The following is a 113,829-nucleotide window of genomic DNA, read 5'->3' as shown; positions in this document are numbered from 1 at the left end:
AGCTTGTTCTCGGTTTCAGTCGAAACGCTCGAGGCTTGCGGCTTCGCTGCGTCGGAACGGCGCCGCCGGGTGGTGGGGGATGCGTGGGGATCTGCGGAATCTGCTGCCATAGCGATGCAAGAAAAGAGTAGTCGCGCAGCGCTCGTCGCCGGACATCGGGCGCCGGTCGCTGCTGCGCGATGCGGTCTGTGCTTTTTTGAAGACCGCATTGTCGCACGCCCGGGCGCGCTCGCATCACGATGGCAAGTTCTCCTCCTTGAATTCTTTCACGCCGGGCAGTTGTCGCAGTTGCTGGCAGATCGCCGCATATTCGGGTGCCGACACCCGGTGCAGCGTGATCATCACCACATCGAACTCGGGTGCGTCGTCGCTTTGCTGCATGACGAACTGCTTTACGCGCGGGCTCGCCGTACCGAGTGCGTCGTGCAGCGAATGAAACGTGAGCGCGCCGCGTTCAACCAGCATGGTGAACTGGCGTCGCTGCTTGACCGTGATGAAACGCCGCTCGATCGGCTTGATACCCGCGAGAATGATCAGGATGATCACCGTCGCTGCAATCGATGCGGTGTACAACCCGCCGCCCACCGCAAGACCGATGGCTGCGACCGACCAGAGGCTGGCCGCCGTCGTTAGCCCGCGGACAATCTCGCCGCGCAGCAGGATCGAGCCCGCGCCGAGAAAGCCGATGCCGGACACGACCTGGGCAGCCATCCGCGACGGATCGAGCACGATGTGGTCGCCGCCCAGTACGTCTGCGAAACCGAATGCCGAGACGATCATGATGAGCGCAGACCCCACGCACACGAGCATGTGTGTACGTAGCCCCGCAGCCCACGAAAGCCGTTCCCGCTCGAAGCCGATGACGCTGCCGAGTGCGGCAGCCACGATCAGTCGTGAGATGAGTTCTACATTCCCCAGCATTGCTTTACCTCCTTATCGATATCGATGAATCAGTGCTCGCGCAGCCGTGACACCGTGCCGGATGCAAGCCCGGGCGCTGCGCCCCGGTCCAGCCGGTGTACAGTGCTGCATCCGTCGCCCTCTACCCGACTTCACGATACACACGCATGAACCCGTCCGCACCGCTGTCCACTTCCGCCATTTCCGCCGCTGCGCAACTACGCGAGCATTTCGCACAGATCGTTTTGCCGGCCTGGCGCGGTCCCGGTTTCAACACGACACTGCATCTGCCGTATGAGGCGGTGCACAGCGACGGGCGTACTGCGCTGCCTGCAGTACGCTACCGCGCCATGGCATGCGCACGCCAGCTGTTTGTGTTTTCGCAGGCAGGCGATGCCGCACATGCCGATACGCTGTTCGACTCGCTGCGCCGCTACTTTCTTGACAGCACGCGCGGCGGATGGTTTTACAGCGTCGACGAAAAAGGTGCGCCGCTCGATACGACGAAAGACCTGTATACCCACGCATTCGTCGTGTTCGCTTGCGCCGAATATGGTGCGCGCTCGGGCAACCGCGAGGCGCTCGATATCGTGCAGCACACATCCGCGCTCATCACCGAACGCTTCGCCGCGTCTGATGGTTTGCTCAACGCGGCTCTCGATGCGGGCTTCTCGAGCGTCACTAGCGCACCGCTGCAAAACCCGTTGATGCATTTAACCGAAGCGTGGCTCGCCGCCCGCGAAGCAACGCATGACGCCGCCTACGACGACGCGTTGCGGCAACTCGGCGGCGCTGTTGCACGCACGTTCGTCCACACGCCGACTGGTTGCATCGCCGAGCTGCCGATCGGTGCCGACGATAATCGTCTTGAGCCCGGTCATCAGTTCGAATGGTTCTGGCTCGTACGGCGTGCCGGCGCGTTGCTCGACGGATCGGGGCTCACCGATGCGCTGCCGCGCGCGTTTGCATTCGCGCAGCAGCATGGTATCGACACGGCGACGGGCAGCGTGCACGCGGCGCTCGACGAAACCGGGCGCGTCAAGGATGCAACCCAGCGCATCTGGGCACAAAGCGAATATCTGCGCGCGCTCGCCGCCCACGATGATGTTGCCGTGCAAGCGGAATTGACACCGCAGATCGCGCGTTTTCGCGAGCGGTTTTTGCAGCCGCATGGCTGGTTCGAATGCAAGACGCCCGATGGCAACGTCGCGCGCGCCGACATGCCGTCGACCACGCCCTACCATCTCGCCACGGCCTACGCTGCGTTGCCTGGCTGAGCGTGTGGTGCCCGGTGTGACGCCTGCGATATTTTATAAATATCGCAGGCTGCTTGAATATATATTTTACGTCCCACACGACGATCGATAAGCTACGTTTCCAACGCCGGTTTCCGCATGGACTTCATTGCATGCGACGACGCGCGTTCGCTTTCGCAACAACCGCAAGGAAACGGTGTGAACAGGAATCGTCGATTGATCATGAGCGCTGGGCTGTCCGCCGTCGCTACGATGGCGTTTGCCCGTGGCGAGAAGCATCGCGGGCTTCGTGATGTCCGTGACGTCAGCGACGTCCGTGATGCCCGCACCGCGAGCCGCGCTTCGGAATCGCTGGCGCTATGGCCGAGCGGCAAGATGCCGGGCGGTAGCGGCCCCACCGGCCCCGAACACGTCAGCGCAAAAGGTTCGGTGACCAACGTCTCGCACCCGCGCATGAACGTCTATCGGCCACGCAAGGCAAACGGCGCAGCGGTTCTGGTGATCAGCGGCGGCGGTTACCGGCATATCGAACTCGGCAGCGAGAGCGGTCCGGCGTGTCGATGGCTGCAATCGCTCGGCGTGACTGCGTTCGAACTGATCTACCGCCTGCCCGACGAGGGATGGATACGAACCGCGCCGCTGCAGGACGGCCAGCGCGCCATGCGCGTTATCCGTGCGGCCGCGCCATCGTTCGGTATCGACGCGCAGCGCATCGGCGTACTGGGTTTTTCCGCGGGCGGACATCTGGCCGGTATGACGGCGGTCACGCCGCAAATCGACCGGTACGCATCTATCGATGCAACCGACAAGCTCTCGTCAAAGCCCGGTATCGCCGGGCTGATCTACCCGGTGTTGAGTCTGGTGCCACCGTTCGACAACACCGAAACGCGCCGTCAGTTGATCGGCGAGCATCCGAGCCTCGCAGAGGCAATCGAATTCTCGGTGGACCGGCAGGTCACCGGCACCTCGCCGCCCACTTTTCTCGCACAGGCAAAGGACGATCCGGTCTCGCCAGTCGACAACAGCCTGATGATGTTCAACGCGCTGCGCAAAAACGACGTGCTCGCCGAGATGCACATCTTCCAGGCGGGCGGTCACGGCTGGGGGATGGGTCAGCCCGGCTCGCTCGTTCACGCGTGGCCCGCGTTGTTCGAAACCTGGGCGGTGTACAACAAGCTGATCCCCGGCGTGCCCGTCTGAACAGCGCGCGGCTATCGCAGCGACTCCACCACGAAGTCGACAAAGCTTCTTAATTTCAACGTGAGCCGCCGGTCCGCGAGATACAACAGATGCACCGGCCGCGACGGCAGTTCGTAGTCGGGCAGAAGGCGAATTAGCCGGCCCGTTGCAACGTCGTCTTCGACCAGCACCTCAGGCTGCATGATGACGCCGAGCCCCGCAATAGCAGCCGTGCGCAGCGCCTGTCCGTTGTTCACCGTGAGACGGCCCTTCACCGGCACGCTTTCCGTCAGCTCGCCGCGACTCAGCCGCCAGATGTTCTTCTTCTGCCAGTAGCTGAAGCCGAGACAGTTGTGCGCACTCAGATCGGCTGCCGTTTGCGGTATGCCCGCTTCCGCGAGGTACGCGGGCGCCGCGCACAGCCACATCCGGTAACGCTTGAGCTCTCTCGCGACGAACCCCGAATCGGCCAGCTCGCCGATCTGTATCGCCGCGTCATAGCCCTTCTCGACCCAGTCGATCGGACGATCGGCCAGCGTCAGATCCACATCGACACCGGGATAGCGCCGCAGATAGCGAGCAAGCGCAGGCACGAGACGCTGACTGCCGAACGATACGGGCGCATGCACCTTCAATACGCCGCGCGGCGCAGCGCGCATTTCATCGGCACACGCATCCGCTGCGTCCGCATCGGCCAGCACTTGCCGGCACCGCTCGTAGTAGAGCCGTCCGACTTCCGTCAGCGACTGCTGGCGCGTCGTGCGATTCAGCAGCTTCGCGCCGACCCGCTCCTCGAGAAAGCGCACGTGCTTGCCGACCATCGTCGGCGAGATGCCGAATACCTCGGCGGCGGCGGCAAAACTGCGCCGGTCCGCGGCGCAGACGAACACTGACATGCTGAGCAGACGATCGAGCATTCCGAACCTATGGTTCTGAGTGAAGGCACCCGAGCCTACTTCAAAACATAGCGGTCAACAACGATATTAGAGGCACGGCACAGACGGCGCCGATGTCCGACGGGCCGCTTCCTTCAACCTCTTCAGGAGTGACACGATGCCTACCGATTCCCCTCTTCGTCGCCGCGGTCTCGAACTGTTCGAACAGCTTCACGGCGGTCATGCCGGCGCGGCAATGGTCGCCGAGGTCGCGGAGATCTGCCCGGCGTTTGCGGACATGACGATCGAATGGTCGATCGGTTCGATCATGGATCGACCCGGTCTCGACCTCGCAACGCGCGAGCTGATCCTCGTTGCGTCATGCGTAACGCTCGGCAATGCGATGCCGCAATTGCGCGCGCATGCCGAGGCAGCACTGAGGGTTGGTGCGACGAAAGAGCAGATCGTCGAGACCGTTCTACAACTGACTTTCTATGCGGGTGGTCCCGCCGTCAGAAATTCGCTCGTGTTTTTGAAGGAGGTGTTTGCGCAGATGGAGCACGAGACAACTGCTACGGCGTGAATCGCGGGCGTTTGCTGTTGGTCGTCGCTTGCTGTTCGTGTCAATATGCAGCCGATCTCGCGATCTTATGCAGCAGCAGCGTCTTCACGTCCGCCCACTCGGAATCGATGATGCTGAAACGCACCGAGTTGCGTTTGCGCCCGTCCGGCATGATGCGCTCGTGCCGGACGATGCCTTCCTGTTTCGCACCGATGCGCAGAATCGCCGCGCGTGATTTCTCGTTGAGTTCATCGGTGGTGAACTGCACACGCACTGCGCTCATGACTTCGAACGCGTGGGTCAGCAGCAGCAGCTTCGCTTCGGTGTTGACGCCCGAGCGTTGAACCGACTCGCTCAACCACGTGTGGCCGATTTCCATCTTCCGGTTCGCGCGGTCGATCTTCCAGAAGCGTGTACTGCCGACCAGCGCACCGGTATCGCGCCGAACGATCACAAACGGCATCACCGTACCGGCGCGCTTTCCTTCAAGTGCGCTTGCGATGTACGCGTGCATCGTTGTAGGTCCGGGAACGACGGTCACGCTCATGTTCCACAACTCGCCGTCAGCTGCAGCCGCAAGCAGGCCGGATGCATGTTCCGATCGCAGCGGATGAAGCTCGACGAGCGTACCTACCAGCGTGGGCTGAACCAGTTCGGAGACGTTGTGACTCATCGATGAGCGCGCGATCAATCCCAGAGGTTGCGAAACGCAACGGCTGCGATCACCGGTACGCAGACCACTAGCGGAATCGCGAAGTACGGCACTTCGAGATCGACGAACCAGGTGTAGATGAGCCAACCGATACCGGCGCCCAGCGTGATCACGCCAACCAGTGCGGTCAGGATATTCAACGTCAGGGTGGAAGGACGCTTGCGCGTTTTTTCATTATTGGCAGGAGGCGTTTTCATCGCAGCACCGAAGCATGTCGTGACGGATATCCAGGTCATCGATTCTACTCCGGCGCGTGTTACTTTCATTGCGCTGCAAACTGCTGGCTTTCGTCGCGTGCTGCGCTACGATTCCCTTCGGCCTCACTCCGTTCTCATCCCCGAACAGGATTCCCCATGACCGAGCCGACCCTCCCCCCACCGACACGCCCAAAGCTCATTCACACGGCATACATCTGCGTTTTCATCTTCCTTACGCACATCTGTCGTCGCCATTCGGCGACGACTGGTTCGCGCTAAAAGCCGAAGCATTCGCGCGCTTCTTCGGCACGCCGACGTTTCTGATCGCGCAAACGCTGATCGTGCTGCTATGGGTTATAGCGAACGTGACCGGCATGACGAAGTTCGACGTCTACCCGTTCATTCTGCTGAATCTTGCATTCAGTCTGCAGTCGGCCTACGCCGCACCGCTGATCCTGCTCGCGCAAACGCGTCAGGCCGATCGCGACAAGGCGCATGCGGACGCCGACGCACGACATCGCGAAGAACTGGCGCTCGCGGCCGAACAGCGTGCCGTGCAGATTGGCGAGCAAACCGCGCAGCTCACCGCGCTTGTCGAGCAGAACACGAAACTGACCGAACTCACGCGGCAACTCAGCGAGCGCATCGAAGCACTGACGAGTGAAATGCATCGGAAGGTTTTGTCGGGCAACTTGTGACGTGTAGCCGGCGGGATGGGTGACCAAGGCGCAGATTTCGCTCGATGCGCCTTCAATGCTCCACTATTTCTTCTTGACGGGGACAGTGACCGGCGCGGTTTTCGGCGCAGTCGCCCAGGATACTCCGGCCGCGGGCGACGCCGGTTTTTTCGGTTGTTTAGGTTTTTTCACCTCGCGATTACTGCGCAGCTGACCCTTTGCCATCATGCTTCTCCCGTTTCGTCAGCCGCGAAAGCGGCCGCGCTTCAGGCATGATCGCTGCATTTGGCGAGGTTGTCGCGATGTATTTCGTCCGATATTTGGTGCGACAGTCGGGTTACATCGATTTCTTATAGTCCTTGACCTTTCCGGTCGCATCAGCGTATTGTGCGCGACGACGTTCAAGAAAGTCGATTGCTGCTCATCAATTGATCGCTGTGTTAGCGGTATTCGTGGTCCTCTCACTCCTTGATCGCTTCGAACGCTCCATTCCGGAGCACATTTTATTTTTCACCAAGGATTTGATTATGGATACCGGTACCGTCAAGTGGTTTAACGACAGCAAGGGCTTTGGCTTCATTACTCCGGATGCAGGCGGCGAAGACCTTTTCGCGCATTTCTCCGAAGTGACCGGCGAAGGCTTCAAGACGCTCGCTGAAAACCAGAAGGTTTCGTACGAAACGAAGCGCGGCCCGAAGGGTCTGCAAGCGGCTAACATCAAGCCGCTGTAATACAGGCAGCAGCAAGTCTGAAGTGCGGCACCTGGTCTTGTACCAGGTGCCGCACTACACAATACGCTTGCGTGCCCGCTGAAACGTCCAGCACCACGTGAAGTTGAAGTGTGCTCGGGTTGCCGCGACGGCTTCAGCGCCGAACCAGCTTTGGCGGGCGCTACACCGCGACACCAGTAGCAGCTCAAAGACACCCACATCTCGGTCTACAGTCAGGACAAACTTGAAGCCATCGCGCTGACAGTCTGCCTCGTACGACTCTCGCCTCTCATTCATCACGCGAATTCTTCGCCGCGAACCTCGTTCCAGCCAGTCAATCCTTGGGCTTTGAACGTGAATCCCTCTATCGCGCTTCATCCTTGAAACTGCTTCGCGTAAAAGCGTCCGGTGCATCGGTTAGACGTTGGTGGGCCAGCCTGGTCGTCCAGTCGGAACCGGATCCCCGAGATGGATTCACATACGCGGCCGCCGACTGCGCGGTGCCTGCGCTCACGGTTGCGGCCTGACGGAGTGGGTCGTCGAAGATCTTGACCGCTTCTTCCAGTGTCGCAGACATAAAGAAAGGCGAAGTCGCATCCTCGGGATCCAGAGACGGCGCAACCCGAGCGACGACGAGCGGTGCCGGCGCTACGGCCGACTTGCGGATTGCCGGCCCGGATGTCGCGCGTGCCACGACGAGGGGTTCGCTCCGGAATTTCTCACGTGAGCCAGCGCTATTGGCACCTGCCTCGGTACGTGTCGCGTCGTGTTGCGACAACGGTGTAGTAGACGATGAAGTCACCCCAGCGACTCGTTCCGGTGATGCCGGCGGCACGGTTTGCGGCACATTCGCCGTGGGCGTGGTCGCAGCGAGCCGGTTGTGCGATTGCTCGATATCGCCGGGCGTTGGGATGGACGGTCGCACGGAGTCTCCAGCGGTAGTTCCGGACACCACTTGGACCGATGTCGTGACGTGAGACGTCGGCGTGTGCGCAACGATGAGCCAACCAATGATTCCGAATCCACCGATGCTCAGACCAGTCGCAAGTATTGCGCGTCGCCGGCGCATGGCAGCCGCAGTTGGAACGGTTGCCGCAGCTGGCAAGACAGCTGGCAAGACTCGCGCAACCGGCATGACTGGCGGCACAACCGGTAGTGACGGCGGCGTGACCGCAGCCTTGCCGGAAGGCGTCCAGTTGCACCTGCTATGCGGTGCCTCGACGTCAATGCAGGTCGTCTTCGTCCACGCGAGTAGCGCGTTATGCATGCCCCGGTACGTCCACTCGCGGCCGAACGGAACGCCGTCGAAGAGCGTGGACCGAGGGCTGGCAAAAATGCCTTCGATGGTGATGGAGTCCGGTTCATTCATGGATATAAAGCGTCGTGCGGAGCAACGGTACGCCGGAGCCGGCACGAAGTCGGTAAATGAAATGGTGCGCCATATTGTCTGACGAGCAGTACGCCACCAATCAGATTGATCTGATTTTCATTTCTTTCGAAAAATGCGATTCAATGGCGTATTGAGCGGCGAATCCGTCCTCATAAAAAACCAACAAACGATGCTTTTATCGTGAACTCCTGACATTCGGGATGCCACCTATCCAGCGTGATTTTCACGGGTTTTCTGCAGTCGCAAATACAAGGCAGCGCACTTACAAACAAACCCTTGACCGCGCGAGTCTACGGGGGCACTGTTCATTGCGAAGCTTGGAAAGTTTCGAGTATCCATCCGTCACATGTATCTCGTTTGTCTCGCGCCTGTAGCACCGTTTGCCGGTCGCAACGCCGTGCAAAACCCCTCGCGACGTGATACCGATACTCAACGCCTCAAGAACCGGGATGAGAACATGGCGCTCAATTTCCCCAATCCCAGCCGCAGCTACGATGCCTCACGACACTGCGTGTGCTTCTGGGGCTACGACAATGCTCGCGAGATCGCTTTTGCCATCAATGACTCGGTGATATCGAGCCTCGGGTCCGAAACAGGCCAGGACGAATCGGCCGTGCTTGCCGCATTCGATCGCCACCGCGAACGCATTTTGTCGCTGGCCAGGAATGTCTATATGGGCGGACCGCAGAACCGCTATACGATTTCCTGAAGGCGTTTCTAACGCAGCGATAAAGCGGTGTATTTGTCGGCGGTTTTCTTTGTCTGCATGCGCGTGTGCAAAAACAGCACATGGTTATGCAACGGTGTAGCCTTCCGGTTCAGCCTGCAGACACGTCACTCCCCGAACACCATGAACGACGACACGACCAGCGGCACGCCGCGCTTTGCGATCCGCGACCAGATCGCCGAAATCACGCTCGATCGACCGCATCACCACAACCGGATCGACCCGGACGATCTCGCCCCGCTGATGGCACATCTGCGAACCGTGCGCACATCGCAAGAATGCCGCGCGCTCGTCATCACAGGAACGGGCACGCAAACCTTCAGTTCCGGCTACACGTTATCGGCCATCGTCGAACAACTGGACGGCCGCTTCGAAGCGTTTCTCGATGCACTCGAACAATGTCCGGTACCGACAATCTGCGCATTGAACGGCAGCGTCTACGGCGGTGCAACCGATCTCGCGCTGTGCTGCGATTTCCGTATCGGCGTAAGCAGCGCGCAGATGTTCATGCCCGCCGCGCGCATCGGGTTGCACTACTATCCCGGTGGCATGCGCCGCTATGTCACGGCACTCGGCATCGCGAACGCAAAGCGGCTTTTCCTGACCGGCATCACGATCGACGCCACTGAAATGCTGCGTATCGGTTTTCTGACCGACCTCGTCGACAGCCACACCGATGCATTGAACGAGCGCGTCGCGCACTACGTCGATGCGATTCGCGTGTGCGAACCAGGTGTCGTGCGATCGATGAAGACACAGCTAAACCAGATCGCAGCCGGCGAACGCGACGCGCTAATCTCACGCACAGATTACGAAAACTCGCTGGTATCGGAGGAGCTGCGTGCGCGGCTGGCGGCACTCAAACGTTGAACTGCGTCGTCGCACCCAAACGCGGTTCCGCCTTACACCCACCCGCATCATCTGAAGCCTTTTCGTCAGCGATGTAACAGCGTAATCCGCGGAAAAAAGCCTGTAGCCAAACGTCAGAAGCGGCTCACTAGTATGACGCCATTGTCTGTGCTCGCCACGGAGGTGTCGAATGTTGAGCCATCACGAACTCGCAACCTTGCTGCTGTTTCGCGACGCAACTTTGCGCTTCGAGGAATTCGATCCCGACGTTCTCGCCTTGTGTCGCTACGAACTCGTGGAAGTGCGAGGACGCGATCCTCGCGGCTCGACGCTGGAGCTGACCACACGCGGCCGCGACCTGTTGCGACGCCTGCACCTCGATGGCAGCGACGCCCTGCAATAAGCCCTGCTGTAACCCCAGCGTCCCCTGCTCCATATAAACCCTGATTGACCCCATTGTGCGCGCTGGATAACTTACCAAATGTTAAATGGAAGCGCTTCCATTTGACGCGATTTCCCACCTGGCGCAACAACAATCTCTCCTCACGTCGAGGGTAATTACTTCAGCTCGCATCATGAAAGTGTCCGCACGTCGCGCAGCACGACGAACGGGCACGTATCCATGGTGCATAGCATTTCTTTACGTTTCTCCAACGTCACATTACGGCGCGCACGAGGCGACCAGAGCCGGCATCAATAGTCACGGTACGTATCTGCCTGTTTCAAGGGCGCATGCAGTGAACTAGACACGAACAATGGAGGGATGACATGAGATCACGTTATTCATTATGGATAGGCATCCTCACTACGGCGGGCGTAGTGAGTGTGGTGAGCGGTTGCGGCGGAGATAGCGGCAGCAGCCCAGGCAGCGCTGCTGCGCAACTATCCGCCAAGACCGCCGTAGCGGCGGCCGCTTCGAGCCCCGCGGCGAACCTGTCCGCTTCGCTCGGACTGGCCAACTTACGCGCAAAGGCGTTGCTGGCCCTGCTCACGCAGGACGAAAAGCTTCAACTGATTCACTCCGAGTACCAGATGAGCCAGGTTCCGCTTGGCGGCGGCGGCTATATCCAGGGCGTTCCCAGGCTGGGCATTCCCGACCTGAACATGGTCGATTCGTCGACGGGTGGCGGCAGCACCATGGAACCGAGCACGACGTTCCCTGCCACGATCGCGGTCGCGGCAAGCTGGAACCGGCGACTGTCGTATGACTACGGCGCCCAGATCGCGAAGCAACTGCGCGAGCAGGGTTTCGCCATGGGACTCGGCGGCGGCACGAATCTCACGCGCGAACCGCGCGGCGGCCGAACCTTCGAATATCTCGGCGAGGATCCACTGCTCGCGGGCGAGATGCTTGCGCAGCGTACTAGCGGCACGCAAAGCCAGAAAGTCATCGCAACGATCAAGCACTTCGCCGGCAACGAACAGGAAACCGGCCGCGGCGGCGGCAACAGCCAGATCGACGAGCGCACCTTACGCGAACTCTATCTGCGACCGTTCGAGATCGCCGTCAAGGAAGCCAACCCCGGCAGCGTGATGTGCGGCTACAACATGCTCAACGGTTTCTATACCTGCGAGAACCAGCACCTTCTCAACGACATTCTGAAAAACGACTGGCAATTCCAGGGGCAGATTCAATCGGACTGGGGTGCAACTCACAGCACCGCGAATGCAATCAATGCCGGACTTGATGAAGAAGAAGATGTCGGACCGACCGTCTTCCTGACGCCGACTCTCGTGACCCAGGCCCTGCAGAGCCATGCGATCACCCAGTCGCGCCTCGACGACATGGTGCGACGCAAGCTCTACACGATGATCCGCCTCGGCGTGATGGACGACCCGGCGAAGCCTGGCGGCACCGTGGACTTCGATCAGGCCAACGCGTTTGCGCAGAGAACCGCGGAACACAGCATGGTCTTGCTGAAGAACAACCAGGGACAACTGCCGCTTGCCGCAGCGAGCCTCAAGAACATCGCGGTGATCGGTGGGCATGCCGATGCGGGCATTCTCGCGGGCGGTGGTTCGGGCAATACGCGGGACCCGGTGACCGGCGCGTTCGCAGGGTGTGGCGGCTTGACGTTCCCGTCCGGCACAGGCTGCCACTGGTGGCCGGTTCCCTGGTTGAAGGTGAATCCGACAATCGTCCAGTCGATTCAGCAAATGGCGCCCAACGCCACGGTCACCTATTCCGGCAATACCGACCAGAACAATCCGTTCGTCGCCTACACCCAGCAGCAGATCGACGCGGCAGTGGCGCTGGCCAGCAAGTCCGACGTGGCCATCGTCGTCGTCGTGCAGCCAGCAGGCGAGGATTTCGCCGATCTCGGTAGTCTGAGTCTGTCGAACCCGTCGAATCAGAACGAACTCGTCCAGGCGGTAGCAAACGTCAATCCGCACACGATCGTCGTACTTGAAAACGGCAACCCTGTGCTGATGCCGTGGATCGACAACGTCTCTGCCGTGGTCGAAGCCTGGTTCCCAGGTCAGGCCGGCGGACCCGCGATTGCCAACCTGCTGTTCGGCAAGACCTATCCGGAAGGCCGGCTGCCCGTGACCTTCCCGGTCCGCGATCAGGACACGCCGACGTGGGGGCAAAACGGCACGTTCTCGCCGAATCCGGTTTACACCGAAAAGCTGAAAATGGGTTATCGCTGGTATGACAGCCAGAACATCAAGCCGCTGTTCGAGTTCGGGTATGGCCTGTCGTACACGCACTTCAAGTACTCGCGTCTGTCCGTGCATACCACGCCGTGGCACGACCTGATCGTATCGTTCCGCGTCAAGAACGATGGGCAGGTTGCAGGCGTCGATGTGCCGCAGCTGTATCTCGGTATCAACGATCCGAACGAACCGCCGAAGCGACTCGCCGGATGGGACCGCCTGAACCTGCAACCGGGTGAAGAGCAGACCGTCAGGCTGGTGGTGTCGTCGCAAGATCAGAGCATCTGGGATGTCGCGAACAATGCGTGGAAGTTCGTTCCTGGCAGCAAGGTCTATGTCGGCGCATCGTCGCGCGATATCCGTCTGACGGGAGGCTGAAGTTAGTCCGCGTGTGAAGTAGAGGTCGTCGTTGCATCTGCGTCGGGCGCCGGCTGCGAAACTGCAGTCGCACCGGCCGGCGCGGCCATCGCAACGGCGGCCTCTTTGTGATCGTCCCACTGCCAGCCGCCGCCCAGATTCTTGACCAGTGCAACACTACCCTGTGTCAGCAGCGCCTGCGTGTCCTTCAGGTTCTGTTGCGCCAGCAACAGCGTCAACTGCTGCGTGAGCAGACCCTCTTCGCTCGCCGTTCCGGCCTGCAACTGCGCGTTCTCGCTTGCAAAGAGCTGCTGGTTGCGCTGATACACGTTGTCGTACGCATGTGCCTGTTGCCGCAGATGATTGCAGGTCGACAGACTGTCCTCGACATTCTGGAACGCGGTGAGCACCGTCTCGCGATAGTTCGCTACGTCCGCGTCGTAGGTCGCTTCGGCTTCGTGCACAGCCGCCGTGCGCGCACCGCCGTCGAAGATCGTCGCCGCGAGGTCGGGGCCAAGCGTCCAGATGCGGTTCGGCATCGAAAACAGATTTGCGAACGTGTTGTGTTGAAAGCCACCTTCGGCGCTCAGCGTGAGCGTCGGGAAAAACGCCGCTTTCGCTACGCCGATTTTCGCGTTGGCCGATGCTGCCGTGCGCTCTGCGCTAACCACATCGGTACGCCGCTCGAGCAGTTGCGACGGCAATGCCAGCGGCACCGCCGGGTCGGGAAACGCGTAGTCCGTTTGAGCGGCTAGTGAAAACGTCGCGGGCGGCACGCCGATGAGCACTGCAATTGCATGCTCGTCCTGTTCGCGCGAAGTCTGCGACGTCTGCAGATCGGCGATCACGACTTCGAGCGTGTCCTGCGCGGCAAGCACGTTATCGTTCGATGCCGTGCCCTGCTGGAAACTCACGCGCGTCATGTCGAGAATGCGCGCGTCGATGCGTTGCTGTTCGCGTAACAGACCGATGTCGACGTCGAGCTCGCGCAGCGCGAAGTAATCGGTTGCGAGCGTCGCGGCGATCGACAGGCGTTCCCCTGCGAGCTGCGCATCGGACGCCTGCGCCGCGCCCTTGCTCGATTCGATTTCGCGGCGCACCTGGCCCCACAGGTCCGGCTCCCAGCTCGCTGCTGCCGTTACGCCGACGGTATTGCGCACGCCCGCCGTCGTGCCGTTATTGCTCGTGCTGCCTGTCGTCAGTCCGTTCGAATCTGCGCCCGATGTCGAACTGTTGCGGCTGCGGCTCCCGGACCCGTCGACGGAAATCACCGGGAACAGGCTCGCCGTGCTGGCCGCGACGGTCGCTTGTGCAAGCCGGTACGCGGCTTCCGCAGCGACGATCGACTGGTTCGCTTTCTGCGACTGCCCGATCAGATGCGTCAACGTGTCGTCGTGATACGCGAGCCACCAGGTGCTCGACAGCGAAGCCTGCGGGTCGGCCTGCGCACGTTGCCAGTCGACGCCTTCCTTGAATGTCGCGGGCACGTCGACCGGTGGCTTGTGATAGTCGGGGCCGACCGCGCACGCGGCAACGCTCAGCGTGACGGCAATCGCGCATGCACGACGTAGGAGCGGAAAGGCGAATCCGCCGGATAACTGCACTGCACGCGTAGTACGGCGAGCCGCCGCGCGGTGCGCCGTGCGAAGAGATCGTAGTTTCATCATCAAGCTTCCTTGCGTCGACGGCGCAGGCGGCGATACGCCCGGTCGAGCCACAGATAGATCACCGGCGTCGTGTACAGCGTCAGCACCTGGCTGAACAGCAACCCACCGATGATCGAAATACCAAGCGGCTTGCGAAATTCCGACCCGTAACCGGAGCCAAACACCAGCGGCATCGCACCGAGAATTGCCGCCATCGTCGTCATCATGATCGGCCGGAAGCGGATCATGCAGGCACGCGTAATCGCTTCCTCGGGTTCGAGGTCGCGCTCGCGCTCTTCAGTGATCGCGAAGTCGATCATCATGATCGCGTTCTTCTTCACGATGCCGATCAGCAGGATCACGCCGACGAGCGCGATGATCGACAGTTGTGTGTTGGTCACGAGCAATGCGACCAGCGCGCCGACACCCGCCGACGGTAACGTCGAGAGAATGGTGAGCGGATGCATCAGGTTTTCGTACAGGATGCCGAGCACGATATACACCGACAGCAGCGCGGCGACGATCAGGAGCGGCTCGCTGGCGACCGACTGCTGGAACACCTGCGCGGTGCCCGCAAACTGTCCGATGATGCTGCCCGGCATACGCAGTTGCGCAACCGATTCGTCGACCTGCTGCGTAGCCTCGCCGATCGACGCGTCCGGGCGCAGATTGAACGACGCGGTCACGGCGGGGAACGTGCCTTGATGGTTGATCGAGATCGCGGTGCGCTGGATCGAGAAGTTCGCCATCGACGACAATGGTACGAGCGCATTGCCGTTCGTCAGCGCAGCGGTGGACGGTGTCGCGGTCGTCGTGGCGGGCGCGCCCGTCAGCGAAGGCGGGGCAACGCTCGCGGCCGAAGCCGCACTCGCTACCGTCGCGGCCGTTGGACTAGCGCTGCCGTTCGCCCCACTCGCCGTCGAACTCGGCGCGCCCGAAGGGATATAGATCCCCTTCAGCGCAGACGGATCGGTCCAGTACTCCGGCGCCAGTTCCATCACGACGTGATACTGGTTCGCCGCCCTATAGATCGTCGACACCTGGCGCTGGCCAAACGCGTCGTACAACCCCTGATCGATCGAATCGAAGTTGACGCCCATGCGCGCCGCCGTATCGCGATTCACGTTGACGGCCGCCTGCATGCTGTTGTCCTGCTGGTCGGTATTGATGTCCTGGAGAATCGGCAGCTTGTGCATCTGCGCGACGACTTGCGGCACCCACTTGTCGAGATCGGTCTGATCGTCCGCGGTCATCGTGAACTGGTATTGCGCGCCGCTCTGCCGGCCGCCCACGGTGATGTCCTGCGCCGATTGCAGATAGAGCCGCGCGCCGGGAATATCGCCGAGCGTACGGCGGATCTGCGCGATCACCTGGTCCGCATTCGCCTTGCGCACGCCGAGTGGCTTCAGCGTGATAAACATCTGCGCGCTGTTCACCGCATTGCTACCGCCGATAAAACCGCCCACCGACGCCACGTTCGGATTCTTCAGTACGATCTGGTTAATCTTCAGGAATTTCTGCTGCATCGCGTGGTACGAAATGCTCTGCGACGCCTGGATCTGCCCGACCAGTCGCCCGGTATCTTCCTGCGGGAAAAAGCCCTTCGGCACGACGATGTAGAGCACGACGTTGAGCACCAGCACGAGCAGCGTGACGCAGCCCATCAGCAGCGGACGACGGATCACCCAGCCAAGCGTGCGTGCATAGAAGCGATGAAAGCGCGAGTCCGGATATTCCTCTTCGTGATGTCCCGCGTTGCTGCTGCGCAGCGCGATGCTGGACAACATCGGCGTGACCGTCAGCGAAATCAGCATCGACATCAGGATCGCCGCCGACAGCGACACCGAAAACTCGCGGAATAAGCGCCCGACGATGCCACCCATCAACAACAGTGGAATGAACACCGCAACGAGCGACACGCTGATCGTCAACACGGTGAAGCCGACTTCGCGTGCACCGGACAGCGCCGCCTGCACAGGCCCCTCGCCGCGCTCCATATGCCGCATGATGTTCTCGACGACAACGATCGCATCGTCGACGACAAAGCCCGTCGAAATCGTCAACGCCATCAGCGACAGGTTGTTCAGGCTGAAGCCGAGAAAGTACATGATGCCGAACGTGCCGAGCAGCGACAGCGGCACGACGATCGCGGGCACAAGCGTCGTGCGCCAGTTGCGGAAGAACGCGAACGTCACCAGCGTGACGAGCAGCACCGAGATCGCCAGCGTGATTTCCACGTCGAGCAGCGAGGCACGGATCGTCGTCGTGCGATCCATCAGGATGTTCAGCTTGATGGTCGGCAGGATCGATGCTTCGAGAAACGGCAGCGCGGCCTTGACGTTGTCGACCGTATCGATGACGTTCGCGCCGGGTTCCTTGAACACGACCAGCAGCACCGCGGGCTTGCCGTTCGAGAGCCCGTAGTTCTCGAGGTTCTCGACATCCTGACGCACGTAACCGAGATCGGAGATATGCACGACGTCGTTGCCGTTGCGTCGCACGATCAGCGGACGATAGTCGGCGGGCGCGTACAGCATGTCGTTCGCGCCGATTTCGTAGCCGTTGCCGCTCGCCGTCACCGAGCCTTTCGGCAGATCGACGTTCGAGTTCGAGATCGCCGTGCGGATCTGTTCGAGGCTGATGCCGTAGTGGCTCACGCGATCCGGATTCAGTTCGATGCGCACGGCCGGCAGCGCGCCGCCGCCCACCGTGACGTCACCAACGCCTGGTGTTTGCAGCAGCTTCTGTTGCAGCACCGTCGAAGCCGCGTCGTAGAGTTGACCGCGCGTCGCCGAATCGGACGTAAGGCTGATGATCAGGATCGGCGCATCGGCCGGATTTACCTTGCGATAGGTCGGATTGCCGTCGAGGTTCGCAGGCAGGTTGGTACGCGCCGCATTGATGGCTGCCTGCACATCGCGCGCGGCACCATCGATATTGCGGTTCAGATCGAACTGCATCGTGATGCGCGTCGCGCCGAGCGAACTGACCGACGTCATCTGCGTGATGCCGGAGATCTGGCCGAACTGACGTTCGAGCGGCGTCGCCACCGAAGTCGCGACCGTCGTCGGATCGGCGCCAGGCAACGTGGCCTGCACGTTGATAGTCGGGAAATCGACCTCGGGCAGCGGCGCAACCGGCAACAGCTTGAACGCAAGCACGCCGAACAGCGCAATGCCAATGGCGATCAGCGTGGTCGCGATCGGCCGCCGGATGAACGGTTCAGACAGGTTCATCGCGCGTCACTCCACCGCGGGCTGTGCGCGTCGGCTGAAGTAGCTTTCGACACGATGCATCGCCAGGTAGATCACCGGCGTCGAGAACAGCGTAAGCAGCTGGCTCACGAGCAACCCGCCGATAATCGCGATGCCAAGTGGATGGCGCAGCTCCGAACCCATCCCGGTACCGAACGCGAGCGGCAGCGCACCGAAGAGCGAGGCCATCGTCGTCATCAGGATCGGGCGGAAGCGCAGGCCGGCGGCGCGGCGGATCGCCTCGACGGGCGGTAGCCCTTCGTTGCGCTCTAACTCGAGCGCGAAGTCGATCATCATGATCGCGTTCTTCATCACGATGCCGATCAACAGCACGATGCCGATCAAGCCGATGATGTCGAACTGCGTGCCGGTAATTACGAGCGCCAGCAGTGCGCCGAGCGCGGCGGAGGGCAGCGTCGACAGGATCGTGACCGGATGGATAAAGCTCTCGTACAAAATGCCGAGCATCAGGTAGACGACGATGATCGCGGCCAGCACCAGGTACGCCTCGTTTGACAGCGACTGCTCGAACGTTGCTGCCGAGCCTTCGAGCGTAGCCTGTACGGTCGTGGGCAAGCTGATCTTCGACTCCACGTCTTGCAGGTGCGTCAACGCGGTACCGAGCGTGTAGCCGGGCGCGAGATTGAACGACACGTCGGCGTAGGGGAACTGCCCCTGGCGGTTGATCGTCACCGGCGACGGAATGATTTTCATCGTCGCCATCGATGCCAGCGGTGCGACATCGCCCGACGACGTATCGACATACAGCCCAGACAGCAGATGGCCCAGATCGTCGGCGCTGCGATCGGCGGTCAGCACGACGTGGTACTGGTTGAGCTGCGTGTAGATGGTCGACACCTGACGCTGGCCGAACGCGTCGTACAGCACATCGTCGATTGCCTGCGGCGTAACGCCGAGGCGCGATGCGGTATCGCGGTCGAAGGTCAGCTGGATCTGATTGCCCTCCTGCAACGCCTGGCTCTGCACATCGGCGAATGCGGGGTCCTGCTTCAGCGCGGCGATCAGCTTCTGGGTCCACTGGGTCAGCACCGTCGGGTCGGTGGCCTGCAGGCCAACCCGGTAGCTGGTCGTCGAAATCGTGTCGTCGAGCGTCAAGTCCTGCACCGGATGCAGGAACAGCTTCATGCCAGCGTTGTTCGCGGTCACATCTGCAAGACGGCGGATCACCGCGGCGCTGCTATCGCGATCGCCTTTGTCCTTCAGGTTGATCAGCACGCTGCCCTGGTTCAGCGTCGGGCTCGTCTGGTTGATACCGACGAACGACGACAGACTCTCGACGGCCGGATCCTTCATGATCTGCGCGACCAGTTGCTGCTGCTTCTCGACCATGTGACTGAACGAGATCGACGGTGCCGCCTGCGAAATCCCTTCGATCAGCCCGGTGTCCTGTTCGGGGAAGAAGCCCTTCGGCATCAGCATCAGGATCAGGAACGTCAGCGCCGCCGTCACGCCGACCGAGATCAGCGTCATCCCGCGATGCTCGAGTACCCAGCCAAGCCCCTGTTCATAGCGCCGGTTCACACGGTCGAAGAAGTCGACGCGGCGCTCGCCTTCGTGCTCCTTCAGCATCCGCGAACACATCATCGGCGTAAGCGTCAGCGATACGATCGCTGAGAGCACGATCGCAATAGCGAGCGTCAGCGCGAACTCGCGGAACAAACGCCCCACCACATCGCCCATGAACAGCAACGGAATCATCACCGCGATCAGCGACACCGACAGCGAGATGATCGTGAAGCCGATCTGCTTCGCGCCTTTCAACGCAGCCGCAAGCGGCGCTTCGCCTTCTTCGATATAGCGCGTGATGTTCTCGATCATCACGATCGCATCGTCGACGACGAAACCGGTGGCGATGGTGAGCGACATCAACGTCAGGTTGTTCAGCGAGAAGCCGAGCCCCCACGCGACCGCGAGCGTACCGATCAGCGAGAGCGGTACGGTAACGGCCGGAATCACGGTGGCAGGCACGTTACGCAGGAACAGGAAGATCACCATCACGACCAGCGCGACGGCCACGCCGAGTTCGTACTCGACGTCGGTGACCGACGCGCGGATCGTCTGCGTGCGGTCGGTCAGCACATCGACCTTCAGCGTAGCGGGCAAGCTCGCGCGAAGCTGCGGCAACAGCTTCTGCACGCGGTCGACCACGTCGATCACGTTCGCGCCGGGCTGGCGCTGGATGTTCAGGATGATCGCCGGCGTCTTGCCGGTCCATGCAGCCTGGCGCGTGTCCTCTGCCCCGTCGATCGATTTCGCAATCTGCGTGAGGCGGATTGGCGCACCGTTCTTGTACGCGATCACGAGGTCCGAATAGTCGGCAGCCGATTGAAGCTGGTCGTTCGCGCCGATCGAATACGCCTGATACTTGCCGTCCAGATTGCCCTTCGCCTGGTTGACGTTGGCATTGCCGAGCGCGGTACGCACGTCGTCGAGCGACATGCCGAGCGAGTTCAACGCGCCCGAATTCGTTTCGATGCGCACCGCGGGCCGTTGCCCGCCGCTGATCGTGACGAGGCCGACACCGGAGATCTGCGAGATCTTCTGTGCGAGCCGCGTATCGGCCAGGTCCTCGATCTTCGTGAGCGGCAGCACGCCGGACGTCAGCGACAAAGTGAGCACCGGCGCATCGGCCGGGTTGACCTTGCTGTAGACCGGCGGATACGGCAAGTTAGCCGGCAGAAAACTCGCCGACGCGTTGATCGCCGCTTGTACTTCCTGTTCGGCAACGTCGAGCGACAGCGCGAGATCGAACTGCAGCGTGATCACCGACACGCCGTTCGAACTCGTCGAGTTCATTGTCTTGAGGCCCGGCATCTGGCCGAACTGACGTTCGAGCGGCGAGGTGATCGACGAGCTGCTCACGTCGGGGCTCGCGCCCGGATACTGGGTGTAGACCTGGATCGTCGGATAGTCGACTTCCGGCAACGCGGATACCGGCAGCAGGTGATAGCCGAGCAGACCCGCGAGCAGCAGCGCGATCATCAGCAGCGACGTCGCAATCGGTCGCTCGATAAAGGGACGCGAAATATTCATTGGACGCGCCCGCTAGTGCGAGACGACGCGCACACGCGAGCCGTTGTCGAGCTTGTCTGCGCCGTCGGTGACGACCTGTTCGCCGGCTTTCACGCCGCCGTCGAGAATCGCCGTGTTATCGCCGCTCACGGGGCCGACCTTCACGTTGCGTAGCGCAACCTTGTTGCCCGCGCCAACGATAAACACGAAATCGCCGCTGCTGCCGTGCTGGATCGCCGAGGTCGGCACGACCGGAACCTGCTGCAGCGTATCGGCCTGCATCCGTGCGTTGACGAACTGATTCGGAAACAGCGTATCGCCCGATTGCGGGAATTCGGCCTTGACCTTCACCGTGCCGGTGGACGTATCAACCTGATTGTCGAGCGCGAGCAACGTGCCCTGCGCGAGCAAGGTCTTCTTGTCGCGATCGTAGGCAAGCACCGGCACCGCACCGCGCGTCATCGCCTTGTGGATCTGGCCGAGGTAATCCTCCGGCACCGCATAGACGACCGTGGCCGGTTGCAGCTGCGTGATCACCGCGATGCCCGTCGTGCTCGCCGTAGTCACATAGTTGCCCGGATCGACGAGCCGCAGGCCCACCACCCCATCCACCGGCGACGTGATCGTGCAATAGCTGACCTGCACCTGCAGGTTCTGCACGTTGCCCGTGTCGGCTTTGACCGTGCCTTCGTCTTCATTGACGGTGGCGACCTGGGTATCGAGCGTCTGCTGCGTGATCGAACCGGCCTTGATCAACTGACGGTAGCGCTGCAAATCCAGACGCGCATTCGCCAGCGATGCCTGGTCGTGCACCAGCGTGCCCTGCGCCTGCACGAGCTGCGCTTCGAGGCTGCGCGAGTCGATATGCGCGATGGTCTGGCCTTTGCGGACAACCTGGCCTTCCTTGAAGTCGACGCTATCGAGAATCCCGTTGACCTGGGTGATGACCGTGACCGAGCGCGTCGGCGTGACAGTGCCGAGCGAATCGATATAGACAGGGACATCGGCAAGTTTCGTCGCCACCGCGGAGACCGGCGTGCCCGGTGCCGGCGCGGCTTGCTTGCTGGCCGGATGGCGGAAATGAAAGAACCACACCGCAAGGACCACCACTACCAGGACGACGATCGCCCAGCCGATATGCCTTCTCTTCATGAACCCCTCGAGCGGAAACCTGGACATGAGCGGCATCGCCTGCAGCGCGGCGCCGTTCTGTCATCGATGGGGCGGAGGATGTCACGAAGAACTGCGCGAACGCGTTACGTGGGCTGTTTCGGCGGTCTCGAAATATTACTGACAGATTGACAGGTTTCCTTCGATTAGCTGAACGATCGGGCGCCGATTTTTGGCACATACGTGTGGCTCATCGTGGCTCGAACGGTGTGCCGGTTCGGCGTCGCGTCGATAACAAAAGCCTTTCATTCCGACGATGCACGATGCATTCCGGCAGCGTGCGGCGCACGTTACAAGCGATCACCGTTCCTTTCGTCAAGAATCTATTACGCGAGGTGACAGAATAGACTCGCGTTGCGCGCCGCGACCCTCCTATACAGTCATGCGTGCGTCACCCCATCACTTCGATCCCGACCATGGACATTCAACTGCTGGCCATCTGCGCACTGACGTTCGTCATCCACGTCATCGCCACGCTTGCGTACGCGGTGCGCATTGCCGGTGTGCGGACACGCCGCATCGCGGTTTCGTTTGCGCTGTTCGGCATCATCGCGCTCGTGTCGCGCACGGCGAACTCGTTTCAGGGACCGCTGCTCGCGAAGCGTGTCGAAGAAGGACTTGCGCATCACATTGAGCAGAACATGCTCGGAGACTTCCGCCTGTTCCTGCTCGCGGCAACGCTCGCGACAGTGATCGGTGCGTTTCTGGTCCCGACGTTTCAGCGTTACTTCAGCCGGGCGGTCGTGCACTTTCATGCGCATCGCTCGATGCCGCGGCTCGTGCTGCATGCGTTCAGTCGCGGTGGACTGTCGTGGCTGCGCGACGGTGTGAGTCTGCCGGCAGCGGCCAACGTGACGCAGTTGCCCGCCAGTGCCGGCGTGTCGTGGAAAGTCGTCGTGCTGAATGTGCTGGCGATGGCGCTCTGGACAGTCGGCGTATTCGCGTCGCTGTATGCGGGCTTCCTGAAGCCGGAGTTGCGTGTGACATGTGCGAATCTTTCTGCGGTCGTCAACGGCTTCGCGACGATCGTGCTTACCGTTGTCATCGATCCGCAGATCTCGGTCATGACCGATGACGTGATCGAAGGACGCGTCACCGAGAATCGGTTCCGGCGGGCGATTACTACGTTGATTGGGGCGCGGTTCGTCGGGACACTGCTCGCGCAAGCGATGCTGGTGCCGGCGGCGCTGGTGATTGTGCGGGTGGCTGAAGCAATTTAAGCGCACCCCGCCGCGCGGAATACCGGCTAGCTATTGATACACCCGCTCTCGTCGACGATATCGTCGGGGTGCGCGACACGCACGACCTCCGCAGCGGTCAGTGTCAGCACTTCGACCGCTTCCGCCAGAGCGGCGCGCTCTTCGGGGCTCAGGGCATCGTGCCGGGTGGGCCAGACTCTTGTCAGACGGTCCAGCGCAGCCCGCACACGTCGTTGCAGCTGCTGCGCCGAGTCCACTTTGTCGGCCAGCTTGTGGAGATTGCGTCGCGCATTCTCTCTGCCCGTTTCCGTGCCATGCTCGATGGCCGAAATCAGTATCGGCATCAGGACCGTCCATCGTGGCGTCAGATCCACGACGTCGAACCTTGTCACGTGTCTGCGTCTATGCGCTTCGACTGCCATGGCGTCACTCCGTCTTCGACTGGCCGCAGGTGAGTTCGTGGACCAATTCCTCATCACCACCCCGAATTCTGAGGATCCGCAGTTCGCGCCGGCCCGGTATGCGTCAAACCGTCGGGCACGTTCGCGAGCGTGGTTACAGACGGCACGTACGTATGGCGCTCAGCTCCCCATCCGTGTACGACGTAAGCGAGCAGACACAGGCACGCAAGAACAGAGACAGCAAGGATTGACCACGCAACCCGGTTTGCCCACTGCATAGGCTCTGTCTCCCATTTCAGTTCAGCTGGTGGTCTCCCCGCGCCGCGTTGCCGCGATCGAACGACCGTCGGCACGCGAAATGGTGGCCAGCGCGATTGGCTGAAATGTTTGAATCCCGCGCTCAATCGATCGAAGGTTGCCGGTCAACTCGTTCATGCCGAAGTCGAACCACACTGCATACCCGGGCCGATGTCGACGCGATCATACCGGGCACCAACGGCTTTTTCGCCCTCTTGCAAAGGCCATAAAATCGGTGTAGCCGCCGTTCGGATTTGCATTGTTTCGCGCAACAGTTCAGCAGCGATTTCTTCGATTTACCTTGACTCCGCGCCGCTGCTTCCTAGAGTGGGTAGAACCAGTGCGGGCTCAGCCCGAAGGAACCGGCGATGACAGATCTTCTCGATCGCGCGCGCGGCGCGTTGCACGCACAGCCGTTCAGCGTGCTGCTCGGTGCCGAACTGGTACACGTCGGCACGCAAGAACTGACGCTATGTCTGATGATCCGCGACGAACTGAAGCAGCAACACGGCTTCGTGCATGGCGGCGTTATCAGCTATCTGGCGGACAACGCGTTGACGTTCGCCGGCGCGCTGGCGCTCGGGCCGCGGGTCGTCATGGGCGAATACAAGATCAACTATCTGCGCCCTGCCGTGCGCGGCACGCTGGTGGCACGCGCGCAGGTCGTTTACGCGGGACGACATCACGCGACCTGTCAGTGCAACCTGTTCGTGATAGACGACCACGACGAACGGCTGATCGCCGTCGCGCAGGGCACCGTCGACCGGGTCGGCGACGGAACGGAAACCAGTGCGCCGGGGTGGGCGCCTTCGGTGGATAGCACGGGGCAAGCGACTTGAGGCCACGCTAGTCAACGTGGTGTTCGAGGGATCGAGCGGACAACAAAAAGGCCGCCTCGCGGCGGCCAGTTCGTTGTGCCCGAAGAAGTACGCGAACACCCTGCAGCGTTACTCCGCCGCGTATGTGCGCTGCTGCTGCTCGCCAAGCCCTTCAATGCCAAGTCGAATCGTCTGACCCGGCTTCAGATACACAGCTTCCGGCTTCACACCCATGCCGACGCCCGGCGGCGTGCCGGTCGAGATGACATCGCCAGGTTGCAGGCTCATACACTGCGACAGATACGACACGAGCTTCGCGACGCCGAACACCATCGTCTTCGTGCTGCCGTTCTGGTAGCGATGGCCGTCCACTTCGAGCCACAGCGAGAGATTCTGCGGATCGGCAACTTCATCGCGCGTGACGACCCACGGGCCGATCGGGCCGAACGTGTCGAAGCCTTTGCCCTTGTCCCACTGGCCGGCGCGCTCGATCTGCCATTCGCGCTCCGACACGTCGTTGATCACGCAGTAGCCCGCAACGTAGTCGAGTGCGTTCGCTTCGTCGACATATTTAGCCGGCTTGCCGATCACGACGCCGAGTTCGACTTCCCAGTCGGTCTTCTTCGAGCCGCGCGGAATTTCGACGCCGTCGTTCGGCCCCGTGATCGCGCTCGTCCATTTGTTGAACACGACCGGTTCGGGCGGCACGGGCAGGTTCGATTCGGCGGCGTGGTCGGCGTAGTTCAGGCCGATGCAGACGAACTTGCCGATCTTGCCGACACACGGCCCGATGCGCGGATTGCCTTCTACCACCAGCAGCGAATCCAGGTCCAGCGCGCGCAGTTTGGCGAGACCGGCATCGGTCAGCGCGTCGCCGTCGATATCGTCCACCACCTTCGACAGATCGCGAATCCTGCCTTGCGCATCGAGCAGGCCGGGCTTTTCCTGACCTTTCGGTCCATAACGAAGCAGCTTCATCGTGGCACTTCCTCTTTATCCAATGTGTGTCCAGTAACAACAACCCGTGCGCGGTCTGTCCGCCAGTGCTGCCAGCTCTCTTAGTTCGACCAGCCGCCGTCGATCACATGCGCCTGGCCGGTCGTGAACGCGGATTCGTCCGAAGCGAGGTACAGCGCGAGCGCCGCGATCTCTTCGGGCTTGCCGACCCGGCCCATCGGCTGGCGTGCGACGAATGCAGCCTGAACCGCGTCGACCGAGGCGTTCTGCGCGGCCGCCTGCGCCGCGATCCGCTGTTCGAGCGACGGCGAATGAACAGTGCCCGGGCAGATCGCGTTACAGCGTACACCACGTGTGACGAAGTCTGCAGCGACGGCCTTCGTCAGTCCGATCACCGCAGCCTTCGACGCGCCGTACACGAAGCGGTTCGGCACGCCCTTCACGCTCGATGCCGCCGACGACATATTGATGATCGAACCGCCGCCCTTCTCCAACATGGCCGGTAGAAACGCGCGGATGGTCCGGTACATCGCCTTCGCGTTCAGATCGAACGCGAAGTCCCAATCTTCTTCGCTCGCTTCGAGAATCGACCCGGCGTGCACAAAGCCCGCGCAGTTGAACAGCACGTCGATTGCGCCGAGTTCGGCGGCCAGCGCCGTAATGGCCGCGCCGTCGCGCACGTCGAGCTTGCGCGCCTCGACCGGCTTGCCGGCGAGACCATCGATACGCAGATCGGTAGCAATCACGCGGGCGCCTTCGCGCGCGAACAGTTCAGCCGTCGCGAGTCCGATGCCTTGCCCGGCGGCGGTAATCAAGGCCGTCTTGCCGGCCAGTCTTTGTATCATCTACGGCTCCAGTTGAAATAGCGTTTGCGTCATACCCGGTATTGCAGCGTGCGCTCACCTGCGTGCTGCGGGCATTTTATGGTCACAGGCGATAAAACGCCGCCGCGTTCGCGCCGAATATCGCGTCGCGTTGCGCATCCGGCAGCGCGCCAAGCAGCTCGCTCGCCACAGCGTGCCACTGCAGATAATCGCCGTTCAGATTCAGCACCGGCCAATCGCTGCCCCACATCAGGCGCCCGGCGCCAAAGCTCGCGAGCAGATGGGCGACATACGGCTGCAAGGTAGCTTCGGTCCAGTCGTGCGACGCTTCGGTGGCGAGACCCGACACCTTGCAGTGTACGTTCGGCAGACGCGCGAGCCGTTCGATCCCATCGGCCCACGGTTGCCAGCCTGCCGCGCCGTCGCGGACCGACGGCTTCGCGCCGTGATCGACGACGATGCGCAGCTTCGGAAAACGCGTTGCGAAGATTTCGAGCGGCGCGACGTGGCGCGCGAAGATCAATGCGTCGAATGTGAGATCGTGCGCGATCAGCGCATCGACAGCGGGCGCGAGTTCGGGGTTCGCGATCCAGTTGTCGTCGGGGAGGTCCTGCAGCATCGGGCGCACGCCCTTGAATTTCGGCTGCGCAGCCAGCTCGCCGATCAGCGCCGGTGTGTCGGGCAGCAGCATCGGCACCCAGCCGACCACGCCAGCAATCGAAGCTTCATCGCGCGCAAGGGCGAGCAGGTAGCGGGTTTCATCGACGGTTGCCGCAGCCTGCACAACGACAGTACGCGAAACGCCCGCGCGTTCGCGCAGCGGCGCGAGATCGGCGGGACCGAAACGGCGATAGAGCGCCGCAAGATCGGGCGTGAGCCAGCCGTAGTCGTCGCGCGCGGGGTCCCAGTAGTGCTGGTGCGCATCGATCTGCGTCGTCACGTCAGACTCCCGGCACCGGCGCACGCGCATCGATCAGCCCTTCTTCGCGGAGCTTTTGCCACAACTCCACAGGAATCGGGCGTTCGAACGATGCGACGTTTTCATGCAATTCGGCGGGGCTGCGCGCACCGGTGAGCACCGAGGCGATGGCCGGATGCGCATACGGAAACTGCAGCGCCGCGGCGGCGAGCGGCACGTCGCAGCTCTTGCAGACCGCTTCGAGCCGCGCGACACGCGCGATGATCTCCGGCGGCGCCTCGCCATAGTTGAACTTCAGATCGCCCTGCACGCCACGCGCGAGAATGCCCGAGTTGAACGCGCCGCCCAGCAGGATGCTCACGTTACGTGCGGTGCAGGCAGGCAATAGATCGTCGAGCGTCGCCTGTTCGAGCAGCGTGTAGCGGCCCGCAAGCAACGCGCAATCGATGTCGAACTCCGCCATCGTTTCGAGAATCGCCGCGCCTTCGTTGACGCCGAGGCCGACTGCTTTCACCGCACCAGCCGTACGCAGATCGTCGAGCGCGCGAAAGCCGCCGCCCGCGGTGAGCTGGTTCCAGTAGTGTGCGTTGCGCTCGCCATGCGTGACACGACCGATGTCATGGATGAGCAGGATGTCGATATCGACCATGCCGAGACGCTGCTGGCTGTCTTCGAACGAACGCAGGATGCCTTCGCGCGTGTAGTCGTAGTGCGCTTCGAACGGCAGCGGGTTCTGCCAGCCTTCGCTGCCGTCGTACGGTGTGACGCGCGGCACGAAGTGGCGTCCCACCTTGGTTGATAGCACGTATTCGCTGCGCGGATAGCGACGCAGCGCTGTGCCGAGGCGATGCTCGGCTTTGGTATGGCCGTAGTGCGGCGCCGTGTCGAAGAGGCGCACGCCTGCGTTCCAGGCGGCATCGACGGTGGCCTGTGCTTCTTCTTCCGATAAATCGCGGTACAAACCGCCGAGCGGCGCGGTACCGAGCCCGAGTCCGCTGACCTGCAGCGCGCGCCGGCCGATGTTGCGGCGCTGCGCGACTGCGGGCGTCGTTGTTGATCCAGCCTCTGTCATTGCATCCGTCTCCGAGATTGAAGAGTGCGGTGCCGCACTCCCGCCCTTCAATGCGCCGCGATCTCAACCACACGCCGCGGCACCGCACCCGAAGGCAGACAGGCAGGCCCGACCGGCTCGAACGTCTTGTACACCAGAATAAATTCCTGGTGCCCCAGCGACTCCGACTTCGAGGCCGCGCCTTGCGCGATCGCGACGGTCTGGTCGAACACCTCGCGGCCCACTTCATCGAGCGTGCCGCGCCCTTCGAGAATCCGTCCAGCGTCGACATCCATGTCGCCCGACAGATTGCGATAGGTCGCCGGATTCGCGCACACCTTGATGACCGGCGAAATCGCTGAACCCACCACCGAGCCACGTCCCGTCGTAAACAGGATGATGTGCGCGCCACACGCGATCAACTCGCCGATTTCGGTGTTGTCGCTGATATTCGGAAAACCGAAGCGCGGTTCGCCGTCCGGCACGACATCGAGCAGATACAGGCCGCCGGTAGGCGGAACATCACCGGGCTTGATGATACCGACGATCGGTGACGCACCGCTCTTAGCATACGCACCCAGCGATTTCTCTTCCTGCGTCGTCAAACCGCCATCCGCATTGCCGACTGCGAAACTGCCATGACCGAGAATCGAGTAATAGCGCGCGGCCTTCGCGACACATTCGACGATCGCATCGCCGAGCTCGGGCCGCGCCGCGCGGCTCTTCATGTGGAATTCGCAACCGACGAGTTCGCCGGTCTCTTCGAAAATACAGCTCGCGCCCGCCTCGATCAGATGATCGAACGCGCGGCCGACCGCCGGATTCGCAGTAATCCCGCTCGTACCATCGGAGCCGCCGCAAATCGTACCGATGATCAGTTCACTGAGCGCCATCGGCACCTTGGTCTGCGCCGCGAGCTGACGGCGCGCATCGCGCACCCAGTCGACACCGTATTGAATCGTGCTGCGCGTGCCGCCCTTTTCCTGAATGGTCAGCACCTCGACCGGCCGCCCGCTCGCGCGCACGACATCGACGAGGTAATGCTTGTTCATGCTCTCGCAACCAAGCGACACGAACAGCACCGCGCCGACATTCGGGTGCGTAGTGAGCTGCTCCAGCATCCTTTCCGCGTAACTGTTCGGATAGCAGCCCGGAAAACCGATCAGATGCACGGGCGGTTCGCGTTCGGCAAGCGGATCGTCGAAGGCGTCGAGCGGTTCACGAAACTGCGTGACGATTTCACGCGCGACGTGATGCGCGCATTCGACCAGATAGGCCACCGCGACGACATTGCGGATACCCTTGCGGCCGTCGCTGCGCAACCAGCCTTGCAGCACCGGTTCGGCGGTGGTATTTGCTACGGAAGAGTCAGTCATGATCGTTCCAGCACGGCACGAAGCCGCTTCAGTGATGCACGAATTCGTGGCCCGCGTCGTGCGTATAAGTGGGCAGGTAGTCGCTTTCGAGGTTGTGCGTATGCAGATGCTCGCCGCGCGCAACCGGCCCGTTGACATGGCCGATCACCGCGCCGTAGCGCAGCACCTTCTCGTCCTTGACGAGCGCGCGGCGCGCAACCTTGTGGCCGAGTTCGATGGTCTTCGCAAGCGTCACGCGCTCGCCTTCGATGTCGACCTGCGTACCCGCTTCGAGCCGCGCCCCAGCGATCAGACAGTTGTCCTGCGGGCTCAGCAGGATCAGACGCGTGTCGGTGTTCGATGGACTACTCAAGAGAATTCTCCCCGTATTGCGTGCGCCGCCTGAGGCGGCGCTATGCGTTCTCAGTTCTGCCCTTCACCACTCGCGAGTCGCGCCACCATCAGCGAGCCGAGAATGATCGCGCCGTAGATCGCCTGAATCCAGAACGACGGCACCTGCGCAAGCGTCAACAGGTTCTGCACGATACCGAGCAGCAGCACGCCGGTCAGCGCGCCGAGCATCGTGCCCTTGCCGCCGTCGAGCGAAATACCGCCGATCACCGCCGCCGCGAACACCGTGAAGATCATCCCGTTGCCCTGGTTCGCGTTGATCGCGCCAACGTAGCCGGTTACCACGAGGCCACCGAGCGCCGCGAGCACACTGCCCAGCACGAACACGCCCCATGTGATGCGTTCGACGCGAATACCCGCAGCGCGCGCCGCTTCCGGATTGCCGCCGATCGCATACAGCGCGCGGCCGAGCCGGTGATAGCGCAGCATGAACGCGGCAATCGCGAACGCCACGGCGGCGAGCCACACCGACAACGGCAGGCCGAACACGATCGTGGTGGCGAGTTCGAAGAACGACGGCGGCATGTCGAACAGCGTGCCGCCCTTGGTTGCACCGACCAGCATGCCGCGCAGCACGATCAGCATCGCGAGCGTGACGATGAACGCATTCAGCCGCAGCCGCACGACGAGAAAACCGTTGATAAAGCCGATCAGCGCGCCCACTGCGACGATGGCAAGCAGACCGATCGCCGCGGGCCATTGCGTGCCGAAACCGGCGGACGCAGCGGGCATAACGAGCATTGCGCCGACAGCCGGCGCGATACCGACCGTCGATTCGAGCGACAAATCGAACTTGCCGGTCAGCACGATCAGCGATTCGGCGAGTACGACCAGCGCAAGCGCCGCCGATGCACCGAGCACGCTAATCAAATTCGCTTTGGTCAGGAAATTCGGATTCACGAACGCGCCGATCACGAGCAGCAGGATCAGCGCCGGCACCAGGGCGAGGTCGCGCAGCCGGGCGAACTCGATGCGCGGACGTGCGGGGCGCGCCGCGCCTTGCGCCGGGTTCGCGGATTGCCCGTGGCCCGCCGGAAAGGCGGGGCTTGGCACACTATTCTTCATGGAGACTGACTCCTTCAACGGATGCGATCAGGTCGTGGTCTTGCCAGCCTGCGGGAAATTCGGCCGCGATACGGCCACGGAACATCACGAGCACACGGTCGCAGGTGCGCAGGTCGTCGAGTTCGCCGGATACGACGAGCACGGCCTTGCCTTCCTCGCGTACGCGGTGCACGACCGCCAGTAACGCTTCTTTCGATTTCACATCGACGCCAGCGGTCGGATCGATCAGCACGAGCACGTCGGGGTTGGTGGCCAGCGCGCGGGCCATGACGACCTTCTGCTGATTGCCGCCGGACAGTCCCGATACGACGTGATCGGGTCCGGGTGCGACGATCCCGAGCGCTTCGATCATCTTCTGGCCGAACGCGTTCTTCTTCGCGGGCGTTGCAATGCCGAACCGGCCGAGCAATCGTGCAATCGTCATCGATGCGTTTTCCGCCACCGACTGCGTGAGAACGAGCCCTTCGTGATGGCGATCCTTCGGCACACAACCGATGCCACGCGCGAGCGCCGCGGGCACATCGCCCGGCGGCAACGCGGTACCGTCCACGCGGATTTCGCCGCGCTGGGGCCGGCGCAGACCGGCAATCGCTTCGGCAACGCTGGTACGGCCGCTGCTCGTCGCTCCTGTGAGGCCGATTACTTCGCCGCGCTTCAACGTGAACGACACGTCTTCGTAATCGCCACCGCACAACCCTGCGAGTTCAAGCGCCACCGGCGTGCCAGCCGGCAATGCCGCACGACCCGCCGCATCGGCGACTGCGAGGCCGCCACGTTCGCCGGTCATCGCTTCGATCAGTTGTTCGCGCGGCAGCGCCGATACCGGCGCACTGACGATATGCCGCGCATCGCGCAACACTGTCACCGCCTGGCAGATCTCGTACACCTCCTGCAAATGATGCGAGATGAACAGGAACGTGACACCCTCACGCTGCAGTTCATCGATACGCCGAAACAACCGCTTGATCTCGTCGCCGTCGAGCTGCGCAGTAGGTTCATCGAGAATGATGAAACGAGCGCCGTACGACAGCGCACGCGCGATCTCGACCAGTTGCCGCGCTTCGACAGTCAGATCGCCGGCGCGCGCATCTTCGCGCACGTCGATCTTCCAGTGATCGAGCAACGCGCGCGCGTCGCGGCGCATCACGTTCCAGTCGATCACGCCGCGCCGCTGCGGTTGCCGGTTAATGAACAGATTCTCCGCCACCGTGAGGTCGCGGATGATCGTCGAATGCTGATAGACGCAAGCCACGCGTTCGCGCCATGCGTCGCGATCGGCGATCGCCGGCGCCGCCGTACCGGCAAACTGCACCTCGCCGATATCGGGTTTCCGCAGGCCGGTCAGTATCGACACCAGCGTCGACTTACCGGCCCCGTTACGCCCGACGAGTGCATGCGACTCGCCAGGCATCACGCGGATGCTCACGTCGTTCAGTGCAGCCGTCGAACCGAAGCGCTTCGTGACACCAAGCGCTTCGACCACGGCCACTGCTTCACTCACAGGCACGTTCATTTGAGCGTATTGCCCCACAGGTTCTTGTCGTTGACATTCGCCTTGGTGACGAGCGGCGCCGGCAACTGGTCTTCAAGCATGCCCGGCGACAGCTGGATGATCGTGCTGTCGTGATCGGTCGGACCTGCCTTGAAGGTCTTTCCTTCGAGCGCGGCCTTGATGTAATAGAGGCCGTACTTCGCGTACAGATCGGCAGGCTGCGAAATGGTTGCATCGATTTCGCCGCGACGGATCGCATCGTATTCCTGCGGAATGCCGTCATTGCTGACGATCACGATGTGCTTCGCATCGCCGGCGGGGAACAGCATCTGTTTGCGGCGCAGCGTTTGCAGCGTCGGCGACAGGTACACGCCGCCCGCCTGCATATAGATCGCCTTCACATCCGGATTCGCGGTAAGCAGACTGTCGAGCGCGGTCGCGGCGACATCGCCCTTCCATGCAGCCGGAATTTCGAGCAGCGACAGATCCGGATAATTCTTCAGGCAGGCGCGGAATGCTTCGGAGCGGTCGCGGCCGTTCACCGATGCGAGATCGCCCATGATCTGCACGACCTTGCCCGACTTCACGTGCTCACCGATGTACTTGCAGGCATTCGCACCATACGCGTGGTTATCGGCGCGCACGACCATCGCAACCGTGCCCTGGGTCGGCGCGACATCGACGGCGACGACCTTGACGCCCTTCGCGGCCGCGTTGTCGAGCGCGCGGCTGATCGCCGCGGAATCGATCGGGCCGACCACGATGCCCTTCGCACCGAGGTTCACCATATTGTTCATGTCGGTGATCTGCTGCGCGGGGTCGTTATTCGAATTGACCGGCGCGAGGATGTCGATGCCCATCTCTTTCGCGTACTTCGGCAGATACTTGTTGTACGACTCCCAGAACGGCGAAGTCAGCAGCGGCAGGCCGAGGCCAACCTTGCCGATCTCCGCGGCTTGCGCCGCGCCGCTGGCGGCAAAACTCGCCACGCATGCAGCGGCCAGCCCGGCCGATAAAACGGTGCGTAAAGCCGAACGGCGAGCCGTGCGCGGCCCTTTTGCGAATGTCATGTCTGTCTCCTGATCTGCGCGTTGTGGGAACTGCGGGGTACTGCGTGAACCGGCCGGCAGATTGACCAGTGCATCGTCCTGCGTGTTGTTGTTAAATTGGCGAGCATCAATTCACCAATGAACGTATTATTCATATGCGGACTTTTTGAAGTCAAGTGAAGTGAGCATTGCAAACGTCCGTGTTTTCCCTGGCCTGCTTGCTGATACTGTATGCACCTTGGCCGGCGCGCGACGCTCTACACTCACGCGCCACTTACGAAAACCGCAATCGAACACCGACTCACGATGGATCAAGAAGAAAAAGACGACGCCGACCGTTATCGTGCTCCCGCGCTCGACAAAGGTCTCGACATTCTCGAATTGCTCGCCGAGCAGCGCGACGGGCTCACGCGCGCGGAAATCACCAAGTTGCTCAATCGCAATGCCAGCGAGATCTACCGGATGCTCGAGCGGCTGGTCGCGCGACAGTATGTGGTGCGCTCGGCATCGGGTGACCGCTACTCGCTGAGCCTGAAGCTCTACGCGCTCGCTCATCGCCATCCGCCGATGAGCCGGCTCATCGCCGAAGCGTTACCGCGCATGCAGCGCTTCGCCGACATCGCCGAACAGTCGTGCCACCTGGTCGTCTACGACCGCGGCAATCTGCTTGTCATCGCGCAGGTGGATGGGCCCGGTTCGTGGGGGATGTCGGTGCGGCTCGGCTCGCGTGTGGGGCTGATCGATACCGGTTCGGGGCGGGTGATGCTCGCGTTCCAGAGCGACGAACAGCGCGAACAGATGCTCGCCGAACATACGAAGGTGAAGGGCGAAGTGACGATCGATCGCGCCGCGCTCGATGCCACATGCGCCAAGATCCATCAGGCGGGTTTCTGGCAGAAGGACAGCCAGCAGACCTTCGGAGTCACCGACGTGACGTTCCCGATACTCGGGCCGTCGGGACAGGCGATTGCGGTGCTGACCTGTCCTTATCTGCGGCGTATCGACGAGTACGCTGCGCCGACCATCGAAGCCGCAGCGGTGTTGCTGCGTGAGATGATCGAGGGGCTGTCGATGTTCCGCGAAGCGGAGGCTTGAAGGTTGCCATCTGCTTAGGTCCGGAAGCGTCGACACGCTGCCCTTAACTCACCGGATCCTGTAGATCATGACCGCCCCTCTCGTTGCCGTTGCCGATACCTATGATGCCGAATTCGACGCACTGCTCGGCGAAGGGCTCGACCGTTTCAATATCGACACCACGGGTATCGACGACAAGCGGCCGTTGACCGTGCGGGTCACCGACCCAACTACCGGCGAAGTGGGTGGCATCACGGGCCGCACGTCGCTCGGCGTGCTGTTCATCGATCTGTTCTATCTGCCGCCGGCGTTGCGCGGCTCGGGCATCGGCAGCACGCTGCTCGCTCGGGCCGAAGAAGAAGGCCGCCGGCGCGGCTGCCATACAGGCTTCCTCTACACGATCAGCTTCCAGGCACCCGACTTCTACGCACGGTACGGCTGGCGTGCGTTCGGTGATATCGCCAGCAATCCGCCGGGCACACGTCGCATGTTCATGACCAAGAGTCTGAACGACGCCTAGCAAGCGGCCTCACTGCGGCGGCAGTTCCCGCACATCCGCAGTCGGCACACTGCCGAAGCCGTCACTCAACGCATAGTCGAGCAGTTGCCGGGCGGCATCGTCCGGTGTCGTGAGTTTGCCGCTGCGCTTCAGTTCGTCGAAGCGCTCGCGTTGCGGGAAACGTTCGATATCCACATTGCGGATCGCCGCCTGCATGTCGGTATCGACGACGCCTGGCGCCACGCTGCAGATACGCAGCGCACGGTTCTTGTCGAGTGCAACCGCGCGCGCGTGATGATCGAGCGCGGCCTTCGTCGCGCAATAGATGCTCCAGCCCGCAAGCGCATTGCGCGCCGCGCCGCTCGAAATATGCACGATGCGCCGGTCCGTTGCCGTGGCGCTCGCGGCAGCCAGCGCACTCGCGAACATCAACGGTGCAGCGACGTTCACGCTCACGGCACGCACGATCGCCGCGATATCCTGGCCTTCGACCGGTCCGACCGGCTCGACGACACCCGCATTGTTGAACAGCACCACGCGCTCCGCACCGCCGACAAAGCGTTGCAACGCATCGCTCGCGAGCCATTGCGCGGTTGCATCGGAGTCGGCGAGATCGAGCGCGACTTCCTCATACAGACTGCCGAAGCGCTCCGCGAGCGCGGCATTGCCGCCACGGGACACGCCGAGCACCGCGATACCACGCGTGAGCAATTGCGCGGCCAGCGCAGCGCCGAGTCCGCGCGTGTGGCCCGTGACAATCGCGTGCGTGGTGGAAGAGGACGAGGAAGACGAGGAGGTCATGGCGATTTCCACAAGGAGATTGATGATGCGCGGCAAGAACTTTCGAAGCAGGACGTCATTGTCGTCGATACGGAAAAGACTTGCAGCACATAGCCTGCCGCACAATTTGCTCGAACGACTGGAACCGCATCGCGCATGACGCTAGAATAGCGGCCCTTCCGGACCCACCGCACGCGATGCGCGCTCCTTCTCCTCCTTCACGACACGTCATGGCGAAACTTCTGACCGATTCCGAATTCCAGCGCTTTTCCGAGCTTCAGCAGAAGCAGGCCAACTTCACGATCAGCGCCGCCGAGGCCGACGAACTGCGCGATATCGTCGCGCGCGCGCAGCAAAAACGCGACGACCGCGCCGCCGCGATGCAGGCCATCGAAACCTACATCGAGCAATTCGCCATCACGCCCGACGAACTCTTCTCGCCCGATCAGATCGGCGACGCTGCGCGGACCTACGGCCTGATTCCCGCGACGAAAAAAGAACGCGTGCTGCCACCGTCGATCACGTTCAACGGCAAGCCGTACCAGTGGACCCGTAGTCTGCCCGACGAAGTGCGCGATCCGCTGTTCGATGCGTTCAAGGCGGGGCAGTCGGTCAAGAGCTTCATCTCGACGCCTAAAGACGCTGCCCGCTGTGCGGCGACGATCGCGCGGCTCGAGCGTGAAACGGGTGCGGTTTACGCGGACTCGTGGCTCGACGAGCTGGCGGTGTCGCGTGGTCAGGTCGAGGACGCGGCGGCGAAGCTTGCGGCTTAAGCGGTTTTAAATCGGCTTAAGCAGTTTCCAGTCGTTTAAGCGCCCCGAGTGTCAAGGCTGAGCAGGCGCATCGAGCGCCATGCGAAAGCCGACGACGCCCGGGTCTTCGGTCGTGGTCATCGTGAAGCCGCAGTGCGTCGCGAGCGCGATCATCGCGGCGTTCTCGCGCAGCACCTCGCCGACCAGCCAGTGCGTGCCGCGTGCCCGCACGTACGCGATGATCTTCTCCATCAGCAGCCGTCCGAGCCGCTTGCCTTTCAGGTCGGAGCGGATGGCGAGCGCGAACTCGGCGGTCTCGTTGTCCGGATCGGCGACGGCGCGCACCACGCCGAGCGTGCTTGCGGTGCCGTCGTCGTTGGTAATGGTGGCGATCAGCGCCATCTCGCGGTCGTAGTCGATCTGCGTCATGCGCGCGAGCTGCGTGTGATCGAAGCTACCCACCGATCCGAAGAAGCGCAACCGCAGATCATCTCGTGTCATCGAGCCAACGAACGCACGATGCGCGGCTTCGTCTTCCGGGCGAATCGGCCGCACCGTCACGCGCAGGCCGTGCCAGTCGAGCGTCGTTTCGAAGCGCCGCGGGTACGGCATGATCGCGAGCCGGCTGCGCGTCGTTGCAACGCGCACGACCGGTGCCACGAGCGTCGTGCGGTCTTTCAATACGCGCAGCGTAAGCGTAAGCCCGACAACCTCCTTTATCTCGCAGACGGTCTGCGACAACGCCGTCAGCGCGGCAAGCGTCGGCTCGGGTGCAACGCGCCGCGCGTATGGCGAATTGGCGGTAATGTCGCGGGCCAGCGTCGGATTGAACGGCGGCAACCCGTACACGCGCATCGGCGCCGCAACGCCGTCCGGTGACGGAGTCGTAAAGCGGAACACCGGGCCGAAGTTGTCGTCGTCGTGCAGTTCGACGGCGACATCGACGATGGCTGTGTCATCGGTCCGCTGTTCGTCGACCGTTAAACCGAAGTGACCGAAAAAACGCGCGGCCACGGCTCCGCTCAGTTGCGTGGCGCCTTGGGCGAGCGCGGCGCGTGCTTCGGCCTGCGCTGCGTCGATCTCGGCGGGTAATTGCGCGGGCGAACCCTCCGGCGTCTGCATCAGCAGTTCCCGGCCCAACCGGTAATCGACGAGCCGCGCGAACGCGCGCGCGAGTCGCTGCGGCGTGGTGTGCACCGGGATGCCCTGCGCGTGCAGCGCATCGCGCGTCGCCGCATCAAGGCCGCCGAAGAAACACGCGAGCAAGCCGCGATACGCGTAACGCTGATGAGCAATCAGCACGCGCGCGACATCGGCGGCCGGTGCGCTGTGCGTCGATGCGTGCACGACGAAGGCGGTGCCGCTCGCTCGATGTTCGGCGAGCGCCTGCAACGCGGCGCCGAAGTGTTCGGGACGCGCGTCGTCGCCGAGCACGAGCGGGTTGCCCGCGGCGACGTGCGGCAGGGCTCGCGCAAGCGCATCGGTGGTCGGCTGGGGCCAGTGCGCGAGCGTGTCGCCGGCCGCACCGAACGCATCGCATGCGAGCGTCGCGACGCCGCGGTCGCTGGTAATCAGCGTGGCCGTGTCGCTCGCCGCGACGCGGCCCACACCGAGCGTTTCGATTTCATCGAGCAGATCGTCGAGTGCGTCGACGCGCACCATCCCGGCACGGCGGAACGCGGCGGTGTACAGCGCGTCAGCGGGATCGGCGCGGCCGCTGCGTAGCGCGAGCACCGGCTTGTTGCGCGCGGCCGCGCGAGCCGCCGACATGAACTTGCGCGCCGCGCGCACGGTGTCGAGTTCCAGCAGGATCGCCCGGGTGCCCGGGTCGCTCGCCAGATAGTCGAGTACGTCGCCGGCATCGACGTCGGCCTCGCCGCCGAGCGCCACCGCATGCGAGAAGCCGAGTCCACGCGCGTGCGCCCAGCCGAGCACCGCATTCGTCAGCGCATTCGATTGCGACACCCATGCAACGCCACCGGCGGGCACCGTGCACGACGGCGCGCCGAGATGCGCGCGCAGCGCGGGAGTGATAACGCCGAGGCTGCCCGGCCCGACGATACGCAGCAGATGCGGCCGGGCAGCCGCGAGCGTGTCCTGCACGGCGCGGCGATCGGCTTCGCTACGCGCTTCGCCGACGATGATCGCCGCCCGCGTGCCGAGACCGCCCAGCCGGTGCACGATGCCGGGCCACGTCGCGGGCGGCGTGCACAGCAACGCGACGGTTGGCGCGTCGGGCAGATCGCCGGCGTCGGCGGCAACCGGATAGCCATCGAGCGTATCGAGCTTCGGATTGACCGGCCACAGCGGCCCCTTGAAGCCGCCTTGCAGCAAGCGTGTCCAGACCATCGCGCCGACGCTGCCGGGCCGCTGCGACGCGCCGATCACGGCAACCGATTGCGGGCGAAACAGCGCGTCGAGATTGCGAACGGTCACAGGGGGCTCCGCAGTTGGGTGGGTGCGCGATGGGCGGCAGGCAGCCGCGCACGTCATCAGGATAGGCGAAGTCGCGTGGAAACGCGCCGCCCGATGCGACGAATTCAACGCGCCGACAATACTGCAAGGCACACGAAGCCGCCTCTAACCGCAGTAAGATGCGGGCGGAGCATGGGCGGGTTTCCGGATGGCGTCCGGTGAAGAGCGCCACATCCATACGGCAGACGCGAACCGGCGCCGTGCGACCAACGACATGAATAACCGCAGAAACTGCGAACGGCGAGGCGGCCCCTCGCCCGACAACCATCGAGACAGAAGGACCCCGTATGCGACGCTTGCCATCGCTGATTGCGTTGCGTTTCTTCGAAGAGACCGCTCGCCATATGAGCTTTAACCGCGCCGCAGCGGCGCTGTGCGTGACCCAGGGGGCAGTGAGCCGCCAGATCAGGATTCTCGAGGAATCGCTGGGCGCCAAGCTGTTCGAGCGCGACCACAAGGGCATTCGCCTGACGGCTGCCGGCATGCAGTTGCTGCCGTGCGTGACCGATGCATTCGATACGATCGAGCGCGGCGCGCGCCAGGTCGCCTCCGCCACGGGCCGTCGACGGCTCGTGCTGTCCGTGCCGCCAACCTTCGCGACCCAATGGTTTTCGCCGCGCTTAGGCTCGCTGGCCGTCGAGTTGCCGGACGTCGAACTGTCGGTGCGTACGGGGCCGAGCGACGACTGCCACTGCAACATCCGCTTCGGCAACGCGGCACTGCCCGGCGCGCAATCCGAACTGCTGATGATCGAACGACACACGCTGGTCGGTGCGCCGCGTTTCGCGAGCGAATCGCTCGACGCGCTGCTGGCGCGTCTTCCCGCCCTGCATGTGCTGCACAACGATGCGCGCCTCGAGTTGTGGCCGAGCTGGCTCGCCGCGGCTGGACTGCCTGCGCATCATGCCGAGAACGGCATCGAGTTTTCGACGCTCGAGCAGGCAATTCACGCGGCGCGCAAGGGCGCGGGACTGGCGGTCGTCGACCGCAACATGATCGTCGAAGAACTCGCGGAGGGCAGTCTTGCGCGGATGTCGGACGTTGAAGTGACGGGGCCCTATGGGTACTGGCTCGATATCGCGCCGCGGCATGCGACGCTCGAACATGTACAGGCGCTGGCGGGGTGGATGCGGGAAGAGGTGCTGAAGATGGGGTGAGTCGGATTCGTTTTATGGGCGGTTGCTTCGCCTGGTTTTATCGGTTGCTCGCGGAAAAACCTACGATGGGTCATGTCGTTCAATTTCCTGTGAAGATGGAATCATGACCAATATCTCCCGAAGCTCAAGCCCGGTCAGCGGGGACTCCGCTTATACGTCAGCGCGAGAAGTCCAGGTGCCAAGCGAATACGACACCGCGCCGGAGACTCAATCCCCACGCGCCGGTCATCCGCTGGAGAACATGAGTCCGCCTCCACGCCCCGATCAGTCGACCACCACTGGCAGCACAACGAATCCGCAATCCACGACGCTCAGGCACAGGGACTTTTCGTCGCGGCCACTGCCCACGCGGGTGCTACAGACCGGTTCAAGATCGTCGTCTTCCGACAGCCGCGCATCGATCAACAACCTCGTGAACCTGCCGGTCGGCGTTCCCGACGAGGAAGGCCTGAGCCAGCTCGGCGACGACGAGCGCGGGGACGAACCCGGTTCGTCCGACAACGCATCAGGCCGCTCGTCGCCGGTCGATCACACCGCATTGCCCGCCGCCGACCTGCTGCTCACGCAATTGCGGCCGCAGCGCATGATCGGCCCGCTTGGCGGCCCAGGAACAGGTCGGTCGCGCGCCGATTCGCCGCCACAACCGGCATCGAAAGCCGGTTCGACTTCCGCCGCCAGTGGCGCATCGCGCGCCGGTTCAGTAGCCGGAAGCCAGAAGATCGGGAAAACAGCCGCGCTCGACGAGACCGGCAGCGTGGCGCCCGTCGAAAACCCCGTTACGCCGGAGCAGTTGGAAGCGACAGTCAACGAAATCCAGCAGGCCGTGGACGATGTGGCTGCGGGAATTGTCGATGAGGTCGCAAGAGACGCCGACGCCGCGGAAGTGGCCGGGGGCAGCGCTACGAGCTCGTCTTCCGAAGCGCCTGCGCCGGGCACGCGCAACGACGCATCGCGCCCTTCGTCGCCGCTCCAGCGCTCCGCATCTCCCGGACCGACGCACGCAGAAACGATACAGATGCACCGTAACGTCAACGATATCTCTTATCTGAAGAACGCGTTACCGGAAGATCTGCGTGGAGGCGTGCGCCACATGCTTCTGCCACTGCGAGAGCAATTCCCATCCCGCGGCGCATTCGAAACGTTCGTCAACGACCAGAGTACCGTCCTCGAGGAATGCGGCATTCGCGGAAAGCGGGACCTCATCAACCTCATGCGCACGGTGAATCGCTCCGACAATCTGATGCGCGTCGCCCAGGGGACCGTAGGCGGTTTGCATTTCAACGGGCCAGGTCTCGCGTTTTCGTACGGCCCACTGTCAACCGAGATGACAGTCGGCACGGCGGTAGACACCAATGTGCTGCAAGGCGCGGCGAGTGGCTTCCTCGCGGGAGCGTCGGATGCGATCGCAACACCCGCCAAGGAAGCAACGTTCAAGGACGCCTACTACAAGCGTCCCGCAGCAGACCATCTGCCGGAGTTTCTGCGCAACTTCAATCCGCCGAGCCTCGGCGAGTCCATTAACGAAACCAACAAGGCCTGGGTCGGCGGCTTTGCCGCAGGCTATGTGGTGCGCGGCAGCGTGATGGCGGCGGTCACCTATACGAAGGGCGCAGAGGCGGCGGCCGCGATCGAGACGGCCATGGCTCCCGTGACGAACATCGCGTCAGGCGTCACCGCAACCTTCATCGGTCACTCGCTGGACGAACAGCTCGGCCGTACCGGGTTGCCGTATTTCCTCGCGCGGGACAACCTCGGGGAATGCGTCCGCGCGGCGCAGCAGTCCAACCTCGCCTACGCAGGCAAGGCTGTGGTCGGCGCAGGTACGCACGTGGTGAATGCAGTGACGAAGTTTCCGGAAGGCCTCAAACGTGCTGTCACCGACCCGGCGCTTATCGCGTCGACAGCGTCCCTCACTGGTGTTCTGACGGTGCCAGGCACGGTCGCCGGCGTCACCGCGAATGCTATTTCCGATCCGAACACGGCCCATGTTGCGTCGTCGCTTGTGCATTACCCCGCGCTCCTTACCGCATGGGCCGGATGGGGCACGTCCTTCGCGGCTGCGGCACACGTGCACGCGGAGCGGACCGCGAGAAACCGCCCGGGCGATGAAGAACAAGGCTCGGAGTTGACTGCGCAGCCGGCTACTTCCGGACGAACCAGCGGTAATTGAACTGCCGCTAGTGCACTGAGTGCGGGTGTGTGGGCTTATTGCAAGGCCACACACCGCGTATTCACAGCGCCTTCCTGAACGGCGCCCCCGAATGCTCGCGCAGCTCGTTGAACACGATCTTCGGCCACGCCTTCTGCGCAACTTCGATCTCGGAGATATGCGACGCGAGATAGGTCGGCGCATTCGATGCATCGAGCGCAATCCGCGCCGAGTATGAATCGGTGAAACGCCGCAGTTCTGCGGCATCGTCGCAGGTCACCCAGCGCGACATGCGGTAGCGCGCGGGCATGATCCGCACGTCGACCTTGTATTCCGTCGACAACCGGTGCGACACCACTTCGAACTGGAGCTGCCCAACCGCGCCAAGAATCATCGCGCCGCCCATCACCGGACGAAACACCTGGATCGCCCCTTCCTCGCCCAGCTGCTTCAGCGCTTCGCCAAGCTGCTTCGCGCGCATCGGGTCGACCACTTCGATCGTCTGGAAAATTTCCGGCGCAAAGAACGGTAGCCCGACGAACTGCAGGTCTTCGCCTTCAGTCAACGTATCGCCGAGACTGAGCGTGCCGTGATTGGGAATACCGATGATGTCGCCCGGATACGCTTCGGCCACCGTCTCGCGACGCTGCGACAGAAAGCTCACCACATTATTCGCGCGGAACGTTTTGCCCGAACGCGTCACCTTCAGCGCCATACCGCGCTCGAAGTGCCCCGAGCACACACGAATAAACGCCACGCGGTCGCGGTGCGCGAGATCCATATTCGCCTGCACCTTGAACACGACACCGGTGAACTTCGGCTCGTCGGGTTCGACTGCGCGCTGCACGGCCATCCGTGCGGACGGCGGCGGTGCGAGGTCGACGAGCGCATCGAGAATTTCTTTCACGCCAAAGTTGTTGATCGCCGAGCCGAACAGCACCGGCGACTGCTGGCCAGCGAGAAACGCCGCGCGATCGAAGGTCGGCGTCGCGCCGGTAATCAGATCGATCTCTTCCTTCGCCTTGATCCACGAATGGCCGAAACGCGCTTCGCCGTCCGCGTTGCTCAACGCGTGCAGCGTTTCGACAGCGCCGCCCGCCTTGTCCTGCCCCGCGCGGAACAAACGCACCTGGTCGCGCTGGATGTCGTAGACACCCTGGAATTCCTTGCCCATGCCAATTGGCCACGTGAACGGCACCGCCGCCACGCCGAGATGCTGTTCGATTTCGTCGAGCAGATCGAGCGGCTCGCGCACTTCGCGGTCGAGCTTGTTGATGAACGTCACGATCGGCGTCTTGCGGCTGCGGCACACCTCGAGCAGCTTCAGCGTCTGCGCTTCGACACCGTTCGCACCGTCGATCACCATCACGGCCGCATCGACTGCCGTCAGCACGCGGTACGTGTCTTCGGAAAAGTCCTCGTGGCCCGGCGTATCGAGCAGGTTGATCACCGCGTCGCCGTATTCGAACTGCATCACCGAGCTCGCCACCGAAATGCCGCGCTGCTTCTCGATCTCCATCCAGTCGGAGGTCGCATAGCGGCTACTCTTGCGGCCCTTCACGGTGCCCGCGATCTGGATCGCGCCCGAGAACAGCAGCAGTTTTTCGGTCAGCGTGGTCTTGCCCGCGTCCGGGTGGGAAATGACCGCAAAGGTGCGGCGACGGTTGAGTTCTGAAACTGGCATCGGAGCTGGCTTAACGAGAGGTCGGGCGGCGGATCGAATAGCGCTGCGCGTCTAAAAGAGACGAAAAGCGTTCAAAAACGCAAACAGGAATCTGGCCGGACCCACGTGCGGCGGTGAATTGGGCAAACGTGGCGAGCGCGGCGGCGATGACTGCGGAAGGGTCCGGATCGGCCCGCGTCATGCGCGACACCGTCCGACAGGTCGTGATGCGTCGTAACGGAAATAGCACGAGCGGTAAGAAATGCTGGAAACGCCAGCACAGAACAGCGCCGGGACGAATGATACACGTCGCGGACGGGAGAGGCTCGAAATGCACCCGGTGGATACAGACCCTACAACCCGTGCCCACCGAGACGGGAATCGCGCTCACTTACGTTTATATACAGCCTTGCCTGCGATTTGCCCGCGCGAAAACACGCTGTCTTACACAACCGTATGCGAACTGCCGCGCTCGCTGCAGCAGGTTCGGGTCGGAGCGCACAATGATTTCGCGCACGGGAACATTCCCGGCGCACGGTGTTCGTACCGGTTATGCGCGACGGCCAGCGCGCTGCATTTCTGCTTCCCTGTCAGCCAGCGAGAATCCAATGGAATCACGCCAACGGCGTTCAATCGAGGTCGATTTCTTTCGCGGTATCGTGCTGATCGTCATCGTGCTGGATCACATACCGGGCAGCGTGTTGTCGCACGTAATGTTGCATGCGTACGCGCTGTGCGACTCGGCGGAAGTGTTCGTGTTTCTGGGCGGCTACGCGTCGGCGGCTGCTTATATGGCCGTGCTTGAACGCAGTGGCGCAGCCGCTGCGCGAACGCGCTTCTTCCGGCGCTGCTGGGAAATCTATCGTGCGTACCTGCTCACCGCGATTCTTACGCTGCTGTCAGGCGCGATTCTCGCGCTGTTACGCCTGAATCACCCGATGCTCGATCTGAGCGGCTGGCAGCCGTTCGCGGCGCATCCGATACGCACGGCATTCGATATCCTCACGCTGCGCCGGCAGCCGTATCTGTCGAGCGTGCTGCCGATGTATGTCATATTTGCGCTGTTCGTGCCGCTGGCGGTACCGCTCGCGCGCCGTTCGGCGGTCGCGGCGCTCGCGTGCAGCATCGGCATCTGGTGGTTCGCGCCGCTGCTCGCGTCGGCGTTCAGCATGGACGACGTCGGCGACTGGGCTTTCAATCCGTTTGCCTGGCAGTTGATGTTCGTGCTCGGCATGGTGTGCCGTCTGCATCCGGTTTCAGCGGTGCGGATGACATCGCCTGCGGGCCAGTGGCTCACACGTATTGCATTCGCCGCCGTCGTTGCCTTCGCAGTAGTCAAGCTGTTCGTTCTCGTTCAACCGTTGCCGGGTGCCATGAAGCAGCATCTATCGTTGGTGAGGGTCCTCAATTTCGGCGCCATCGCGTGGCTCGCCGCGTACTGCGTCGCGCGCGGCGCGGTCGCACGGCTCGCGCAGCGACTGCCGGCCGTGATCACGGTGGGCCGGACGGGGCTCGTGTGTTTTGTCGGCGGCACGCTGATTTCGCTTGTCGTCGATACCGCCACACCGCACGGCTGGCACGGTCTGGCGGGCTTCCTCGCGGCGCTCGCCGGCGATTTCGCCGCCATCGCCGCGATGCTCGCGCTCGCGAAAACCTGGCGCGACTGGCGCGGTCCGCATACGCGCGCGGCCGTGCAAGGCGCACGCATCGGATGACGGCGCGGGTCCGCAACGCCTGCGCCGTCGGCGCGCTCGTGTGGACGTCGCTCGCGATGGGCCGCGGCACGCCTGGTTCGGGTGGGGAGAAAGCACCGGTCCCGCCGTTGCGCCTGCCGCCCACGGTGCCGATGCGTTGCACCGAGCTCGCCGGGCTTGCGCTACCCGCCTCCGAAATCGGCCTGCCGACACGCGGCGCGCAGATCGACAGCGCGGCGATGATTGCAATCGCGGCGCCGGGCAATGTCGATGGCGAATACTGCCGCGTAGTAGGCAGCATCAAGCCGCTGAAGGCAAGCGCACCCGACATCCGTTTCGAACTGAACCTGCCGCGCCGCTGGAACGGCCGCGCGCTACAGTTTGGCGGCGGCGGCTACAGCGGCGTCGTAGTAAGCGGCACCGGCACTGTGCCGTTCTCGCCCGATCAACCGCCGCTTGCGCGCGGCTACGCGACCTTCGGCGACGACTCGGGCCATGTGGGCAATCCGGGCCTCGCCGCATTCGGCCTCGTCGACGAAGCGGTCATCAATTTCGGCTACGCGCATCTGAAGAAGACCCACGATGTCGCACTCGCGCTGATCGCACGCAGTTACGGGCGGCTGCCCGAGAAGATGTACTTCGCCGGTGGATCGACGGGCGGCCGCGAAGGCTACACCGTGATCCAGCGCTTTCCCGACGACTACGACGGCGTGATCGCCAACTCGCCGGCACTGAATTTCTCCGGTGTGCGCCTGCTCGGCGTGCAAGTCGGCCAGGCCGAATATCGCAATCCAGGTGGATTCATCCCGCCGGCGCTGCTCGATCTCATGTATCGGCGCACGCTGGCCGCATGCGACGCGCTCGACGGCGCCGCTGACGGCATCGTCAGCAACGTGGCCGCCTGTCGCGCACTCGAACCGCAACTGATCCAGTCGCTACGCTGCGCACCACAAGCCCAGGCCGAGGACGACAACTGTCTCACCGACGCGCAGCTCAAGACGCTTCTGGTACTGCGCGACGGGCTGCAGTTGCCCTACCCGCTCGCATGGGGCATCTCCCGCTATCGCGGCTACAACGTGTTCCAGGGGACGCACTTCACCGGCATGCTCGGGCTCGCGCATTCAGCCGAACGCCTGCCCGAGCCGGGGTTCTTTTCGAACGGCTATCTCTACGCGCAGGGCGACGCGTACATCCGCTACTTCGTCACGCGCGACGACACCGCCAGTTCCATGCAGTTCGATGTCCAGCACCCGGGGCGCTATCTGCCGCGGCTCGTCGATCTGTCGGGCACGATCGGCGCGATGAACCCGGACATGTCGCGCTTTATCGCGCATGGCGGCAAGTTGATCACGCTACAGGGTCTCGCCGACGAAGTCATCAGCCCGAACCAGACCATCGCGTACTATCGCGCATTGATCGCGCGTTACGGCGACGCGCAGGTCGACTCGTTCATGCGTCTCTATATGGTGCCCGGCTTCCAGCACGGCAACGGGGTATTCATCCCATCGGTCGATATGCTCGGTGCGCTCGACGACTGGGTCACGCACGGCCTCGCGCCGCAAACGCTCGTCGCCGTCGATCTCGCCCGCGCCACCAACGGCCGCTCGCGGCCGCTGTGCCGGTACCCCGCATTTCCGCGCTATACCGGACACGGCAATCTCGATCGCGCGGAAAATTTCCGCTGCGTGGAGCCTTAGAGCCTCACTCGCCGCTCGCCTGGTTCAGCGTCAGGTGGCGCGTCTCCGGTGCCAGGACGATCGACACCAGCATACCCACGAGCAGTACCGCGGCGAGCGCGAACATGGTCGCGTGAAAACCGATCTGGGCAATGCCGAGCGGCAACAGGAATGTGCCGACGGCGGAACCGAGCCGGCTGCAGGCAATAGCCAGGCCCACGCCGCACGCCCGCACCTCGGTCGGAAAGCACTCGGGCGGAAACACACCGACCAGGTTCGAGAACGCCGACATCGTCAGCGTGAACACGGCGAACGCAAAGATCATCGCGAGCGCCGCCGAGTCGGGCAGCAACGACAGTGCCACCAGCGACAGGCAGGTCACCGCGAACGATCCGATCAGAAACACGCGGCGCGGCAGCTTGATCGTGAGCCAGATGCCGAGCACCGCGCCGAGTACGAGAAAACCGTTCAGCAGGAAATCGGCGCCGAAACCTTCGTTCAGGTGGATCGCCTTGAGGATGGTCGGCAGGAACGTGTAGATCGCGAAGTATGGGATCACGAGGCACACGAAGAACGTGCAGTTGAAGAACGTGCGACGGATCAGTTCCGGCGTGAAGAGCCGTGCGAAGCCGCCGCGTGCCGTGCGTGTTGTGTGATCGTGCGCGCCGCCTTCGAGCGTCACGTGCGGTCCAAAGTACTTGAGCACGATCGCCTTTGCTTCGGCTGCGCGCCCCTGGCCGAGCAACCAGCGCGGCGACTCGGGCGTGCCGATTCGCAGCACCAGGACGAGCAGTGCAGGCACGCCCGCCGACGCAAGCAGCCAGCGCCACGCATCCGGTGAGGCATCGCCGTACAACATGCCCAGCACGTTCGCCGCGACATAACCGACCGTCCAGATCACGCTGAACGAACCGAGCAACGCGCCGCGATGCCTGCGCGGCGAGAACTCCGCAAGGATCGCGTGGCCGACGGCAAAATCGCCGCCCATGCCGAAGCCGATGACGACACGCAACGCGCACAACATCAGCGGCGAGCTGACATAGAACTGTCCGAACGCCGCGAGCGTGATGATCAGGAAGCTCAGCAGAAAAATCTTCTGCCGCCCCATGCGATCCGATAACCAGCCGAACACGAGACTGCCGAGAAAAATCCCCATCAGCGCCGAGCTGCCGATCATGCCCATCCAGAACGCGTCGAGCGGCATCTGCCGGTTCAGCGAGGCGAGCGCATAGCCGATCGTGCCAAGCGCGTAGCCCTCGGTGAAGTGCGCGCCGAACGTCAGGCCCGCGATCTTCACGTGAAACCGGTTGAGCGGCACGTCGTCGAGCGGGACGCTAGCGCGTGCAGCGCTCGGCGCCGCTGGTGCCATTCCTGACGCTGTGCGCGCTGCACCGGGCGTGCGCCCGAGCGGCGCGGCCTGCATGTCGTGATGGATGCTCACGCTGTCTCCTGTCTTCTAGTAGTGGTGCTGCCCTTACTGCCCCTGCTGCCTGGTACTGCGCGATTCAACCGCCAAGGCCCGCCATCATCATGTACTTCAGTTCGACGTATTCATCGAGGCCGTACTTCGATCCTTCGCGGCCGAGACCCGACTGCTTGACACCGCCGAACGGCGCCACCTCGGTCGAGATGATCCCTTCGTTGATGCCGACCATGCCGCTTTCGAGCGCGTCCGCGACGCGCCAGGCGCGGCCGAGATCGCGTGTGTAGAAATAGGCGGACAGACCGAATGGCGTGTCGTTGGCTGCGGCGATCGCTTCGGTTTCGGTCTTGAAGCGGAAGCACGCGGCGACCGGCCCGAAGGTTTCTTCTTCGGCGATCTGCATCGCGCGCGTCGCGCCGCTCAACACCGTAGGCTCATAGAACGTACCGCCGAGCGCATGACGCTTGCCGCCGGTCAACGCGGTCGCGCCTTTCTGCAAGGCATCGGCGACGTGGCTCTCGACTTTACGCAGCGCTGCCTCGTTGATGAGCGGCCCCTGCTCGACGTCGCCTTCGAGCGCATTACCGACGCGCATCGTCCGCACAGCCCGCGTCAACGCTTCGGTGAACGCGTCGTAGATACCGTCCTGCACATAGAAGCGGTTCACGCACACACAGGTCTGCCCGGTGTTGCGAAACTTCGAGGCAATCGCACCTTGCACGGCCGCATCGAGATCGGCGTCGTCGAACACGATAAACGGCGCATTGCCGCCGAGTTCGAGCGACAGCTTCTTCAGCGTGTCCGCCGATTGCTTCGCGAGCAGCTTGCCGACCCGCGTCGAACCGGTGAACGACAGCTTGCGCACGACCGGCGAAGCCGTCAGCACGTTGCCGATCGCAACCGCATCGCCGGAGACGATGTTGAACACGCCAGCCGGAATGCCGGCCTGTTCCGCCAGCACAGCCAGCGCGAGCGCGGAGAGCGGCGTTTCTTCGGACGGCTTGAGCACCATCGTGCAACCTGCGGCAAGCGCGGGACCGGCCTTGCGCGTGATCATCGCGAGCGGGAAGTTCCACGGCGTGATCGCTGCCACGACACCGACCGGCTCGCGCGTCACGATGATCTTCGAGCCAGGCTTCGGGCTCGGAATCACGTCGCCGTAGCTGCGCTTCGCTTCTTCCGCAAACCATTCGAAGAAGCTCGCCGCGTACGCAACTTCGCCGCGCGCTTCGGCGAGCGGTTTGCCTTGTTCGCGTGTCAGCAGTTCGGCAAGCGCTTCGCGATGCTCGAGCATCAGTTCGCCCCAGCGTTTCACGCGTGCACTGCGCTCTTTCGCGGTCAGCGCGCGCCAGGCGGGAAATGCCCGCTCGGCTGCGGTAATCGCCTGCGCGGTTTCGTCGGCACCTGCCTTCGCGACCTGCGCGATCACATCGCCGGTTGCCGGGTTGAGCACCGCATACGTGCTTTCGCTTTGATACCACTCGCCGCCGATGTAATGCCCTGTCCGGAGAAATTCGCTCATGTGTGCCTCACGCTGCCTTGCCGAATGTTTCGGCGAACACGCCCTCGGCGGCCCGCGGTTCGCGTGCGATGCGCCGGCCGGCCGTGTAATCGTTGATCAGATCGCACGGGGTGTAGTTGCGTTCGAGTTCGAACAGTTCGTCGGCGTCGAGCTTCGTCTCGAGCGCGGCCAGCGCGCTATCGAACTGCGCAGCCGAATCCGCGCCAACCAGCATGCTCGATACGCCGCCGTGGTTGAGTACCCACGCCTGCGCAATCTGCGCGGGCGTCACGCCACGGCGCGCCGCGACGCGTGCCACCGATGCGGCAATCTCGCGCGTCGTTGCGTCGCCGTACATCTGCGCAGTGAAGAAGTCGGTCTGGTTGCGTGTCGAAGTCGGATCGCTGGTCAGAAAACCGCGTGCGAGCGGACTGAACACCGAGACGCCCACCCCCTGGTCTTTGCAGTACGGAATCATTTCGCGCTCTTCCTCGCGGTAGGCGAGGTTCAGCTGCAATTGCATATTGATCGGCTTATGCCAGCCGTTGCGTTCGCAGACCTGCATGATCTTTGCGAACTGCCACGTGTACATCGTCGACACGCCGAGGTAGCGCGCCTTGCCTGCACGCACGATGTCGTTTAGCGCGCCCATCGTTTCTTCGACTGGCGTATTCACGTCGAAGAAATGCAGCATGAAGATATCGACGTAGTCCATGTCGAGGCGTTTCAACGACCCGTCGATGCCGTCCATGATGTGCTTGCGCGAATGGCCGCCCGCGTTCTGGTAGCTGCCCATGTCGTAGCCGACCTTGGTCGCCACGACGATCTCTTCGCGACGCGTAGCGCGCTTCAGAATCCGACCGACGACTTCCTCGCCGACACCGGTCGAATAGAAATCGGCGAGATCGATGAAGTTCACGCCGGCATCCAGCGCGTGACGCACGATGGGTTCGCTTTGCGCTTCATCGAAGATCCACGGCTTCCATTGCGGCGTGCCCATGTTCATCGTGCCGAGGCACAGACGCGAAACTTTCAGGCCGGACTGGCCGAGGCGGGTGTATTCCATGAAACTGTCTCCAGATTTTTTTAGCGGCGCCGAGTGGAGCGCTACGCTCAGCGTTGCTTCGGCGTATAGAACGGATTCGATACCTCGCGCGCGGCGGCAAACACTTCGTCGCGATGCGGCAAGCCCTTCATCGCCGCCACGATTGCGTTCTTGCAGGCGCGGTAGTTGTTTTCGAACACGGCATCGAGATCGTCGGTCTTCGGGTTGACCCAGTTCGCCGACACCACCACCCAGTCGTTCTCCGCCTCGGGCGGCAGCGTGCCGTTCTCCAGCGACTCGGCCACGGCCTTCGCGATCCCGGCCTGCGATGCACCCCACGTCGCATTGCCGTGGAACTCGCCATCGATCTGCGCCTTGTTCACATACAGCGTCAGCGGCTTGGTCGGGATGCCGGGGCGCGCGATCACGACGAACGGCGCGTGGCCCGTGCTCGGTGTCGCGAGCGCGGTCGCGAACGCCTGGCCTGCCGGGCCGTTGCGCGGGCCGACCAGCACGTTGATGTGGGCGAGATTGACGCCCGGTCCTTCGAATCCTTCGCCGATATAAAGTTGTTTGTCCGTCGTGGCGCTCATGGTCGTTCCGTCAGCGGTTGAGTGAATGGCGCGATTGTGCGGGCCGCGACGAACGGCGGTGAATCGATGTTTTTTGATGCGGGGTATGAGGCGCGCTCATTTCCGGGTTTGTCCCAGGCGCGTGCTGCAGGTCTCGATCGGCCCAAAGGTGAGCGTTTTCAGGAGGGGCGAATTCTGGTGCTGTTCACACGTTAGACGTGAGCGGAGATCGTCTTTGGTTTGCACCGTACGCAGCGTGCGTGGCACGTGCTTTGATAGCCGCGTCCGCATGCGTATGCAGCGCGTCCGGTATGTTTGCGAATCGTTTATGCGAGCTTCCTTGAGCGCCGCAAAGCCTTGTCAGATAAGGCTGTCCAGCCGATCTACCTAGACGACGCAAGTGACTTCACTACGAGGTTCGAGCACTCATCCGCATCGAATGGATGTCCGAATCGACATCGCCTCGACTCGGCGCCCTCGCGCGCGGGCACCCTCCGCCGAACCACTCCATCACCCACGCGAGATCGGTCAAAGGTGAGCGTTTTCGGGAATTGCTCAACGGTGCGAAAAACGACACGTGACGCGTCACCGCGACATCGTCATCACGCAGCGCGCTATCGCTGCGCAAAGCAGACGGCCGATGCATCGCGTGGATGCATCGGCCGTCGGACGCTTCTGTCGTGCGGCGAAAACGCCGCCCGCTTCAGTCTTCGATCAGGAAGCGATCGCGGTTCTTGCCCACGAGCCAGCCTGGGGTGCGGCCGCGACCGCTCCATGTTTCATCAGTCTTGGGGTTGCGATAGCGCGGCGGCAGTGGCGCCTTGCGTGCACCGGGAGCGCGTTTGCTCGAGAAGCCGAGTTCTTCCGCCGTGATCCCGTATTCGGCGATCTGCTGTCTGATGTCGGCGATCGCCTGTGCCACTTCTTTATCGCGCGCGACGGCCACCTCCTTATGAAGCTTTTCGAGTTGAGCAGTCAGTTGCTTATAGGTGGCCATGACAGCAGTCTCCAATTGGTGTTAGGGCAACGGGGAGTGTGACCCTAACAGATCGAAAAAGTGCCGGATAGGTCCGGTTTCGCCCCAAGTGCTAAAGGTCAGTCAGTCGTGCGTTACGTGCCAGTGTCCCCGTAACGCCACACCACACCACATCACTGCACATTCAATCGTCGATTGCGTCGTACAGGCGGCGCTCGTATTCGTTCGCCATCGGAAATGGTCCGTCGGTACGAAGCTGGATCAGCATGATGCCGATCATCTGCTCCACGGGATCGGCAAACCAGCTCGTGCCGAATGCGCCAGGCCAGCCAAACGAACCCGTCGACCGGTAGCCGAGCGGCAACTGTTGCGCCGGATCGTCGACCACCGACAAGCCGAGCCCGAAGCCCTGCCCCGCCCACGTAATCGGACCGATGGCCGGCATGCGCCGCTGTTCGCGGGTCAGGAAGTTGCTGCGCATCAGGTCGACCGAGCGGTGCGACAACAGCCGCGTATCGTCGACGCGCCCGCGTCCGAGCAGCAGCCGGGCAAACTGTAGATAGTCGTGGGCCGTCGAGACGAGCCCACCACCGCCGCTCTGGAAACGCGCTGCATTGGCCCAGCGACTACCCGCCGCGCGCTCTTCGACGACGCGGCGCCGGCTCGGCGAATCGAAGCGCCATGCTGTGCTGAGCCGCTCGAGCTGCGTGCCCGCAATCGAGAACGCGGTATCGCGCATGCCTAACGGCTCGAAGATGCGCGTGCGGAAGAAGTCACCGAGCGACAGACCGCTCACGCGCTCGACGAGGACGCCGAGTACGTCGGTAGCGACGCTGTAGTGCCAGCGCGTACCGGGCTGAAACATCAGCGGCAACGACGCGACGCGCGCGAGCCATCCGTTGGAGCCGGCCCCCGAGTCGACTCCGTTGAACGCTTTGGCATAGGCCTCGGCAAGCGGTCCCGTCGAAGTGAAGTGATACGCGAAACCCGCACGATGCGTCAGCAGATCGAGCACCGTGATGGGCTCACGCAACGGGTCGGTGGTATCGAGGGAGCCTGCTGGATCGCGCAGCACGCGCAGTGTCGCGAGTTCCGGTAGCCACCGGCTCACGGGCGCGTCGAGCGCCAGCTGGTCCGCTTCGATCAGCATCATCGCTGCGGCGCTCGTGACCGGTTTCGTCATCGAGGCGATCCGGAACAGCGTGTCGCGCTCCATCGGCAGCCGGTCCGCTTCGTCTCGCAGACCAAGCGCATCGAATTGCGCAATCTCGTCGCGACGCCACGCCAGCGTCACGACACCCGCCACGTCGCCGCGCTCGACATAGGCCTGCATGGCCTCAGTCAAGCGTGCGAGCCGGTCGGGAGAAAAACCTGCTCTCTGCATCGCGGTCCCTGCAAGCTCGGTCGTTCTTCTACTGTAAACAGAAAGATGTGCAATCGGCCAGTACTGCCGGCATCATTTTTGGAGCCCCTCAAGGACGAGAAGCGCTTCGTTGAGCCGCTTCACGCGGCTCGCCTGCGATGGAACGAGAATCGCAGCCAGAACCGAATTGACCCGGTTGCGCCAGTAGGACAACGGGATGCGGTCGCCGGCTGAAATGCGCGGCATCACGTGTTCGAGATGTTCAATATCTTTTTCGAGTTGCTGGTGGTTCATTGCCTTTCCCCGGAATGCCAGTCTAAATCCACTACAAGCATTAACTGTGCCGTATACCGTCGAGTAAAAACGGGAGTAACTACCGATTCGTCTGCCTTTTTCAGACGCCTCTGGAAAAATTTACGGCGAATATTCGATTACCGGTCCTGAATCGACTCTAGAACTGCGGCGAGTGCTCTTCCGTTAGGCGCCGCACCGAACCCGGCGTCTCGTCAGAAGATAATCCAGCGTAAGAAACGGAAGATTAACGTCAGCTATTCGGACTGTATATTCCCCGTTTGTGGAAGACATAAGTCCAACCTGGTAGATCGAGTACGTGCAGTGTTTATGGAAAAAATCGAGGTCGCGTGGAATCAGATGAACAACAATATGACCGGCTTGTGCACCGCATTTATGACACCGTCGGCGAAGCCGCGGGATGGCAGGCGTTATATGCGGACCTCGCCGCACTGACCGGGGCCAGCACGATTCATGTGCTCGCCTTCGACAAGCATCACGACACGCTGTCCTTCAGTGACGGTTTCAATCTCCCGGTGGCCGCCGAACTCGGCTATATCCAGCACTACCATCGCGTCGATCCGCGTCTCGCGCTGTTATGGACGCAGCCGGTGCTGCACTGGATGCATTGCCACGAGCATTTCGACGACGCGTTCGTCAGCGAGAACCGTTTTTACCAGGAGTTCCTGCTGCCGATGGGGCATCGTTATGTATCGGGCTGCAAGCTGATCGACGAGGCACGCCTCACGGTCGTGTTCGCCTGCACGCGCAACGATAGCCAGGGGCCGATGACCGCGGACGCGATTGCGTTTTTACAGCGCCTGACACCGCATCTGGCGCGCGCGATGACGCAGCAGATGCAGCGCTACGTGTACTCGACGGATGCGCTGGTCGGCCATGCGTTCGTGAGCCGCTGGGGGCAGCCCGTGATACTCGCGACGACCGGCGGCGAAGTGCTGCACGTGAACGGAGCCGCCGAACGTCTGCTGCAATCGACCGCGCTGGTGCGTATAACCGGTCGCACGCTGATGCTGCCGCCGCCCTTCATGAGCCGCTTTCTCGATGACTGCGCGCAGACCGAAGGGCAGTTGCGCGTGCCCGATCACGCCACCCAGGCGAGCGCCGCACAGTACCGGGTACTGCGCATCGCCGGCGACGACAGCGAGAAGACCGCGCTCTATGTGTTCTACAACCTGATCGTGCCCGGCGAGGTGTCGGCGAGATTCGGCCTGCGTGCGATTGCCATGCTGATATTTTTCGATCCGCAATCGTCGCCGGTGGTCGACACCGATCTGCTCGCGGCGGCATTCAATCTGACGCCAGCCGAATGCCGGGTCGCATACTGCCTCGCGGAAGGACTCTCGCTAAAGGACATTGCGCTGCGTCTCGGCGTGCAGCACGACACCGTACGCAAGCAGTTGCAATCGATCTACCAGAAGACATCGACGAACCGCCAGCCGGATCTGATCCGGCTGCTGTTGCATCTGCCAGGCGCGATTGTCTGAGGCGATGTTCGTTCGTGCTATTCGTATTGCTTCGCGTTACTTCGCCTTGCAGGCGTACAGCAAGGTACGCTGGCCGTCGTCGGTCGACTGGCGCACGGTATCGAACGCGCCGCCGCACGCGGCACGCGCCTGCTGTTCGCACGAGGTCTGGCTGTCCGGGCATTGCACCTGGGTGGTCGGACGGCCATCGGACAGAAACAGCGGCGCGCTGCTGCCGCAGCCCGCGAGTCCGGCTAACGCTGCGAGCGCGGCCAACCCGGCTAGCGAGCGCACGACAGCTACCTGAAATGATTGACGGCTGTGTTCCATGGAGAACCCCGATCGGCGTCTTGTTTTTCGACGATAGCGATTGTGCCATGCGTAGCTTGCAAAGCGTTATTCGTGTCGTCGTCGTTGTTCAGCGATGACACGCAATAAACCTGGCCGACGATTGCCCGCAAACAATAGAAACATTTATCCTGTATGAATCAATAACCAGCCGGCATTATCGATGCCTGCATTAAACGCACTCAATACGGAGACCCAATGTCATTTGTGATCGTCCTCGCCGCGCTAGTGTTTCTGATGTTTGCGGCCTATCGCGGCTACAGCGTGATTCTCGTTGCGCCAATCGCGGCACTCGGCGCCGTATTGTTGACCGAACCATCCGCGGTCGCGCCGGTGTTCTCCGGCATCTTCATGGACAAGATGGTCGGCTTCGTGAAGCTTTACTTTCCGGTATTTCTGCTTGGCGCGGTATTCGGCAAGGTAATCGAACTGTCGGGATTCTCCGAATCGATCGTGGCCGCCGCCATTCGCTATATCGGCCGCTCGCGCGCCAATGCGGTAATCGTCGCGGTCTGCGCGCTGCTGACTTACGGCGGCGTATCGTTGTTCGTGGTCGTCTTCGCGGTCTATCCATTCGCCGCCGAACTCTATCGGCAGAGCAATATTCCGAAACGTCTGATGCCGGGCGCCATTGCGCTCGGTGCGTTCTCGTTCACGATGGATTCGCTGCCGGGCACACCGCAAATCCAGAACATCATCCCGACCACCTTCTTCAAAACGACGTCGTGGGCCGCGCCGGTGCTTGGCGTAGCGGGGTCGCTCTTCATCGTCGTCGTGGGCCTGACGTATCTGGAATGGCGCCGCCGCGCCGCGATGGCTAAAGGCGAAGGCTACGGCACGTCGCTCGTCAACGAGCCGGAGCGCGTCGAGTCCTCGCATCTGCCGCATCCGCTGCTCGCCGTCGCACCGCTCATTCTTGTCGGCGTCGCCAACTTCGCGCTGACGCGGCTGATTCCCGACTGGTACGGCGCCTCGTATACCGTCGCGCCGGACGTGTTGCCCGGCATACATGCGCCCATCACGACGCCGATCAAGACCGTGGTCGCGATCTGGTCGGTGGAAGGCGCGCTGCTGCTCGGCATCGTGCTGGTCGTGCTGACCGCGTTTGGCCGCGTACGCGAACGGTTCGCGACCGGTACCAAGGCAGCCGTCGCCGGTGCGCTGCTTGCGTCGGTGAATACCGCGTCGGAGTACGGCTTCGGTGGCGTGATCGCGGCGTTGCCCGGCTTTCTCGTCGTTAGCGATGCGCTGAAGAGCATTCCGAATCCGCTCGTCAACGCTGCGGTGTCGGTCAGCTCGCTGGCGGGTATCACCGGGTCGGCTTCAGGCGGCATGAGCATCGCGCTCGCTGCCATGTCCGATACTTTTATCAAGGCCGCGGACGCCGCCCATATTCCAATGGAAGTGCTGCACCGGGTCGTCGCCATGGCGAGCGGCGGCATGGACACGCTGCCGCACAACGGCGCCGTCATTACACTGCTTGCCGTGACGGGGCTCACGCACCGCGAGTCGTATCGCGACATTTTCGCGGTGACGATCATCAAGACGCTGGCCGTGTTTTTCGTGATCACGGTGTATTACACGACTGGACTGGTTTGACGCAGTCGCCACGGACAACTGCCAAGGCGGGCAGTTAGCGAACCCGCTTAGGCGGGTTCGCTGCTTTTCGCGTATAGGTCGACGGGGCGTTCGTCTTCGGGCTGATGCTCCCGAACCATGCGCTGGAACACCCGCAAAACTCGCGTGCATGTCAGTGTCTCGCGCCAGAATTTTTCTTTAAGCCTCGCGGTGGGAATCCATTGCCAGGGCAACACAACTGTCACCGTCCCCCATGCCGGACGCCAACGCTCCGAGACACCTCGTCGGCGGAACAGACTGGTCGTCGGAATGCCGAGATTCGACGCAAGATGGCCGACGCCGGAGTCGTTGCCGATAAACCAGCCGGACTCGTAAAGCCAGCACGCGAGTTCGTGCAAATTGTCGAAAACCGGTGCGGGAATTCCGCCTCTCTCGCGTTCGCTCCAGTGCTCGCGTTCGTGCGGCGCGATCACGAACTGTACGTCGTAGCCACGTTTGCGCAGGCACTGCGCCAGCTTCACGAAGCTTCGACGCGGCCAGCGCTTGTCGTCGGTACTGGCCTCGGGATGAATCGCAATGCGGCGCACATACTGGCGATGCCGTAACGAGGATGGCGGCGTGATGCCGTTGGTCAGGCCGACATCGGTGAGCCCAAGCTCCTGCCGGCAGAAATCGGCGAAGCGCTCGGCCATGCAGCCTGGTGGATCGCTGTATGAGACTTCATGCAGATCATAGACGCGAGGATGGAGGTCCGCGAGATTCGCCACCGGTTTATGTCGATGCATTTGCACGACGATCTCGTACGGTGCGAGCCATGCGTTGCTATCCGTTGCCTCCGGTAACGGCCTGATCGCGACGTCGGGAAACCAGTGCCGAAGCGCATAAGCCGGACGCCCAAAGACATCGACGTCGATCCCGTTTCGCAAAAGATTGCGGACGATGACCATCAGGATCAGGGTGTCGCCAATTGCGTTCGACATGACGATGGCGAAGCGCCTCGGTCCATCTGCGTCTGTGGGATGCGGCAACAGTGGGTTCATGCGGGCGAGCAAGTTGGACGCATTGCCTGAAGCGCCTGACGGTAGGAAAAGGATGCTCAGATGAGAGACGGGGACCTGTCCGCTAAAGCGACGTAGTGTAGATCTCCAGCGGATTATTTAAGTTACCGGGTTCATTACCTTCGCTTACGCCACAAATACACAGACGGCAGCGTGGTTTAGCCACACTGCCATCCACGCGCTTGCCTAGAACTTGTGACGAATACCCAGACTGATGATTTCCTGCGTAGAGGTCCCCGCGACCCCATACGATCCTATCGACGCCTCGGCACTGCTCACCGTGCCGTCCGCGTTCAACTGGTTGCCGCTCGCGTGCTGCCATGCGCCCACCAGATAGACGTCGGTACGCTTCGACAGGTTGTAGTCGGTGCCCAGTGAAATCTGGTTGTAGGTCGCCGCCGTATCGCCGCTTGCCTTCGTGTAGCTGTAACCGAGCCCTAAGAGCAGCGCTGGCGTTGCCTGGTAATTCAGGAACGCTTGCCCGGTGTTGAACTTCTCCGTCGCAGCGAAGGCCGACTGGGCATCCGCCTTGTATTGCGAATTGCTGTAGCTCGCGCCGATCGTGTAGGGGCCGGCAACATATTGCGCGGCGACGCGCGCGATATTGATCGACTTCGCCGTGGCATAGCCCGTATTGACCGGCCCGTCGAACGTACCATCCGAGGTCGACGACCAGCCTGTGCGTAGCGCCGCCGTGGTGCTGGCGTTGTCGGCGACGTAGTAGCCGGCCGACACCGCGATCGGACCGTTGGCATAGGCCGCCGCCAGCGACCATGTCTGCCCGGAGCCAGTCTGGCCGGCAACACCGCCCAACGCGTACATGCCTTCGACCTGCAATCCGCCGAACAGCGGCGACACGTACTTGACTGCATTGTTGGTACGCGAGCTGTTGTCGTAGTTGTCGACGTCGCCGGCAGTCGCAAACGTGCTGCCGAAGTAGTTGTCCGCCGTGATGCCCTGGACCAGGTCGACGAGCGGATCGTACTGGCGACCTAGCGTGAACGTACCGTATCGATCGCTCTGCAATCCGACGTACGCCTGACGGCCGAACTCCGACGTGGTGCCGTTATAGCTGCCCATCTTGCCGTTGTTGACGTTGAAACCGTCTTCCAGCTGGAAGATCGCTTTCAGGCCGCCGCCTAAGTCCTCCGAGCCCTTGAGACCCCAGCGGCTCCCCGACAGATTGCCCGAGTAGAGCCCGACCTGGTTCGTGCCGGTTGGCGTGGCGTTATGGGTGTACTGAATCGACTCGTCGATTACGCCGTACAGAGTGACGCTGTTCTGCGCGTGAGCCACTCCGATTGTGGCTCCCAGCAGCGCCAGGGTAATGGCGGACTTTTTCATTCCGGACTCTCCAAAGATACTGTTGAATAACGCGCGGCGCGCTTGCCGACGAATCGGCTACGAAGCGGATTCGTCGGCGCATGCGCGCATCGCTTTGCTTTGATATCCGGTCGGTCGACTGGCCAACATCGGCCGGATGTCGCCATTAGGTCACAGCGTGTACGGTCATCTGTTGGCAACAGACCACAGGCGCACTTACCACGCGTTGCATTCGCCTCGGTGCGTAATACGAGCGGTTTTGCGTGGGATTTAGCGCGGCAATGGAGACGGGAACACGCACGCCTTAACGGGCTTGTGTTTGCGGCAAGCCGGGCGGGAGGAACCGATTCGTTCGGCGCGCAAGCCATCGGATTGACTTTGCGTCCAGTTGTGACGCGCCGTCATACGATGAAAGACCTTGCAATGGGTTCGACACGTTGGGCGAATGCGCGCTCGATCCGGATTAACGTCTGTTCAGACACGTCTTGATCCGGACGAGATGCAATGCGATGACTGCACGGAATGTTTGCAACCGATGGAGGGATTTGCAGCGGGGTTTGATGCAGGATGATCGAGTAGCGTGTGAGCGACACGTTACTGGCAACACTCAGATGAGAGGGCGCTCCGTGCGCGGTAGCGCATCGGTGCAGCCCTCTCGCGTATTTACGCGTTACGCCGCAGCCGATGACGCTACCGGTGCCTTCTTCGCTGCCGCTTTTCTGCCAGCCGTCTTTCTGGTTGCCTTCTTCGCCGCCTTTTTGACCGGCGCAGTTTTGGCGCTTACTGCCTTTTTAGCCGCGGCCTTCCTGCCTGCTTTCTTCGCTCCGCGGGCACCTTTTACGGCCGCCTTAACCGTGCTCGCCGCGCTATCCACCGCGCCTGCGATCAGAAACTTCGAACGATCCTTAACGTCCTTGATCCATGCCGGCGGGCGGGCGTGGCCGCTCCATGTTTCGCCGGTCTTCGGATTCAAATATTTCGGCGGGAGTTTTCCCTTTTTGGCGGCAACCTTGACGCGTTTTCCCGTTACGCCTTTTGCGGCATTTGCCGCTTTGCGGGTATCTTCGCGTCGCGCCTTTGCGCGAGCTTCGATATCTTCGGTGGTCAAACCATGCTTGATCATCAACGTGCGGATCTGATCGACTGCAGCTTGCGCGCGCTTCGCAAGGATCTTTTCTGCTTGCGCCTGTAGCTTTTTCATACGCGCCTGAATCTGTTCGAGCGTAGCCATATGGACCTCCCAGTGAGTTATGTAGGGGCACTATGCCATGAATGGCAAAACCAAAGCTAGACTTTGAGCAATTAACCAGCCTGCTTTGCAACAGTAGATCTTCACTAGGATAGGCGCACCATTGAATCCAGTGCATACCTTAGCCACGATGATCTGGAGATCCATTCGTCCTGCAAAACGCATATAACGTAGCGCGCGACATTCGATCCTGTTTTTAGCTTTAGCGACGACTAAAACCCGGCATGCATCAGAAATCGACCCGCGCGCTCAGGATGAACTCACGCGATGGGCCAATCGTGACGAACGGCGTGCCAGTACAGCAGCTCGACGTGTAGTAGGTCGAATTGAAGACGTTCTTTGCGTTGAACTGCCAGGCAATGTTCTGACCGACGATTCGCGAATCCCACGCGATAAACGCATCGGCGACGCGCCCCCAAGGCATGTGATAGACCTTGCCGGTGCCGTCGCCGACCGGCAGCGTGCTGAATACCCGGCCGCCCGCACCGGCGCGCAGCCTGCCGCTCACCGGCGCCGCGCCGATCACGCCGAAATCGTGCGTCAGATACAACGCTGCTTCGTGCTTCGGCGCATTGGGCAAAGGGTTACCCGCGAGTTTCGGATCGTCCTGATAGCGACCTTCCGTATAGGCATAGCTACCGATCGCGCTCCACGTATCGCTTAGCTTTCCGTTCACTTCGAGTTCGACGCCACGCGAATGGGCGCGACCCGCGTTGCGCGTGTAGTTGATTCCACCGATGGTTTCGGTAGTCTGGATGTTGCGCTTACGAATATCGAACAGCGCAAGCGTCGCGGTCAGATTGTGCGCCACGTACTTCGAACCGATCTCCCAGGCTTTGGCCTGCTCGGGCGGCAATTCGCCGATCGGTTGCGCGATCGATGTATTCGGGCGGAACGATTCGCTATAGCTGGCATACAGCGACCACTGCGGATCGATCTTGAAGACGACGCCCGCGCGCGGAACCACCTTGCTCGCATTAACGTAGGTGCCCACGACGAACGGCCGCCCCTTGCCGGTCATTTCGCTAAACGACTCGTAGCGCAGGCCGCCCAGCACGATCCAGCGGTCACTCAGGTGTATCGCATCCTGAATGAACGCGCCGCGCGAAATGAGCTTGTCGGTCTGGTCGCTATCGGCCGGCGAGAGCGTGCTGATCTGCGGCAGCAAACCGTATACCGGCGCGTACAGGTTGAAACCCGAATTGTTCCTGCCGCGGTACAGATCGCCCAGCACGCGATAGTTGCGCATATAGTCGACGCCCGCGAGCACATCGTTCTGCAGGCCCGCAATCTGCACCTTGCCCTCGAGGTTCAAGGTCAGATTGTGCGTGGTCTGCGTACCGTTCTGCGTCGCGTCCACACGCCGGGTCAACACCCCGGTGTTGAAGTTCGCGCTCATTACACGCGCCTGCCAGTCGTTGTAGTACGTTCGATTGAAACCGTACCCGGCATGCACTGTCCAGTTGCCGTCCAGTTTGTGATCGATACGCAGATTGAGCGCATCCGAACGACCGGCCGACACGTTGTAGCGCTCGTCGAGACGTTCCTCGTTCGGTATCGCAACCGGGTTGCCGGTACGTGTGTCGATGATCGTGCCGCGATCGAACGGCACCGCGTAGCTCATGTGTTCATACGCGAGCAGCACGGTGGTGTCGCGACCGTACCAGGCGACTGACGGTGCAATCACGTCCTGGCGCGTCTCGCCGAAGTCGCGCCAATAGTCGGTGCGGCGATGGTCGGCAATGAAGCGATACGCGAGACCCGACGAACCGATCGGGCCGGTCAGATCGATCTGCGCGCCGCCGCCACCGTAGCTGCTGCCGGATCCTGTGACAGAACGCGCAGCCTCGAGCTGCGGTTTTTTCGTCACGACGTTGATGATGCCGCCGGGATCCTGGATGCCGTACAGCATCGATGCCGGACCCTTGAGTACTTCGATGCGCTCGGTGGTCGGTGTGAAATTGCGCGGCTGAACGGATTGCATGCCGTCGCGCAGAATCGAATTGTCGCGGTTGTCGCCGAAGCCGCGCTTGACGATCGCATCGAGTGAGCCGGCCAGCGTATTGCCCATGCGGACACCGGGTACCGCCGATAACGCGTCGGCGAGACTGTCGGGCGCGCGATCGCTGATCGATTGCTGGGTCACGACGTTGACGGCCTGCGGCACGTCGATCAACGGCGTATCGGTGCGCGTCGCAACCGATGCACGGCGCGGCTGGTAGCCCACTTCATCGATTGGCTTCGTGGCGTTGACGGTGACCGCCGGCAGCGTGCCCCGGTCGCTGGCGACGGTATCTATCGCGCTGTCCTGCTCGACCGCTTCGCACACGCCCGCCACGAGCAACCCGTGCGACAGGATCAACGACCCCAAAACAATCCCTCGACGCCCGCTGCGCCGCTGACAGCCTTTCATCTTCACACCCCGTAGCCATACGATTAGCTTTCGACGGGGCGGATGATATCGATAATGAGAACCATTCGCAACTGCAAATTATTCTTTCCGCATGTGTGCGAACGATTCGGACAAGCTCTTTCAATGCCGCAACACGACCGCTGCGTACTATATAGAGCAGCAAAGCAAACCCATCAGACACCCCACGCAGCGCGCACACGGCTACGAATATCGCCAAGCCGCGACACCGGTTCGTTGGCAAACACGAAGCGCAGATAGCGGCCGGCGTCGGGTCCCCAGTGCGTCATCGGCGTGGCCGCCACTTCACCGAACTCGAACAGCCGCCGCGATGCTTCGGGCGAGGTGAAGCCCAGTTGCTCCGTGTCGATCAACAGCGACCAGCCGCCGTCGGGTCGCACGAGCGGCAGGTCGTGCAGTTCACGCAACAGGAAGTCGCGCCTCGCCTGCCACTCGGCCACCGCCTGCGCAACGCCGTCATCCGCCGCCGTCAATGCAGCCGTCGCACCTGGCATACCGATGCCGACCTGGCACACGACGTTGCAAAGACTCGTCAGGCGAACATCGGCCATGATCGCTTCCGGCCCGACGATCCAGCCGACCCGCCAGCCGATCATCCGGTATTCCTTCGATACCGAGCCGACCGTGATGGTCCGCTCGCGCATCTCCGGCAACGACGCCGGATGAATGATTGCGCGCCCATCGAAGACGATGCGCTCCATCGCGGCGTCGTAGATGAGCCATGCATTCGTGCGCCGGCAGTGCTGGGCGATCGCGTCCCACTCGGCACGATTGGCGACGAAGCCGGTCGGCATCGACGGCGACATCACGAGCAGCGCGCGGGTGCGCGGACCGACCGCTGCGGCGAGGCTCTCGAGGTCGAGCCGCCAGCCGTCGGCGCCCGGAATGAGTCGTGCGAAACGCGGCTCGCCGCCGGCAAGCCGTACACGATTGATCAGCCCGGCATAAGTCGGATCGGTCAGCACGACCTCGTCGCCGGGCTCGAGAATGGACAGCAGCACGTTGAGAACGCCAGACATACCGCCAGCGGAAATCACGCATTCGCGTCCGGCGTCATACTCGACGCCGGCACTGCGTGCGATCCGCGCGACGACCGCCTCGCGCAGCGCCCGCTGACCGATGAACGGCAGATAACTGTTTGCGTCGTCGTCCTCGACGGCCTCGTGCGTGCGCCGGATCGCGTCGGCGGGCGGCCGCAGGTCGGTGTCGAGATTCTCGAGCCTTAGAATGTTGTGATTGTTCGTCGCATCGGCTGCATCGCCCATCTTGTCGACACCGATACCGGGAATATTTCTCAATCTAGATACCGTCATAACAACCTCCTCACTTGTTTTAATATATTAAGATGAAGAAGTCAGCCGACGCAAAAGTTTTCTCCGAGTCGCTGTCCGACCGTTTGCGCGAGCGCATCCTGCGCGGCGAACTGGCGCCCGGCACACAGTTGCGTCAGGACCGGATCGCCGAGGAATTCGGCACGAGCCACATCCCGGTACGCGAAGCGTTCATCCAGCTCGAAGCCCGCGGCTTCGTCACGATCGTGCCGAATCGCGGCGCGTTCGTTTCGTCGATGACCCGCGACGAAGCGGAGGAGTTGCAGGCCATGCGCGTCGCGCTCGAACTGCTCGCGCTCGACGCCGCGCTCGACGCGTTCACTGCCGCCGATGTCGCGACGGCCCGCGCGGCGCTCGATCAGGACGCGCACGCCACCGAGGTGGACCAATGGTCAAAGGACAACTGGGCGTTTCATCGCGCGATCTATGCCCCGAGTGACAAACGGCATTTGATGGAAGCGCTGGAATCGTTGTGGCAGAAGGCCGATCGCTATCTGCGGCTGGTCTGGCAACTGGCCGCGTATCAGGACACGTCGTTTGCGGAGCACACGCGGATTCTCGCAGCGGTCGAAGCGAAGGATCGACGTCTCGCCAAACGTCTGACGAAAGAACACATCACCGATGCGGGTGTCGTGATGATCGAAGCGCTGCATGCGCATCGTTCGAAGTAGAAGCTTGTGTTGCGGCGTTGGAAAGCTGTCGATTACACGCCACCCAGATCGAGCAATTCCATCTGCCGCGGCAGCGTCGAACGTGGCCGTTCTAACGCAAGCAACGCTTCCTTCCGATGCAGACCGCCCGCATAGCCCGTGAGATCGCCCGCACTCGACACCACGCGATGACACGGCACGACAATCGAAATCGGGTTACGTCCATTTGCGGCACCGACTGCGCGCGCACTGCCCGCCGCGAGGCCGAGACGCTGCGCAATACGCCCATAACTGTCGATTTCACCAAACGGAATCTTCACGAGCTGATCCCACACGCTGCGTTGAAACGCGGTCCCGACAGGACGTAGACGCAGCGTGAAACGTTCGCGCTCGCCTGCGAAATATTCGTCGAGTTGTTGCTGGGCTTCGCGCAGAACACGCGGCGCATCGGCAATCGGATAGCAATGCGCGGATGCATCGGCGGAAGGGAAATATTTCTGGCCGACGAAGAAGACACCGGTCAGCGCGTCGTCTTCGGCGCGCAGCAGAATCTCGCCGAGCGGGCCCGGTATCAGTGTGCAGTACTTCATGCGGCGCTCGCCTCCTGTCCCGCTGCATACGCAAAATGTTGAGCCGCATAGGCGCGCCACGGCGCCCAGCATGCGCCGTCGTCGGGTGCCATCTGTGCGATCAACGGATCGCCGAGCGGATAGGCGTTAGGCCAACCGAGCGCGCGCATCGCCACATATTGAACCGACCATTCGTCGAGACCGATCACGTCGCGCAAATGCGCGAGCGTTTCGTCGAGTGGCGTAAAAGGTTCGAGAAACACGCGTTGCTGTACGACCTCGTCGGCTAGCTTCAAGAGACACGTCACACCGCGCAACGGCAAACCCGTCGCACGCAGCGTCTGCGCCGACACACTGGCCAACGCATGCGCCGACGGAAACGCCGTGCGCAATCCATCGGGCGCCTGCGCAACCGGTGTGCCGAACGCATCCGCGATACGTTGCAGCCAGGCATGTGCGTCGGCGCGCGGCCAGTGGCGCAGCGCAATCGCGCGCACAGCGGTTTCGAAACCGTCGAAGGCACCCGGCACGCGCATGCCGGGCAGCGCCGCGGCCAATGCACCGAGGCGCGCATCGATCAGATCCGGCCGGCAATCGAGATCGAAGAATCGCCGCACCTGCGCAAGCAGCGACGGCACGACCGGCGTCAGCGACGACGACAGCGTAATGCGCAGCGCGAGCCGCTGCGGCAGATGGTCCGCGCGCAGCCAGCCGGTTACGCGCGTCCCGTCGTGCGGCACCGCGATCGCACGCGTATAGCTGTCGTGCGTCACGCGCTCGACACCGCTAATCGCCTGACTGGTGAGGGAATACAGGAGCGCGTCCCACGCAAACGGCGGCCGGTACGGCAAGTCGAGCGTGAGCGTATCGGCAGTGGCGGCGCGCGCGGCGTCGGTGGCATGTTTGCGCACGCGAGCCGGGGTGAAACCGTAGCGACGGCTAAACAGATCGTTAAAGCGCCGCACGCTGCCAAACCCCGCCGTCAAGGCGACCTGCGCAGCAGGCAAGGTCGTGTCCGCCAGCAGACGCTTGGCCATCAACAGACGCTGCGTTTGTGCGTAGTCGATCGGCGACACACCGAATTCCGCTTCGAAGATGCGCCGCAAATGCCGCGTGCTGACGCCGACACGTGCCGCTAGCGCGGAAAGATTCGCATCGTTGAGAAAACCCGCGCCGATCAGCGCGGCCGCGGCCTGGGCCAGCCGACGCGAAACATCGAGCAGCCCGTGGCCGGGCGCGAGTTCCGGGCGACAGCGCAAGCAGGGCCGGAAACCGGCCTGTTCCGCCGCAGCGGCGTTCGCATAGAAACGGCAATTCGCGAGCTTCGGCGAACGCACCGGACAAACCGGCCGGCAGTAAATACCCGTCGATGTCACCGCCACGAAGAACCAGCCGTCGAAGCGCCGGTCGCGCGCCAGCACGGCTTCATAACAGGAATCGCGATCGAAAGTCATGGCACTACTCTAGCGCAGGCCGCCGCCAAACTCTGGCCGGAATCGGACATGAGCATGCAGCGGTGCTCGAAGCCGGAGGGTTTGCGCGCTGGACACGCCGCGTTCGCAGCGTTTCCTCTGACAGTTGCGCCGTCGCGCGCAGACGGTCTTCGTAGTCGGCGCGCCGCGACATCGCGATCGTGCCCGTTCCCTACGAATTCTTTCTGTCCGCTAACACTTTGGCACACGAGCACTGCGCACTTTCCCGCTCAGCCTTAATACACGGGTACGACACAGGCATGACACCGGCGGCCCGCGCAATGCACCGCGCCAGGGCACGTAAAAAGGCAGTCGTCGAAATGGCGAGTCGCGTTAAACTGGCTCCCACTACTCTGCGGCAGGTCAGGCGCGCAGTGGCGCAAATCGCCGGATACGTACGCCGGTATGAGCGCCACGCGACAAACAGCGCGTGCACCAGCCCGTAAAATGGTTCGATCCAACAATGAAACGAGGACACTCGATGCGCACTACCGGGTCTTCCGGGTCCATGGCCCTGCTCACCGAATTCGACGATGCGACGGCGCGCGAACTTCGTTCGCTGCGTCTCGAATCGACAGAGGACGGTAAAGGCATTCTTCTGGTCGAAGTCGACGAGCGCAAGCCCGGCATTCATCGCGAAGTGCGCTACGAAATTACACCCGCGGAACTGATCGCCGCGATCCGCGCCCACGGCGCCGAATTGCCTGGCGAACAGCACAACCACCGTCAGTGACACGATAAGCGGCAGCGTGCGGCCGGTGCCGTATCGCCGCCGTATCCGATTCCCTCGCTGCTGTCTTTCCCGCGATTCGTAGTGCGCCCAGCCGGACGCTTGACCGGCTATCCGGGCCGCGCGACACCAGGCGGCGCGCGCAGCCGCCCGCATATCTCAGTCGTCTTCGCAGTTGCCATCACAGCGCGCATTCCAGAAGGCTTGCACGTCTCTAAAATGCGTCCATAATCGTTGGGTTACCGTCAGATCGCAGCCTGCAAGGCCGCCAAGTAAGCCGATGCTACATGACCTCGTTGAGCAATACGGACCTGCACTGGTGTTCGCCAATGTGCTCGCCGCTTCGCTCGGATTACCCGTGCCCGCCCTCCCCACCATCGTCCTGTTCGGGGCGATGGCGGCGCTTCATCCCGGTTCCATCGGTACGCAGTTAGGACCGGTGCTCGTGCTGTCGGTGTTCGCGACATTGATCGGCGACAGCGTCTGGTTTTTCGCCGGGCGCGTGTACGGCGGCAATACGCTGAAAACCATCTGCAAACTGTCGCTGTCGCGCGATACCTGCGTGAAGAAAACCGAGCGCTTTTTCGGCCGCTGGGGCGTGCGCGTGCTCGCCGTGGCGAAGTTCGTGCCGGGCCTGTCGATCGTATCGATTCCGATGGCCGGCGCGATGGGCACGTCCTACCGTGCGTTTCTCGGTTATGACGGCATCGGTGCTGCGCTATGGGCCGGCGTCGGTCTCGTGATCGGCGTGCTGTTCGCGCCGCAGATCGACATGCTGTTCGCAGGCGCGAGCCGCCTCGGCCGGATGACCGCGGCGGTGGTCGTCGTTCTGCTGCTGCTCTATGCGAGTTATCGCTGGTATCGCCGCCGGCAACTGATCAAGAAACTCGCCACTGCGCGCATCGGCGTCGACGAGCTGTATCAGTTGATGCTCGCGAAGGCGCCACCCATCGTGGTGTTCGATATCCGTTCGCACGAAAAGCGCAAGCTCGATCCGTTCGTGATTCCGGGCTCGCTTTACGCGGACGAACGGCAACTCGACGAGATCGTCGCGAAGTATCCGCACGACCAGAAGCTCGTCATCTATTGCTCGTGTCCGAACGAAATTTCTGCGGCGTGGATGGCCAAGCAGCTTACCGAAGCAGGTTTCAGCGACGTGGTCCCGCTGGCGGGCGGTCTCGACGCCTGGCGCGACGCGGGCTGCGAACTCGAAGCGATCGTTGAGGAAGCGCAGCATCACGTCGAGGCGCATATCGCGCCGAACGCGGTCTAGTACTACTGCCGCGGCCGTCCCTCACGGCGCGCGGAAGGTGAAGGAGTCATTCGATGGGGTCGATTCAGGCAGTAGAAGTGCAACCGGACGTCGTCGCCGACGCGCCGTTCTCGACGCTGTCCACGCGGCGTCACCAGATGTTCCCGAAGCTCACCGCCGAAGAGATCGAGCGCATGCGCCGCTTCGGCGAACTGCATCACTGGCAGTCGGGCGACCTGCTGTTCGAAACCGGTTTGCCCGGTCCCGGCATGTTCGTGATGCTGTCAGGCGCGGTCAAGGTTTATCAGCGCGATGGGCTCGGGCGCGAGCACATCATCACCGAGCACACTCGCGGCGACTTCATGGCCGAAGTCGGCCAGTTGTCCGGGCGGCCGGCGCTCGTCAACGGCGTTGCGCTCGAACCGGTCGATTGCCTGTTGATCGCACCGGAGCGGCTGCGCGCACTGATCATCGCCGAGGCCGACCTGGGCGAGCGCATCATGCGCGCGCTGATCCTGCGCCGCGTGTCGCTGATCGAAAAAGGCGCGGGCGGCCCGATTCTGGTCGGCAAGCGCAACGACTCGCGGCTCGTCGCGCTGCAAGGCTTCCTGTCGCGCAACGGTCATCCGCATTCGGTCATCGACGAAAGCGACGAAGACGCGCTGGGTCTGATCGAACAGTACGCAGCGCGCCTTGAAGACCTGCCGCTCGTCATCTGCCCGGATGGCTCGGTGCTGCGTCGACCGAGCGATCCCGAACTCGCGACATGCCTCGGCCTGCTGCCCGATCTCGACAACTCGCATGTGTACGATGTCGCGATTGTCGGCGCTGGACCTGCCGGGCTCGCGACAGCCGTTTATGCAGCCTCGGAAGGACTGTCGGTGATCGTGCTCGATAGCCGCGCACCTGGCGGCCAGGCCGGCGCCAGTTCGCGGATCGAAAACTACCTCGGCTTTCCGACTGGCATCACAGGTCAGGCGCTCGCGGGCCGTGCGTTCGTGCAGGCGCAGAAGTTCGGCGCGCACGTCGCGATTCCGGTCAGAGTGAAGACGCTGCATTGCGAGGAAATGCCGCATCGTCTCGAGCTGAAGTGCGGCGGCAGCATCACCGCGCATGCGATCGTGATTGCGAGCGGCGCGGTTTACCGGCGGCCCGAGATCGAAGGGCTCGAGCGTTTTGATGGACGCGGGGTGTACTACTGGGCATCGCCGGTTGAAGCGAAGCTGTGCAAGCACGAGGAGATCGTGCTGGTGGGCGGCGGCAACTCGGCGGGGCAGGCAATCGTCTATCTCGCGACGCACGCGGCACGCGTGCACGTGCTGATTCGCCGCAGCGGGTTCGAAGCGACGATGTCGCGCTATCTGATCGATCGCATCAAGTCGCTGCCGAACGTGATCGTTCATCCGCATTCGGAAATCGCGCGGATCGACGGCGACGACAGCGGTATGACGACGGTGGGGCTCAAGAAGCCGCTCGCGGACGGCACCGACCATTTCGACACGCGGCATCTGTTCCTCTTCACCGGCGCCGATCCGAATACCGACTGGCTACGCACCTGCGGCGTGCAGCTCGATCAGAAAGGTTTTGTGCTGACCGGCATCGACGGTGTCAATCCGGTGTGCGGGCTCGGTACTAGCGTCGAGGGCGTGTTCGCGATTGGCGATGCGCGTGCTGGATCGACCAAACGCGTGGCAGCGGCTGTCGGCGAAGGTGCTGCGGTCGTGTCGCAGATTCACCAGATGCTCGCCGCCACTTCCGGCGAGGCGGTTGCCCTCGGCGCATAACAGCGCTTTGGTAGCCTGGCACACCAGCCGGCCTCGCACGACGATGCGAGGGCCGGTCGGTGTGCAGCAACAACTTTACTTCAGCCGTTCCGCGAAATCGGCAATGCGGTCCATTCCCTTGCCGATTGTCTCGTGTCCAAGCGCGATGGACATGCGGATGAAGGGCCCCGCTCCGAATACCTCACCCGGCACCGTAGCGACATCGGCCTCTTCGAGCAGTGCCTCGACGACCGCCACGTCGCTCGTCAACACACGGCCGCCACGCGTTACCCTCCCGATCCATCCTGCGCAATCGACCAGCACATAGAACGTACCGGCAGGCTTGATCGCCTTCAGACCGGGGATCTGCGCGAGGCGTTGCAACGCGAAGTCGCGGCGCTCCTGGAACGTCTTGCGGTTGCGCTCGATGTGCGACTGATCGCCTTCGAGCGCTTCGATGGCCGCCGCCTGGGCCACGCTGTTGGGCGAGCCGGTTATCGTGCTCAAAAGATCGCCAATCGACTTCATCACCTGCTGCGGCCCGGCCGCGAATCCCAGGCGCCAGCCTGTCATCGCATAGCCTTTCGAGAAACCATTGATCGTGATGATCTGCCCCGCGAGTTTCGGCATGGCTTCGACAAAAGTGACTGTGCGCTGCTCGTCGTAGTAGAGATGCTCGTACAGTTCGTCCGTGATGATCCAGACGTCCGGATAGTCCTTCAGCACCGCACCGAGCGCCTGAATTTCCTCGCGTGTGTAGATCGCGCCGCTCGGATTCGTCGGCGAGTTGAAGATGAGCGCGCGGGTACGTCTGGTCAGCGCGGCCGCGAGTTTTTCGGGCGTGAGCTTGAAGCCCGATGCCGCGTCGGACGCTACAAAGACAGGCGTACCACCGGCGATCTGCACATGGTCCGGATAGGTGACCCAGTACGGCGCGGGGATGATGACTTCGTCGCCGGGGTTGACGGTGCACATGATGGCGGCCAGCAAGATGACCTTGGCACCGGAACCGATGACGATCTGACCCGGCTCGTACTGCGCGTGGTTCTCGCGCAGCAGCTTGTTCGCCACCGCTTTCTTCAGCGGACCGAAGCCATCCGCTGCCGTGTACTTCGTGAAGTTGCCGTTGATGGCCGCGATACCGGCAGCCTTGATGTTTTCAGCGGTGTGGAAGTCGGGCTCGCCGAGGCTAAAAGGCACGATGTCTCGTCCGGCGCGCGTGAGTTCGGCGGCTCGCACGTTCATTGCGATCGTCGGTGACGGACGGATTTCGTTGACCCTGTTAGCGATGCTCGGCATGTCTGACTCCGCTTGTTACGAGTGTTTGATGTTTATCGGTTTATCGAAAATCTGGATGCAGCGCTTGCTTCGACGGCGATGAGGTCGTGCCGCAACCGTCGAATATCGGTGCTTATACTCCGGCGCGCCTGAATGCGGCCTCTACAAACCCGGACGACTTCGCCTGCTCGAGGAAATGGCTGGCTGCGTCCAGCGCGACAGGCTTCCCTTTCGGCACAGCGATGGCTACCTTGATCGCATGGAAAGCACCATCGAGCACCCTGGAACCTGGAAAGCGTGTCTGGTAGCGCTCGAGCACATCGCGTGAGAGAGCAACGGCGTCGGCGTCGCCCGCCTTCAACAACTCGAGGGCCGCGCTGACCGAACTCACTGCCTTGAACTGCGCCGCGGGCAACGCCTTTTGCGCGGCCCGGATGGTGGTGGTTTCAGCGAGGCCGACAACCGTCATCCGGGCATCGTCGAGCGCCGCGAAGTCGGGCACGACGGCTGCATCGCGCACGAGGCAGGTGCTCTCGACGACGTAGTATTCCGGTCCAAAATTCACGTGCTTCCTGCGCTCATCGTCGACCGGCATAAATGCGACGTCGAGTTGCCCTTGCTCGAGGGCATCGACGAGCTGGCCGGAACCGGAGAAACCGAGCACTTCGCCCGGTACGTTCAGCCTCCTCGCGAACTCGTTTGCCAGGTCGACCGTCACGCCATGCAGAGCGCCGTCCACGGTTCGAAGCGCGAAGAATGCCGACGGCTCGGGCGCATACACCACGCCGACACGCAGCACACCCGTTGGCGTGAGCTCGCTACGTCCAGACTCGCTAGTGAAGCTGCCCTGCAAGTTGCCCATCTGCGTCGTTCCTCGTGTCTTCGTATCTTCGCGCGCGCCTCCGCGAGACCTCAGTATCCAACAGCTTGAAGAGTTAGCAAAACGGGATAAACTTAACAAATTATTAAGATTTTCTTTTTAACATGAAGAAACTCGATCTCGACGTGCTGGAGATGGTGGTGACAGTCGCCGACGTGGGCTCGTTTGCCCGCGCTGCCGAGCTCATCCATCGTTCGTCCTCGGCTGTCAGCCAGCAGGTCAAAACGCTCGAAGACGCATTGGGTAAGCCGATCTTCACGCGAACCACGCGCAACGTCACGCTCACGCACGACGGCAGCGTGCTGGTCGAATACGGCCGCAAGATGCTTGCGATGCGTGCGGAAGCATGGGCGACGGTGGTGCGGCCGGAGGTGCGCGGCAGCGTGACGATCGGCGTACCCGACGACTACGCTTCGTCATTGCTGCCGCCGGTGCTGCGTCGCTTCGCGGTGGCGCATCCGCGCGTGGAGATTCGCGTGATCGGGATGCAAACCACCGCGCTCGTGCCCTTGCTGAAGGACAACACACTTGACCTCGCATGCTTCACACGACCGAAAGGCATCGTGTGCGAGAAGATCCGCAATGAACCGATGGTGTGGGCCGCGGCCCGCGGTTTTCGCTCGGTGTGGACGGACCGCCCGCTTCCGCTGGCCGTGTTCGAGCACGGCAGCACGGCACGCGCGCATGCCATTCGCGCGCTCGAGAAAGCGCGCATCGAGTACTGGATGTCGTCGGAGAGTCCGAGTCTGCTCGGACTGCTCTCGGTGGTCGAAGCCGGGCTCGCCATTGCTCCGCTCCCCAAATGCAGCGTGCCGCCGCACCTGCTTCATCTGGGCGAAGCCGAAGGTTTGCCGCCTCTGGAGGATGTCGAAATCGTCCTTGCGCGGAGCGCGCGGTCGGCACGCCCGCCCTGCGATTTCCTCGCCGAGCAATTGATGCGGGACCTTCGTTCGTGAGCACGACGTCTGCGCGAACGCGTGGCGATCCAGTCGCACGTGGCCCATCGCATACGCGCCGTTCACGCTAAAGTAACGCTTGTCCCGCACGGCAACCGGCCCACCGCCGGCGCCGCCGCATCCGTCAACCACCGATCGCCCGCGTGAACACTCTTCCTCTCTCCGCCGCCCGCACGCTACATCTCGCCGCCCAGGGCCTGCTAACGCCGCCGCGCCGCAAGGCGACCAAGCCCGACGTACTCGCCGCGATCCGGCAGATGGCGCAACTGCAGATCGACACGATTCACGTCGTCGCGCGCAGCCCCTACCTCGTGCTGTTCAGCCGGCTCGGGCCGTATCTGCCGCAGTGGCTCGACGAACATCTCGCTGAAGGCAGCCTGTTCGAATACTGGTCGCATGAAGCGTGTTTCGTGCCGATCGAGGACTACGGTCTGCTACGTCACCGGATGCTCGATCCGTCCGGGATGGGCTGGAAATACGCCGCTGACTGGCACAAGAAGTATCGGCGCGATATCGCCAAGCTGCTTGAGCACATCCGCGCAACTGGCCCGGTACGTTCCGCCGATTTCGCGCGCGAGGGCGGCACAGGCAGCGGCTGGTGGGACTGGAAGCCCGAGAAGCGGCATCTCGAAGTGCTGTTCGCGATCGGCCACCTGATGGTCGCGGAGCGGCGCAATTTCCAGCGCGTCTACGACCTCACCGAGCGTGTGCTGCCTGGCTGGGACGACGCACTCCATCTTCAGCCCGTCGACGTCGTCGAGCAAACACTGCTGAACCGCAGTTGTCGCTCGCTGGGCGTGGTTCGCGCCGACTGGGTCGCCGATTACTACCGCTTGCCGCGTCGTCCGTACACCGATGCGCTGCACGCGCTCGCGGATGCGGGCGAGTTGCTGCCGGTGCGCGTCGACGGATGGAAGCAGGATACGTTCGTACATCGCGAGCTGGCGCCGCTCATCGACGACGCAACTAGTGGGCGCCTCGCGTCGACGGTGACGACCGTGCTGTCGCCATTCGATCCGGTTGTGTGGGACCGCAAGCGGGCGGCCGCGTTGTTCGATTTCGACTATGTGATCGAGTGCTATACGCCTGCTGAGAAGCGCAAGTACGGTTATTTCGTGCTGCCGCTGCTAAGCCGCGGCAAGCTGGTCGGGCGGGTCGATGCGAAGGCGCATCGCGCGAGCGGCGTGTTCGAACTGAAGTCGGTGCATCTCGAGGAAGGCGTGCGTGAAAGCGGTCGCTTGATAGCAGATCTCAAACGCGCATTGCAGCGCTGCGCGCAATGGCACGGCACGCCGCAATTGCAGATCACGTCTGCGCCGGCGGCGCTAAAGGCAGCGCTGCTCGCCGACGACGAGAGCGAGTAAGCTGCTGCGTCGTCGCTGATAGCAGGCGGTCTACGCACCGCCTGCATGAAGCTCCGGCGTTAAAGCTTCGTGCGCAGTTCGCGTGCGGATTCGAGCAGATCTTCGTAACCGGAGCGTGCATGCTCGGGCAGGTCGGGGTCGCCGACCAGCGTGCCCAGGCTTTCGATCAGGCCATACAGAAGACCCTTCGCGGCGCTCGTCGCGATGCTGCCGGACGAAACCAGTTTGTCGATATGAGTGACTGCCGCATCGAGATGTTCGAGATCGGGACGTTCGCCCGCTTCCTGCTTGTCTGGGACATCGCGCGTCATGATGGTACGGCTCTCCTTCCAGGCTGCGTTGAATGGATACGTGATGGTGTTATATACCGATCGCGGGTAGTCGTCCATTCGGCGCATTAGTCGGACGGTTCGTCGAGTGCGATCTTCGTTTCGAATTTCGAGCAGTTCATCGCAAAGTTGCTTTTGAAATTGCGCACGTTGTTGTTCGACGAGAAAACGCGTCGCGTAAACGCGTGATAAGCATCCATCGATGTCGAATTGACGATCAGCATGAAATCGAATTCTCCGGATACTTCGTAGCAGGCCATCACGTCGGCTTCCGCGGCCATTCTCTTTTCGAATGCGCGCAGCAGTGCGTTGTTCTGCCGATCGAGTTCGACGGAGACAAACGCGGTTAGCGCACGGCCCACGCGCATGCGGTCGACGATCGCGACCTGCCGGATCAGTACGCCGTCTGCCTTCAACTGGTTGATACGCCGCTGGCATGTCGCCACCGAGCTATGCACACGCTCCGCCAGCGCGCGCAGCGGCATCGATGCGTCCTCCTGCAGCAGGTTCAGTATCTGCACATCGAGACGATCGAGCGTCATCGCAGCCTCTAGTCCGTGTAATCCGATGAGCGGATTTTCCATCGTCGCATGCAACTGTGCAAAGTTTTCTCATTGAGCTGGTATTTGCTGGGAAAACGTCTCATGGACCGCTTTTATACTCGTTGCACCATTCCTTTTCCGGAGTCGTCGTCATGAGCACTGCAACCTCGTTCGAGCAGCAACTGACGCAATGGCGTCACGGCCTGCACCGTCATCCGGAAACCGGCTTCGAGGAAGCGCACACGTCGGACTTCGTCACGCAGGTGTTAAGCGAACTCGGCATGGAAGTGCATCGCGGCATCGGTAAAACAGGGCTGGTCGCGAGTCTGACACTCGGTAGCGGCCGCGGCGTAATCGGTTTGCGTGCCGAGATGGACGCGCTGAACATCGCCGAGGATGCAACCGCCCGCCCCTACGCATCGCAGATCGCCGGTAAGTCGCACGCGTGCGGACACGACGGTCACATGACGATGATTCTCGGCGCCGCACAACTGCTGTGCGAGCGGCGCGACTTCGACGGCACCGTGCGCTTCATCTTCCAGCCGGCGGAAGAACATGGCCGCGGCGCGAAAGCAATGATCGACGATGGCCTGTTCGAGCGTTTTCCCGTCGACGAGATCTACGGCGTGCACAACATGCCTGGCATGCCGGCAGGACACATCGCCACGCGCGTGGGCGGCATCATGGCCAGCGAAGACAACTTCACGATCCACGTGAAGGGGCGCGGCACGCACGCGGCGCGGCCGCACATGGGTGTCGATCCGATCGTGATTGCCGCGCAGATCGTGCTCGCGTTGCAAACCATCGTGTCGCGCACGCTCGACCCAGGCGTGCCCGCCGTGATCTCGTGCACCGAGATTCTCACCGACGGCATCCGCAATGCGATTCCGGGCAACGTGATCATCAAGGGCGATACGCGCAGCTATACGCCGGAGGTGCAGGCGCTGCTCGAAAAACGCATGCGTGAAATCAGCGAGGGATTGTGCGCGTTAAACGGCGCGCAATGCACGTTCGAGTACACGCACGAGTTCGCGCCGACGGTGAACTGGGAAAGCTGTGTGCCGACCGTCGTCGAAGCGGCGACACGCATCGTCGGAGCGGAGCGTGTCGAGGCGAACATCCAGCCGATGATGATCTCCGAAGACTTCGGCGCCTTCCTGCGTGTCGTGCCGGGTGCCTTTGCGTTTATCGGCAACGGCGATGGTAGTGGCGATGGCCGCGGTAGCACGCCGCTGCACAACGCGCACTACGACTTCAACGACGATGTGCTGGTAACCGGCGCGCGCTACTTCGCGGAAATTGCGCGCCTGCGATTGCCGCGCCTCGCACAGTAAATCGAAACCACCTGTACAAGACGATATGACGACGTTCATCACCAACCCGCAAGCCGTGCGCGACACCTATGACGCAGCGCTGCGGCAGATCATGAGTATCGAGCGCGCCGAAGAAAGCCGTCGCTGGCTCGCGCACTGGCCGATGCTTGCGTCCGGACCGACTCCGCTGTGGTCGCTACCCGATCTCGCCGCGCGCCTCGGCATCGCGCAGCTTGCGCTCAAGGATGAATCGAAGCGCGCGTCGGCTGGCAGCTTCAAGGTGCTCGGCGCACCGATCGCACTGGTGCGGTTGATCATCAGGCAGTTTGCCGCACAGGGATGGAAAGCGGCGGATCTGTTCGCCGGGCGCCACGCGGAGGCGCTCAGCAGCTTCACTGTCGTCAGCGCCACCGACGGCAATCATGGCCGCGCGCTGGCTGCCGCTGCGCAAAGCATCGGCTGCCGGTGCGTGATCGTGATTCATCGGCACGTGAGCGACGAGCGGGCTGCATCGATTGCGGCGTTCGGTGCACGCGTGATTCGCATCGACGGCAATTACGATGCGTCGGTGGTCGAGGCTGCGCGTCTTGCCGAGGAACATGGCTGGCATGTCGTGTCGGACACGTCGTGGGACGGCTACGAAGAGATTCCACGCGATGTGATGCAGGGCTACGGCACGATCGCCGCCGAAGCGATCGAACAGGCCGGCGGCGCGTCGCACGCAACCGTCTGTCCGTTTACGCACGTACTGTTGCAAGGTGGCGTGGGTGGGCTCGCCGCCGGCATCGTCAGTTATTTTGCGGAGATGTGGGGCGCGCAGCGACCGACGTTTATCGTCGTCGAGCCGCAGCAAGCCGACTGCCTGCTGCAAAGCGCGCTCGCGCAGCGCGCGGCGCTCGCGACCGGTTCGGTCGATTCGGTGATGGCCGGGCTTGCGTGCGGTGCGACTTCGCCGTTGGCGTGGCGTTTTCTGGCGCCGTCGGTGGACGGATTCATGACAGTCGATGACGACGAAGCCATCGATGCGATGCGGCTCATCGCTGCAGGCGGGCCGCGGGATGTACCGATTGTCGGCGGTGAATCGGGCGTGGCGGGACTCGCGGGCCTGATCGCGCTTGCGAATCACGTCGAGTGGCGCGAACGTGCGGCACTCGATGCAGCTTCACGTGTGTTGCTGATCAACACCGAAGGAGCAACCGCGCCGACTCTTTATCGCGAACTCGTCGGCCGTAGCGCGGACGATGTGCTTGCTGCGCAAGCGCGTCACCCTGGCAGCCGTTAAAGCGAAACGCTCAATACACCGTCCCGCAATGGCCCGTTAGCGATATGCGCGGAGATCGACCGGGTCCGCTCAAGATCGCCTCGCGTTGACGCAGAACGCACACCGTCCGCACTCAATGCGCGAGCGAAGCAAACTCGTCGGTCACGGCCGCGATCAACGCCTGCATCCGCGCGGTCTTATACAGGTCGGCATGCGCGACGAGCCACGCATCGAAGCGATCGGTGCGCTGCGGCATCACGCGCACCAGCTGCGGCTCGTGGTCGGCACGAAAGCACGGCAACTCGGTCACACCGAGCCCGGCGCAGGCGGCCTCGAACAGCATCATCGTCGACGAGGTCTGAAACACCACGCGCCCCCGCGTCGTCGGCTCGCCGCATAGCGCGTCCCACATCGACGGCACGACTGGCTGCTCGTACATCACGAGGTCGTGTCCTTCGAACGCTTCGCCTTCACGCGGCTCGCCACGCGCCGCCACATACGAATGCGACGCGTAGAGACCCGCTTCGAGCTGGGCCAGCCGCCGCGCGATCAGGTCCGGCGCGTCGGGCCGCAGCGTGCGGATCGCGAGATCGGCCTCGCGTCGCGTCAGGTTGGCGATGGCCGGCGAAGTCAGACAGACGATGTCGATGCCTGGATGCTCCTTGCGTACCCGCGCGATGGCGGGAATGACGAAGCGCTTCGCCAGCGAATCGGTCGTCGCGACGCGGATCGTGCCGGACAGCTGGTCGTCGAGCCCCGCGACGCGACGCTCGATCTGCAACGCAGCCTGCTCCATCGATTCGGCCGGTTCCAGCAACGCCTCGCCCGCCGGCGTCAGCACGTATAACGTCGGCGTGCGCAGGAAGAGCCGCGCGGCCAGCGTTTCTTCGAGCGCGGCAATGCGCCTGCCGACCGTCGCCTGATCGACGCTCAGGCGCGCCGCCGCGCCGCGCAGCGTGCCCACCCGCGCTACGGCCAGAAAATAGCGTGCGTTGTCCCAGTTCATCGTCTTCCGCCTCCTTGCGCGGGGTCTTGCACGTCCCGACGTACCCTCGCCCGATGATGCAATTCTGCATCATATACCTGCGAAATCACTGCTTTATTGCATCGCAGAACGTTTGTAGACTGCAGGCTATGAATCAGGAACCCGCCATGGCCGATTGCGCACTTGCCCCGCTGTCTCCTGCTACGACGTCGACCGACGACGCCGCGGCACGCCGCATCGCCAACCAGCGCCGCCTGACGCTCGCACTCGTCGCGAGCGGCATGTTCATGGCGGTGCTCGACACGACAATCGTCAACGTCGCACTGCCCGCACTGCGCGCCGATCTGCACGCGAGCGTCGGCGGGCTCGCGTGGATCGTCGATGCGTACACGCTGAGCTTTGCCGCGCTGATCCTCGCCGGCGGTCTCGCCTCCGATCGCTTCGGCGCGAAAACCGTCTACCTGTGGGGCCTGGCGCTGTTCGTCGGAGCATCCGCGGCGTGCGGACTGGCGCCGACGGTCGGCCCGCTGATCGTCGCGCGCTTCGTGCAAGGCATGGGCGCCGCGCTGTTCCTGCCGGCATCGCTGGCAATCGTGCGCAGCACGTTCGAAGACCCACGCGAACGGGCCCGCGCGATTGCGATGTGGGCCGGCATTGCATCGGTGGCGGCGTCGATTGGACCGGTCGCGGGTGGCGTGCTGGTGGACGGCTTCGGCTGGCGCAGCGCGTTTCTGATCAATGTACCGACCGGCCTCGCCGCGCTTGCGGGCGCGTGGATCGTCGTGCGAAGTGCCACACGCAGCCGCGCGCGACGCTTCGACTGGGGCGGTCAGCTCGCGAGCATGGTCGCGCTCGGTGCACTCTGCTACGCCGCCATCGAGCTGCCGACCCGCGGCCCCGCGTCACGCGAAGTCTGGGTGGCGGCACTCGTCGCGGGGCTTGCCGCACTGACGCTGATCGCCGTCGAACGGCGCGCGCACGATCCCATGGTGCCGGTGCGCTGGTTCCGCAATCGCGTGTTCGTCGCGATGAACCTGGCCGGCACGCTCGTCTATATCGGCTACTTCGGGTTGCTGTTCGTGCTGAGTCTGTATCTGCATGGCGAGCTCGGGCTCAATGCGCGGCAGACCGGGCTTACGTTGCTGCCGCTCGCAGCAAGCCTGTCGCTCGGCAACCTGCTGTCGGGCAAGCTGCATGGTCGTTTCAGCGCGACTCAACTGATGGCGAGCGGCCTTGGACTCGCCGCGTGTGCTGTCCCCGCGATGGCCGCACTGCTCGAGGCGCACGCGCCGTGGCTGCTGGTGTACGGCACGATGGTCGCCTTCGGTATGGGCACGGCGCTGTCAGTTGCACCGATGATCTCGACCGTACTCGAACAGGTGCCCGCTGAACTGGCCGGTGTGGCGTCGGGTCTGCTCAACGCGTTGCGTCAGTCGGGCAGTCTGTTCGGCGTCGCGATCGCGGGGGCTGCGACGATTCTCGCGCCGCATCTTTCGGTGGCGTTGTGGGTGGTGGGCGCGGTGGGTTTTACGACCTATGCGATCGCTGCGATGGTGGCCGGCACGGCTACGGCGACTACGGCGAGCAAGCGGAATGCCGCGCGGTAATCGCGTGAGCTTGCGCGCGGAGATCCGTAGCTAGACCTCCATACGCACAACTCCCGAACCTTCTCACCTTTGGCGTCCGGCCACGCTACTGCGCGCAGATTCACGTGGCCTGCGATCTACCGTGACACAGCCGGCCGCGCAAAGAACCGCCGCGTCAGATTAAATGCAACGAGGTTGCCGGCAACGACGAGCACGAGACCGAGCACGGCGAGCGCCGACCACTGGTAGCCCTCGAATACCGTCGATACCGCAAGCGCAACGATCGGAAACAACACGGTGCAGTATGCCGCGCGCTCCGGCCCGATCCGCCCGACGAGCGTCAGATACGCAGTGAAACCAATCACCGAACCCGGCACCGCGAGATATGCAAGCGCGCCCAGATAGCGCGCAGTCGGCTCGACCGTGAACGGCAGACCCGCAAGCGCACTGCCAACGGTCAGCACGACGGCACCGATCAGCATTGCCCAGCTATTGGTGACGAGCGGATGCAACCCCATCGACTGCATCCGGCTCGACAGCAGATTGCCCGCCGAAAAGCACAGCGTGCCGAGAAACGCGATGCCAAGGCCGAGCCACGTAGCGTGGTCGCCGATGTGGCCGGCCATCTGTTGCAGGAACAGGCACACGATACCGGCAAGGCCGAGCAACGCGCCGACGATCGCCGCCGGTTGCAGCGGCCGCCCCATGAACAACCGGCCATTGAGCGAATTCAACAGCGGCGCCGTGGAAAACACGACCGCTACGAGACCGCTCGGCACGACCTGCTCCGCGTAGTAGAAGCACAGGAAATTCACGCAGAACAACGCGAGGCCCTGCGCGACGAGAAAGCGCCATGCCTCGCGCGGCGGGAGCACAGGCCGACGCATCACACGCAGCAGCGCGAACAGCACTGCCGCGGCGAGCCAGAAGCGCCACGCAATCGACACCGGCGGCGCCACGACGCCAAGCTGCCACTTGATGGCAATCCAGGTGGTGCCCCAGATCAGGACGGTCAGCGCGTAGAGCGAAAGATTCATGACGGCTTGCGGTAAAAGGCCCCGGACAATCCCGGAGTACGACTATGCGCCGCACGCGGTCGGGCCGCTTGTCCAGGATTGCGCACTTTTTCGTCGACGCGGGCAGTGCTGACAGCTCACGCTCTATACTTCACCCATCATGTCCCGCCGCTCATCGCCTCCCGCTCCCGACGCCGTTTTGCTGCCTGCCGGAGCGCCCATTCCGCAAGCCGGTTCCGCCGATACCCCGTTCGGCCTGCAATCGGTATGTCATACGCTGCGCGACGCCAACGCAACGCTCGAACGTTTTGCATGGCTCGGCGACCACCTGGCCGTCGCCGAATGGACACGCCTCACCGAGGAAGCGGAAACCGTCTACGAACAGCCTGGCCATCACACGCTGTCGTGCTATCTGGACGGCGGCTACCGCACCGAGCGCCAGAAGCTGCCGGGCCGCTTCGGCGCGCCGAGCCGTCTGTGCGCGCTGCCCGGCGATCACGAATCGCGCTGGTGGGTGCGCGGCCATATGCACTTCATCCATCTGTACTTCCTGCCCGAGCATTTCACGCAGCGCGCCGTTCAGGAACTGGATCGCGAGCCGCGCGAAATGACGCTTGCCGATCGCACTTACTTTGAGGATGCGCGTATCGCCAGCTTGTGTCAGTCGCTGGTGTTCGAGCAGTGGGATGATCCGGACGGGCGGCTGCGGACCAACGAAACAGCACACGAAGTATTGAGTTTGTTGCTGCGTTCGCAGGGGGTGCGCCGGATCGGCGCGGCATTGAAGGGCGGGTTGTCGGTGGCGATACGCCGCAGGCTGCGTGACTACATCGATAGTCATTTGACGCAACCGATTACGCTCGGTGAGCTTGCCGGTGTGGCCGGTTTGTCGGAATTTCACTTTGCGCGGATGTTTCGCACATCGTTCGGTTTGCCACCGCATGCGTGGATTGCGCAGCAGCGTCTGGAACGTGCACGTACGCTGTTGCGTACGACCGCGCTTCCGCTAGTGCAGGTTGCTGCGGAGTGTGGGTATGCGAATGCCAGCCACTTTAGTCACCGGTTTCGCGAGGCGTTTGGGGTTGCGCCGGTGGTTTTTCGGCAGGCTGTGCAGGCGGCTTGATACGAGTGGCCTGTGTGGCTGTTCGCTTGAAAATTCGCCGGGTTCGACTACGCACTTCTTCCGTCTTTTCTGCCCGGTGCCTGTTGCCGCGGCCCGTCCACGACCGCTTCGACACGATTTATTCTAATTCGTCCATTTGAGACTTTTCGTCTATACTCGTTCGCTTATACGTCGCGAGCTACGTACGACGGCATATGCAAGCAACGAAACGCGTACCCAACCGGTGAGGCAGAAGTCATGAAGATCAGGGAATTCGGTGTCGAGCGCTGGATGGATCAGTACGAAAACCACTGCGAGCTGAATCTGGCCGAAACCTGTGTGGAATCGCTGACTGTCGAAGAGCTGCTCGATCTCGCTGGCAAGAAGGATGCGATCCTCGCCGACGTGTTGCCGATGAGGCTGACCTACGGAGCCATCGACGGTACCGAGCGGCTCCGTTCAAACGTCGCGTCGTTGTATGAGAAGCAAGCCGTGCCGAACGTGCTGATCACACACGGTGCGATCAGCGCGAACGCGCTGGTCTACGAAACGCTCGTCGAACCCGGCGATCACGTCATCTCGGTGTTGCCCACGTACCAGCAGCACTATTCGATTCCGGAGAGCTATGGCGCGCAGGTGGAGATTCTGCGACTGCGTCCCGAGAACGGTTTCCTGCCCGACCTCGACGAACTCAAGCGCATGATCCGGCCCGACACGCGGCTCATCGCGATCAACAATCCGAACAACCCCACCGGCTCGCTAATGGAGCGGCCGTTCCTCGAAGCGCTCGTCGCGATTGCGCGGTCCTGCGGCGCGTACATTCTGTGCGATGAGGTCTATCGCGGCACCGATCAGCATGGTGACGGCTTCACCGCATCGGTTGCGGACCTGTACGAAAAGGGCATCAGCACCGGCAGCATGTCGAAGACGTGGTCGCTGGCGGGCCTGCGGGTAGGCTGGATCGTCGCGCCGGTCGAACTGATCGGCCGCGTGCAGATTCACCGCGACTACAACACGATCAGCGTCGGCATGCTCAACGATCTGTTCGCGTCGATTGCGCTGGAAAATCGCGCCGCCCTGCTGAAGCGTAATCACGAGATTCTGCGCACCAACCTCGCGGTGCTCGATGCGTGGATCGCTAAAGAACCCGTGCTCTCGTATGTGAAACCGAAGTCCGGAACGACGGCGCTGGTGCGCGTCGATCTGCCGGTTTCGTCGCGTGACTTCTGCGTTGCGTTGCTGGAGAAGACTGGCGTGATGTTCACGCCCGGTAGCGCGCTCGATATGGAAGGCTACGTGCGCATCGGTTATACCAACAGCCGTGCGGTGCTCGAAGCGGGACTCGCACGCGTCTCCGAATTTTTGACGACGTACGCCGCATCGAGGTAAGCGACCATGGATCAACTGTACGAGCGCATCGTCGAAGCCCATCGCGCGATCCGGCCGCAGGTTGCAGTGACGCCGCTCACGCATAGTCCGCTGCTGTCCGCCGCGACCGGCTGCGACGTGTACCTCAAGTGTGAACATCTGCAGCACACGGGCTCGTTCAAGTTCCGTGGCGCGACGAACAAGCTGCGCCTGCTCGATCCCGTGTTGCGTCGTAACGGCATCGCCGCTGTGTCGACCGGTAATCACGGTCAGGGTGTGGCACTGGCCGGCAAGCTCGCCGGTGTGCCGGTCACTGTGTACGCATCGGTTGCTGCATCGCCTGTAAAGCTCGAAGCAATGCGGGCGCTCGGCGCGAACGTCGTGACAATCGATGCCTCGACACTCGAAGTCGAACTCGAAGCCGCGCGTCGCGCGCAACGCGATGGCCTGCCGTTCGTGCCGCCGTACAACGACATCGATGTGATCGCCGGACAAGGCACGATCGGTATCGAACTCGCGGAGCAACATTCACAGCTTGCGGCGGTGTTCGCATCGGTGGGCGGCGGCGGAATGATCTCGGGCATCGGCGCCGCGCTCGAACAGGCGAGCCCGGCTACCGATATCGTCGGTTGCTGGCCAACCAACGCACCGGCGCTCTATCGATGCCTGGAGGCCGGCAAGGTGATCGACGTCGACGAGACCGATACGATCTCGGACGGCACGGCGGGCGGTGTCGAGCCTGGTGCGATCACGTTCGCGCTTGCGCAGCGTTTGATCGACAGGACGGTGCTGGTTTCGGAAGACGAGATCAAGGCTGCGATGAAACGCCTTGCGCAGACCGATCGCTGGATGGTCGAAGGCGCGGCCGGCGTCGCGCTCGCGAGCATGCTGCGAAGTGCTGCTGCCTATCGCGGCAAGGCAGTCGCGGTCGTTCTATGCGGGCGTAACATCATGCTCGACAAGTTCGTCGCGGCGGTCAAATAAAGGTTTGCTGTAGCGAACACTTTCTATCGAGACAAATTCATCCGGGGTGAAGAACATGGTCGACCTTGCGACAGTCCTTTCAGCCAATCTTCCTGCAGCGATCGCGTGGGCGGAAGCGCAATCCCAGCTAGTTTTAAATACTGGCGCGCCATTGACGGAATCGGGCGTCGCCGATGCGAAAGCGGTCGGCGTAGCCCAACCCGAGCGAATCCGTGTGCTAGTTGTTCCCCACATGCCGCTACCGGACGACGCTGCGCTACGAGCCATCGCACTCGACACAGGGCTACTGGGACCAGACGCAATCGGACTGACACTAGGTCACACGATTTTCATCGTCGAGGGGCACGAATCGCGACAACTGTTAACGCATGAGTGCAGGCATGTCCATCAGTACGAGACTGCCGGCTCGATAGCCGCTTTCCTGCCCGTGTATTTCCAGCAGCTCGTTACGGTGGGTTATTACGATGCACCGTTCGAAGTCGACGCTCGTGAACATGAGATCGATTAGCTACTGGAAATGCAGTCGCGTAGACCTCAGCAGCACCGTTGACTCGAAGCACCACAAGGGTCAACCACGTTCAGGAAAGGTAGCCTTTCTTGCACAGTCAGCATCAATGTAGTAACATCCCTACATTATAGAGTAGAGGTGTCCCGTGAGCGTTCTGACTATGACCAGCCGCGAGTTCAACCAGTCGGCTAGTGAGGCAAAGAAGGCGTCGTTGAGCGGTCCGGTGTTCATTACGGATCGCGGTAAGCCTTCACATGTACTCTTGAGTATCGAGGAATACCGGAGGCTTGCAGGCGGCATCACGACCCTTGCCGATGCGCTCGCACAACGCGGCGAGGTTGAGGTCGAATTCGAGGTGCCGCGTGCCGGTGGTCTCTTTCGCGAGGCGGATCTTTCCTGATGTTCCTGCTCGACACCAACGTTATCTCCGAACTGCGCGTGCCGAAGCGAGCGAACATAAACGTTCTCGCCTGGGCATCTTCCCAGCCAGTCGCCGCGCAGTTTCTTTCCGCCATCACGGTTTTCGAACTCGAACTCGGCGTGTCAAAAAAAGAACGCAAAGATGCCGCCCAAGGGGCGGTCTTGCGTGCCTGGTTCGACGGTCAGGTTTTGCCTCAGTTCGCGGGCCGGGTGCTGGCATTCGACCAGGCGGTCGCCCTGCGGTGTGCGAGGCTGCATGTTCCTGATCCGCAGGCCGAGCGTGACGCAGTAATCGCGGCGACTGCGCTTGTACACGGCATGACTGTCGTTACGCGTAATACCGATGATTTCAAGGCTACCGGTGTCCCACTTTTGAATCCGTGGGAGCACAGCCTGGTATAGGAAAGGCTATTACCTCATCGTGTGACAAGCGCCCGCTCCAGCACCCGCGCAACATGCAGCGCATCGACACCCGCGCCGTCATGAATCTGATGCCGGCAACTCGTACCGTCGGCCACCGTCACCGTATCCGCACCCGCGCGCCGCACAGTCGGCAGCAGCGACAACTCCGCCATCGCGAGCGACGCATCGTAGTGCTCGGCCTCATACCCGAAGCTACCGGCCATCCCACAGCACGACGACTCCACCGTCGACACCTTCAGCTGCGGAATCCATCCCAGCACGGTCTGCACCGGGGTGAACGCAGCAAACGCTTTCTGATGACAATGCCCATGCACGAGCGCCTGTGACGTACTCGCCAACGGCTGCAGATCGAGCTGCATCCGTCCCGCCTCCGCCTCGCGAACGAGAAATTCTTCAAACAGGAACGCAAGCTTCGACAGCTTCACGGCATCGTCACCGAAGCCGTAGTGCAGGAATTCATCGCGCAAAGTAAGTAGGCACGACGGTTCGAGGCCGACCACCGGCACACCGCGCGCGACGAACGGTCGCAACGCATCGAGCATCCGGCGCGCTTCCCGCTTCGCTTCATCGACGAGCCCGGCCGCAAGAAACGTGCGGCCGCAACACAACGGCCGCTCGCCTGGCACCGTATTGAAATGCACCGTATAACCCGCCGCTTCCAGCACGCGTTGCGCTGCACGCGCGTTGTCGGGTTCGATATGGTTGTTGAACGTATCGACGAACAGCAACACCTCTTTCTGCGCGACTGCGTTCGACACTGGCGCAACAAGCGGCGGTACCGTCGACAGAAACGACTTGCTGAAACGCGGCAACGCGCGCTGCGCCGCGAAGCCGAGCATGCGCCGCGTCCATGCGGACAACACCGGTACATTGTTCGCCAGCGCGACGAGTCGAGGCATACGACTCGCAAACGGCGCATACCGCGGCAGGTACGCGACCAGCTTCTCGCGCATCCGCACACCATGGCGGCCAGCCCAGGCCGCACGCGCTTCGATCTTCAGCTTCGCCATATCGACGCCGGTCGGGCAATCGCGCTTGCAGCCCTTGCACGACACACACAGGTCGAGCGCATCCTTCACTTCGACGCTAGCCAGCCCGGCATCGCCGAGCTGTCCCGACAGCGCGAGGCGCAGCGTATTCGCACGACCACGCGTGACATGTTGCTCGTCCTTCGTCACGCGATAGCTCGGGCACATCGTGCCCGCATCGAACTTGCGGCAATGGCCGTTGTTGTTGCACATCTCGACCGCTTTCGCGAGCCCGCCGGTCAGATCGCCGCCGCTACCGGCCGGTGTTTCGGCGCCGGTCAACGGATCGCGTTCGACGTTCCATGCGGACCAGTCGAGCGCGGGAGTCAGCGCGCGCTCGCGATACCCAGGCGCGAAGCGGAAATGACGTGCGTCATCCATCGCCGGTGGCCGCACGATCTTGTCCGGATTGAAGCGGTTGTCGGGATCGAGCAGCTGTTTGATCTCGCCGAATGCCCGGTTCAAACGCGGACCGTACTGCCACGCGATCCATTCGCCGCGACACAGCCCATCGCCGTGCTCGCCCGAATACGCGCCCTTGTATTCGCGCACGAGCGCCGCCGCTTCATCTGCGACGGCGCGCATCTTGTGCGCGCCGTCGCGACGCATGTCGAGAATCGGCCGCACATGTAGCGTGCCGACGCTCGCGTGCGCGTACCACGTGCCTTCGGTGCCGTGACGATGAAACACCTCGGTCAGGCGACTCGTGTAGTCGGCGAGATGTTCGAGCGGCACCGCGCAATCTTCGATAAACGACACCGGCTTACCGTCGCCCTTCATGCTCATCATGATGTTCAGACCGGCCTTGCGCACTTCCCACAACGCCTTTTGCGCGTTCGCATCCGGCATCTGCACGACCGAGCCGGGCAAGCCGAGATCGCCCATCAACTCGGTCAGTTGGCCGAGCGCGGCGAGCTGCACATCGCGCGCATCGCCGGCGAACTCGACCAGCAGGATCGCTTCGGGCGCGCCGACCAGCGCCTGCTCGATCACCGGACGAAACGCCGGGTTGCCGATCGCGAGATCGATCATCGTGCGATCGACCAGTTCGACTGCAACCGGATGCAGCTTGACGATGTGTTGCGTGAGTTCCATCGCTTGCCGGAAGGTCGGGAAGTTCACGACGCCGAGTGCCTTGTGTGCCGGCAATGGCGCGAGCTTCAGCGTCAGTTGCCGGCTGAACGCGAGCGTGCCTTCCGAGCCGACCAGCAGATGCGCGAGGTTCGCCGAACCATCGTCGGTATAGGCGCGCGGGTTCTGGCAGTCGAACAGGTCGATGTTGTAGCCGCCCACACGACGCAAAACTTTCGGCACGCGTTCGACGATCTCATCGCGTTCGCGCAACGCGATGCGTTTCAATCCATCGACGATCTGCTGCATCCGCGCACCGTCCGGCGCCGTATGCAACGACCCAAAGCGCGCGTTTGTACCGTCCGCAAGCACGGCGTCGATCGCGTCGACGTTGTGCACCATGTTGCCGTATTCGATCGAGCGCGAGCCGCACGAGTTGTTGCCGGCCATTCCGCCGATCGTGCACTGCGCAGCCGTCGATACGTCCACCGGAAACCACAGGCCATGCGGCTTGAGCCACGCGTTCAGATGATCGAGCACGACGCCGGGTTCGACGGTAACTGTGCGCGCGGCTGCGTCGAACGCGACGATGTTGTTCAGCCATTTGCTCGTATCGATCACCAGCGCTTCGCCTACCGTCTGTCCGCACTGGCTCGTGCCCGCGCCGCGCGCGAGCACCGGCACTTTTTCGCTGCGCGCGACCTCGAGCGCGATGCGCAGATCGTCCTGATCGCGCGGCACGACGACACCGAGCGGCGTGATCTGATAGATCGATGCGTCGGTTGCATAGCGGCCGCGGCTGGCTGCATCGAACAGCACGTCTCCTTGCAGCGCACTGCGCAGGCGGCTTGCGAGCGGCGTCAACATGCGCGACGCCGTCGGCACCAGATGAATCGGTTGCGCGAGCAGTGAAGCAGTGGGATTCGTCATGAGGTCGTCGATCGGGGAGATGGGCTACACGCTACGTTCAACGCAGCGCGAGATTCACCGGAGCGAGGCCATCGATATGCCCGCTCAGTTCGCCCGCGGTTTCCGGGAAGAACATGCCGGTGTACGAGCCAGTCGTGATCACCCATTCGGGCGTCACTGCGATACGCAGTTTCCGCGTGCAATGATTGACGAGCCATGGCAGCAACCGCCGCGGGTCGCCCGCTGGATTCGACGGTGCGCTGTGCAACACGTCGCGGCCTTCAAAGTGAAGCTGCAACGCCGGTGCGACGAACGGAAAGTCCGCGCGATAACGCGTGAACTCGCCGACAATCAGCGCCCCGTGATTCTGCAAATCGGCGAGCTGCGCAAGCCGGTCGATTTCGGGCCAACCCGTGTAGCGACTCGCCACGATCTCGACGGCGGCAGCGATCCCATCGATACCTGCGAGTACTTCGGCATCGCTGTACGGCTCATTCGATGGTTCGAAGCGGCGCGCAAAACGAAACGCGATCTCCAGCTCGAGACCCGCCGGCACGTACTCGCTGCGCGTCAGGCGCGCACCGCTCGCGTGGATGCCGGCAGCCGGCAACGGTGCGCCCTGCACCGCCGCTACCGGCGATTTCGCGCCGACCTTCCAGCCGCCGATGCGCGCATCGGCAAGCCACAGCGTCTCGTGCTGGATCGCATACGCGGCATCGGCGTCTGCAGGCACGAGGTCCGGTGCGGGTGCGTCGAGCCGCGTACGCGCCGCGCGGGCACTCGCGAGCATCTCGCTCAATGCATGAAGTGGCGCATCCAGGCGCCCGGCGAACGAGCTCATGCTCCGACTCCTGTTACCGGCGGATGTGCGCCTGGGGGCACGTCCAGTTCGAAACGGCTGTCGGGCTGCATGCGGAACGCGAGCACGACGCCAATCGCCATCAACAGCATGCTGCCGGCAAACGGCAGCTCCCAGCTACCGAACGTATCGATCAGGAAACCCGAAAACACCGGCGAGATGATCGCGGCTAGCGCCGAGCCGGTATTCATCATGCCGCTCGCGGTGCCCGAGTACTGCGGCGCGATGTCCATCGGGATCGCCCACATCGGACCGATCGTCATTTCCGCGAAAAAGAAACCGCCCGCGAGACACACCATCGAGACATACAGGTTGTGCACGAACATCAACGGCACCAGCGAAAGCAGAGTAAGCAGCATGCAGATCGACACCATCCAGCTACGCGCCCGCTTCAGGCTGCGCGTGCGCTCGAACAGACGATCGGTCACCACGCCGCCGAGCGTATCGCCCAGCACCCCCGCGAAAAACACCGCCGAAGCAAACACCGCCGACTTCTTCAGATCGAGCTGATAGCTATGCAAGAAGTACTGCGGAATCCAGCTCAGAAACAGCCACAACGTCCAGCCGTAGCAGAAGTACACAATCGTGACCGGCGTCATACGCTTGAAGAGACGCCGCCACGGCACGTCGGCGGCTTTCGGTTTCGGCGCGGGCAACACGTCGAGTTCGTCCGTCGTGATACGCGGATGATCCTTCGGATATTCGGTGAACGTCACCGCCCACACAATCACCCACAACAGACTGATCGCGCCGCAGATATAGAACGATTCGCGCCAGCCCCACGTCGCCATCACGAGCACGATCGCACCGGGCGCGATGGCGTTGCCGATGCGCGCCGCGGCATGCGTGATGCCCTGCGCGAAACCGCGCCGTTCTTTCGCAACCCAGCGCGACATCGCGGCGGTGGCCGCCGGAAACGTGGCGCCTTCACCGAAGCCGAGCAAAAGGCGCGCGGCGAGCAGCGACGTAAGACCACCGGCAAAACCCGTCAGCAGCGTGGCCAGTGCCCAGATCGCACCGCACGCAATCAGCGTGCGTTTTGCGCCAAAGCGATCGCTTACCCAGCCGCCGACAATCTGGAACACGAGATACGGATACGCGAACGCCGAGAACACCAGCCCGACTTCGGTATGCGACAGCTGAAACTCCTTGCCGAACCCGGCCGCCGCAGTACTGACGTTGACGCGGTCGAGGTACGTGATGAAGTACATGATGCACAGCATGATGAGAACGATACTGGTCGGACTGGTCACGCGAAACCGCTTCATCGTTTGTCTCCGTTGCTGGTCGACGGCGCGCCGGTGTGGGTCCGGTGCCCGCATGGGGTGAACGGCTGCGTTCAGGTCGCGCAGTCCGGCTCGCCGCTCGCTAATGTGATACCTGCCCGTGATGCCTGCCGGGTTTGCGGGGTTTGCTCGATCCGACGCCGAGCGCCCTGCGACACCTCAAGCCGCGGCTTTCAAACCCGCCGCATGCGCTTGCCCGGTCAGCCACGCCATCGCCTCGGGCAAACCACTCGCGGCCAGCGGCACACCGGCGAGCTGCAATCCCATCTCGCAACCGGCAAGCGTCGCCAGCAACGTGAGGTCGTTGCAGTCGCCAAGATGGCCAATGCGGAACATGCGGCCTTTCATCTTGCCGAGCCCCGTGCCCAGCGACATGTCGAAGCGCTCGTAGATGAGCTTGCGCACCGCATCCGCGTCGATGCCGTCGGGCATCATCACGCCCGTGAGCACCGGGCTGTACACCGCAGGGTCCGCGCACTGGATCTCGAGGCCCCACGCACGAACCGCACGGCGACACGCTTCGGCAAGCCGCGCATGACGGGCGAATACGTTGTCGAGCCCTTCGTCGAGAATCATGTCGAGCGCTTCGGACAACCCGTACAGCAGGTTCGTGTTCGGCGTGTACGGCCAGTAGCCCGTCTTGTTCATCTCGACGATCTCGGTCCAGTCCCAGAAGCTGCGTGGCAACTTCGCCTCGCGGCTCGCGGCGATGGCTTTCGGCGAGAGCGCATTGAAGCTGATACCCGGCGGCAGCATCAAACCCTTCTGCGAGCCCGACACGGTGACGTCGACGCCCCATTCGTCATGGCGATAGTCGGCGCACGCGAGACCTGAGATCGTATCGACGAGCAGCAGCGCCGGATGACCGGCCGCATCGATGGCGCGACGCACAGCCGCGATGTCCGATGTCACGCCCGTCGAGGTTTCGTTGTGCACGACGCAGACCGCCTTGATTGCATGCTGTGTGTCTTCGCGCAGCCGCGCTTCGATCATCTGCGGCTGCACGCCGCGCCGCCAGCCTTCGATGCCCGGCAAACCGATGAACTCCGGCTTCAGCCCCAGGCTTTCGGCCATCTTCTTCCACAGCGTCGCGAAGTGCCCGGTCTCGAACATCAGCACGGCGTCGCCAAGGCTCAGCGTGTTCGACAGCGCGGCCTCCCATGCGCCGGTGCCCGACGCCGGGTAGATCACGACCGGCTGCTGCGTCTTGAAGATCTGTTTGATGCCGTCCAGCACCTTCAGACCGAGCGCGCCGAACTCCGGGCCGCGGTGGTCGATGGTCGGATAGCTCATCGCCCGCAGAATCCGGTCGGGCACCGGGCTCGGCCCTGGAATTTGCAGAAAGTGGCGGCCGGCGGGGTGGAAGTCCAGTTTCAGCATGCGATTTCCTTGAGTTGAATTTTGCATGCAAAAAACTATATCAAACGAATGTGCTCGCACCCAAGGTCAAAATCGCCAGGGTATACGCCTGTCATTGCTCATGCTTACTTATTTCCACGCCTTTCGCTAAAATGACGCGAAACCTAGGTTGGAGATTTTTGTATGCAAAATTCGGACTTTGACGCGCAATTTGCCGGTGCGACGCGGATGCCGAAGGTGGAGCGCCAGCGGCTCCACGACACGGTCGTCGAGCACATCCGCCGTTTTATCGTCGAGGGTGTGCTGGAGCCGGGCAAGAAGCTCAACGAGCGCGAGCTGTGCGAAACGCTTGGCATTTCGCGCACGCCGTTGCGCGAAGCGTTGAAGGTGCTCGCCGCCGAAGGCCTGATCGATATCGAACCGAATCGCGGCGCGTCGGTATCGAAGATGTCGGAAGCGGAACTGCGCGAAACCTTCGAACTGATGAGCGGGCTCGAAGCATTCTCGGGCGAACTTGCGTGCGAGCGCATCACGGCCGCCGAGCTCGCGGAGATCAAGGCGTTGCACTACGCAATGCTCGCGTGTCGCGCGCAGAACGATCTGCCGGGCTACTACAGCCGCAACCAGGCGATCCACGAAAAGATCAACGAGGCAGCGCGCAACACCGCGCTGCGGCAGACGTATATCGCCGTGAACCGGCGCCTGCAGGCACTGCGGTTTCGCTCGAACTACCAGATTCCCAAATGGGACCGCGCGATTCATGACCACGACGAAATGCTGAAGGCGCTCGAAGCGCGCGACGGCAAGCGGCTTGCTGCGATCCTGCGCCAGCATCTGCTCGACAAGCGCGATGCGGTGCTGCAACTTCAGTCCAGTGAGAATGCAGCGGGCTCGTCGTTGCAGGCCTGAGCGCTGCGCGGGTTAGCGCTTACTCGTCGTCCTCTTCCGTCCTGCTGCGCACATAGTCGATGTGCGCCTGCATTGCCGTGCGCGCCTCTTCGGGGCGTCGCGCGCGAATCGCCTCGCACAGCGTGCGATGCTGCAACAGCAGCAGCGTCGATGCCTCTTCGTCGCGCTCGCGCAAACCCGTGCCACTGATCGCAATGTGTTCGCGCAGCATGCCGATCACGCTGGCATGCAGATGCAGGAACATCGTGTTGTGCGATGCGTGGGCAATCGCTTCGTGAAGTTGGGCGTCGGCGATGGCCTCGGCGGATTTATCGTCGGTGCGCCTTGCGCGCTCCAGCTCGCGCATCTGCGCACCGATGCGCTTCAGGTCCGCCGCATCCGCGCGTTGTGCCGCAAAGTAAGCGGTCGCGCCTTCCAGCACGCGCCGGAATTCGAGGATGTCGTCGCGCAATGCCGGGTGATCCGCTACCAGTTGGCCCCATGGCGACGCGATGCCGGTGCGTAGTTTGTCCGTGACGAACACGCCCGCGCCGCGCCTGCTCTGCAGCAGGCCGCGCGCCGCCAGCCGCTGGATCGCCTCGCGCACCGTGTTGCGCGACACGTCGTATTGCTCGGCCAGCACACGCTCAGCGGGTAGTCGCATGCCGACGCTCCACGTGCCGTCCAGCAACGCGGTTTCGAGCCGGCGCATCACCGCTTCGACGCGGCCCCGCGTGGGCGTGCCTGGCGCTTTCATCGCTACCTCTCCATCTCGTGTGTTTGTGCGTAGTGGTCCAACCAATTTGAACCCACGCGAGGAAGCTGGGATTATGCGCCGATCGATGCTGCGGCCAGTACGAATACGGCACCGCCGCATGTAATACGGAGCGTTCCCCATGCACGACCGGCACTATCCCTCGACGCGGCCCGACCACGTCTATCTGTTCGCGACCTGCCTCGTGGATATGTTCGTGCCGCAAGCCGGGCTCGATGCGGTGAAGCTGCTCGAACGCGAGGGGCTGACGGTCCACTTCCCGCGTGCGCAAAGTTGCTGCGGGCAACCGGCGTACAGCAGCGGGAATCCAGAGCAGGCGCAAGCGGTTGCGCGCGCGCAACTCGACCTGTTTGGCGAACCGTGGCCGATAGTCGTGCCGTCGGGTTCGTGCGCAGGCATGATGCGCCATCACTGGCCGCTGCTGTTCGAGCACGACGCCGATGCGCAGAAGAAAGCTCAGGCACTGGCCGGCCGTGTTTACGAACTGAGCGAATTCCTGTTGCGCGTATTGAACGTGCGGTTCGATCGCGTAACCACCGCTGCGGCTGCGTTGCCCACGGAAAACGTGGTGCTGCATACGTCCTGCGCTGCGCGCCGCGAAATGGGTACGCGTGTGCATGGCGTCGAACTGGTCGACGCGTTGCCCGGCGTGACGCGAATCGAACACGTGCGCGAGTCGGAATGCTGCGGCTTTGGTGGCACGTTCTCGCTGAAGCATCCGGACATCTCCGGTGCGATGGTGCGCGACAAGGTCGCTTCCGCGTGTGCGACTGGGTGCGACCGGCTCGTTTCGGCGGATTGCGGTTGTCTGCTGAACATCGGGCACGCTGCGGCTCATCAGCAGGCGCCATTGCCGGTCGAGCATCTCGCGACGTTTCTGTGGCGACGCACCGGTGGCGATCGCGTGAGCGAAGGAGAGTCCGCATGAACGCGCGCGAACGGATGTTGGGCCGGTTGCGCGCTGCGCCGCCTGCGGCTGCAGTAGCAATCGACGATCTCGACCAGCGCATCGACGCGCACTACGCCGCCCGACATGCTCGCGATCCGCACTCCGCGCAGGCGCGGATCGAGTCGATGCAGGCGGCGCTGACGGCGGCGCACGCCGAAGTGTGGTGTGCGGATGCTGCGTCGTGGGCGCCCCAGCTCGCCGATCGGCTCGCTGCCAACGGCGTGCACCAACTGCTACTCGATCCCAACACACGCGAAGGTGCTGCCCTGACGCGTGCGTTGCCGCCGTCCGTTGCAGCACGCGCCTATACGCAACCGATCGAAACCTGGAAAGCCGAACTGTTCGACACCGTCGACGCCGGCTTCACCGTCGCGCGCTCGGGACTTGCGGCAACCGGCACGCTGGTGCTGGCACCCGATGCCGGCACACCGCGCACCGTCTCGCTCGCGCCGCCGCTCCATATCGCGCTCGTCTACGCGCATACGTTGCACGCAGATCTGCATGCAGCGGCTAAGGCCGAGCGCTGGCGCGACGGCATGCCGACGAATCTGGTGCTGATCTCCGGCCCGTCGAAAACCTCCGACATCCAGCAGACACTTGCATACGGCGCACACGGCCCACGCCGCGTGTGGGTCATCATCGTGACGGACGACACCAACGACGGAGCCAACCGATGAGCACTCAGCCGCTGCACTTCGTCCCCTCCGCCGATTTCAAAACCCGCGCCCGCGCCGCACTCGATGACCCGAAGTTGCGCAACAGCTTCCGCGGCGCCATGGATTTCCTGCAACAGAAACGCGCAGTCCAGTTTCCCGACGACGCCGAACTCGACACACTGCGCGATCTCGGTGAAGCGGTGCGTCAGCACGCGCTCTCACGACTGCCCGAACTACTGGTCCAGCTCGAAGAGAAACTCACCGCGGCCGGTGCTCACGTCCACTGGGCCGAAACCGCCGAAGAAGCGAACGCGATCGTGCATCGCATCGCGCAGTCGCGTGAGGCGCGGCGCGTGATCAAGGGTAAGTCGATGGCGAGCGAGGAGATCGAACTCAACCATTACCTGGCTGAGCGCGGTATCGAATGCATCGAGTCGGATATGGGCGAGTACATCGTCCAGCTTGCCGGCGAAAAACCGTCGCATATCGTGATGCCCGCGATCCACAAAACCCGCGGCGACATCGCCGCGCTATTCGAGCAGCACATCCCCGACACCCCCTACACCGAAGATGTCGACGAGCTGATCCAGACCGGCCGGCGCGCGCTGCGACATGCGTTCGTCGATGCCGACATCGGGTTATCGGGAGTAAACTTCGCCGCCGCCGACACCGGCACGCTGTGGCTCGTCGAGAACGAGGGCAACGGCCGCTTATCGACGACGGTGCCCGACGTGCATATAGCAATCATGGGCATGGAGAAAGTGGTCGCGAAGCTCGAGCACATCGTGCCGCTTTCGAGCCTGCTGACACGCTCGGCGACCGGCCAGGCGATCACCACCTACTTCAACCTGATCTCAGGCCCGCGCCGCGCAGGCGAACTGGACGGTCCACGCGAAATGCACGTCGTGCTGCTCGACAACGGCCGCACCCAGGCGTATGCCGACACGCAACTGCGCGCGACGTTGCAATGCATTCGCTGCGGTGCGTGCATGAACCACTGCCCGGTGTACACGCGGATCGGTGGACATGCGTACGGCACGACCTACCCGGGGCCGATCGGCAAGATCATTTCGCCGCATCTACTCGGCCTCGACGCAACCGCCGATCTACCCACTGCATCGAGCCTGTGCGGTGCCTGTGGGGAAGTGTGTCCGGTGCGCATTCCGATTCCGCAGTTGCTGATCCGTCTGCGTACCGAAGCGAATCGCTCACCGGATGAAGCGGTGGCGCATCCACTGCGCGGTCAGGGAGCGAACTTCAGTCGCCGCGAGCATATCGTCTGGCGTTTCTGGAGTGGCGCGTTTGCGCATCCGCGTGTGTACCGGGTGTTTCGCTGGGCTGCTACGCGGTTGCGTGCGTTGACGCCGGCAAAGCAAATGGGTTGGACCCAGCATCGGATGCCGCTCAAGCCAGCGGCGCGCAGTCTCGCGGATTTATTGCGTGAGCGGGGGCAGGCGGAATAGGTTTTAAATCCGGTTGGCGCAAGGCGGCTACGAATCTCAAGTGGCTGCGTTGGCCGCATCGAACAACCGCACGATCTCATCCACCCCACCCACCTCCCAGTCCGGCCTCTGCCCCATCTCTTCGAAGACGTTGTCGGCGCGATTGATCCAGCAGGTCGGGAAGCCGAAGTAACGCGCCCCGGTGGCATCCCAGGCATTCGACGATACAAACAGAATGGCGGTGCGGTTAACACCGAAAGCCTGTTCCGCCAGGGTGTAAACGCGGTCGTCCGGTTTGTAGATGCGGAGTGGATCGACACTAAGCAGATGATCGAATGCGTCACGCAGTCCGGCATGGTCGACCACTGCGCCGATCGAATGCGGCGAACCATTCGACAGCACCGCGAGCTTCAGGCCACGACGCCGGAGTTCGCGCAGTGCATCGGGGACCTCGGCGAACGGCTTTAACCGCAGATAGGCTTCGCACAGCGCATCGCGGGTAGTGTCGTCGAGTGCAAGCCCTAGATGCCTGCACGTATAACGCAGTGCATCTTCCGTTGCCTGCTCGAACGTCACGTAGCGGTTCATCAAGCTGCGCAACCACGTGTATTCGAGTTGCTTCTGCCGCCACAACGCGCTGATCTCGCGTCCACGACCTGGAAACCGCTCATTGCACTGCTCGGCAACCGAATGGACATCGAACAACGTCCCGTACAGATCAAATGCAATCGCACGAATGTGCTTCATCTCACGCCTCCTTGATTACTCGTCAGCCACGCTTCAACTGGCCGCCTGCTCCTTGAGCCGCCGCCGATGCGCCGCCACCTTCGCACGGTTGCCGCAGATCGCCATGCTGCACCAGCGGCGCGCGTGGCCACGCGTGTGATCGGCAAACATCAACGTGCATCTCGGACCTTCGCACGCCTTGACCTGGGTGAAGTCTTCGTCACAGACAAGCTTGGCCATGGCTTCGGCGAGCGGCAGCAGCAGCGACTGCGCCGAATGCCACCGGCGCGTTTCGCGAAACTCGAACACGGTCTCGTCATCACGTTCGCTGGCGACGATTTCGCTATATCGCTCGTCGCGCTCAAGCAACTGGTTTAGCGGTTCGAGCTCGCGCAGGTTTTTCGCGCTCAACGGCTTGCCTTTGCGTTTCTGTACGAACTCTCTGAACCACTCGCGCAGGCCCCGCGCCTGCGCTGCGATCTCGTCGAGCTCAATGGCCGTCGATTGAACCCGCATCGTTTCGAGCACCGTGCGCGACACCATCCCCGCCTGCTCCAGCCACGCCAGCAAACCCTCCCCGTCGCTGATCCAGTCGACTTCTTCATCCACCGGCGTAGCAACCGAATTGAGGAAATCGAGCCCGGGCGCATCGGCCACGAATATCGCGGGAATCTGTCGGTAGTTCATATCTCGGACGAGTGTGAAGTGATGATTACACATCGTAACCATCAAAATACTTCTTGACAAGTTACATCTCCATTTTGTAACCTCTAAAACAACATCAATAAGGTTACAGACGCAAAACAATCCCGTCTTTCAAAGGAGCGAAGAAATGAGTTCTGACAATGTGAGCGCGGTACTGGTACACGGCGCGTGGGCAGACGGCTCGAGCTGGAGCAAGGTGATCGATCGTCTGGCGGCACGCGGTATTCATGCGATCGCGGCACCGCTGCCGCTCACGTCGCTCGATGACGACGTGGCCGCTCTTGAAAGAACGCTCGAACGGATCGAAGGTCCGGTGGTGCTGGTGGGGCATGCGTATGCCGGGGCGGTCATCGGTTCGGCACGCGCCGTGAATGTCAGGGCTTTGGTCTATGTTGCCGCGCTTGCGCCGGATGAAGGCGAGACGGTTGGCGACGTGTTCAATCGCGGTGAAGCGCACCCGCAGGCACCGAAAATTGCACCGGACCGTCACGGTTTGATCTGGCTACCGCAAGACGCATTCGCACAGGCGTTTGCACAGCATGCGAGCCCGCAGGAGCTGACGGTGCTCGCCGCCGTTCAGCGGCCCATTGCGGTTGCATCGATTGGCAAGGCTGTTGCGCGTCCGCTGTGGAAAGACCTGCCGTCATGGTTCCTCGTAGCCGGGCAGGACCGGATGATCAACCCGGACACGCAACATTTCATGGCGAGCCGTATGAACGCAAACGTGCGTTCACTTGAGGTCGACCATACGCCGAGCGTCACGGCGCCCGATGCGGTAACCGACATCATCGGCGAAGCAGTCCAGTCCGTATCGGCGCACTAACTCGTTAGCGGTTCGTTGTAAGTGCGCCAATGCAGTAGTCGTCGCCCACCCATTCATCATTGAGCCAAGGAGAAACGAAATGTCCACGAAAGTAGCCATCGTCACAGGTGCGAGCCAGGGTATCGGGCGCTCGACTGCAATCAGGCTGGCGCGCGACTTCACGTCGATCGTGCTGGTTGCGCGTAATCGCGAGAACCTCGAGCAGACCGCCGCGGAAGTAACCAAAGCGGGGGCTACGCCGCTTTTAATCGACGCTGACCTCTCTGAGCCCGAAGTTGCACAGGACGTGGTCAATCAAACGCTCGCCGCATTTGGGCGGATCGACGCGTTGCTCAACATTGCGGGTGCGGTACCGCAAATCGATGTGTTCGATATGACCGACGAACAGTGGGACAAGGGGCTCGCACTGAAACTCCACGGCGCGCGCCGGTTGACGATCGCAGCGTGGCCGTCGTTGAAGGAATCGTCAGGGTCGGTCGTGTTGATGTCGGGTAATTCGGCGTTGTTTCCGAAGGCGCCGTATGCCGCTGTAGGCACGATCAACGCGGCGATCGTGGCGCTGGCCAAAGCGTTCTCGGATCGCGGTATTGCCGACGGCGTGCAGGTCAACAGCGTATTGCCCGGCCCTGTGATGACTGGTCGGCGGCAATCGTATCTCGAGCATTGGGCGCCGCTGCACAACATGACGGTCGAAGAAGCGACCGCCAGGTTCCCGGTTGAAGCAGGCATCTCGCGATACGGCACGCCGGAGGAAATCGCGGAGTTGATGGCGTTCATCGTGTCGCCCGCGGCGCGCTGGATGACCGGGTCGACATTGAGAATGGACGGTGGAGAAGTCAAATCGATCTGATCTTCAGGAACCGTTGCCGCTGAGATTGAGCAAAACGATCCCGCATATCGCGGTGCCGATTCCGATTGTCTTGACAAGGCTCAGGGCCTCGCCGAACCAGATAATCCCGATCGCCGCGGTCAACGCAGCACTACTGCCCGCCCAGGCCGCATACGCCATGCCCATTTCGATTCGCTTTGTTGCTAGCGCCATGAGCCAGACTGCGGTCGCATAGCACGCGACCGTCAATATCGAAGGAAGTAAGCGCGTAAAGCCGGAAGAGAGATTGAGCGCCGCGGTACCCAACGATTCGGCGGCAACGCTTGCAGCAAGAAGAGCCCAGGCGATCTGCGTGGTAAGCATTTCCAGTCCTCGCGAGCCGAACGTTTATACCGAACGTTCAGCGAGCGGGAATGGATAGCGGTACCCGTAAGGCGCTCAAAATAACATCTCGCATCGGGCGTTGCAACTTGAGCCCGTTGCACGCATCGCGTTAGAACGCGTGATACATCCCCACGGACATCAACAGTTGTTTCGAGCTGCTGGAGTCGTAACCGGCGCCCGCAATCTCAGCAATCGCAGCACGCCCGGTTACAGCGCCGTTTGCGCCGAGCACCGGTGCAATGCCGTCACCGCCCGCCTTCTGGAAGATCGCAATCGCGTACAGACTCGTACGCTTCGACAGCGCATAGTTCACGCCCAGATTGATTTGCTGGAAGTCGGGCTTCAGGTTCTGATAGTCGGCCTTTCCTGCGTTGTAAATGTATGCGGCGCCCAGCAGTAACTCTGGAGTCACCCTGAAGGTCGCACTGGCTTCATACGCGTCCATCTTGAAGTCGTTACCGTTGCCCGCGCCCGCGAAACCATTGACGACAAAGTACTGACTGTTCTCGAGGTCGGTGTGCGAATAGTTCAGTGCGAAGGTTGCGGGGCCGAGCGCGTACGAACCGCCCACCGTGAACACCTTCATCGCATTGGCATCCTGCAGTCCGACGTAGTTGTTCAATGAGCCCACATAGTTGCCGTTCGACGCGTACACGCCGCCCGTGCCGCCCGCATTCGTAGCGGGATTCTGAATGTCCAGATACCCGGCCGCCACCGAGAACGGCCCGCGTGTATAGGCGGCCGCCAGCGACCACACGCGATTCGTCGAGAAATCGCCCGCCACACCGCCGAAGCTGAACATCCCTTCCACATGCAGGCCGCCCAAGGTCGGACTCACATACTTGACGGCGTTGTTGATCCGTATCGACTGATTCAGATTGTCGAGGTCGCCGAAATGCGACCCGTAGCCGGTCGCGAAGTTGTTGCTCGAAGGGAAGTAGCCGACTGTCAACGAAGGCGGATCGTACTGACGTCCCAGCGTTACTGCGCCCCACCGGTCGTTGCTCAGACCCACGAACGCCTGTCTGCCGAACTCGGTGCCGCCTTGCCCGAGTCTGCCGCTCTGGATGTTGAAACCGTTCTCGAGCGTGAAGATCGCAGAAGTACCGCCACCGAGGTCCTCTTTGCCCTTGAGTCCCCACAGGTTGCAGCTCGGCGGTCCGCACGTGTCCGATTCGACAACGCGACCTTTGCCGGTATTGTTGACGACGGTAATGCCCGCGTCGACAAGCCCATATAGCGTCACGCTGCTCTGGGCTTCGGCTAACGCAGGCAGCGCCAGAAGCGCAGCAACGCAGAGGCTGCTCTTTTTCATCGGGATCTCCAGATTGTGGGCAGGACTATTCGCGTACTTATTTGCTCGCGGCAAGCGCTTCAGCCGCCACCCCAAGCGACACCGCATGCGGCGTCGGCCGCGGCGTAGCCAGACTGACGAGCACCACCGTCGCAGCGTTGATCGCCATCGCAATCAGCCCCGGTTCGCACTGAGGTGCAAGCGCGGCCCAGTAGTGCGCGGCAAACGGCGCAAGCAGCGCAACGAAACCGGCGACGAGCCCCGCAAGCACACCGATTGCGGTCGTCCGCTTCCACAAAAAGCCGAGGAAAACAGCGGGCGCAAGCATGCCGATGGCCGAATACGCATCGAGCAGAATCTTGACGAGCGAACCCTTCTGGCTGATCGACAACCACACGGCAATCGCCGCAAACACGATCAACGATCCGCGCGATATCAGCAATGAAGTGCGGTCCTTGAGACCGGGAAGAAACGGCGCGACGACGTTGCGGCTGAAGATCGAGCCAGCAGTCAGCAGAAGCAGTGCACCCGGCGCGAGCGCCAGCAGAAATCCGGTTCCGGCCACAAGCCCCACGACAGGCGCTGAATAACGCTCCGAAATGAATTGCAGCAACGCCGCGTTCAGATTGTTTCCAGGAGGGTGCGTACCCGCGAGCAGCGCCGCAAAACCAAGCAGGACGATGAAGAAGTACGCCAGCGAATAGAGCGGTTGCCAGATCGCATTGCGCCGGATCGCGGTCGCGCTTTGCGCCGTGTACGACATCTGGAACAGATGCGGAAACACCCAGTTTCCGAGCGCAATGTTGATCGACGACGTCATCAACCAGATCGCCGTCGTAGGCGACGAAGGATCCAGGCCCGGAAATCTGCCGATGCCCGGATGCTGCACTTCTGCCATGTGAAAAATATCGAGCATCGACGCGGCACCGACTTTGCCCGCCACCGTCGCACTGAGCAGCACGACGACCACGATCATCAGTACATCCTTGACACCCGCTGCAAACGCCGCGGAGCGAATCCCTGCGACAAACACGAACGCGATCATCAGCAAGCCCGCAATCAGCGTAGCGGCCTGGATGGAGATCAGATCGTCGAGCGTCAGTTGAACGATCAAACCGAGACTGACCAGTTGAATCTGTACGTAGACGATCAGCGAAGCAATGCCGATCACACCGGTCAGCACACCAAGCCAGGTCGCGTCGTAACGCGCAGCAAAGAAGTCCGCCTGCGTAACGAGTTGCCGCGTGCGGCCCGCGCGCCAGATTTTCGGCATCAGCCAGTAACCGATCGCGTAGCTCATCGACACCGAACAGAACGCCAGGTAAGCCGGTGCGCCCAACGCCCACGCGTAACCGGAAATGCCGAGCACGGCGAAGGTCGTGTAGACCTCACCTGCATTCATGAACCAGAAGATCAGCGCACCGAGACTGCGACCGCCGACCGCCCAGTCCGAAAACGTGTGTCCCTTGCGCGTACGCCGACCATAGCTCACTGCTCCGGCTACCGTCCCGAGCAGAATCACAACGACGATGACAAGCTTCATCGTGGTTCTCCTCTCGAGGAAACCTGCGTCGCGGCAATAAAGGCCTCCTCCTCGCGCTCGACACCGTGCGCCCAATCGAGCCGGAACACCACCGCGATCAACACACTGGTCAACACAATCCCCGCGAGCTGCCACAGCATCGGAAACGGCAAGCCGAACGGCGACCACGACACACCGTTGACGACGGGCGCGAGACCGGCCTGCCAGATAAAAGGCACGACCAGCAACCATCGATACGTATGACGGCCGGTGCCGCCCGTCGCAGGATCTTGTGCCACAGCGCCTTCTCCTTGTGAAGTTACACTGCACTACTCGACGCGAAGTGTGCACCCGGATTGCACAACATTTCAAGCCAGTCAAAAATAACTTCGAGTCGATATGAATAAGGAAAACCCTGGAATATCGCGGTATCTCATGAAATATAGGGATTGCCACCAACACGCAGGCGCCTCCGCTCCGCGACATTGACGGTGCATTTCTGTGCGCCTATACTGCACATCAATGTTCGATGCAGCTGTACAAGCCGAGGTTAAAAATTGATCGGTGAACGACTCAAGGAATTACGCACCGCGCGCGGCATGTCGTTGCGCCAACTGGCAAGTCTCGCGGACGTTTCGCCTACCCTGCTGAGCCAGATCGAGCGGTCGGTCACCGACCCGAGTCTCGAAACGATGCGGCGTCTCGCGGGGGTATTCGGAGAATCGGTGGCCTCGCTATTTGCCGGAACCGTGACGTCTTCGGTATGGATCAGCCGGCCGGGCAATCGCTCGCGGTTGATCGCACCGAAGGGACGCGTCGGTTACGAACGGCTGACTGCCGGCAACGGGCAACTCGAGGTACTACGTGCCGTGTTGCAGCCGGGCGAGATCTCAGCAGATGAGCCGCGCAGCCATGCGTCCTCGGAGTGCGTGTATGTCATCGCGGGTGAGTTGATTGCACAGATAGACGGCATCGAATACCCGGTGGCAGCCGGCGAAAGCATTTCATTCGACTCGCGCTTGCCGCACCGGTATCGCAACGGCTCCACCGCCCCCACCGAAATCATCCTGTCGGTCACGCCACCGAACCCCTAAGCCCATGACTTCCGATACCCACGACGAGCACTCGTTCGAGCTCTACGACCTGCGCGTCGAAGTCGTCGCTCCTGAAGGCGCGAAGCTCTATTGCGGCGCAAACGTCGGTGACTACTTCGAACTACGCGGCGAAATGCTGCATCTGCCTCCCGGGCAGGCGTTTTCGATTTACTCGCTGGCGGCACTGCTGCCGCTTCTGCCGGCCAAGCAGCGCGCAACCGATCCGCACGACTGGATGTCGACGGATGCCGAAGTGGCATGCCCCGATCCCAATTGCCCCTCGCGCTTTCGCATTACGCGGCTCGGCAAACGCCGCTTCCGGCATGCGGATACCACCGCGGTCAAACTCGCTGATAAGGACCCTGAATGACACAGATGGAGCGGGTCGAACTGGCGCCCGGCTATTCGGTTTCACGCATTTTTAAAGGCGGCTGGCAACTGGCTGGTGACCACGGAAGTGTGGATCGTGCGGCTGCAATCGCGGACATGGGCGCGTACTACGACGCAGGCATTACCGCATTCGATTGTGCCGACATCTACACCGGTGTCGAAGAAATGATCGGCGAGTTCCGCGACGATTACCGGAATCGCCGGGGCGCAGATAGCCTCGCCCAATTGAAGATCCACACGAAGTTCGTCCCCGATCTGTCGTCGCTGAAGACGATCGGCCGGGCACTCGTCGAGCAAACTATCGACCGCTCGCTATCGCGGCTGCGCGTCGAACGGCTGGACCTTGTGCAGTTCCACTGGTGGGATTATTCGGTGCCGCGTTATCTCGAGGTTGCACACTGGCTGCGGGAGTTGCAGCAGGCGGGCAAGATCGACCGGGTGAGCGGCACCAACTTCGATACTCAGCGTACGAGGGAACTCGTCGAATCGGGTGTTGAACTGACGAGCATGCAGGTGCAGTACTCGCTGCTAGATCGACGTCCCGCGCAGCAACTGAGCGCCTATGCGCGCGAGCACGGCATTCATCTGTTTTGCTACGGCACGGTAGCCGGCGGCTTTCTTTCCGGGCGATGGCTCGGCGCGACCGAGCCGGGGCGCGACATACCCAATCGCTCGCTCATCAAGTACAAGCTGATCATCGACGATTTCGGCGGCTGGGATATTTTCCAGGCGCTGCTGCAGACGCTCGACAAGATCGCGTCCAGACATGGTGTATCGATTGCCACTATCGCGACGCGCTGGGTGCTCGATCAGGAACAGGTGGCGGGCGCGATTGTCGGTGTGCGTCGCGGGGACCATCTGCCGGAGCATCTGAAGGTCATGGCGGTCGAACTCGACGCGCAGGATCGGGCAGCGATTGCGCAGGTGCTGGCGCAAAGTTCGACGATCGACGGCGACGTGTATGGCGTCGAACGCGATATTCATGGGCGGCACGGCGCGATCATGAAGTACGAACTGAATGCCACTGCGTGACACTGCATGACACAGTGCTAAAAATTCCACCTGTCGACGCCGCACCGGCACCAGCCGGCGCTGCATGACAGGCGGAACGGAGCACTGCCCCAACCACTCAGACCTTGATCCAGACAGGTGCGGTGACCGGACCCCAGCCAAGAAAGAAGCCGAAGTGGATATTCATTTCACCGATCGGCTCGATGAACCGGCTGTTGCTCAACGGGCCTGCGTCCACGGGCTCAAAACCAATTGCGTTCGCCAGTTGCGAGACCTCGCGCTTCGCAGTGTCGTCGTCACTTGCCACGAACACCTGCAGAGTCTTGCCCTTACGCGCGTCGGCCGCCAGAAGCCCCGCAAAAATCGTGTTGAACGCTTTAACGACCCGCGCCTGCGGAGCGATTGACTGGATCTGCTCGGCGGCCGACGTGGTGTGGCCTACGACCAGACTCTTGAAGTCGGCACTGATCGGGTTGCTGATATCCACCAGGATCTTGCCCGACAGATCTCCTGCCACTCCAAGCACTTCGGCTATCGCCTGATACGGCAACGCCAGGATGACGACGTCCGCCAGCTTGACCGCCGCGGCTATCCCTCCTCCCTGAACCTGAGAGCCGAGATCGCCGGCTAGCGCCGCCGCTTTCGCAGGATCGTGGTGGCCGATGACGAGTGGAATGTTCGCGGCTGTCAATGCACGAGCCAAACCCGCGCCCATGTTGCCGCTACCGATAATCGCTACTTTCATGGATGTCTCCAGTTCGTTGCAGGAGTCACCACTTTGAACTGCAAACAGAACGAGATAAATCCGTGATATGTTTTCACATTCCAAACAGGACGTGTGGAATGGATCAACTTGCCAGCATGCGTGTCTTTGTCAAAGCCGTCGATCTCGGGTCGTTTTCGGCAGCCGCCGACGCGCTGCAAATCTCGTCCCAACTGGTAGGCAAACACGTGCAGACGCTGGAGCATCACCTCGGTGTGCGACTCCTGAATCGAACCACACGCCGGCAAAGTCTCACCGATATCGGGCGCGCCTTTTACGAGCGGACCAAGATCATCCTCGCGGAAGTGGAGGCGGCAGAGAGCCTTGCGGCCGAAACGCGTGCCGTGCCGCGCGGGCGCCTGCGCATCAACGCGCCTGTCAGTTTCGGCATGCATACGCTTGCACCCGAGCTTCCCGACTATATGCAGGCATTTCCGGAGGTGTCCGTCGATCTGACGCTGTCGAATCGCGTAGTCGATGTGATCGAAGAAGGTTATGACGCAGTGTTTCGGGTCGGCGATCTGTCGGATAGCGGCTTGATTGCCCGTGCGCTTGCGCCGTATCCGTTGATCGCGTGTGCAGCGCCGTCGTACCTCGCTTCTCATTCTCCGCTGCGAACACCGGCCGACCTGCGGCAACACGAGTGCCTCGGTTTTTCCGCGACATCCCTCAGACACAGCTGGACATTTGAAGGACCGGAGGGGCGTGTATCAGTGCCCGTGTCCGGGCGCTTCATGACCGATCATGGAGAACCGTTGCTCTCTGCGGCGGTTGCAGGGCTTGGCATCATGCTTCAACCGCTGGAACTGGTAAGAGGTGCGCTGAGCCGGGGAGAGCTCGTCGTCGTGTTACCGGAGTACCGGATCGCTCCGCGTCCTCTTCACATTCTGTATGCCCCCGATCGGCGCGTGACACCTAAACTGCGCAGCTTTCTGGACTTCGCTGTCGCTCGGTTTGGACAGACCGCCTAGCTGACATTCTTTCGAGCGTCGCTAACTCTGTCCACCAATTCGCTAAACTTGCCAGAGCACCGAACCCACCCGGAGACGTCACTCATGGCAACCAAGCAAGCGCGCATCCTCACCGGCATCGGCGGCTGGACGTTCGAACCATGGCGCGGCGGCACGTTCTATCCGGAAGGACTCACGCAGAAACGCGAACTCGAATATGCGAGCCGCAAGCTAACGTCGATCGAGATCAACGGCACGTTTTATGGTTCGCAAAAACCATCGACGTTCGCCAAATGGCGCGACGAAACGCCGGATAACTTCGTGTTTTCGTTAAAGGCGCCGCGTTACGCGACGCATCGTCGGGTACTGGCGGAAGCGGGTGAATCGGTCGAGCGTTTCATTGCCAGCGGCATACTCGAACTGCAGGACAAACTCGGCGCGGTGAACTGGCAATTCCCCACGACCAAGCAGTTCGACGCCGAAGATTTCGACGCCTTCCTGCAATTGCTGCCGAAACGCGCCGAAGGTCGCACGCTACGTCATGCAGTCGAAGTCCGTCACGAGAGCTTTCGGTGCGATGCCTTTGTCGCGCTCGCCCGCCGGCACGGCGTTGCAATCGTGATCGCGGGCGATTCGGATTATCCGCAGATCGCCGATGTCAGCGCACCGTTCGTCTACGCGCGGATCATGGGCACGACCGAAGCGCATCCACAAGGTTACGATGCACGCGCACTCGACCTATGGGCTTCGCGTGCGCGTACGTGGTCGAAAGGCGACACGCCGGATGGGCTCGACACGTTCGGCAAGAAACCGGCTGCACAAACGGCGCGTGACGTGTACCTGTATGTGATCAGCGGCTATAAGGCGAGCAACCCGGCCGCTGCGATCGCATTGATCGAGCGGCTGGCGGGTTGATGATTCGAAACGGAACGCCTAGCTAAACGCGCCGGTGCGCTGATTCGCTTCCGGCAGTTGCCGCGATTCGCGCAGCGAGCGCGGATGCCAGAGCTTTGCACCACCCTCGATACCCGCATCGTTGGAAACAATAGCCACGTTCGACGGCAACGTGAACTTGAGCCGCGCGGCGTTGCCACCGCCAATCCACAGCTTGTCGTAGTTCACGACCACCGCGAGGATGCGAATGATCCGCTGCACCCGCTTGTTCCATTCCTTGTTGCCGGCCTTCTTGCGCGCCGCGTCGCCGATGTACTCGTCGTAAGTACGACCCTTGCTGACCGGGTGTTGCGAGAGCTCGAGATGCGGCATCAGTTCGCCATCGCGAAAGAACGCCGTGCCCGCGCCGGTGCCGAGCGTCAGAACAAGCTCGATGCCGTGACCCTCGATCGCGGCGAATCCCTGCACCTCCGCATCGTTGATCATCCGCACCGGCAGGTCACCGAGACGCGACGAGAGAGCACTGGCAAGCGGAATGTCATGCCAGCCTTCCACGCCGAAATGCGGTGCCGTCAGGATGCGGTTGTTACGCACGAAACCCGGAAAACCGATCGAGATCTGCGTCGGCGGATGCTGGGCGACGATCGGTGCGACCAGCGCCACGAGTGCATCGACGAGTTGCCCCGGTGTGCACGGATGCGGCGTCGCGACGCGCACACGTTCGGTCAGCATCTTGCCGTGCGCATCGAGGATCGACGCCTTGAGCCCGGTCCCGCCGATGTCGATCGAGAGAATCTGCTCGGTTTTCTTGCCGCGCTTTACCGCAGCCGTCTTGCGCGCCGCGCGCGGTTTCGCGCTGGAAGCGGGCTTCGCTTTTGTCGTGGTGGTCTTTGCCTTGCGAGTCGTCACGCTGTTTCCCCTGTCAGTTGAGTGGGTTCGCCTGCTCTAATCGATCCGAGCGTTTCACCTCTTCGGTTGAGTTTGCGGGTCATGCCTACACGAGCGGCCGCCATGTATGGCCATCGCGTGCGAGCATCGCATCGCTTTCCGCCGGTCCTTCGCTGCCCGCCGCATAGCCATGCACGGGCACTGCGCCGCCCTTCGGATGCAACACGTCCTCCACCACGGCCCAGCTAGTCTCGATGCTATCCGCACGCTGGAACAGCGTCTCGTCGCCGAGCATGCAGTCGTACAGCAGCGTTTCGTAACCAACGTTCGCGCGTTCCGCAAAGAAGTTGCTGTAATCGAACGACGATTGCACCGCGCCGAGCTGCATCACCGGGCCCGGCACTTTTACGTTGAAGTCGAAGCTGGTGCCGTGCGCGGGGTCGATGCGCAGCGTCAGCACGTTCGGCACGAGTTGATCGACCGGTGTGTCACGAAACAGGCGATACGGCACCGCTTTGAGCTGCACGGAGATTTCCGTGCGACGTAGCTTGAGGCGCTTGCCCGTGCGCAGATAGAACGGCACGCCGGCCCAGCGCCAGTTGTCGATGAAGACGCGCGCGGCTGCGTAGGTTTCGGTCGTGCTGTTCGGCGCGACGTCCTGCTCTTCGCGGTACCCCACGCCCGCCGGACCTTTTTCGTACTGGCCGAACACGACGTCGTCGGGATGCAGCGGTTTCATCGCATCGAAGATATCGGCCTTCTTGTTGCGCACGCTTTCGGCATCGAAGGAATTGGGCGGCTCCATCGCGACCATGCCAAGCAGCTGGAACAGGTGATTGGGCAGCATGTCGCGAAACGCGCCGGTCTGCTCGTAGAACTGGCCGCGCGCTTCGACGCCGATCGTTTCCGCCGCGGTGATCTGCACCTGATCGATATACTCGCGCCGCCAGATCGGCTCGAACAGCGCATTCGCGAAACGCACCGCGAGGATGCTCTGCACAGTGTCCTTGCCGAGAAAGTGATCGATGCGATAGATCTGCGATTCCTGCGCATACGTGAGGATGTGCGCGTTGAGATCGCGCGCCGAGGCGAGATCGGTGCCAAACGGCTTCTCGATGACGACACGCCGGAACACGTTGTCGCCTTCCTTCAGCAAACCGGCCTTGCCGAGCCGTTCGACGATCGGTTTGAAAAAGCGCGAGCTGACGGCGAGATAGAAAATCACATTGCCGCCACCCGCACTGTCGATCTGCTGTTTGAGCGTGTTGAACACGTCGTCGGATTCGAACTCGCCGGCCATGTATTGCAGCCGCTGCGCGATCCAGTTCCACGCGGCATCGTCGAGCTTGCCTGCGTGGAAAGTGCTGGCCTTGTCTGCGGCGAACTGGTCGAGCGACTGCTTCAGGTCTTTCGACCACGCCGCCGTTTCCATTTCGCCGTGATTCACCCCGACAATCTTCATCCCGGCATCGAGCAGGCCATCCACCGCGAGGTTGTACAACGCCGGCATCAACAGCCGTTTGGTCAGATCGCCGCCCGCGCCGAAGATGACCAGCGTGCAGGACGGCGCGGGGCGTCGGCCCGCCGCGGCGGGTGGCGTCACTGCGTCAGTGGAGGAAGAAGCGGATGTGTTCGGAGTGGTCGTCATGGGAAGCGCCTGAAGAAGAGTCGGACGGGCAGCACAGGAAAGACAACACCCGG

General features: G+C 62.4%; 107 protein-coding genes (1 of these 107 cut by a window edge). 47 read left to right on the top strand and 60 right to left on the bottom strand.

The window, feature by feature from the left end:
- Together FNZ07_RS05885 and FNZ07_RS05880 are read right to left on the bottom strand one after the other, a co-directional pair.
- On the bottom strand, positions 1-110 hold the beginning of the coding sequence (locus FNZ07_RS05885; RefSeq protein WP_091012418.1) for a hypothetical protein. 1,180 nt of this gene lie to the left of the window's left edge; 110 of the gene's 1,290 nt are visible here — the first part of the coding sequence; it begins with the start codon at positions 108-110; the stop codon falls past the left edge of the window.
- Between the two features lie 124 nt (positions 111-234).
- Positions 235-921: an MgtC/SapB family protein gene (locus tag FNZ07_RS05880; RefSeq protein WP_091012416.1), complete on the bottom strand. Its 687-nt coding sequence runs from the start codon at positions 919-921 to the stop codon at positions 235-237.
- Between the two features lie 146 nt (positions 922-1,067).
- Between FNZ07_RS05880 and FNZ07_RS05875 the strand changes: the two genes are divergently transcribed.
- Positions 1,068-2,177: an AGE family epimerase/isomerase gene (locus FNZ07_RS05875; RefSeq protein WP_091012413.1), complete on the top strand. Its 1,110-nt coding sequence runs from the start codon at positions 1,068-1,070 to the stop codon at positions 2,175-2,177.
- Positions 2,178-2,354: 177 nt separating this feature from the next.
- On the top strand, positions 2,355-3,356 hold the full coding sequence (locus FNZ07_RS05870; protein WP_245811487.1) for an alpha/beta hydrolase: 1,002 nt from the start codon (positions 2,355-2,357) through the stop codon (positions 3,354-3,356).
- An 11-nt stretch (positions 3,357-3,367) separates the two neighbouring features.
- Here the strand turns inward: FNZ07_RS05870 and FNZ07_RS05865 are convergent, their stop codons facing one another.
- Positions 3,368-4,252, bottom strand: coding sequence for a LysR family transcriptional regulator (locus FNZ07_RS05865; RefSeq protein WP_211367890.1), 885 nt, complete (start codon positions 4,250-4,252; stop codon positions 3,368-3,370).
- A gap of 136 nt (positions 4,253-4,388) precedes the next feature.
- Between FNZ07_RS05865 and FNZ07_RS05860 the strand changes: the two genes are divergently transcribed.
- Positions 4,389-4,793, top strand: a complete 405-nt coding sequence (locus FNZ07_RS05860) for a carboxymuconolactone decarboxylase family protein (RefSeq protein WP_091012411.1) — start codon at positions 4,389-4,391, stop codon at positions 4,791-4,793.
- Between the two features lie 40 nt (positions 4,794-4,833).
- On the opposite strand, the gene FNZ07_RS05855 is transcribed toward FNZ07_RS05860, so the two are convergent.
- Both FNZ07_RS05855 and FNZ07_RS05850 read right to left on the bottom strand, forming a co-directional pair.
- The gene (locus FNZ07_RS05855) at positions 4,834-5,445 is read right to left on the bottom strand and encodes a GNAT family N-acetyltransferase (RefSeq protein WP_091012408.1); all 612 of its coding nucleotides are present in this window, start codon (positions 5,443-5,445) and stop codon (positions 4,834-4,836) included.
- A 14-nt stretch (positions 5,446-5,459) separates the two neighbouring features.
- Positions 5,460-5,681: a hypothetical protein gene (locus FNZ07_RS05850; protein ID WP_091012866.1), complete on the bottom strand. Its 222-nt coding sequence runs from the start codon at positions 5,679-5,681 to the stop codon at positions 5,460-5,462.
- Positions 5,682-5,737: 56 nt separating this feature from the next.
- Between FNZ07_RS05850 and FNZ07_RS05845 the strand changes: the two genes are divergently transcribed.
- From FNZ07_RS05845 to FNZ07_RS05840, 3 genes are all read left to right on the top strand, one after another.
- Entirely contained in the window at positions 5,738-6,379 is a 642-nt protein-coding gene (locus FNZ07_RS05845; protein WP_322789491.1) for a DUF1003 domain-containing protein, read from the top strand.
- Between the two features lie 19 nt (positions 6,380-6,398).
- Positions 6,399-6,572, top strand: a complete 174-nt coding sequence (locus tag FNZ07_RS33550; protein WP_170275640.1) for a hypothetical protein — start codon at positions 6,399-6,401, stop codon at positions 6,570-6,572.
- A gap of 313 nt (positions 6,573-6,885) precedes the next feature.
- A complete protein-coding gene (locus FNZ07_RS05840; protein WP_091012403.1) occupies positions 6,886-7,089 on the top strand; it encodes a cold-shock protein in 204 nt (67 codons plus the stop codon).
- A 343-nt stretch (positions 7,090-7,432) separates the two neighbouring features.
- On the opposite strand, the gene FNZ07_RS05835 is transcribed toward FNZ07_RS05840, so the two are convergent.
- Positions 7,433-7,993, bottom strand: coding sequence for a hypothetical protein (locus FNZ07_RS05835; RefSeq protein WP_143098077.1), 561 nt, complete (start codon positions 7,991-7,993; stop codon positions 7,433-7,435).
- 922 nt (positions 7,994-8,915) lie between these two features.
- On the opposite strand from FNZ07_RS05835, the gene FNZ07_RS05830 reads away from it, so the two are divergent.
- From FNZ07_RS05830 to FNZ07_RS05815, 4 genes are all read left to right on the top strand, one after another.
- Positions 8,916-9,167, top strand: coding sequence for a DUF1488 family protein (locus FNZ07_RS05830; protein WP_091012864.1), 252 nt, complete (start codon positions 8,916-8,918; stop codon positions 9,165-9,167).
- 141 nt (positions 9,168-9,308) lie between these two features.
- Positions 9,309-10,055 carry an enoyl-CoA hydratase/isomerase family protein gene (locus FNZ07_RS05825; protein WP_170275671.1) on the top strand — a complete coding sequence of 249 codons (747 nt, stop codon included), beginning with the start codon at positions 9,309-9,311 and terminating at the stop codon, positions 10,053-10,055.
- Positions 10,056-10,224: 169 nt separating this feature from the next.
- Positions 10,225-10,437 carry a hypothetical protein gene (locus FNZ07_RS05820; protein WP_091012388.1) on the top strand — a complete coding sequence of 71 codons (213 nt, stop codon included), beginning with the start codon at positions 10,225-10,227 and terminating at the stop codon, positions 10,435-10,437.
- Positions 10,438-10,802: 365 nt separating this feature from the next.
- A complete protein-coding gene (locus FNZ07_RS05815) occupies positions 10,803-13,070 on the top strand; it encodes a beta-glucosidase (RefSeq protein WP_091012385.1) in 2,268 nt (755 codons plus the stop codon).
- Between the two features lie 2 nt (positions 13,071-13,072).
- On the opposite strand, the gene FNZ07_RS05810 is transcribed toward FNZ07_RS05815, so the two are convergent.
- The 4 genes from FNZ07_RS05810 to FNZ07_RS05795 are packed head-to-tail and all read right to left on the bottom strand — an operon-like array spanning position 13,073 to position 22,134.
- A complete protein-coding gene (locus tag FNZ07_RS05810) occupies positions 13,073-14,716 on the bottom strand; it encodes an efflux transporter outer membrane subunit (RefSeq protein ID WP_245811486.1) in 1,644 nt (547 codons plus the stop codon).
- On the bottom strand, positions 14,716-17,931 hold the full coding sequence (locus FNZ07_RS05805) for an efflux RND transporter permease subunit (RefSeq protein WP_091012383.1): 3,216 nt from the start codon (positions 17,929-17,931) through the stop codon (positions 14,716-14,718). Before FNZ07_RS05805 ends, FNZ07_RS05810 begins: the two co-directional genes overlap by 1 nt.
- A 6-nt stretch (positions 17,932-17,937) precedes the next feature.
- Positions 17,938-21,003 carry an efflux RND transporter permease subunit gene (locus tag FNZ07_RS05800; protein WP_091012380.1) on the bottom strand — a complete coding sequence of 1,022 codons (3,066 nt, stop codon included), beginning with the start codon at positions 21,001-21,003 and terminating at the stop codon, positions 17,938-17,940.
- Positions 21,004-21,015: 12 nt separating this feature from the next.
- Positions 21,016-22,134, bottom strand: coding sequence for an efflux RND transporter periplasmic adaptor subunit (locus FNZ07_RS05795; protein ID WP_091012860.1), 1,119 nt, complete (start codon positions 22,132-22,134; stop codon positions 21,016-21,018).
- Positions 22,135-22,568: 434 nt separating this feature from the next.
- On the opposite strand from FNZ07_RS05795, the gene FNZ07_RS05790 reads away from it, so the two are divergent.
- Positions 22,569-23,372, top strand: coding sequence for a lipid II flippase Amj family protein (locus FNZ07_RS05790; protein WP_091012378.1), 804 nt, complete (start codon positions 22,569-22,571; stop codon positions 23,370-23,372).
- A gap of 26 nt (positions 23,373-23,398) precedes the next feature.
- Here the strand turns inward: FNZ07_RS05790 and FNZ07_RS05785 are convergent, their stop codons facing one another.
- Positions 23,399-23,695 carry a hypothetical protein gene (locus FNZ07_RS05785; RefSeq protein WP_143098075.1) on the bottom strand — a complete coding sequence of 99 codons (297 nt, stop codon included), beginning with the start codon at positions 23,693-23,695 and terminating at the stop codon, positions 23,399-23,401.
- Between the two features lie 357 nt (positions 23,696-24,052).
- Positions 24,053-24,187, bottom strand: coding sequence for a hypothetical protein (locus tag FNZ07_RS34260; protein WP_281250550.1), 135 nt, complete (start codon positions 24,185-24,187; stop codon positions 24,053-24,055).
- Between the two features lie 230 nt (positions 24,188-24,417).
- Between FNZ07_RS34260 and FNZ07_RS05780 the strand changes: the two genes are divergently transcribed.
- Entirely contained in the window at positions 24,418-24,888 is a 471-nt protein-coding gene (locus tag FNZ07_RS05780; RefSeq protein WP_091012373.1) for a PaaI family thioesterase, read from the top strand.
- 108 nt (positions 24,889-24,996) lie between these two features.
- Here FNZ07_RS05780 and FNZ07_RS05775 read toward each other — a convergent pair whose 3' ends face one another.
- The 9 genes from FNZ07_RS05775 to FNZ07_RS05735 all read right to left on the bottom strand — a co-directional run bounded on the left by FNZ07_RS05775 (position 24,997) and on the right by FNZ07_RS05735 (position 34,011).
- Positions 24,997-25,845 carry an ureidoglycolate lyase gene (locus FNZ07_RS05775; protein WP_091012371.1) on the bottom strand — a complete coding sequence of 283 codons (849 nt, stop codon included), beginning with the start codon at positions 25,843-25,845 and terminating at the stop codon, positions 24,997-24,999.
- Positions 25,846-25,925: 80 nt separating this feature from the next.
- On the bottom strand, positions 25,926-26,669 hold the full coding sequence (locus tag FNZ07_RS05770) for an SDR family oxidoreductase (RefSeq protein ID WP_091012368.1): 744 nt from the start codon (positions 26,667-26,669) through the stop codon (positions 25,926-25,928).
- 82 nt (positions 26,670-26,751) lie between these two features.
- A complete protein-coding gene (locus tag FNZ07_RS05765; protein ID WP_091012366.1) occupies positions 26,752-27,618 on the bottom strand; it encodes an amidohydrolase family protein in 867 nt (288 codons plus the stop codon).
- A complete protein-coding gene (locus FNZ07_RS05760; RefSeq protein ID WP_091012364.1) occupies positions 27,590-28,639 on the bottom strand; it encodes an aldo/keto reductase in 1,050 nt (349 codons plus the stop codon). The genes FNZ07_RS05765 and FNZ07_RS05760 overlap by 29 nt, the downstream gene beginning before the upstream one ends.
- Positions 28,640-28,686: 47 nt before the next feature.
- Positions 28,687-29,994 carry a UxaA family hydrolase gene (locus tag FNZ07_RS05755; RefSeq protein ID WP_091012362.1) on the bottom strand — a complete coding sequence of 436 codons (1,308 nt, stop codon included), beginning with the start codon at positions 29,992-29,994 and terminating at the stop codon, positions 28,687-28,689.
- 28 nt (positions 29,995-30,022) lie between these two features.
- Positions 30,023-30,346: a UxaA family hydrolase gene (locus FNZ07_RS05750; protein WP_091012359.1), complete on the bottom strand. Its 324-nt coding sequence runs from the start codon at positions 30,344-30,346 to the stop codon at positions 30,023-30,025.
- 50 nt (positions 30,347-30,396) lie between these two features.
- Positions 30,397-31,449: an ABC transporter permease gene (locus tag FNZ07_RS05745; RefSeq protein WP_091012356.1), complete on the bottom strand. Its 1,053-nt coding sequence runs from the start codon at positions 31,447-31,449 to the stop codon at positions 30,397-30,399.
- Positions 31,439-32,962 (bottom strand): sugar ABC transporter ATP-binding protein, encoded by a 1,524-nt coding sequence (locus tag FNZ07_RS05740; protein WP_091012354.1) that lies wholly within the window; start codon positions 32,960-32,962, stop codon positions 31,439-31,441. The genes FNZ07_RS05745 and FNZ07_RS05740 overlap by 11 nt, the downstream gene beginning before the upstream one ends.
- The gene (locus FNZ07_RS05735) at positions 32,959-34,011 is read right to left on the bottom strand and encodes a sugar ABC transporter substrate-binding protein (RefSeq protein WP_091012351.1); all 1,053 of its coding nucleotides are present in this window, start codon (positions 34,009-34,011) and stop codon (positions 32,959-32,961) included. Before FNZ07_RS05735 ends, FNZ07_RS05740 begins: the two co-directional genes overlap by 4 nt.
- Before the next feature lie 285 nt (positions 34,012-34,296).
- Here FNZ07_RS05735 and FNZ07_RS05730 point away from each other — a divergent pair, with 285 nt between their 5' ends.
- A complete protein-coding gene (locus FNZ07_RS05730) occupies positions 34,297-35,085 on the top strand; it encodes an IclR family transcriptional regulator (protein WP_091012349.1) in 789 nt (262 codons plus the stop codon).
- Between the two features lie 67 nt (positions 35,086-35,152).
- Positions 35,153-35,584 carry a GNAT family N-acetyltransferase gene (locus FNZ07_RS05725; protein WP_091012346.1) on the top strand — a complete coding sequence of 144 codons (432 nt, stop codon included), beginning with the start codon at positions 35,153-35,155 and terminating at the stop codon, positions 35,582-35,584.
- A gap of 9 nt (positions 35,585-35,593) precedes the next feature.
- Here FNZ07_RS05725 and FNZ07_RS05720 read toward each other — a convergent pair whose 3' ends face one another.
- Positions 35,594-36,364 carry an SDR family oxidoreductase gene (locus FNZ07_RS05720; protein ID WP_091012857.1) on the bottom strand — a complete coding sequence of 257 codons (771 nt, stop codon included), beginning with the start codon at positions 36,362-36,364 and terminating at the stop codon, positions 35,594-35,596.
- Between the two features lie 209 nt (positions 36,365-36,573).
- Between FNZ07_RS05720 and FNZ07_RS05715 the strand changes: the two genes are divergently transcribed.
- Positions 36,574-37,116 carry a hypothetical protein gene (locus tag FNZ07_RS05715; RefSeq protein WP_091012344.1) on the top strand — a complete coding sequence of 181 codons (543 nt, stop codon included), beginning with the start codon at positions 36,574-36,576 and terminating at the stop codon, positions 37,114-37,116.
- A 51-nt stretch (positions 37,117-37,167) separates the two neighbouring features.
- Here the strand turns inward: FNZ07_RS05715 and FNZ07_RS05710 are convergent, their stop codons facing one another.
- Positions 37,168-39,531 (bottom strand): GNAT family N-acetyltransferase, encoded by a 2,364-nt coding sequence (locus FNZ07_RS05710; protein WP_091012341.1) that lies wholly within the window; start codon positions 39,529-39,531, stop codon positions 37,168-37,170.
- A gap of 326 nt (positions 39,532-39,857) precedes the next feature.
- On the opposite strand from FNZ07_RS05710, the gene FNZ07_RS05705 reads away from it, so the two are divergent.
- Complete coding sequence (locus tag FNZ07_RS05705) at positions 39,858-40,727, top strand: LysR family transcriptional regulator (protein WP_091012339.1); 870 nt, start codon at positions 39,858-39,860, stop codon at positions 40,725-40,727.
- Positions 40,728-40,968: 241 nt separating this feature from the next.
- The gene (locus tag FNZ07_RS05700; RefSeq protein ID WP_143098074.1) at positions 40,969-42,897 is read left to right on the top strand and encodes a hypothetical protein; all 1,929 of its coding nucleotides are present in this window, start codon (positions 40,969-40,971) and stop codon (positions 42,895-42,897) included.
- Between the two features lie 61 nt (positions 42,898-42,958).
- On the opposite strand, the gene FNZ07_RS05695 is transcribed toward FNZ07_RS05700, so the two are convergent.
- Together FNZ07_RS05695 and FNZ07_RS33545 are read right to left on the bottom strand one after the other, a co-directional pair.
- Entirely contained in the window at positions 42,959-44,560 is a 1,602-nt protein-coding gene (locus FNZ07_RS05695; RefSeq protein ID WP_091012334.1) for a peptide chain release factor 3, read from the bottom strand.
- A 10-nt stretch (positions 44,561-44,570) separates the two neighbouring features.
- On the bottom strand, positions 44,571-44,741 hold the full coding sequence (locus FNZ07_RS33545) for a hypothetical protein (protein ID WP_170275670.1): 171 nt from the start codon (positions 44,739-44,741) through the stop codon (positions 44,571-44,573).
- Positions 44,742-45,147: 406 nt separating this feature from the next.
- On the opposite strand from FNZ07_RS33545, the gene FNZ07_RS05690 reads away from it, so the two are divergent.
- Complete coding sequence (locus FNZ07_RS05690) at positions 45,148-46,254, top strand: OpgC domain-containing protein (RefSeq protein WP_091012332.1); 1,107 nt, start codon at positions 45,148-45,150, stop codon at positions 46,252-46,254.
- Complete coding sequence (locus FNZ07_RS05685; RefSeq protein ID WP_091012330.1) at positions 46,251-47,930, top strand: tannase/feruloyl esterase family alpha/beta hydrolase; 1,680 nt, start codon at positions 46,251-46,253, stop codon at positions 47,928-47,930. Before FNZ07_RS05690 ends, FNZ07_RS05685 begins: the two co-directional genes overlap by 4 nt.
- A 4-nt stretch (positions 47,931-47,934) precedes the next feature.
- Here the strand turns inward: FNZ07_RS05685 and FNZ07_RS05680 are convergent, their stop codons facing one another.
- The 7 genes from FNZ07_RS05680 to FNZ07_RS05650 all read right to left on the bottom strand — a co-directional run bounded on the left by FNZ07_RS05680 (position 47,935) and on the right by FNZ07_RS05650 (position 55,083).
- Positions 47,935-49,332, bottom strand: a complete 1,398-nt coding sequence (locus FNZ07_RS05680; RefSeq protein WP_091012328.1) for an MFS transporter — start codon at positions 49,330-49,332, stop codon at positions 47,935-47,937.
- 82 nt (positions 49,333-49,414) lie between these two features.
- Positions 49,415-50,854: an NAD-dependent succinate-semialdehyde dehydrogenase gene (locus tag FNZ07_RS05675; protein WP_091012325.1), complete on the bottom strand. Its 1,440-nt coding sequence runs from the start codon at positions 50,852-50,854 to the stop codon at positions 49,415-49,417.
- A gap of 7 nt (positions 50,855-50,861) precedes the next feature.
- Positions 50,862-51,899 (bottom strand): aldo/keto reductase, encoded by a 1,038-nt coding sequence (locus FNZ07_RS05670; protein WP_091012323.1) that lies wholly within the window; start codon positions 51,897-51,899, stop codon positions 50,862-50,864.
- Between the two features lie 47 nt (positions 51,900-51,946).
- Complete coding sequence (gene fae, locus FNZ07_RS05665) at positions 51,947-52,471, bottom strand: formaldehyde-activating enzyme (RefSeq protein WP_091012320.1); 525 nt, start codon at positions 52,469-52,471, stop codon at positions 51,947-51,949.
- A 682-nt stretch (positions 52,472-53,153) separates the two neighbouring features.
- Positions 53,154-53,447 carry an H-NS histone family protein gene (locus tag FNZ07_RS05660; protein ID WP_091012318.1) on the bottom strand — a complete coding sequence of 98 codons (294 nt, stop codon included), beginning with the start codon at positions 53,445-53,447 and terminating at the stop codon, positions 53,154-53,156.
- A gap of 163 nt (positions 53,448-53,610) precedes the next feature.
- A complete protein-coding gene (locus FNZ07_RS05655) occupies positions 53,611-54,810 on the bottom strand; it encodes a serine hydrolase domain-containing protein (RefSeq protein WP_091012316.1) in 1,200 nt (399 codons plus the stop codon).
- A gap of 72 nt (positions 54,811-54,882) precedes the next feature.
- Positions 54,883-55,083, bottom strand: coding sequence for a hypothetical protein (locus FNZ07_RS05650; RefSeq protein WP_091012314.1), 201 nt, complete (start codon positions 55,081-55,083; stop codon positions 54,883-54,885).
- Between the two features lie 347 nt (positions 55,084-55,430).
- On the opposite strand from FNZ07_RS05650, the gene FNZ07_RS05645 reads away from it, so the two are divergent.
- Positions 55,431-56,585, top strand: coding sequence for a helix-turn-helix transcriptional regulator (locus FNZ07_RS05645; RefSeq protein ID WP_091012311.1), 1,155 nt, complete (start codon positions 55,431-55,433; stop codon positions 56,583-56,585).
- A 36-nt stretch (positions 56,586-56,621) separates the two neighbouring features.
- On the opposite strand, the gene FNZ07_RS05640 is transcribed toward FNZ07_RS05645, so the two are convergent.
- Entirely contained in the window at positions 56,622-56,894 is a 273-nt protein-coding gene (locus tag FNZ07_RS05640; protein WP_091012309.1) for a hypothetical protein, read from the bottom strand.
- Positions 56,895-57,110: 216 nt separating this feature from the next.
- Between FNZ07_RS05640 and FNZ07_RS05635 the strand changes: the two genes are divergently transcribed.
- The gene (locus tag FNZ07_RS05635; RefSeq protein ID WP_091012306.1) at positions 57,111-58,511 is read left to right on the top strand and encodes a GntP family permease; all 1,401 of its coding nucleotides are present in this window, start codon (positions 57,111-57,113) and stop codon (positions 58,509-58,511) included.
- 47 nt (positions 58,512-58,558) lie between these two features.
- On the opposite strand, the gene FNZ07_RS05630 is transcribed toward FNZ07_RS05635, so the two are convergent.
- The 5 genes from FNZ07_RS05630 to FNZ07_RS05610 form a co-directional block, all read right to left on the bottom strand.
- The gene (locus tag FNZ07_RS05630) at positions 58,559-59,470 is read right to left on the bottom strand and encodes a glycosyltransferase family 9 protein (protein ID WP_245811485.1); all 912 of its coding nucleotides are present in this window, start codon (positions 59,468-59,470) and stop codon (positions 58,559-58,561) included.
- Between the two features lie 264 nt (positions 59,471-59,734).
- Positions 59,735-60,892: a porin gene (locus FNZ07_RS05625; RefSeq protein ID WP_091012302.1), complete on the bottom strand. Its 1,158-nt coding sequence runs from the start codon at positions 60,890-60,892 to the stop codon at positions 59,735-59,737.
- A gap of 649 nt (positions 60,893-61,541) precedes the next feature.
- Positions 61,542-62,102 carry an H-NS histone family protein gene (locus FNZ07_RS05620; RefSeq protein ID WP_091012300.1) on the bottom strand — a complete coding sequence of 187 codons (561 nt, stop codon included), beginning with the start codon at positions 62,100-62,102 and terminating at the stop codon, positions 61,542-61,544.
- Between the two features lie 247 nt (positions 62,103-62,349).
- Positions 62,350-64,491: a TonB-dependent siderophore receptor gene (locus FNZ07_RS05615; RefSeq protein WP_245811484.1), complete on the bottom strand. Its 2,142-nt coding sequence runs from the start codon at positions 64,489-64,491 to the stop codon at positions 62,350-62,352.
- A gap of 215 nt (positions 64,492-64,706) precedes the next feature.
- Complete coding sequence (locus FNZ07_RS05610; RefSeq protein WP_091012298.1) at positions 64,707-65,864, bottom strand: pyridoxal phosphate-dependent aminotransferase; 1,158 nt, start codon at positions 65,862-65,864, stop codon at positions 64,707-64,709.
- A gap of 32 nt (positions 65,865-65,896) precedes the next feature.
- Here FNZ07_RS05610 and FNZ07_RS05605 point away from each other — a divergent pair, with 32 nt between their 5' ends.
- Positions 65,897-66,553 carry a GntR family transcriptional regulator gene (locus tag FNZ07_RS05605; RefSeq protein ID WP_091012296.1) on the top strand — a complete coding sequence of 219 codons (657 nt, stop codon included), beginning with the start codon at positions 65,897-65,899 and terminating at the stop codon, positions 66,551-66,553.
- 32 nt (positions 66,554-66,585) lie between these two features.
- Here the strand turns inward: FNZ07_RS05605 and FNZ07_RS05600 are convergent, their stop codons facing one another.
- On the bottom strand, positions 66,586-67,122 hold the full coding sequence (locus FNZ07_RS05600; RefSeq protein ID WP_091012293.1) for a methylated-DNA--[protein]-cysteine S-methyltransferase: 537 nt from the start codon (positions 67,120-67,122) through the stop codon (positions 66,586-66,588).
- Positions 67,119-68,555: a DNA-3-methyladenine glycosylase 2 family protein gene (locus FNZ07_RS05595; RefSeq protein ID WP_091012291.1), complete on the bottom strand. Its 1,437-nt coding sequence runs from the start codon at positions 68,553-68,555 to the stop codon at positions 67,119-67,121. Before FNZ07_RS05595 ends, FNZ07_RS05600 begins: the two co-directional genes overlap by 4 nt.
- A gap of 499 nt (positions 68,556-69,054) precedes the next feature.
- Here FNZ07_RS05595 and FNZ07_RS05590 point away from each other — a divergent pair, with 499 nt between their 5' ends.
- The 3 genes from FNZ07_RS05590 to FNZ07_RS05580 all read left to right on the top strand — a co-directional run bounded on the left by FNZ07_RS05590 (position 69,055) and on the right by FNZ07_RS05580 (position 72,339).
- Entirely contained in the window at positions 69,055-69,306 is a 252-nt protein-coding gene (locus FNZ07_RS05590) for a hypothetical protein (RefSeq protein ID WP_091012288.1), read from the top strand.
- A 277-nt stretch (positions 69,307-69,583) separates the two neighbouring features.
- Positions 69,584-70,576 carry a DedA family protein/thiosulfate sulfurtransferase GlpE gene (locus FNZ07_RS05585; RefSeq protein WP_091012286.1) on the top strand — a complete coding sequence of 331 codons (993 nt, stop codon included), beginning with the start codon at positions 69,584-69,586 and terminating at the stop codon, positions 70,574-70,576.
- Positions 70,577-70,629: 53 nt separating this feature from the next.
- Positions 70,630-72,339: an FAD-dependent oxidoreductase gene (locus tag FNZ07_RS05580; RefSeq protein WP_091012284.1), complete on the top strand. Its 1,710-nt coding sequence runs from the start codon at positions 70,630-70,632 to the stop codon at positions 72,337-72,339.
- A 75-nt stretch (positions 72,340-72,414) separates the two neighbouring features.
- On the opposite strand, the gene FNZ07_RS05575 is transcribed toward FNZ07_RS05580, so the two are convergent.
- Together FNZ07_RS05575 and FNZ07_RS05570 are read right to left on the bottom strand one after the other, a co-directional pair.
- On the bottom strand, positions 72,415-73,617 hold the full coding sequence (locus FNZ07_RS05575; protein ID WP_091012282.1) for a pyridoxal phosphate-dependent aminotransferase: 1,203 nt from the start codon (positions 73,615-73,617) through the stop codon (positions 72,415-72,417).
- 112 nt (positions 73,618-73,729) lie between these two features.
- A complete protein-coding gene (locus FNZ07_RS05570) occupies positions 73,730-74,458 on the bottom strand; it encodes a transporter substrate-binding domain-containing protein (protein WP_091012280.1) in 729 nt (242 codons plus the stop codon).
- A 122-nt stretch (positions 74,459-74,580) separates the two neighbouring features.
- On the opposite strand from FNZ07_RS05570, the gene FNZ07_RS05565 reads away from it, so the two are divergent.
- Entirely contained in the window at positions 74,581-75,432 is an 852-nt protein-coding gene (locus FNZ07_RS05565) for a LysR substrate-binding domain-containing protein (RefSeq protein ID WP_091012278.1), read from the top strand.
- Positions 75,433-75,575: 143 nt separating this feature from the next.
- A complete protein-coding gene (locus FNZ07_RS05560) occupies positions 75,576-76,796 on the top strand; it encodes a winged helix-turn-helix domain-containing protein (RefSeq protein WP_091012275.1) in 1,221 nt (406 codons plus the stop codon).
- 59 nt (positions 76,797-76,855) lie between these two features.
- On the opposite strand, the gene FNZ07_RS05555 is transcribed toward FNZ07_RS05560, so the two are convergent.
- On the bottom strand, positions 76,856-77,107 hold the full coding sequence (locus FNZ07_RS05555; RefSeq protein ID WP_091012854.1) for a hypothetical protein: 252 nt from the start codon (positions 77,105-77,107) through the stop codon (positions 76,856-76,858).
- 86 nt (positions 77,108-77,193) lie between these two features.
- Complete coding sequence (locus FNZ07_RS05550) at positions 77,194-77,667, bottom strand: Lrp/AsnC family transcriptional regulator (protein WP_091012851.1); 474 nt, start codon at positions 77,665-77,667, stop codon at positions 77,194-77,196.
- A gap of 152 nt (positions 77,668-77,819) precedes the next feature.
- Here FNZ07_RS05550 and FNZ07_RS05545 point away from each other — a divergent pair, with 152 nt between their 5' ends.
- Together FNZ07_RS05545 and FNZ07_RS05540 are read left to right on the top strand one after the other, a co-directional pair.
- The gene (locus FNZ07_RS05545; protein WP_091012273.1) at positions 77,820-79,001 is read left to right on the top strand and encodes a M20 aminoacylase family protein; all 1,182 of its coding nucleotides are present in this window, start codon (positions 77,820-77,822) and stop codon (positions 78,999-79,001) included.
- A 25-nt stretch (positions 79,002-79,026) separates the two neighbouring features.
- The gene (locus tag FNZ07_RS05540; protein WP_091012270.1) at positions 79,027-80,262 is read left to right on the top strand and encodes a diaminopropionate ammonia-lyase; all 1,236 of its coding nucleotides are present in this window, start codon (positions 79,027-79,029) and stop codon (positions 80,260-80,262) included.
- Between the two features lie 112 nt (positions 80,263-80,374).
- On the opposite strand, the gene FNZ07_RS05535 is transcribed toward FNZ07_RS05540, so the two are convergent.
- Complete coding sequence (locus FNZ07_RS05535; RefSeq protein WP_091012268.1) at positions 80,375-81,247, bottom strand: LysR family transcriptional regulator; 873 nt, start codon at positions 81,245-81,247, stop codon at positions 80,375-80,377.
- A 146-nt stretch (positions 81,248-81,393) separates the two neighbouring features.
- Between FNZ07_RS05535 and FNZ07_RS05530 the strand changes: the two genes are divergently transcribed.
- Entirely contained in the window at positions 81,394-82,833 is a 1,440-nt protein-coding gene (locus tag FNZ07_RS05530) for an MFS transporter (RefSeq protein ID WP_091012266.1), read from the top strand.
- A gap of 116 nt (positions 82,834-82,949) precedes the next feature.
- Here the strand turns inward: FNZ07_RS05530 and FNZ07_RS05525 are convergent, their stop codons facing one another.
- Positions 82,950-83,849 carry a DMT family transporter gene (locus FNZ07_RS05525; RefSeq protein ID WP_091012263.1) on the bottom strand — a complete coding sequence of 300 codons (900 nt, stop codon included), beginning with the start codon at positions 83,847-83,849 and terminating at the stop codon, positions 82,950-82,952.
- A gap of 139 nt (positions 83,850-83,988) precedes the next feature.
- Here FNZ07_RS05525 and FNZ07_RS05520 point away from each other — a divergent pair, with 139 nt between their 5' ends.
- From FNZ07_RS05520 to FNZ07_RS05495, 6 genes are all read left to right on the top strand, one after another.
- A complete protein-coding gene (locus FNZ07_RS05520) occupies positions 83,989-84,951 on the top strand; it encodes a helix-turn-helix domain-containing protein (protein WP_091012261.1) in 963 nt (320 codons plus the stop codon).
- 237 nt (positions 84,952-85,188) lie between these two features.
- A complete protein-coding gene (locus tag FNZ07_RS05515) occupies positions 85,189-86,319 on the top strand; it encodes an aminotransferase (protein WP_091012258.1) in 1,131 nt (376 codons plus the stop codon).
- Between the two features lie 6 nt (positions 86,320-86,325).
- Positions 86,326-87,282 carry a threonine/serine dehydratase gene (locus tag FNZ07_RS05510; protein WP_091012256.1) on the top strand — a complete coding sequence of 319 codons (957 nt, stop codon included), beginning with the start codon at positions 86,326-86,328 and terminating at the stop codon, positions 87,280-87,282.
- Between the two features lie 55 nt (positions 87,283-87,337).
- Positions 87,338-87,790, top strand: a complete 453-nt coding sequence (locus FNZ07_RS05505; protein ID WP_091012254.1) for a hypothetical protein — start codon at positions 87,338-87,340, stop codon at positions 87,788-87,790.
- A 145-nt stretch (positions 87,791-87,935) separates the two neighbouring features.
- Entirely contained in the window at positions 87,936-88,190 is a 255-nt protein-coding gene (locus FNZ07_RS05500) for a type II toxin-antitoxin system prevent-host-death family antitoxin (protein ID WP_091012252.1), read from the top strand.
- On the top strand, positions 88,187-88,612 hold the full coding sequence (locus tag FNZ07_RS05495) for a type II toxin-antitoxin system VapC family toxin (protein ID WP_091012249.1): 426 nt from the start codon (positions 88,187-88,189) through the stop codon (positions 88,610-88,612). The genes FNZ07_RS05500 and FNZ07_RS05495 overlap by 4 nt, the downstream gene beginning before the upstream one ends.
- 14 nt (positions 88,613-88,626) lie before the next feature.
- Here the strand turns inward: FNZ07_RS05495 and FNZ07_RS05490 are convergent, their stop codons facing one another.
- The 4 genes from FNZ07_RS05490 to FNZ07_RS05475 form a co-directional block, all read right to left on the bottom strand.
- On the bottom strand, positions 88,627-91,662 hold the full coding sequence (locus FNZ07_RS05490) for an FAD-binding and (Fe-S)-binding domain-containing protein (RefSeq protein ID WP_091012246.1): 3,036 nt from the start codon (positions 91,660-91,662) through the stop codon (positions 88,627-88,629).
- 37 nt (positions 91,663-91,699) lie between these two features.
- On the bottom strand, positions 91,700-92,482 hold the full coding sequence (locus tag FNZ07_RS05485) for a 2-keto-4-pentenoate hydratase (RefSeq protein ID WP_091012244.1): 783 nt from the start codon (positions 92,480-92,482) through the stop codon (positions 91,700-91,702).
- The gene (locus tag FNZ07_RS05480) at positions 92,479-93,768 is read right to left on the bottom strand and encodes an MFS transporter (RefSeq protein WP_091012242.1); all 1,290 of its coding nucleotides are present in this window, start codon (positions 93,766-93,768) and stop codon (positions 92,479-92,481) included. Before FNZ07_RS05480 ends, FNZ07_RS05485 begins: the two co-directional genes overlap by 4 nt.
- Before the next feature lie 177 nt (positions 93,769-93,945).
- Positions 93,946-95,166, bottom strand: a complete 1,221-nt coding sequence (locus FNZ07_RS05475; protein ID WP_091012239.1) for a pyridoxal-phosphate-dependent aminotransferase family protein — start codon at positions 95,164-95,166, stop codon at positions 93,946-93,948.
- Between the two features lie 162 nt (positions 95,167-95,328).
- Here FNZ07_RS05475 and FNZ07_RS05470 point away from each other — a divergent pair, with 162 nt between their 5' ends.
- Positions 95,329-96,054 carry a GntR family transcriptional regulator gene (locus FNZ07_RS05470; RefSeq protein WP_091012235.1) on the top strand — a complete coding sequence of 242 codons (726 nt, stop codon included), beginning with the start codon at positions 95,329-95,331 and terminating at the stop codon, positions 96,052-96,054.
- A gap of 19 nt (positions 96,055-96,073) precedes the next feature.
- Here FNZ07_RS05470 and FNZ07_RS05465 read toward each other — a convergent pair whose 3' ends face one another.
- Complete coding sequence (locus FNZ07_RS05465) at positions 96,074-96,790, bottom strand: FadR/GntR family transcriptional regulator (protein ID WP_245811483.1); 717 nt, start codon at positions 96,788-96,790, stop codon at positions 96,074-96,076.
- A 139-nt stretch (positions 96,791-96,929) separates the two neighbouring features.
- On the opposite strand from FNZ07_RS05465, the gene FNZ07_RS05460 reads away from it, so the two are divergent.
- The 3 genes from FNZ07_RS05460 to FNZ07_RS05450 are packed head-to-tail and all read left to right on the top strand — an operon-like array spanning position 96,930 to position 99,876.
- Positions 96,930-97,736, top strand: a complete 807-nt coding sequence (locus FNZ07_RS05460) for a (Fe-S)-binding protein (RefSeq protein WP_091012233.1) — start codon at positions 96,930-96,932, stop codon at positions 97,734-97,736.
- Positions 97,733-98,434 (top strand): LutC/YkgG family protein, encoded by a 702-nt coding sequence (locus FNZ07_RS05455; RefSeq protein WP_091012231.1) that lies wholly within the window; start codon positions 97,733-97,735, stop codon positions 98,432-98,434. Before FNZ07_RS05460 ends, FNZ07_RS05455 begins: the two co-directional genes overlap by 4 nt.
- Entirely contained in the window at positions 98,431-99,876 is a 1,446-nt protein-coding gene (locus FNZ07_RS05450) for a LutB/LldF family L-lactate oxidation iron-sulfur protein (protein ID WP_091012227.1), read from the top strand. Before FNZ07_RS05455 ends, FNZ07_RS05450 begins: the two co-directional genes overlap by 4 nt.
- Before the next feature lie 36 nt (positions 99,877-99,912).
- Here FNZ07_RS05450 and FNZ07_RS05445 read toward each other — a convergent pair whose 3' ends face one another.
- A complete protein-coding gene (locus FNZ07_RS05445) occupies positions 99,913-100,602 on the bottom strand; it encodes a haloacid dehalogenase type II (protein ID WP_091012224.1) in 690 nt (229 codons plus the stop codon).
- A 33-nt stretch (positions 100,603-100,635) separates the two neighbouring features.
- The gene (locus tag FNZ07_RS05440) at positions 100,636-101,268 is read right to left on the bottom strand and encodes a CGNR zinc finger domain-containing protein (RefSeq protein WP_091012221.1); all 633 of its coding nucleotides are present in this window, start codon (positions 101,266-101,268) and stop codon (positions 100,636-100,638) included.
- Positions 101,269-101,413: 145 nt separating this feature from the next.
- Between FNZ07_RS05440 and FNZ07_RS05435 the strand changes: the two genes are divergently transcribed.
- Together FNZ07_RS05435 and FNZ07_RS05430 are read left to right on the top strand one after the other, a co-directional pair.
- Positions 101,414-102,109 (top strand): alpha/beta fold hydrolase, encoded by a 696-nt coding sequence (locus tag FNZ07_RS05435; RefSeq protein WP_091012219.1) that lies wholly within the window; start codon positions 101,414-101,416, stop codon positions 102,107-102,109.
- A gap of 79 nt (positions 102,110-102,188) precedes the next feature.
- Positions 102,189-102,959, top strand: coding sequence for an SDR family oxidoreductase (locus tag FNZ07_RS05430; protein ID WP_091012217.1), 771 nt, complete (start codon positions 102,189-102,191; stop codon positions 102,957-102,959).
- A 3-nt stretch (positions 102,960-102,962) separates the two neighbouring features.
- On the opposite strand, the gene FNZ07_RS05425 is transcribed toward FNZ07_RS05430, so the two are convergent.
- The 4 genes from FNZ07_RS05425 to FNZ07_RS05410 form a co-directional block, all read right to left on the bottom strand.
- Positions 102,963-103,301, bottom strand: coding sequence for a DMT family transporter (locus FNZ07_RS05425; RefSeq protein ID WP_177228280.1), 339 nt, complete (start codon positions 103,299-103,301; stop codon positions 102,963-102,965).
- Between the two features lie 130 nt (positions 103,302-103,431).
- The gene (locus FNZ07_RS05420) at positions 103,432-104,637 is read right to left on the bottom strand and encodes a porin (RefSeq protein ID WP_091012215.1); all 1,206 of its coding nucleotides are present in this window, start codon (positions 104,635-104,637) and stop codon (positions 103,432-103,434) included.
- Between the two features lie 37 nt (positions 104,638-104,674).
- Positions 104,675-106,159: a sodium:solute symporter family protein gene (locus tag FNZ07_RS05415; protein ID WP_091012213.1), complete on the bottom strand. Its 1,485-nt coding sequence runs from the start codon at positions 106,157-106,159 to the stop codon at positions 104,675-104,677.
- Positions 106,156-106,437, bottom strand: coding sequence for a DUF3311 domain-containing protein (locus FNZ07_RS05410; RefSeq protein WP_091012211.1), 282 nt, complete (start codon positions 106,435-106,437; stop codon positions 106,156-106,158). The genes FNZ07_RS05415 and FNZ07_RS05410 overlap by 4 nt, the downstream gene beginning before the upstream one ends.
- Positions 106,438-106,737: 300 nt before the next feature.
- Here FNZ07_RS05410 and FNZ07_RS05405 point away from each other — a divergent pair, with 300 nt between their 5' ends.
- From FNZ07_RS05405 to FNZ07_RS05395, 3 genes are read left to right on the top strand one after another with little or no spacing between them, the layout of a single operon-like run.
- Complete coding sequence (locus FNZ07_RS05405) at positions 106,738-107,232, top strand: helix-turn-helix domain-containing protein (RefSeq protein ID WP_207557262.1); 495 nt, start codon at positions 106,738-106,740, stop codon at positions 107,230-107,232.
- Positions 107,233-107,236: 4 nt separating this feature from the next.
- A complete protein-coding gene (locus FNZ07_RS05400) occupies positions 107,237-107,602 on the top strand; it encodes a TIGR04076 family protein (RefSeq protein WP_091012206.1) in 366 nt (121 codons plus the stop codon).
- Positions 107,599-108,654, top strand: a complete 1,056-nt coding sequence (locus FNZ07_RS05395; protein ID WP_211367888.1) for an aldo/keto reductase — start codon at positions 107,599-107,601, stop codon at positions 108,652-108,654. The genes FNZ07_RS05400 and FNZ07_RS05395 overlap by 4 nt, the downstream gene beginning before the upstream one ends.
- Before the next feature lie 97 nt (positions 108,655-108,751).
- Here FNZ07_RS05395 and FNZ07_RS05390 read toward each other — a convergent pair whose 3' ends face one another.
- Positions 108,752-109,378 (bottom strand): NADPH-dependent F420 reductase, encoded by a 627-nt coding sequence (locus FNZ07_RS05390; RefSeq protein WP_091012203.1) that lies wholly within the window; start codon positions 109,376-109,378, stop codon positions 108,752-108,754.
- Between the two features lie 98 nt (positions 109,379-109,476).
- Here FNZ07_RS05390 and FNZ07_RS05385 point away from each other — a divergent pair, with 98 nt between their 5' ends.
- On the top strand, positions 109,477-110,367 hold the full coding sequence (locus tag FNZ07_RS05385) for a LysR family transcriptional regulator (RefSeq protein ID WP_091012201.1): 891 nt from the start codon (positions 109,477-109,479) through the stop codon (positions 110,365-110,367).
- An 84-nt stretch (positions 110,368-110,451) separates the two neighbouring features.
- On the top strand, positions 110,452-111,261 hold the full coding sequence (locus tag FNZ07_RS05380; RefSeq protein WP_091012198.1) for a DUF72 domain-containing protein: 810 nt from the start codon (positions 110,452-110,454) through the stop codon (positions 111,259-111,261).
- Positions 111,262-111,279: 18 nt separating this feature from the next.
- Here the strand turns inward: FNZ07_RS05380 and FNZ07_RS05375 are convergent, their stop codons facing one another.
- Both FNZ07_RS05375 and zwf read right to left on the bottom strand, forming a co-directional pair.
- Positions 111,280-112,035 carry an ROK family protein gene (locus tag FNZ07_RS05375; RefSeq protein WP_245811501.1) on the bottom strand — a complete coding sequence of 252 codons (756 nt, stop codon included), beginning with the start codon at positions 112,033-112,035 and terminating at the stop codon, positions 111,280-111,282.
- 199 nt (positions 112,036-112,234) lie between these two features.
- The gene (zwf, locus tag FNZ07_RS05370) at positions 112,235-113,776 is read right to left on the bottom strand and encodes a glucose-6-phosphate dehydrogenase (RefSeq protein WP_091012192.1); all 1,542 of its coding nucleotides are present in this window, start codon (positions 113,774-113,776) and stop codon (positions 112,235-112,237) included.
- Between the last annotated feature and the right edge of the window lie 53 nt (positions 113,777-113,829).

It is taken from the genome of Paraburkholderia megapolitana (assembly GCF_007556815.1).
Taxonomy (GTDB): domain Bacteria; phylum Pseudomonadota; class Gammaproteobacteria; order Burkholderiales; family Burkholderiaceae; genus Paraburkholderia; species Paraburkholderia megapolitana.
Note: the sequence above shows the minus strand (reverse complement) of the source record. Positions and strands in the feature narration are given on the sequence as shown.

Coding starts and splice junctions, on each gene's coding strand:
- FNZ07_RS05415 (WP_091012213.1), bottom strand. CDS start 106,159: ATGAAGCTTGTCATCGTCGTTGTGATTCTGCTCGGGACGGTAGCCGGA.
- FNZ07_RS05395 (WP_211367888.1), top strand. CDS start 107,599: ATGACACAGATGGAGCGGGTCGAACTGGCGCCCGGCTATTCGGTTTCA.
- FNZ07_RS05820 (WP_091012388.1), top strand. CDS start 10,225: ATGTTGAGCCATCACGAACTCGCAACCTTGCTGCTGTTTCGCGACGCA.
- FNZ07_RS05675 (WP_091012325.1), bottom strand. CDS start 50,854: ATGAGCGAATTTCTCCGGACAGGGCATTACATCGGCGGCGAGTGGTAT.
- FNZ07_RS05785 (WP_143098075.1), bottom strand. CDS start 23,695: ATGCCGATACTGATTTCGGCCATCGAGCATGGCACGGAAACGGGCAGA.
- FNZ07_RS05630 (WP_245811485.1), bottom strand. CDS start 59,470: ATGTCGAACGCAATTGGCGACACCCTGATCCTGATGGTCATCGTCCGC.
- fae (WP_091012320.1), bottom strand. CDS start 52,471: ATGAGCGCCACGACGGACAAACAACTTTATATCGGCGAAGGATTCGAA.
- FNZ07_RS05575 (WP_091012282.1), bottom strand. CDS start 73,617: ATGCCGAGCATCGCTAACAGGGTCAACGAAATCCGTCCGTCACCGACG.
- FNZ07_RS05655 (WP_091012316.1), bottom strand. CDS start 54,810: ATGCAGAGAGCAGGTTTTTCTCCCGACCGGCTCGCACGCTTGACTGAG.
- zwf (WP_091012192.1), bottom strand. CDS start 113,776: ATGACGACCACTCCGAACACATCCGCTTCTTCCTCCACTGACGCAGTG.
- FNZ07_RS05580 (WP_091012284.1), top strand. CDS start 70,630: ATGGGGTCGATTCAGGCAGTAGAAGTGCAACCGGACGTCGTCGCCGAC.
- FNZ07_RS05380 (WP_091012198.1), top strand. CDS start 110,452: ATGGCAACCAAGCAAGCGCGCATCCTCACCGGCATCGGCGGCTGGACG.
- FNZ07_RS05465 (WP_245811483.1), bottom strand. CDS start 96,790: ATGAAAGCGCCAGGCACGCCCACGCGGGGCCGCGTCGAAGCGGTGATG.
- FNZ07_RS05390 (WP_091012203.1), bottom strand. CDS start 109,378: ATGAAAGTAGCGATTATCGGTAGCGGCAACATGGGCGCGGGTTTGGCT.
- FNZ07_RS05515 (WP_091012258.1), top strand. CDS start 85,189: ATGAAGATCAGGGAATTCGGTGTCGAGCGCTGGATGGATCAGTACGAA.
- FNZ07_RS05545 (WP_091012273.1), top strand. CDS start 77,820: ATGAGCACTGCAACCTCGTTCGAGCAGCAACTGACGCAATGGCGTCAC.
- FNZ07_RS05680 (WP_091012328.1), bottom strand. CDS start 49,332: ATGCAGGCCGCGCCGCTCGGGCGCACGCCCGGTGCAGCGCGCACAGCG.
- FNZ07_RS05490 (WP_091012246.1), bottom strand. CDS start 91,662: ATGACGAATCCCACTGCTTCACTGCTCGCGCAACCGATTCATCTGGTG.
- FNZ07_RS05815 (WP_091012385.1), top strand. CDS start 10,803: ATGAGATCACGTTATTCATTATGGATAGGCATCCTCACTACGGCGGGC.
- FNZ07_RS05620 (WP_091012300.1), bottom strand. CDS start 62,102: ATGGCTACGCTCGAACAGATTCAGGCGCGTATGAAAAAGCTACAGGCG.
- FNZ07_RS05775 (WP_091012371.1), bottom strand. CDS start 25,845: ATGAAGCTGCTTCGTTATGGACCGAAAGGTCAGGAAAAGCCCGGCCTG.
- FNZ07_RS05520 (WP_091012261.1), top strand. CDS start 83,989: ATGTCCCGCCGCTCATCGCCTCCCGCTCCCGACGCCGTTTTGCTGCCT.
- FNZ07_RS05850 (WP_091012866.1), bottom strand. CDS start 5,681: ATGAAAACGCCTCCTGCCAATAATGAAAAAACGCGCAAGCGTCCTTCC.
- FNZ07_RS05755 (WP_091012362.1), bottom strand. CDS start 29,994: ATGACTGACTCTTCCGTAGCAAATACCACCGCCGAACCGGTGCTGCAA.
- FNZ07_RS05540 (WP_091012270.1), top strand. CDS start 79,027: ATGACGACGTTCATCACCAACCCGCAAGCCGTGCGCGACACCTATGAC.
- FNZ07_RS05625 (WP_091012302.1), bottom strand. CDS start 60,892: ATGAAAAAGTCCGCCATTACCCTGGCGCTGCTGGGAGCCACAATCGGA.
- FNZ07_RS05555 (WP_091012854.1), bottom strand. CDS start 77,107: ATGACGCGCGATGTCCCAGACAAGCAGGAAGCGGGCGAACGTCCCGAT.
- FNZ07_RS05695 (WP_091012334.1), bottom strand. CDS start 44,560: ATGCCAGTTTCAGAACTCAACCGTCGCCGCACCTTTGCGGTCATTTCC.
- FNZ07_RS05590 (WP_091012288.1), top strand. CDS start 69,055: ATGCGCACTACCGGGTCTTCCGGGTCCATGGCCCTGCTCACCGAATTC.
- FNZ07_RS05535 (WP_091012268.1), bottom strand. CDS start 81,247: ATGAACTGGGACAACGCACGCTATTTTCTGGCCGTAGCGCGGGTGGGC.
- FNZ07_RS05400 (WP_091012206.1), top strand. CDS start 107,237: ATGACTTCCGATACCCACGACGAGCACTCGTTCGAGCTCTACGACCTG.
- FNZ07_RS05485 (WP_091012244.1), bottom strand. CDS start 92,482: ATGAGCTCGTTCGCCGGGCGCCTGGATGCGCCACTTCATGCATTGAGC.
- FNZ07_RS05715 (WP_091012344.1), top strand. CDS start 36,574: ATGGCGAAACTTCTGACCGATTCCGAATTCCAGCGCTTTTCCGAGCTT.
- FNZ07_RS05460 (WP_091012233.1), top strand. CDS start 96,930: ATGCACGACCGGCACTATCCCTCGACGCGGCCCGACCACGTCTATCTG.
- FNZ07_RS05530 (WP_091012266.1), top strand. CDS start 81,394: ATGGCCGATTGCGCACTTGCCCCGCTGTCTCCTGCTACGACGTCGACC.
- FNZ07_RS05445 (WP_091012224.1), bottom strand. CDS start 100,602: ATGAAGCACATTCGTGCGATTGCATTTGATCTGTACGGGACGTTGTTC.
- FNZ07_RS05780 (WP_091012373.1), top strand. CDS start 24,418: ATGACAGATCTTCTCGATCGCGCGCGCGGCGCGTTGCACGCACAGCCG.
- FNZ07_RS05585 (WP_091012286.1), top strand. CDS start 69,584: ATGCTACATGACCTCGTTGAGCAATACGGACCTGCACTGGTGTTCGCC.
- FNZ07_RS05825 (WP_170275671.1), top strand. CDS start 9,309: ATGAACGACGACACGACCAGCGGCACGCCGCGCTTTGCGATCCGCGAC.
- FNZ07_RS05740 (WP_091012354.1), bottom strand. CDS start 32,962: ATGAACGTGCCTGTGAGTGAAGCAGTGGCCGTGGTCGAAGCGCTTGGT.
- FNZ07_RS05425 (WP_177228280.1), bottom strand. CDS start 103,301: ATGCTTACCACGCAGATCGCCTGGGCTCTTCTTGCTGCAAGCGTTGCC.
- FNZ07_RS05880 (WP_091012416.1), bottom strand. CDS start 921: ATGCTGGGGAATGTAGAACTCATCTCACGACTGATCGTGGCTGCCGCA.
- FNZ07_RS05430 (WP_091012217.1), top strand. CDS start 102,189: ATGTCCACGAAAGTAGCCATCGTCACAGGTGCGAGCCAGGGTATCGGG.
- FNZ07_RS05565 (WP_091012278.1), top strand. CDS start 74,581: ATGAAGAAACTCGATCTCGACGTGCTGGAGATGGTGGTGACAGTCGCC.
- FNZ07_RS05765 (WP_091012366.1), bottom strand. CDS start 27,618: ATGCGCGTGCGCCGGTGCCGGGAGTCTGACGTGACGACGCAGATCGAT.
- FNZ07_RS05650 (WP_091012314.1), bottom strand. CDS start 55,083: ATGAACCACCAGCAACTCGAAAAAGATATTGAACATCTCGAACACGTG.
- FNZ07_RS05420 (WP_091012215.1), bottom strand. CDS start 104,637: ATGAAAAAGAGCAGCCTCTGCGTTGCTGCGCTTCTGGCGCTGCCTGCG.
- FNZ07_RS05685 (WP_091012330.1), top strand. CDS start 46,251: ATGACGGCGCGGGTCCGCAACGCCTGCGCCGTCGGCGCGCTCGTGTGG.
- FNZ07_RS05435 (WP_091012219.1), top strand. CDS start 101,414: ATGAGTTCTGACAATGTGAGCGCGGTACTGGTACACGGCGCGTGGGCA.
- FNZ07_RS05480 (WP_091012242.1), bottom strand. CDS start 93,768: ATGAAGCGGTTTCGCGTGACCAGTCCGACCAGTATCGTTCTCATCATG.
- FNZ07_RS05735 (WP_091012351.1), bottom strand. CDS start 34,011: ATGACATTCGCAAAAGGGCCGCGCACGGCTCGCCGTTCGGCTTTACGC.
- FNZ07_RS05720 (WP_091012857.1), bottom strand. CDS start 36,364: ATGACCTCCTCGTCTTCCTCGTCCTCTTCCACCACGCACGCGATTGTC.
- FNZ07_RS05635 (WP_091012306.1), top strand. CDS start 57,111: ATGTCATTTGTGATCGTCCTCGCCGCGCTAGTGTTTCTGATGTTTGCG.
- FNZ07_RS05790 (WP_091012378.1), top strand. CDS start 22,569: ATGGACATTCAACTGCTGGCCATCTGCGCACTGACGTTCGTCATCCAC.
- FNZ07_RS05795 (WP_091012860.1), bottom strand. CDS start 22,134: ATGAAGAGAAGGCATATCGGCTGGGCGATCGTCGTCCTGGTAGTGGTG.
- FNZ07_RS05830 (WP_091012864.1), top strand. CDS start 8,916: ATGGCGCTCAATTTCCCCAATCCCAGCCGCAGCTACGATGCCTCACGA.
- FNZ07_RS05725 (WP_091012346.1), top strand. CDS start 35,153: ATGACCGCCCCTCTCGTTGCCGTTGCCGATACCTATGATGCCGAATTC.
- FNZ07_RS05450 (WP_091012227.1), top strand. CDS start 98,431: ATGAGCACTCAGCCGCTGCACTTCGTCCCCTCCGCCGATTTCAAAACC.
- FNZ07_RS05865 (WP_211367890.1), bottom strand. CDS start 4,252: ATGCTCGATCGTCTGCTCAGCATGTCAGTGTTCGTCTGCGCCGCGGAC.
- FNZ07_RS05510 (WP_091012256.1), top strand. CDS start 86,326: ATGGATCAACTGTACGAGCGCATCGTCGAAGCCCATCGCGCGATCCGG.
- FNZ07_RS05800 (WP_091012380.1), bottom strand. CDS start 21,003: ATGAATATTTCGCGTCCCTTTATCGAGCGACCGATTGCGACGTCGCTG.
- FNZ07_RS05690 (WP_091012332.1), top strand. CDS start 45,148: ATGGAATCACGCCAACGGCGTTCAATCGAGGTCGATTTCTTTCGCGGT.
- FNZ07_RS05700 (WP_143098074.1), top strand. CDS start 40,969: ATGAGTCCGCCTCCACGCCCCGATCAGTCGACCACCACTGGCAGCACA.
- FNZ07_RS05805 (WP_091012383.1), bottom strand. CDS start 17,931: ATGAACCTGTCTGAACCGTTCATCCGGCGGCCGATCGCGACCACGCTG.
- FNZ07_RS05875 (WP_091012413.1), top strand. CDS start 1,068: ATGAACCCGTCCGCACCGCTGTCCACTTCCGCCATTTCCGCCGCTGCG.
- FNZ07_RS05660 (WP_091012318.1), bottom strand. CDS start 53,447: ATGGCCACCTATAAGCAACTGACTGCTCAACTCGAAAAGCTTCATAAG.
- FNZ07_RS05640 (WP_091012309.1), bottom strand. CDS start 56,894: ATGGAACACAGCCGTCAATCATTTCAGGTAGCTGTCGTGCGCTCGCTA.
- FNZ07_RS05840 (WP_091012403.1), top strand. CDS start 6,886: ATGGATACCGGTACCGTCAAGTGGTTTAACGACAGCAAGGGCTTTGGC.
- FNZ07_RS05600 (WP_091012293.1), bottom strand. CDS start 67,122: ATGAAGTACTGCACACTGATACCGGGCCCGCTCGGCGAGATTCTGCTG.
- FNZ07_RS05730 (WP_091012349.1), top strand. CDS start 34,297: ATGGATCAAGAAGAAAAAGACGACGCCGACCGTTATCGTGCTCCCGCG.
- FNZ07_RS05810 (WP_245811486.1), bottom strand. CDS start 14,716: ATGATGAAACTACGATCTCTTCGCACGGCGCACCGCGCGGCGGCTCGC.
- FNZ07_RS05760 (WP_091012364.1), bottom strand. CDS start 28,639: ATGACAGAGGCTGGATCAACAACGACGCCCGCAGTCGCGCAGCGCCGC.
- FNZ07_RS05570 (WP_091012280.1), bottom strand. CDS start 74,458: ATGGGCAACTTGCAGGGCAGCTTCACTAGCGAGTCTGGACGTAGCGAG.
- FNZ07_RS05385 (WP_091012201.1), top strand. CDS start 109,477: ATGGATCAACTTGCCAGCATGCGTGTCTTTGTCAAAGCCGTCGATCTC.
- FNZ07_RS05610 (WP_091012298.1), bottom strand. CDS start 65,864: ATGACGGTATCTAGATTGAGAAATATTCCCGGTATCGGTGTCGACAAG.
- FNZ07_RS05440 (WP_091012221.1), bottom strand. CDS start 101,268: ATGAACTACCGACAGATTCCCGCGATATTCGTGGCCGATGCGCCCGGG.
- FNZ07_RS05525 (WP_091012263.1), bottom strand. CDS start 83,849: ATGAATCTTTCGCTCTACGCGCTGACCGTCCTGATCTGGGGCACCACC.
- FNZ07_RS05770 (WP_091012368.1), bottom strand. CDS start 26,669: ATGATACAAAGACTGGCCGGCAAGACGGCCTTGATTACCGCCGCCGGG.
- FNZ07_RS05605 (WP_091012296.1), top strand. CDS start 65,897: ATGAAGAAGTCAGCCGACGCAAAAGTTTTCTCCGAGTCGCTGTCCGAC.
- FNZ07_RS33545 (WP_170275670.1), bottom strand. CDS start 44,741: ATGACGCGGGCCGATCCGGACCCTTCCGCAGTCATCGCCGCCGCGCTC.
- FNZ07_RS05670 (WP_091012323.1), bottom strand. CDS start 51,899: ATGGAATACACCCGCCTCGGCCAGTCCGGCCTGAAAGTTTCGCGTCTG.
- FNZ07_RS05855 (WP_091012408.1), bottom strand. CDS start 5,445: ATGAGTCACAACGTCTCCGAACTGGTTCAGCCCACGCTGGTAGGTACG.
- FNZ07_RS05470 (WP_091012235.1), top strand. CDS start 95,329: ATGCAAAATTCGGACTTTGACGCGCAATTTGCCGGTGCGACGCGGATG.
- FNZ07_RS05745 (WP_091012356.1), bottom strand. CDS start 31,449: ATGAAGAATAGTGTGCCAAGCCCCGCCTTTCCGGCGGGCCACGGGCAA.
- FNZ07_RS05550 (WP_091012851.1), bottom strand. CDS start 77,667: ATGACGCTCGATCGTCTCGATGTGCAGATACTGAACCTGCTGCAGGAG.
- FNZ07_RS05595 (WP_091012291.1), bottom strand. CDS start 68,555: ATGACTTTCGATCGCGATTCCTGTTATGAAGCCGTGCTGGCGCGCGAC.
- FNZ07_RS05860 (WP_091012411.1), top strand. CDS start 4,389: ATGCCTACCGATTCCCCTCTTCGTCGCCGCGGTCTCGAACTGTTCGAA.
- FNZ07_RS05475 (WP_091012239.1), bottom strand. CDS start 95,166: ATGCTGAAACTGGACTTCCACCCCGCCGGCCGCCACTTTCTGCAAATT.
- FNZ07_RS05405 (WP_207557262.1), top strand. CDS start 106,738: ATGTCGTTGCGCCAACTGGCAAGTCTCGCGGACGTTTCGCCTACCCTG.
- FNZ07_RS05505 (WP_091012254.1), top strand. CDS start 87,338: ATGGTCGACCTTGCGACAGTCCTTTCAGCCAATCTTCCTGCAGCGATC.
- FNZ07_RS05705 (WP_091012339.1), top strand. CDS start 39,858: ATGCGACGCTTGCCATCGCTGATTGCGTTGCGTTTCTTCGAAGAGACC.
- FNZ07_RS34260 (WP_281250550.1), bottom strand. CDS start 24,187: ATGAACGAGTTGACCGGCAACCTTCGATCGATTGAGCGCGGGATTCAA.
- FNZ07_RS05455 (WP_091012231.1), top strand. CDS start 97,733: ATGAACGCGCGCGAACGGATGTTGGGCCGGTTGCGCGCTGCGCCGCCT.